General features: G+C 43.0%; 104 protein-coding genes, 3 tRNA genes and 1 rRNA gene (1 of these 108 running past the window's edge). 83 read left to right on the top strand and 25 right to left on the bottom strand.

The genetic code is table 11. The annotated features are described in order from the left end of the window. Both H8Z79_RS08685 and rfbD read left to right on the top strand, forming a co-directional pair. On the top strand, window positions 1-1292 hold the 3' portion of the coding sequence (locus H8Z79_RS08685; protein WP_118039104.1) for a glycosyltransferase family 2 protein. 1153 nt of this gene lie to the left of the window's left edge; 1292 of the gene's 2445 nt are visible here — the last part of the coding sequence; its start codon lies beyond the left edge, outside the window; it ends in the stop codon at window positions 1290-1292. 12 nt (window positions 1293-1304) lie between these two features. Then, the gene (gene rfbD / locus H8Z79_RS08680; RefSeq protein WP_118039105.1) at window positions 1305-2153 is read left to right on the top strand and encodes a dTDP-4-dehydrorhamnose reductase; all 849 of its coding nucleotides are present in this window, start codon (window positions 1305-1307) and stop codon (window positions 2151-2153) included. Between the two features lie 81 nt (window positions 2154-2234). On the opposite strand, the gene H8Z79_RS08675 is transcribed toward rfbD, so the two are convergent. Both H8Z79_RS08675 and H8Z79_RS08670 read right to left on the bottom strand, forming a co-directional pair. After that, on the bottom strand, window positions 2235-3488 hold the full coding sequence (locus tag H8Z79_RS08675) for a D-alanyl-D-alanine carboxypeptidase family protein (protein ID WP_118039106.1): 1254 nt from the start codon (window positions 3486-3488) through the stop codon (window positions 2235-2237). Window positions 3489-3615: 127 nt separating this feature from the next. Next, window positions 3616-4650: an acyltransferase family protein gene (locus H8Z79_RS08670; protein ID WP_118039107.1), complete on the bottom strand. Its 1035-nt coding sequence runs from the start codon at window positions 4648-4650 to the stop codon at window positions 3616-3618. 177 nt (window positions 4651-4827) lie between these two features. Here H8Z79_RS08670 and H8Z79_RS08665 point away from each other — a divergent pair, with 177 nt between their 5' ends. The 8 genes from H8Z79_RS08665 (at window position 4828) to H8Z79_RS08630 (ending at window position 15622) form a co-directional block, all read left to right on the top strand. Then, window positions 4828-6699, top strand: a complete 1872-nt coding sequence (locus tag H8Z79_RS08665; protein ID WP_118039108.1) for a glycosyltransferase family 2 protein — start codon at window positions 4828-4830, stop codon at window positions 6697-6699. A 1-nt stretch (window position 6700) separates the two neighbouring features. Next, window positions 6701-7654 carry a glycosyltransferase family 2 protein gene (locus H8Z79_RS08660; protein ID WP_187002811.1) on the top strand — a complete coding sequence of 318 codons (954 nt, stop codon included), beginning with the start codon at window positions 6701-6703 and terminating at the stop codon, window positions 7652-7654. Window positions 7655-7808: 154 nt separating this feature from the next. After that, window positions 7809-9212, top strand: coding sequence for an undecaprenyl-phosphate glucose phosphotransferase (locus H8Z79_RS08655; RefSeq protein ID WP_118039110.1), 1404 nt, complete (start codon window positions 7809-7811; stop codon window positions 9210-9212). Between the two features lie 18 nt (window positions 9213-9230). After that, window positions 9231-10712: an LCP family protein gene (locus tag H8Z79_RS08650; RefSeq protein ID WP_187002810.1), complete on the top strand. Its 1482-nt coding sequence runs from the start codon at window positions 9231-9233 to the stop codon at window positions 10710-10712. Window positions 10713-10845: 133 nt separating this feature from the next. Beyond that, window positions 10846-11766 (top strand): glycosyltransferase family 2 protein, encoded by a 921-nt coding sequence (locus H8Z79_RS08645; protein ID WP_118039112.1) that lies wholly within the window; start codon window positions 10846-10848, stop codon window positions 11764-11766. Between the two features lie 103 nt (window positions 11767-11869). Continuing rightward, the gene (locus H8Z79_RS08640; protein ID WP_118039113.1) at window positions 11870-13378 is read left to right on the top strand and encodes a S1C family serine protease; all 1509 of its coding nucleotides are present in this window, start codon (window positions 11870-11872) and stop codon (window positions 13376-13378) included. A 144-nt stretch (window positions 13379-13522) separates the two neighbouring features. Next, window positions 13523-14950: an ATP-dependent Clp protease ATP-binding subunit ClpX gene (gene clpX, locus H8Z79_RS08635; RefSeq protein WP_118039114.1), complete on the top strand. Its 1428-nt coding sequence runs from the start codon at window positions 13523-13525 to the stop codon at window positions 14948-14950. Between the two features lie 48 nt (window positions 14951-14998). Further along, window positions 14999-15622: a zinc ribbon domain-containing protein gene (locus tag H8Z79_RS08630; RefSeq protein ID WP_118039115.1), complete on the top strand. Its 624-nt coding sequence runs from the start codon at window positions 14999-15001 to the stop codon at window positions 15620-15622. 114 nt (window positions 15623-15736) lie between these two features. Here the strand turns inward: H8Z79_RS08630 and H8Z79_RS08625 are convergent, their stop codons facing one another. Both H8Z79_RS08625 and H8Z79_RS08620 read right to left on the bottom strand, forming a co-directional pair. Further along, window positions 15737-16075 carry an EamA family transporter gene (locus tag H8Z79_RS08625; protein WP_015543325.1) on the bottom strand — a complete coding sequence of 113 codons (339 nt, stop codon included), beginning with the start codon at window positions 16073-16075 and terminating at the stop codon, window positions 15737-15739. After that, the gene (locus tag H8Z79_RS08620) at window positions 16068-16418 is read right to left on the bottom strand and encodes an EamA-like transporter family protein (RefSeq protein WP_118039116.1); all 351 of its coding nucleotides are present in this window, start codon (window positions 16416-16418) and stop codon (window positions 16068-16070) included. The genes H8Z79_RS08625 and H8Z79_RS08620 overlap by 8 nt, the downstream gene beginning before the upstream one ends. Before the next feature lie 158 nt (window positions 16419-16576). Between H8Z79_RS08620 and H8Z79_RS08615 the strand changes: the two genes are divergently transcribed. Genes H8Z79_RS08615 through H8Z79_RS08595 form a run of 5 tightly spaced genes read left to right on the top strand, consistent with a single transcriptional unit; the run spans window position 16577 to window position 22318 of the window. Then, complete coding sequence (locus H8Z79_RS08615) at window positions 16577-17509, top strand: glycosyltransferase family 2 protein (RefSeq protein ID WP_118039117.1); 933 nt, start codon at window positions 16577-16579, stop codon at window positions 17507-17509. Beyond that, window positions 17509-18477: a hypothetical protein gene (locus H8Z79_RS08610; RefSeq protein WP_118039118.1), complete on the top strand. Its 969-nt coding sequence runs from the start codon at window positions 17509-17511 to the stop codon at window positions 18475-18477. Before H8Z79_RS08615 ends, H8Z79_RS08610 begins: the two co-directional genes overlap by 1 nt. Next, window positions 18474-19757 carry an ATP-grasp domain-containing protein gene (locus tag H8Z79_RS08605; RefSeq protein ID WP_118039119.1) on the top strand — a complete coding sequence of 428 codons (1284 nt, stop codon included), beginning with the start codon at window positions 18474-18476 and terminating at the stop codon, window positions 19755-19757. The genes H8Z79_RS08610 and H8Z79_RS08605 overlap by 4 nt, the downstream gene beginning before the upstream one ends. Window positions 19758-19766: 9 nt before the next feature. Continuing rightward, window positions 19767-20894 (top strand): dTDP-4-amino-4,6-dideoxygalactose transaminase, encoded by a 1128-nt coding sequence (gene rffA, locus H8Z79_RS08600; protein ID WP_015543329.1) that lies wholly within the window; start codon window positions 19767-19769, stop codon window positions 20892-20894. Between the two features lie 20 nt (window positions 20895-20914). Further along, window positions 20915-22318, top strand: coding sequence for an ArnT family glycosyltransferase (locus H8Z79_RS08595; RefSeq protein WP_118039120.1), 1404 nt, complete (start codon window positions 20915-20917; stop codon window positions 22316-22318). Between the two features lie 717 nt (window positions 22319-23035). On the opposite strand, the gene H8Z79_RS08590 is transcribed toward H8Z79_RS08595, so the two are convergent. After that, window positions 23036-23260 (bottom strand): helix-turn-helix domain-containing protein, encoded by a 225-nt coding sequence (locus H8Z79_RS08590; protein WP_015543330.1) that lies wholly within the window; start codon window positions 23258-23260, stop codon window positions 23036-23038. Between the two features lie 110 nt (window positions 23261-23370). Here H8Z79_RS08590 and H8Z79_RS08585 point away from each other — a divergent pair, with 110 nt between their 5' ends. Continuing rightward, window positions 23371-23508 (top strand): hypothetical protein, encoded by a 138-nt coding sequence (locus H8Z79_RS08585; protein ID WP_015543331.1) that lies wholly within the window; start codon window positions 23371-23373, stop codon window positions 23506-23508. A 63-nt stretch (window positions 23509-23571) separates the two neighbouring features. On the opposite strand, the gene H8Z79_RS17605 is transcribed toward H8Z79_RS08585, so the two are convergent. Continuing rightward, window positions 23572-23724: a helix-turn-helix domain-containing protein gene (locus H8Z79_RS17605; RefSeq protein ID WP_187002809.1), complete on the bottom strand. Its 153-nt coding sequence runs from the start codon at window positions 23722-23724 to the stop codon at window positions 23572-23574. A 289-nt stretch (window positions 23725-24013) separates the two neighbouring features. On the opposite strand from H8Z79_RS17605, the gene H8Z79_RS08575 reads away from it, so the two are divergent. From H8Z79_RS08575 to H8Z79_RS08500, 16 genes are all read left to right on the top strand, one after another. Further along, window positions 24014-25180: a CdaR family transcriptional regulator gene (locus H8Z79_RS08575; RefSeq protein ID WP_015543332.1), complete on the top strand. Its 1167-nt coding sequence runs from the start codon at window positions 24014-24016 to the stop codon at window positions 25178-25180. A 297-nt stretch (window positions 25181-25477) separates the two neighbouring features. Continuing rightward, on the top strand, window positions 25478-27043 hold the full coding sequence (locus H8Z79_RS08570; RefSeq protein WP_187002808.1) for a class I adenylate-forming enzyme family protein: 1566 nt from the start codon (window positions 25478-25480) through the stop codon (window positions 27041-27043). Between the two features lie 12 nt (window positions 27044-27055). Further along, window positions 27056-28651 (top strand): acyl CoA:acetate/3-ketoacid CoA transferase, encoded by a 1596-nt coding sequence (locus tag H8Z79_RS08565; RefSeq protein WP_178703775.1) that lies wholly within the window; start codon window positions 27056-27058, stop codon window positions 28649-28651. A 14-nt stretch (window positions 28652-28665) separates the two neighbouring features. Continuing rightward, window positions 28666-29517: a 3-hydroxyacyl-CoA dehydrogenase family protein gene (locus H8Z79_RS08560; RefSeq protein ID WP_015543335.1), complete on the top strand. Its 852-nt coding sequence runs from the start codon at window positions 28666-28668 to the stop codon at window positions 29515-29517. A 22-nt stretch (window positions 29518-29539) separates the two neighbouring features. Further along, window positions 29540-30817, top strand: a complete 1278-nt coding sequence (locus tag H8Z79_RS08555) for an ABC transporter substrate-binding protein (protein WP_015543336.1) — start codon at window positions 29540-29542, stop codon at window positions 30815-30817. Window positions 30818-30882: 65 nt separating this feature from the next. After that, on the top strand, window positions 30883-31758 hold the full coding sequence (locus tag H8Z79_RS08550; protein WP_015543337.1) for a branched-chain amino acid ABC transporter permease: 876 nt from the start codon (window positions 30883-30885) through the stop codon (window positions 31756-31758). Further along, window positions 31755-32753 carry a branched-chain amino acid ABC transporter permease gene (locus tag H8Z79_RS08545; RefSeq protein ID WP_015543338.1) on the top strand — a complete coding sequence of 333 codons (999 nt, stop codon included), beginning with the start codon at window positions 31755-31757 and terminating at the stop codon, window positions 32751-32753. The genes H8Z79_RS08550 and H8Z79_RS08545 overlap by 4 nt, the downstream gene beginning before the upstream one ends. Beyond that, on the top strand, window positions 32750-33487 hold the full coding sequence (locus H8Z79_RS08540; RefSeq protein WP_178703814.1) for an ABC transporter ATP-binding protein: 738 nt from the start codon (window positions 32750-32752) through the stop codon (window positions 33485-33487). The genes H8Z79_RS08545 and H8Z79_RS08540 overlap by 4 nt, the downstream gene beginning before the upstream one ends. Continuing rightward, complete coding sequence (locus tag H8Z79_RS08535) at window positions 33471-34178, top strand: ABC transporter ATP-binding protein (protein WP_015543340.1); 708 nt, start codon at window positions 33471-33473, stop codon at window positions 34176-34178. Before H8Z79_RS08540 ends, H8Z79_RS08535 begins: the two co-directional genes overlap by 17 nt. A gap of 40 nt (window positions 34179-34218) precedes the next feature. Beyond that, on the top strand, window positions 34219-35175 hold the full coding sequence (locus H8Z79_RS08530) for a 3-hydroxyacyl-CoA dehydrogenase family protein (protein ID WP_015543341.1): 957 nt from the start codon (window positions 34219-34221) through the stop codon (window positions 35173-35175). Beyond that, window positions 35172-35573, top strand: coding sequence for a VOC family protein (locus H8Z79_RS08525; RefSeq protein WP_015543342.1), 402 nt, complete (start codon window positions 35172-35174; stop codon window positions 35571-35573). The genes H8Z79_RS08530 and H8Z79_RS08525 overlap by 4 nt, the downstream gene beginning before the upstream one ends. A 22-nt stretch (window positions 35574-35595) precedes the next feature. Continuing rightward, on the top strand, window positions 35596-36789 hold the full coding sequence (locus H8Z79_RS08520; protein ID WP_178703787.1) for a thiolase family protein: 1194 nt from the start codon (window positions 35596-35598) through the stop codon (window positions 36787-36789). Between the two features lie 3 nt (window positions 36790-36792). Further along, window positions 36793-37977: a thiolase family protein gene (locus H8Z79_RS08515; protein WP_015543344.1), complete on the top strand. Its 1185-nt coding sequence runs from the start codon at window positions 36793-36795 to the stop codon at window positions 37975-37977. A 44-nt stretch (window positions 37978-38021) separates the two neighbouring features. After that, the gene (locus H8Z79_RS08510) at window positions 38022-38780 is read left to right on the top strand and encodes an SDR family oxidoreductase (RefSeq protein WP_187002807.1); all 759 of its coding nucleotides are present in this window, start codon (window positions 38022-38024) and stop codon (window positions 38778-38780) included. A gap of 147 nt (window positions 38781-38927) precedes the next feature. Beyond that, window positions 38928-39401, top strand: coding sequence for an acyl-CoA thioesterase (locus H8Z79_RS08505; RefSeq protein WP_015543346.1), 474 nt, complete (start codon window positions 38928-38930; stop codon window positions 39399-39401). A gap of 169 nt (window positions 39402-39570) precedes the next feature. Next, complete coding sequence (locus tag H8Z79_RS08500) at window positions 39571-40215, top strand: tyrosine-type recombinase/integrase (protein WP_225876949.1); 645 nt, start codon at window positions 39571-39573, stop codon at window positions 40213-40215. A 26-nt stretch (window positions 40216-40241) separates the two neighbouring features. On the opposite strand, the gene H8Z79_RS08495 is transcribed toward H8Z79_RS08500, so the two are convergent. Next, a tRNA-Leu gene (locus H8Z79_RS08495) sits at window positions 40242-40325 on the bottom strand. Between the two features lie 257 nt (window positions 40326-40582). On the opposite strand from H8Z79_RS08495, the gene H8Z79_RS08490 reads away from it, so the two are divergent. From H8Z79_RS08490 to H8Z79_RS08460, 7 genes are all read left to right on the top strand, one after another. Continuing rightward, window positions 40583-41671, top strand: a complete 1089-nt coding sequence (locus H8Z79_RS08490; RefSeq protein ID WP_015543347.1) for a carbamoyl phosphate synthase small subunit — start codon at window positions 40583-40585, stop codon at window positions 41669-41671. Next, window positions 41658-44873, top strand: a complete 3216-nt coding sequence (gene carB / locus H8Z79_RS08485; RefSeq protein ID WP_015543348.1) for a carbamoyl-phosphate synthase large subunit — start codon at window positions 41658-41660, stop codon at window positions 44871-44873. Before H8Z79_RS08490 ends, carB begins: the two co-directional genes overlap by 14 nt. Window positions 44874-45106: 233 nt before the next feature. Further along, on the top strand, window positions 45107-46006 hold the full coding sequence (locus H8Z79_RS08480; protein WP_118039121.1) for an undecaprenyl-diphosphate phosphatase: 900 nt from the start codon (window positions 45107-45109) through the stop codon (window positions 46004-46006). A 106-nt stretch (window positions 46007-46112) separates the two neighbouring features. Beyond that, window positions 46113-46988 (top strand): hypothetical protein, encoded by an 876-nt coding sequence (locus H8Z79_RS08475; protein WP_118039122.1) that lies wholly within the window; start codon window positions 46113-46115, stop codon window positions 46986-46988. A 146-nt stretch (window positions 46989-47134) separates the two neighbouring features. Continuing rightward, entirely contained in the window at window positions 47135-47971 is an 837-nt protein-coding gene (modA, locus tag H8Z79_RS08470) for a molybdate ABC transporter substrate-binding protein (protein ID WP_118039123.1), read from the top strand. A 71-nt stretch (window positions 47972-48042) separates the two neighbouring features. Then, complete coding sequence (gene modB, locus H8Z79_RS08465) at window positions 48043-48738, top strand: molybdate ABC transporter permease subunit (protein WP_118039124.1); 696 nt, start codon at window positions 48043-48045, stop codon at window positions 48736-48738. Beyond that, on the top strand, window positions 48738-49787 hold the full coding sequence (locus H8Z79_RS08460) for a sulfate/molybdate ABC transporter ATP-binding protein (RefSeq protein WP_118039125.1): 1050 nt from the start codon (window positions 48738-48740) through the stop codon (window positions 49785-49787). The genes modB and H8Z79_RS08460 overlap by 1 nt, the downstream gene beginning before the upstream one ends. Here H8Z79_RS08460 and H8Z79_RS08455 read toward each other — a convergent pair. Beyond that, window positions 49776-50858 (bottom strand): PucR family transcriptional regulator, encoded by a 1083-nt coding sequence (locus H8Z79_RS08455; protein ID WP_118049161.1) that lies wholly within the window; start codon window positions 50856-50858, stop codon window positions 49776-49778. The genes H8Z79_RS08460 and H8Z79_RS08455 overlap by 12 nt on opposite strands. 72 nt (window positions 50859-50930) lie before the next feature. After that, on the bottom strand, window positions 50931-52022 hold the full coding sequence (locus tag H8Z79_RS08450) for an ABC transporter ATP-binding protein (protein WP_118039127.1): 1092 nt from the start codon (window positions 52020-52022) through the stop codon (window positions 50931-50933). Between the two features lie 258 nt (window positions 52023-52280). Between H8Z79_RS08450 and H8Z79_RS08445 the strand changes: the two genes are divergently transcribed. Then, window positions 52281-52445: a hypothetical protein gene (locus H8Z79_RS08445; protein ID WP_182279207.1), complete on the top strand. Its 165-nt coding sequence runs from the start codon at window positions 52281-52283 to the stop codon at window positions 52443-52445. 24 nt (window positions 52446-52469) lie between these two features. Here H8Z79_RS08445 and H8Z79_RS08440 read toward each other — a convergent pair whose 3' ends face one another. The 4 genes from H8Z79_RS08440 to H8Z79_RS08425 are packed head-to-tail and all read right to left on the bottom strand — an operon-like array spanning window position 52470 to window position 57682. Next, window positions 52470-53648: a thiolase family protein gene (locus H8Z79_RS08440; RefSeq protein ID WP_015543358.1), complete on the bottom strand. Its 1179-nt coding sequence runs from the start codon at window positions 53646-53648 to the stop codon at window positions 52470-52472. A gap of 50 nt (window positions 53649-53698) precedes the next feature. Then, window positions 53699-54442 (bottom strand): 3-oxoacyl-ACP reductase FabG, encoded by a 744-nt coding sequence (gene fabG, locus H8Z79_RS08435; protein WP_015543359.1) that lies wholly within the window; start codon window positions 54440-54442, stop codon window positions 53699-53701. Window positions 54443-54485: 43 nt separating this feature from the next. Then, a complete protein-coding gene (locus H8Z79_RS08430) occupies window positions 54486-56069 on the bottom strand; it encodes an acyl CoA:acetate/3-ketoacid CoA transferase (RefSeq protein WP_015543360.1) in 1584 nt (527 codons plus the stop codon). 29 nt (window positions 56070-56098) lie between these two features. Next, complete coding sequence (locus tag H8Z79_RS08425) at window positions 56099-57682, bottom strand: class I adenylate-forming enzyme family protein (RefSeq protein WP_015543361.1); 1584 nt, start codon at window positions 57680-57682, stop codon at window positions 56099-56101. A gap of 273 nt (window positions 57683-57955) precedes the next feature. Here H8Z79_RS08425 and H8Z79_RS08420 point away from each other — a divergent pair, with 273 nt between their 5' ends. The 8 genes from H8Z79_RS08420 to H8Z79_RS08385 all read left to right on the top strand — a co-directional run bounded on the left by H8Z79_RS08420 (window position 57956) and on the right by H8Z79_RS08385 (window position 66227). Next, window positions 57956-58699, top strand: a complete 744-nt coding sequence (locus H8Z79_RS08420; RefSeq protein ID WP_015543362.1) for an N-acyl homoserine lactonase family protein — start codon at window positions 57956-57958, stop codon at window positions 58697-58699. A 56-nt stretch (window positions 58700-58755) separates the two neighbouring features. Continuing rightward, entirely contained in the window at window positions 58756-59871 is a 1116-nt protein-coding gene (locus H8Z79_RS08415; RefSeq protein WP_015543363.1) for an ABC transporter substrate-binding protein, read from the top strand. An 82-nt stretch (window positions 59872-59953) separates the two neighbouring features. Next, the gene (locus H8Z79_RS08410; protein ID WP_118039128.1) at window positions 59954-61471 is read left to right on the top strand and encodes a sugar ABC transporter ATP-binding protein; all 1518 of its coding nucleotides are present in this window, start codon (window positions 59954-59956) and stop codon (window positions 61469-61471) included. Continuing rightward, window positions 61464-62438 carry an ABC transporter permease gene (locus H8Z79_RS08405; protein ID WP_015543365.1) on the top strand — a complete coding sequence of 325 codons (975 nt, stop codon included), beginning with the start codon at window positions 61464-61466 and terminating at the stop codon, window positions 62436-62438. Before H8Z79_RS08410 ends, H8Z79_RS08405 begins: the two co-directional genes overlap by 8 nt. Then, entirely contained in the window at window positions 62435-63391 is a 957-nt protein-coding gene (locus H8Z79_RS08400) for an ABC transporter permease (RefSeq protein ID WP_118039129.1), read from the top strand. Before H8Z79_RS08405 ends, H8Z79_RS08400 begins: the two co-directional genes overlap by 4 nt. Window positions 63392-63469: 78 nt before the next feature. Next, window positions 63470-64486, top strand: coding sequence for a LacI family DNA-binding transcriptional regulator (locus tag H8Z79_RS08395; protein ID WP_015543367.1), 1017 nt, complete (start codon window positions 63470-63472; stop codon window positions 64484-64486). A 37-nt stretch (window positions 64487-64523) separates the two neighbouring features. Then, complete coding sequence (locus H8Z79_RS08390) at window positions 64524-64997, top strand: acyl-CoA thioesterase (RefSeq protein WP_015543368.1); 474 nt, start codon at window positions 64524-64526, stop codon at window positions 64995-64997. Between the two features lie 273 nt (window positions 64998-65270). Beyond that, window positions 65271-66227: an ABC transporter substrate-binding protein gene (locus H8Z79_RS08385; RefSeq protein WP_456298199.1), complete on the top strand. Its 957-nt coding sequence runs from the start codon at window positions 65271-65273 to the stop codon at window positions 66225-66227. A 95-nt stretch (window positions 66228-66322) separates the two neighbouring features. Here the strand turns inward: H8Z79_RS08385 and H8Z79_RS08380 are convergent, their stop codons facing one another. Then, window positions 66323-66526, bottom strand: coding sequence for a hypothetical protein (locus H8Z79_RS08380; RefSeq protein WP_015543371.1), 204 nt, complete (start codon window positions 66524-66526; stop codon window positions 66323-66325). 146 nt (window positions 66527-66672) lie between these two features. Further along, window positions 66673-67026: a helix-turn-helix transcriptional regulator gene (locus H8Z79_RS08375; RefSeq protein ID WP_182279208.1), complete on the bottom strand. Its 354-nt coding sequence runs from the start codon at window positions 67024-67026 to the stop codon at window positions 66673-66675. Between the two features lie 91 nt (window positions 67027-67117). Between H8Z79_RS08375 and H8Z79_RS17260 the strand changes: the two genes are divergently transcribed. The 4 genes from H8Z79_RS17260 to H8Z79_RS08355 all read left to right on the top strand — a co-directional run bounded on the left by H8Z79_RS17260 (window position 67118) and on the right by H8Z79_RS08355 (window position 70728). Continuing rightward, window positions 67118-67456, top strand: a complete 339-nt coding sequence (locus tag H8Z79_RS17260; RefSeq protein WP_330423486.1) for a substrate-binding domain-containing protein — start codon at window positions 67118-67120, stop codon at window positions 67454-67456. Between the two features lie 146 nt (window positions 67457-67602). Further along, a complete protein-coding gene (gene rhaM / locus H8Z79_RS08365; RefSeq protein ID WP_118039232.1) occupies window positions 67603-67914 on the top strand; it encodes an L-rhamnose mutarotase in 312 nt (103 codons plus the stop codon). Between the two features lie 114 nt (window positions 67915-68028). After that, entirely contained in the window at window positions 68029-69606 is a 1578-nt protein-coding gene (gene malQ / locus H8Z79_RS08360) for a 4-alpha-glucanotransferase (RefSeq protein ID WP_118039130.1), read from the top strand. Window positions 69607-69885: 279 nt separating this feature from the next. After that, window positions 69886-70728 (top strand): hypothetical protein, encoded by an 843-nt coding sequence (locus H8Z79_RS08355; RefSeq protein ID WP_118039131.1) that lies wholly within the window; start codon window positions 69886-69888, stop codon window positions 70726-70728. A 58-nt stretch (window positions 70729-70786) separates the two neighbouring features. On the opposite strand, the gene glgB is transcribed toward H8Z79_RS08355, so the two are convergent. Continuing rightward, on the bottom strand, window positions 70787-72571 hold the full coding sequence (gene glgB, locus H8Z79_RS08350) for a 1,4-alpha-glucan branching protein GlgB (RefSeq protein WP_118049164.1): 1785 nt from the start codon (window positions 72569-72571) through the stop codon (window positions 70787-70789). 144 nt (window positions 72572-72715) lie between these two features. On the opposite strand from glgB, the gene H8Z79_RS08345 reads away from it, so the two are divergent. From H8Z79_RS08345 to H8Z79_RS08320, 6 genes are read left to right on the top strand one after another with little or no spacing between them, the layout of a single operon-like run. After that, entirely contained in the window at window positions 72716-73258 is a 543-nt protein-coding gene (locus H8Z79_RS08345; RefSeq protein WP_015543384.1) for a TetR/AcrR family transcriptional regulator, read from the top strand. A gap of 23 nt (window positions 73259-73281) precedes the next feature. Continuing rightward, window positions 73282-76065 (top strand): translation factor GTPase family protein, encoded by a 2784-nt coding sequence (locus tag H8Z79_RS08340; protein WP_118049165.1) that lies wholly within the window; start codon window positions 73282-73284, stop codon window positions 76063-76065. Then, a complete protein-coding gene (locus H8Z79_RS08335) occupies window positions 76062-77033 on the top strand; it encodes a leucine-rich repeat protein (protein ID WP_015543386.1) in 972 nt (323 codons plus the stop codon). The genes H8Z79_RS08340 and H8Z79_RS08335 overlap by 4 nt, the downstream gene beginning before the upstream one ends. Further along, window positions 77030-78391, top strand: a complete 1362-nt coding sequence (locus H8Z79_RS08330; protein WP_118049166.1) for a vWA domain-containing protein — start codon at window positions 77030-77032, stop codon at window positions 78389-78391. The genes H8Z79_RS08335 and H8Z79_RS08330 overlap by 4 nt, the downstream gene beginning before the upstream one ends. Further along, a complete protein-coding gene (locus H8Z79_RS08325) occupies window positions 78381-79880 on the top strand; it encodes an ATP-binding protein (protein WP_118049187.1) in 1500 nt (499 codons plus the stop codon). The genes H8Z79_RS08330 and H8Z79_RS08325 overlap by 11 nt, the downstream gene beginning before the upstream one ends. Window positions 79881-79940: 60 nt before the next feature. After that, on the top strand, window positions 79941-81065 hold the full coding sequence (locus tag H8Z79_RS08320) for a ComEC/Rec2 family competence protein (RefSeq protein WP_015543388.1): 1125 nt from the start codon (window positions 79941-79943) through the stop codon (window positions 81063-81065). Window position 81066: 1 nt separating this feature from the next. On the opposite strand, the gene H8Z79_RS08315 is transcribed toward H8Z79_RS08320, so the two are convergent. After that, a complete protein-coding gene (locus H8Z79_RS08315) occupies window positions 81067-81963 on the bottom strand; it encodes a selenium metabolism-associated LysR family transcriptional regulator (protein ID WP_015543389.1) in 897 nt (298 codons plus the stop codon). Between the two features lie 34 nt (window positions 81964-81997). After that, a complete protein-coding gene (locus H8Z79_RS08310; protein ID WP_015543390.1) occupies window positions 81998-83179 on the bottom strand; it encodes an aminotransferase class V-fold PLP-dependent enzyme in 1182 nt (393 codons plus the stop codon). A gap of 84 nt (window positions 83180-83263) precedes the next feature. Between H8Z79_RS08310 and yedE the strand changes: the two genes are divergently transcribed. The 7 genes from yedE to H8Z79_RS08275 all read left to right on the top strand — a co-directional run bounded on the left by yedE (window position 83264) and on the right by H8Z79_RS08275 (window position 89633). Beyond that, on the top strand, window positions 83264-84439 hold the full coding sequence (gene yedE, locus H8Z79_RS08305; protein ID WP_330607543.1) for a YedE family putative selenium transporter: 1176 nt from the start codon (window positions 83264-83266) through the stop codon (window positions 84437-84439). A gap of 13 nt (window positions 84440-84452) precedes the next feature. After that, window positions 84453-84659, top strand: a complete 207-nt coding sequence (locus H8Z79_RS08300) for a sulfurtransferase TusA family protein (protein WP_187002805.1) — start codon at window positions 84453-84455, stop codon at window positions 84657-84659. Next, a complete protein-coding gene (locus H8Z79_RS08295) occupies window positions 84656-84898 on the top strand; it encodes a DUF3343 domain-containing protein (protein ID WP_207661736.1) in 243 nt (80 codons plus the stop codon). The genes H8Z79_RS08300 and H8Z79_RS08295 overlap by 4 nt, the downstream gene beginning before the upstream one ends. Window positions 84899-85193: 295 nt before the next feature. Further along, on the top strand, window positions 85194-85694 hold the full coding sequence (locus tag H8Z79_RS08290; protein WP_015543391.1) for a GreA/GreB family elongation factor: 501 nt from the start codon (window positions 85194-85196) through the stop codon (window positions 85692-85694). A 123-nt stretch (window positions 85695-85817) separates the two neighbouring features. Beyond that, window positions 85818-87584 carry a Na/Pi cotransporter family protein gene (locus H8Z79_RS08285; RefSeq protein WP_118039142.1) on the top strand — a complete coding sequence of 589 codons (1767 nt, stop codon included), beginning with the start codon at window positions 85818-85820 and terminating at the stop codon, window positions 87582-87584. 47 nt (window positions 87585-87631) lie between these two features. Continuing rightward, window positions 87632-88300, top strand: coding sequence for a winged helix-turn-helix domain-containing protein (locus H8Z79_RS08280; protein ID WP_187002804.1), 669 nt, complete (start codon window positions 87632-87634; stop codon window positions 88298-88300). Window position 88301: 1 nt separating this feature from the next. Continuing rightward, the gene (locus H8Z79_RS08275) at window positions 88302-89633 is read left to right on the top strand and encodes a sensor histidine kinase (protein ID WP_187002803.1); all 1332 of its coding nucleotides are present in this window, start codon (window positions 88302-88304) and stop codon (window positions 89631-89633) included. Window positions 89634-89664: 31 nt separating this feature from the next. On the opposite strand, the gene nagB is transcribed toward H8Z79_RS08275, so the two are convergent. Together nagB and H8Z79_RS08265 are read right to left on the bottom strand one after the other, a co-directional pair. Beyond that, window positions 89665-90396 carry a glucosamine-6-phosphate deaminase gene (nagB, locus tag H8Z79_RS08270; RefSeq protein WP_015543395.1) on the bottom strand — a complete coding sequence of 244 codons (732 nt, stop codon included), beginning with the start codon at window positions 90394-90396 and terminating at the stop codon, window positions 89665-89667. A 57-nt stretch (window positions 90397-90453) separates the two neighbouring features. Further along, window positions 90454-91359: a helix-turn-helix domain-containing protein gene (locus H8Z79_RS08265; protein ID WP_187002802.1), complete on the bottom strand. Its 906-nt coding sequence runs from the start codon at window positions 91357-91359 to the stop codon at window positions 90454-90456. Window positions 91360-91620: 261 nt separating this feature from the next. Here H8Z79_RS08265 and H8Z79_RS08260 point away from each other — a divergent pair, with 261 nt between their 5' ends. Together H8Z79_RS08260 and H8Z79_RS08255 are read left to right on the top strand one after the other, a co-directional pair. Continuing rightward, window positions 91621-92550 carry a sugar phosphate nucleotidyltransferase gene (locus tag H8Z79_RS08260; RefSeq protein ID WP_015543396.1) on the top strand — a complete coding sequence of 310 codons (930 nt, stop codon included), beginning with the start codon at window positions 91621-91623 and terminating at the stop codon, window positions 92548-92550. Continuing rightward, the gene (locus H8Z79_RS08255; protein ID WP_187002801.1) at window positions 92551-93654 is read left to right on the top strand and encodes a phosphotransferase enzyme family protein; all 1104 of its coding nucleotides are present in this window, start codon (window positions 92551-92553) and stop codon (window positions 93652-93654) included. A 68-nt stretch (window positions 93655-93722) separates the two neighbouring features. Here the strand turns inward: H8Z79_RS08255 and H8Z79_RS08250 are convergent, their stop codons facing one another. The 3 genes from H8Z79_RS08250 to H8Z79_RS08240 form a co-directional block, all read right to left on the bottom strand. Then, the gene (locus tag H8Z79_RS08250; protein WP_015543397.1) at window positions 93723-94571 is read right to left on the bottom strand and encodes a carbohydrate ABC transporter permease; all 849 of its coding nucleotides are present in this window, start codon (window positions 94569-94571) and stop codon (window positions 93723-93725) included. Continuing rightward, the gene (locus H8Z79_RS08245) at window positions 94571-95455 is read right to left on the bottom strand and encodes a carbohydrate ABC transporter permease (protein WP_015543398.1); all 885 of its coding nucleotides are present in this window, start codon (window positions 95453-95455) and stop codon (window positions 94571-94573) included. Before H8Z79_RS08245 ends, H8Z79_RS08250 begins: the two co-directional genes overlap by 1 nt. Window positions 95456-95552: 97 nt before the next feature. Next, window positions 95553-96791, bottom strand: a complete 1239-nt coding sequence (locus H8Z79_RS08240) for an ABC transporter substrate-binding protein (protein WP_187002800.1) — start codon at window positions 96789-96791, stop codon at window positions 95553-95555. Between the two features lie 377 nt (window positions 96792-97168). Between H8Z79_RS08240 and galE the strand changes: the two genes are divergently transcribed. Further along, the gene (galE, locus tag H8Z79_RS08235; protein ID WP_118049172.1) at window positions 97169-98185 is read left to right on the top strand and encodes a UDP-glucose 4-epimerase GalE; all 1017 of its coding nucleotides are present in this window, start codon (window positions 97169-97171) and stop codon (window positions 98183-98185) included. Between the two features lie 131 nt (window positions 98186-98316). Here the strand turns inward: galE and H8Z79_RS08230 are convergent, their stop codons facing one another. After that, window positions 98317-99795: a DUF1846 domain-containing protein gene (locus H8Z79_RS08230; protein ID WP_015543401.1), complete on the bottom strand. Its 1479-nt coding sequence runs from the start codon at window positions 99793-99795 to the stop codon at window positions 98317-98319. A gap of 221 nt (window positions 99796-100016) precedes the next feature. Here H8Z79_RS08230 and ftsH point away from each other — a divergent pair, with 221 nt between their 5' ends. The 6 genes from ftsH to H8Z79_RS08200 all read left to right on the top strand — a co-directional run bounded on the left by ftsH (window position 100017) and on the right by H8Z79_RS08200 (window position 109476). Continuing rightward, complete coding sequence (gene ftsH / locus H8Z79_RS08225) at window positions 100017-102122, top strand: ATP-dependent zinc metalloprotease FtsH (protein ID WP_015543402.1); 2106 nt, start codon at window positions 100017-100019, stop codon at window positions 102120-102122. Between the two features lies 1 nt (window position 102123). Then, complete coding sequence (uvrC, locus tag H8Z79_RS08220) at window positions 102124-103974, top strand: excinuclease ABC subunit UvrC (RefSeq protein ID WP_187002799.1); 1851 nt, start codon at window positions 102124-102126, stop codon at window positions 103972-103974. A 25-nt stretch (window positions 103975-103999) separates the two neighbouring features. Further along, a complete protein-coding gene (hprK, locus tag H8Z79_RS08215) occupies window positions 104000-104932 on the top strand; it encodes an HPr(Ser) kinase/phosphatase (RefSeq protein ID WP_015543404.1) in 933 nt (310 codons plus the stop codon). Between the two features lie 53 nt (window positions 104933-104985). Further along, window positions 104986-105921, top strand: a complete 936-nt coding sequence (locus tag H8Z79_RS08210) for an ROK family glucokinase (protein ID WP_187002798.1) — start codon at window positions 104986-104988, stop codon at window positions 105919-105921. Between the two features lie 209 nt (window positions 105922-106130). Further along, entirely contained in the window at window positions 106131-108821 is a 2691-nt protein-coding gene (locus H8Z79_RS08205; RefSeq protein WP_118039149.1) for a transglycosylase domain-containing protein, read from the top strand. Then, window positions 108796-109476, top strand: coding sequence for a YigZ family protein (locus H8Z79_RS08200; protein ID WP_118039150.1), 681 nt, complete (start codon window positions 108796-108798; stop codon window positions 109474-109476). The genes H8Z79_RS08205 and H8Z79_RS08200 overlap by 26 nt, the downstream gene beginning before the upstream one ends. Before the next feature lie 111 nt (window positions 109477-109587). Here H8Z79_RS08200 and H8Z79_RS08195 read toward each other — a convergent pair whose 3' ends face one another. After that, window positions 109588-110112, bottom strand: a complete 525-nt coding sequence (locus tag H8Z79_RS08195; RefSeq protein ID WP_015543407.1) for a peptidylprolyl isomerase — start codon at window positions 110110-110112, stop codon at window positions 109588-109590. A 97-nt stretch (window positions 110113-110209) separates the two neighbouring features. Here H8Z79_RS08195 and tsaE point away from each other — a divergent pair, with 97 nt between their 5' ends. From tsaE to H8Z79_RS08150, 9 genes are all read left to right on the top strand, one after another. Further along, a complete protein-coding gene (tsaE, locus tag H8Z79_RS08190; protein ID WP_015543408.1) occupies window positions 110210-110635 on the top strand; it encodes a tRNA (adenosine(37)-N6)-threonylcarbamoyltransferase complex ATPase subunit type 1 TsaE in 426 nt (141 codons plus the stop codon). A gap of 47 nt (window positions 110636-110682) precedes the next feature. Further along, complete coding sequence (gene tsaB, locus H8Z79_RS08185; protein ID WP_015543409.1) at window positions 110683-111405, top strand: tRNA (adenosine(37)-N6)-threonylcarbamoyltransferase complex dimerization subunit type 1 TsaB; 723 nt, start codon at window positions 110683-110685, stop codon at window positions 111403-111405. Next, window positions 111402-111836 (top strand): ribosomal protein S18-alanine N-acetyltransferase, encoded by a 435-nt coding sequence (rimI, locus tag H8Z79_RS08180; protein WP_015543410.1) that lies wholly within the window; start codon window positions 111402-111404, stop codon window positions 111834-111836. Before tsaB ends, rimI begins: the two co-directional genes overlap by 4 nt. A gap of 17 nt (window positions 111837-111853) precedes the next feature. Beyond that, window positions 111854-112765 (top strand): ribonuclease Z, encoded by a 912-nt coding sequence (locus tag H8Z79_RS08175; RefSeq protein ID WP_015543411.1) that lies wholly within the window; start codon window positions 111854-111856, stop codon window positions 112763-112765. 12 nt (window positions 112766-112777) lie between these two features. Then, window positions 112778-113797 carry a tRNA (adenosine(37)-N6)-threonylcarbamoyltransferase complex transferase subunit TsaD gene (gene tsaD / locus H8Z79_RS08170; RefSeq protein ID WP_118039151.1) on the top strand — a complete coding sequence of 340 codons (1020 nt, stop codon included), beginning with the start codon at window positions 112778-112780 and terminating at the stop codon, window positions 113795-113797. Window positions 113798-113818: 21 nt separating this feature from the next. Continuing rightward, window positions 113819-114523 (top strand): 2-C-methyl-D-erythritol 4-phosphate cytidylyltransferase, encoded by a 705-nt coding sequence (gene ispD, locus H8Z79_RS08165; protein WP_118039152.1) that lies wholly within the window; start codon window positions 113819-113821, stop codon window positions 114521-114523. Between the two features lie 85 nt (window positions 114524-114608). After that, window positions 114609-114694, top strand: a tRNA-Ser gene (locus tag H8Z79_RS08160). Window positions 114695-114799: 105 nt separating this feature from the next. Then, window positions 114800-114889, top strand: a tRNA-Ser gene (locus tag H8Z79_RS08155). A gap of 231 nt (window positions 114890-115120) precedes the next feature. Beyond that, window positions 115121-115343: ribosomal RNA gene (locus H8Z79_RS08150) — 16S ribosomal RNA — on the top strand; the annotation flags it as partial.

The following is a 115343-nucleotide window of genomic DNA, read 5'->3' as shown; positions in this document are numbered from 1 at the left end:
AAGCTTTAAATAAAAACAGAGAGATTCGGCTTCTTTATTCAGATGAGGATAAAATGTCAATGGACGGGCATAAGTTTTTCCAGCCGCATTTTAAGCCGGACTACAATCCGGATCTGCTCTGTACAGTAAACTATATCTGCCATCTGTTTGTTGTAGACAGAAAAATCATTGATCAGGTAGGCATGCTTCGTAAAGAGTATGACGGAGCGCAGGATTATGACTTCATTTTCCGCTGCATCGAAGCTGTGAAGCCGGAGGAAATCTATCATGTGCCGAAAATCCTTTATCACTGGAGATGTCATGAGGATTCCACTGCGGAAAATCCGGAGAGTAAGACTTATGCGTTTGAAGCCGGAAAGCGTGCAATCGAGGCGCATTATCAGAGAACAGGGATTGACGCAGAAGTTCATCAGGGAGAATTTCTCGGACTGTACCGCACGAAATTCCACAGAGATCATGATCCGCTTATTTCGATCATCATTCCGAATAAGGATCACATCGATGATCTGAAACGCTGTATGGATTCGATCGAACAGAAATCTACTTACCGGAATTATGAATTTATCATTGTTGAGAATAACAGTACAGAGGATTCAACTTTCGAGTACTATAAGGAAATTGAAGCACAGAATCCGAAGGTGCATGTTGTTTACTGGGACAAAGAATTTAATTATTCTGCAATCAATAATTATGGTGCCACATTTGCAAAAGGAGAATATATTCTTTTGCTGAATAACGATACGGAGATCATTAATGAAGACTGTCTCGAAGAATTACTGGGCTACTGTATGCGCAGTGATGTCGGTGCTGTCGGAGCTCGTATGTATTACGAAGATGATACGATCCAGCATGCAGGAGTCGTGATCGGTTTTGGCGGAATTGCGGGACACTGTTTTGTACTGCAGCCGCGTGGAACGACCGGTTACTGCCACAGAATCATCTGCGCACAGGATTACAGTGCGGTGACGGCAGCCTGCATGATGGTAAAACGTTCTGCTTTTGAAGAAGTGGGCGGACTCACCGAGGAGCTGGCAGTTGCATTTAATGATATTGATTTTTGTATGAAACTGCGTACTGCCGGATACCTGATCGTATATAATCCATATGCAGAACTGTATCATTACGAGTCCAAGTCCAGAGGTCTGGAAGACACTCCGGAAAAGGTGGCACGATTTAATAAAGAAATTCAGATATTTGAAAGACGATGGCCGGATATCATGCGGGACGGAGATCCGTATTATAATCCGAATCTGACATTGAAGAGTCAGGATTTTTCGTTAAAACGGATATAGGAGGAATGAAAAATGAAAGTACTGGTTACAGGCGTAAAAGGTCAGCTTGGCTATGACGTTATGAACGAGCTTGCCAAAAGAGGCTATGAAGGTGTTGGTGTCGATGTGGAAGAGATGGATATCACAGACAGCGCAGCCGTTGAAAAAGTAATGACGGAAGTGCATCCGGACAAAGTGGTACACTGTGCAGCATGGACCGCAGTAGATGCCGCAGAGGATAACCAGGAAGTTTGCCACAGGGTAAATGTGGATGGAACAGCCAATATCGCAAAAATGTGTGGAAAACTTGATATTCCGATGGTTTATATCAGCACAGACTATGTATTTGACGGACAGGGAACCCGTCCGTGGGAGCCGGATGATCCGGTTGTAGAGCCCCTGAATGTGTATGGACATTCGAAATACGAGGGCGAAGTTGCAGTTGAAAAATGTGCGCCGCATTATTATATTGTCCGTATTGCATGGGTATTTGGCCTGAATGGAAAGAATTTCATCAAGACCATGCTGAATCTCGGAAAAACACATGATACACTGACTGTTGTCGATGACCAGATCGGAACTCCGACTTACACATATGACCTTGCAAGACTTCTGGTTGACATGCTGGAAAAAGAAGAATATGGAAAATATCATGCAACAAATGAAGGCGGATATATTTCCTGGTATGATTTTGCAAAAGAGATCTTCCGTCAGGCAGGAATGGATGTAAAGGTAATGCCGGTAAGCTCCGCAGAGTATCCTGCAAAGGCAAAACGTCCTTCCAACAGCCGTATGGAAAAGAAAAAACTGGAAGAGCATGGATTTACCCGTCTTCCGGACTGGAAAGATGCACTGGGACGTTATCTCAAAGAAATTATGTAAAAGAAAAGCAGCTGCCGTAAGCGACAGCTGCTTTTTATGTGCCGCGGCACATGTTTTTTGTTCTGATTTAAATATATCAGTTCAGGATTTTGCAACTTTAATGATACGAAGGAGAATCAGGAGAAGAAGCAGGATTCCCACACCGCCAATGATAAAGTATGGAAGATTATTACGACCTTCAGTATAATTCCTGGCTGCATCAATATTCTGTACACTTGCATCGACAAGAGAAGTATCTTCTTCCTGGGTGGCTGCCATGACAGATGTTCCAACAGCTGTTCCGCCAAAGAGATACTGGCGGCTGTACTGTCCGTCCTGAACTTCGCCGTCCTGGGTAGTCAGAGCATCGGCGGTGGTGCCGACTGGTACATATACATCCCCGCCGGATAACATATTAAAATCATTATCCCCGAGGGAAAGCATATTGAAATTATCAAATCCATAATTTAAAAGACTGGCTGCCTCGGTGGCGGTGGTTCCGGATGTTCCCTGAAGGACGACTGCGATCAGGGTGATACCGTTTTTCTGTGCACTGCAGACAAGTGTACTTCCGGAGGCTTCGGTGTATCCTTCTCGTCCGCCGGTACAATACTGATAATAAGCGGCATTTGTGTTGGTCAGCATGGAAAAGTTGTTGGTCAGAACCCGGTCTCCGCCGGAAACATTAGTTGCCGGGATCGTATAGGATGTAGTACTTGCAATGGTCTGGAATGATTCGTTATCAGCAGCAGCTTTCATGATCAGCGCCATATCGTGTGCCGTTGTATGCTGATTCTCATCCGGAAGACCGGTTGGATTCGTAAATACAGTGTTGGTACAGCCAAGTTCTGTTGCACGGGCATTCATCATTTGAACGAAACCATCGACAGAACCACCGATATGCTCGGCGAGCTGAAGGGCAACATCGTTTGCAGATGCGAGCATGATCGCATACAGACACTGCTCTACGGTAAATACTTCATCAATCTGCGCGGAGATATTGGCGCCTCCGTCTGTGACACCGGATACGCCGGTTGCAGTCATGGTGACCTGGTCGGAAAGCTGTGTGTTTTCCAGTGCAAGGAGTGTGGTCATGACTTTGACGGTAGCTCCGGGATAAAGAACCTGATCCATGTTTTTTGCATAGAGTGTTGTGTTGGTGCTGTCTTCCATGATGACAGCAGCGGTGGATGTGATATCCGGACCCTGCGGCCATCCGGCTATATCGTTCGTTGAGATCGCGGAAGCGGAAGCGGTATCGGCTGTTTCTTCGGCTGCAAAAACAGGTGTCTGAAGAAGCAGGGAACAGCAAAGACCGAGTGCGATCAGACCGGAATGTATTTTTTTAAATTTCATAAATCTGTACTCCCATTTCATATGTGTTTAAACTGATTATGCTTTTTTGTAAGTAATTCTCGAAATCTATCATATCCCATTTCGGGTGGTAATTCAAGCAGAACAGCCGAGCTTTTTATGACTGGATTTATGTTATGGTTCTGCGTGACAGAAAAGCGATGCATCTGCCCGAAATCCATTTCAGAATGAACGAAAAAAATACGATAAACACAAGCTCAACGGCAAAAAGAATGCTGACAGACCAGGAACCATGCAGATACGGTATGGAAGCCGGTGTAAGGATATATATGATAATGTGGTGCACGAGAAAAATCTCGTAGGAATACCTGCTTAATAAATCCATTAATTTCAGCTCTTTTTTCTGAAGAATCGGTTCAAGGTATGAGATGGAAATGCAAAAAGCAACAGCGAGGATCTCCACTTTCAGTTCGTAATGTATTCCCAGCCTGAACGGGGAAACAAAGAAAAATATAACCAGAGGAACGGAAAGAAAGGCCCACTGAGGTCTGAATTTATGGTTTGTATAGCCAAGCAGCATACCTAAAACAAAATCATATCCCTTGATCAGCAGGTTCACATGCACCGGAGTATGAAATGGATAATAAAACAGTAAAAGCAGATAGATACATGTGGAGCCGATGAAAAAGAGACATGGATTCTTTTTCATCAGGAAGCGGAGCAGAGGAAAAAGCAAATATAATATGATCAGTGCGCCGAGAAACCATTCACCGATACCAAGGGAAAATGTATGGATTCCGTGCTGACTGATCCATTCATCCATTCCGAAGAATGTAAAAATGATTTTCCATGCGGATGTTTCCGGTGGGAAGAAGGACGTAAAAGAACCGGTCGTTCCTGCTTTATATATAAAATAGGAAATATAGGTTATGTAAAATGGAATCAGGATTCTTATAAATCTTTTTTTGTAGAAGCGTCGAATGTCAAAATTCTCCCCTGTGGAATATGCGAGTCCGGCACCGGATAAGATAAAAAACACAGCGACACCCAGCATGGCGATGTTCATATTATCGTTTTCATAAAAAGGCAGAACCTTATCTAATGTAAATAATCCGGAAAAGTAAAGCTGGGATATCATATGATAAAAAATAATAAAGCAAAATGAAATACATCTTAACAGATCAAAATATCGAATTCTTTTCATAAAGAGCCTCCTCTCAGTGCAATGATAATAGAAAAGCAGTGGCAGCGCAAGCGAAATTGACTCCGCCCTTGCAAAAAACAGAGTGGAATGATAAAATAAATCCTATTATAAGAGGAATAAGCTGTTTTACTCTGGAATAAGCAGGGTGTAAGCAGCGTCAGAGGATACAGACAGATTATGAGCAAAAAAAAAGAAGTGACCGGACATATTCAGTGGGCACGAATGCTGAAAAAGCTTAATCCGTACACGATCCGTAAGGGATTGCGTTATTTCAAACATTATGGTCCGAAGGAATTCTGGATTCGTCTTCATGAACGCTTTGAGCCGGAAGAAGTGCCGTATGGTCCGTGGTACGAGGCTTATATTCCGGATGATACAGAACTGGAAAAACAGAGAAAATACAGGTTTTCCTACAGCCCGTTGATCAGCGTGGCAGTTCCGGCATTTCGTACACCGGAAGTTTTTCTGCGCCAGATGATAGATTCGCTGCTGGCACAGACATACAGCAACTGGGAACTCTGCATTGCGAACGGAAGTCCGGAAGATAAAAAAATGCAGGCAGTGCTGGATCAATATACGAATAAGGACAGCAGGATCCGTGTAAAAATACTGGATCAGAATCTCGGAATTGCAGGAAATACAAACGCAGCACTTGAGATGATACAGGGAGAGTATGCAGGAATTCTTGATCATGATGACCTGCTTGCACCAAATGCTCTTTATGAGATTGCACGTTATCTGGAAAATGATCCGGAGGCGGATGGTGTCTATACAGATGAAGACAAGGTAACTACCGAATTGGACGAGCATTTTCAGCCGCATCTGAAACCGGATTTTAACCTTGACCTTCTGCGTTCCAACAACTATATCTGCCATTTTTTTGTTGTCAGGCAGTCAATCATACGTAAAGTCGGTGGATTCCGTCAGGAATTTGACGGAGCACAGGATCATGACTTTATTTTCCGCTGCGTAGAAGAAGCCGGAAGGATCGGACATGTGCCGGAGATTTTATATCACTGGAGAACACACAAAGCGTCGACAGCGGATAACCCTGCAAGCAAAATGTATGCGTTTGAAGCAGGAAGACGCGCGATCGAGGCACATCTTGAGAGAATGGGACAGAAGGGAACTGTCACACACACACCGGATCTCGGCTTTTTTCGTGTGCAGTATCCGGTACAGGGCAGTCCGATGGTGTCCATTATCATTCCGAACAAAGATGAGAAGGAATCTCTGGAAGCCTGCCTTCATTCCATTAAAGAAAAGACGGCTTATCAGAACTATGAGATACTCATTATAGAAAATAACAGTGTATCAGAAGAAATTTTTGCGTACTATAAAGAAATAGAAAAAGATCCGAAGATCCGCGTGCTTCGCTGGGAGAGAGAATTTAACTATGCAGCGATCAATAATTTCGGGGTACAGCATGCGAATGGTGATTATCTGCTGTTCCTGAATAACGATGTTACAGTGATCACACCGGACTGGATCGAAGAGATGCTCGGCATGTGTCAGAGAGAAGAAGTGGGAGCCGTCGGTGTGAAGCTTCTTTATCCGGATGATACGATCCAGCATGCAGGATGTGTGATCGGAATCGGTGGGATTGCAGGACATATGTTTGTCGATATGCCGGCGAACCGTACCGGATATCTTCACAAGGCATCAATTATTCAGGATATGAGTGCGGTAACAGCAGCATGTATGATGATGAAACGTACCGCTTTTGAGGAAGCAGGTGGTTTTACAGAGAAGCTTGCAGTAGCTTTTAATGATGTGGATCTCTGCCTGAAAGTGAGAAAATCCGGCAGACTGATCGTGTATGATCCATACGTACAGCTTTATCATATGGAATCAAAGACAAGAGGCGCGGAAGACAGCGAGGCGAAGGTACGACGTTTTCAGGAAGAAATCGAGTATATGAGAGAGCACTGGATCGACATCCTGAAAAACGGTGATCCGTATTACAATAAGAATCTTTCGCTGACAAAGTGGAATTATTCACTTCGCCCGCTGAAAGGAATGGACAGTAAGGGTAAGGATAGGAGATAATATGGAAGTATCGGTGGTCATACCGAATTTTAATGGAATTGCATTTCTGGACAGTGTGCTTGCAAGTCTGGAAGGGCAGACACTGAGTAATTTTGAAGTCATACTGGTGGATAACGGATCTACAGATGGAAGCTGTTCTTTCGTGACAGCCAATTATCCGTGGGTACACCTGATTGAGCTGTCGGAGAATTTCGGATTCTGCGGAGCGGTCAATGCAGGTATACGTGCGGCAAAAGCACCGTATGTTCTGCTTTTGAATAATGATACAGAAGTAAAAGAAGATTTTGTGGAGGAAATGCTTGCTGCGATCAGACGTCACAAGAATGCGTTTTCCTGTGGTGCAAGAATGGTGCAGTACCATGATCGCGACAGACTGGACGATGTCGGGAATTATTACTGTGCACTGGGATGGTCGTTTGCCCGCGGCAGGGGGAAAGATATCCATGCATATGAGACGGAGGACAAAATATTTTCTGCATGTGCAGGGGCTGCAATCTACCGCAAAAAGATCTTAGAGAAGATCGGTTATTTTGATGAAGAGCATTTTGCATATCTGGAGGATACAGATATCGGTTATCGTGCAAGAATTTACGGCTATGAGAACTGGTATGCGCCGAAAGCAATTGTTTACCATGTCGGCAGCGGCACAAGCGGTTCACGTTACAATCAGTTTAAGACAAGATATTCATCCAGAAATAATATTTATCTGATCTATAAGAATATGCCGCTTTTGCAGATCATCTTAAACTTACCGTTTCTTGCAGCCGGTTTTCTTATAAAATTCCTGTTTTTTGCAATAAAGGGAATGGGTAAAGCGTATGCAGCAGGGATCAAAAACGGTTTTTCTATCAGCATGAAAAACCAAAAAGTACCGTTTCGGATAAAACATCTGCCAAATTACTGCAAAATTCAGCTGGAACTGTGGATCAACATCATCCGCCGGTTTCGTGCATAAAGGCAATTTTACATTACTTTATGGAATTTTAATATAATATACGGAAGATATTGTTGATTTTAGAGAGTAACTAGTATAAGATAAACGTGGCTGTCCGGAGTTGTTTTTCGGACAGAAATGTGAAAAACAAAGAATTGGATTGAGGTGGGAGAGAGTGATTCAGGACAATCAGAAGAACTTCACCCGGCTGCAGATGCTGATTGATGCAATCGTCATTGCGGTATGTTATATACTTGCGTGGATGATTCGTTTCATCGGTCCTTTTGCTTATTCCGCAGTCCGTGCACTTGCTTTTGAACAGTATATGTTTGCTCTGGTATTTATCATTCCGGGCTATTTATTGCTGTATCAGGCTTTTACTCTGTATGAGCCGCTGCATATGCAGGGACGCAGGCTTGTTCTTGCAAATATCATCAAGGCAAATGTACTTGGACTTCTGCTGGTCGTATTCAGTCTTTATATGATGGACGAGTCGGACTTCTCCAGACTGACCGTTTATATTTTCTGCGTGATAAATATTTTCGCAGAATGGATTGTACGACTGTTCATTTTTTCGATACTGCGCAATATGCGACGCAAAGGGTTGAACCAGAAGCAGATGATACTGGTAGGCTACAGCCGTGCGGCAGAAGAATATATTGACAGGATACAGCAGAACCCGCAGTGGGGGTATGTTGTAAGAGGAATTCTGGATGACAATGTTCCGGCAGGGACAATCTATAATGGAATCAAGGTTATTGGTCGTATTGCGAATCTGTCCGTGATCTTACCGGCCAACCGTCTGGACGAGATTGCGATCACACTTGGACTGAGTGAGTATTACCGCCTGGAAGAAATCGTTGCAATGTGCGAGAAATCAGGCGTTCATACGAAATTTATTCCGGATTACAACAAGATTATTCCGACCAAACCATATACCGAAGATATTCTGGGACTTCCGGTGATTAATATCCGCTATGTTCCGTTGAGTAATACCTTTAATTTCATGGTCAAGCGTGCGATGGATATTGTCGGTTCGATCATGGCGATCATTGTTTCGTCACCGGTCATGCTTGTGATGTGCATACTGATCAAACTGACATCACCGGGACCGCTGATCTATCGTCAGGAGCGTGTCGGACTTCACAATAAAACTTTCTGGATGTATAAATTCCGGTCTATGGAAGTACAGCCGGAGGCCGAAGAAAAGAAGGCGTGGACAGTCAAAGACGATCCACGTGTGACTGGAATCGGTAAATTTATGCGCAGGACAAGTATTGATGAGCTTCCACAGTTTTTTAATATTCTGCGGGGAGATATGAGTCTTGTAGGACCTCGTCCTGAAAGGCCGTTCTTTGTTGAAAAATTTCGGGAAGAGATTCCCAGATACATGGTCAAGCATCAGGTTCGTCCGGGACTGACCGGATGGGCACAGGTGAATGGATACCGTGGTGATACATCAATCAAAAAACGAATCGACTGTGACCTTTATTATATAGAGAACTGGTCGATCGGTTTTGATATAAAGATACTGTTTCTTACAATCTTTAAAGGATTTGTAAACAAAAACGCATACTAAAAAGTAAGGGGAGAAAAGATGGCAAGACCAAAAAAGAGATCCAAAACCAAAAAGATACTTTTTGCAGTAGAAATCATAGTGCTTCTTGTGTTTATCGGAGGTCTGTATGTATATGGACAGCTGATGTCCCGAATGGACAAGACAAATACACAGAAACTTGATACTGAGAAGATTCAGGTCAATGAAGAAGTACAGGACGCAATTAATTCCGAAGATTCACATCTGACCGGTTATACGACCTATGCTTTGTTCGGAATTGATTCCCGAAGTGCAAATATGAAGTTTTCCGGTAACCAGAACAGCGATACCATGATTATTGCGAGTGTCAACAATGATACAAAAGAGGTAAGGCTTGTATCTATTTACCGTGATACACTTCTGAACCTTGGTGATGATACCTATTCCAAAGCAAATGCAGCATATGCATATGGTGGTCCGGAACAGGCAATCACCATGCTGAATACCAACCTCGACCTGAATATTACAGATTATGCAACTGTTAAATTCGATGCACTTGCAACAATCATTGATGATCTGGGCGGTTTGGATATGGATATGTCCTATGCAGAGATCGTGCATATGAATAACTACTGTGTAGAGACAGCCGAAGATACAGGACTCAGCTACACACCAATCGAACTTCCGGAAAAACCGGAAGATCAGGAAAAAGTCCAGTACAGTTATCATCTGAACGGTGTACAGGCAACATCTTATTGCCGTATTCGTTACACAGCAAGTCTTGATATGGGACGTACAGAGCGTCAGCGTAAAGTTATTCAGATGATCGTTTATAAAGCAAAACATGCCGGATTGAGTAAAATCTTTAATATTATGGACGATGTCTTCCCGATGGTAACGACATCTCTGGGAAAAGAGGATATCCTTCAGCTTCTTCCGACACTGATCGGTTACAGTGTAGATGAGACGGCTGGTTTCCCGTCATCCTATAAATTCTCAAATGTAAAGGGAAGTATTATCGTACCGACAGACCTTGTATCAAACGTACAGGAACTGCACAAATTCCTCTATGGAGATGCAAACTATACACCATCTGCAACAGTAACTGCCAACAGTGAAAAGATTCTTGAGATCGTCGGTGGTGCAGGTAATCTGGATGATGTACAGAAAAACATCGGTGAAGAGAACACAGAAAATGATAGCGTTATATTCGAAAAGAACGGTTCCGGATGGACAGACACAAGCGGCAGTGGCGAACAGTACGATCCTGACAACAGTGGAGATAATACCGGTGGGGATAATAATTATGTGCCGGATGATACTACCGGAGGCGATACGACTGGTGGAGATAATACCGGTGGGGATAATAATTATGTGCCGGATGATACTACCGGAGGCGATACGTCCGGTGGTGATACTAGCGGAGGCGATACGTCCGGTGGTGATACCGGCGACGGAGGAGACGGTGGAGACATCGATGCCGGCGGTGATGCAAGTGATGCTGTGGAAGCCTTCGAGCAGGGCGCATCTGAAGCTGCATAAGCAAAATTGCATAACAACATGAGATAAAGATCAGAAGGGAATTTCTTATTGAAGAAATTCCCTTCTTCTGTTACCATACATCAATAAGGGCATAATTAATATCCGGTATGAAAAATACCGATAAGGAGATACTATGGAAAATAAAACAGTAGATGTGATCATTCCCGCCTATCATCCGGGAAATGAATTTGCCACACTTATTAAAAGACTGGAAAAACAGACTGTTCCGATCCACAGGATTATAGTAATGAATACAGAGGAATCCATGTGGAATAAAGAATGGGAAAAATTATCCGGAGTGATGGAGGTTCATCACCTTGCAAAATCAGAGTTCGATCACGGTGGTACGAGAGCGTGGGCAGCAGAACTTTCTGATGCGGATGTAATGGTATTTATGACACAGGATGCGATGCCGGCCGACCGTGAGCTGCTTGCAGAGCTTTTGAAAGCGCTTGATCAGGAGGAGAATATTGCAGCTGCTTATGCAAGACAGCTTCCGAACGCGGAATGCAGTTTTGTGGAACGGTATACAAGAGCATTTAATTATCCGGACAGATCCGTAGTTAAGACAAAAGATGATCTGGACAAATATGGAATCAAAACTTTTTTCTGTTCAAATGTCTGTGCAGCATACAAAAAAGATATTTACGAAAAGCAGGGTGGTTTTGTACGCCGTACTATTTTTAATGAGGATATGATCTATGCGGGAGGGCTGATCCAGAAAGGATATAGAATTGCCTATGCAGCAGAAGCCAGGGTGATACATTCCCATAATTATAACTGTATGCAGCAGTTCCACAGAAATTTTGATCTTGGTGTATCGCAGGCGGAGCATCCTGAAATATTTGAGGGAGTACCGTCTGAGGGAGAAGGCATGCGCCTTGTCAAAAAGACACTTGCCTACCTTATTCATTCAGGAAGGGTATGGCTCATACCGGGTTTTGTTTTGCAGTGTGCAGGTAAGTATGCCGGATATCTGGCGGGCAAAAAATTCCGTAAACTGCCGAAGAAATTTATTTTGTGGTGTACGATGAGTCCGAATTACTGGAAATGAGCAGAAACACGCTTTTTTAAAGGAGTTGTCACACTTTCAACACAATTGACTGATACACTGTTTTCATGGTAAGAAATAAGAAGAAAGCAGAAAGGAGCACAGCATGAACGACGAAGAAAAATGGAATTCGGGAAATGCTCCGCAGAATGATAGAGATACCAAACGGTTCAATGAACCGCCGATATATGAACATTATAATATGCATCAGACGTATGTGAATGAAACAGGGCAGGAACCGGAGAAAAAGAAACGCAGAAAGAAAAGCGGTGGCAGGAAACTGGCTTCGACAATTTCTCTTGCGGTAGTGTTCGGACTGGTTGCCGGTGTAGTATTTCAGGGTGTGAATTTTTTTGCAGCTCAGTATATGGGCACAACGACAGATGATGCAGAACCGCAGATTGAGACCGCGCAGCTTGCCGTGAGTGCATCGTCAGATGATGCAGCCTCAGAGGGTACAGATTCTTCTGAGAATGGTACAGATGATGCAGCACAGAGTGTTTCTGCGCAGACAGGAAGTGTTTCAGATGTTGCAAAAGCAGCAATGCCGACAGTTGTCGCGATTACATCTGTCAGCATACAGGAGATCCCGAATTATTTCCGCGCATTTGGATTTGGATATGGCGATACACAGCAGTATTCCAGTGAAGGCAGCGGATCCGGTATCATTGTAGGTGAGAATGATGACGAACTTCTGATCGCAACAAATAATCATGTTGTAGACGGTGCTACGACACTCAGCGTATGTTTTGCCGGAAGTGATGTAGTCAATGCAGAGGCAGAGACTGTGAATATGTCCTCAGAAAGTGACAGTGATGGAGATGTCAATGTGGAGGATGCCGTCAGTGCGAAGATAAAAGGTACAGATGAAACAAATGATCTGGCGGTAGTTGCGGTACAGAAATCTGATATTCCGGAGGATACCTTATCACAGATCAAGATTGCACAGCTTGGTGATTCTGATTCAGTGGAAGTCGGAGAACAGGTCGTCGCGATCGGTAATGCACTCGGCTATGGACAGTCTGTAACATCCGGGTGGATCAGTGCATTAAACAGAAGTATTTCGACAAGCGACGGTACGACAAGTGACGGACTGATTCAGACAGATGCAGCAATCAACCCGGGTAACAGCGGCGGCGCACTTCTTAATATGCAGGGAGAAGTGGTTGGTATCAATTCTGCGAAGTATGCAGACAGTGCGGTGGAAGGTATGGGTTATGCAATCCCGATTTCGAAAGCACAGCCGATACTGGAAAATCTTATGAATCGTCAGACGAGAGACAAAGTAGAGGATGACTCAAAAGCAGCATATCTTGGGGTTACTTCTGCCGATCTTTCGATGGAAGCAATCCAGATGTATGATATGCCGGAAGGCGCATTTGTGATCCGTGTCGATAAAGATTCAGCAGCAGGTGAGGCTGGTATTCAGAAGGGCGATATTATTGTAAGCTTTGACGGACAGACAGTAAGCGGCAGAGAAGATCTGGAAAATAAACTGGCTTATTATGAAGCCGGTGAGTCAGTGGATGTTGTTGTTTCCAGAGCTGATAACGGAGAATATGTACAGAAAACAATTTCCGTGACACTTGGAAACCGTTCAGATTACACGGGCTGACCGAATTTATAAAAACTTTAGTTTACAGTGTGATAGGTTATGTTATAATGAACGCATAGGTAAATGGACCGGGACAGGAGCCATTAGCCTGTGCGTTTTGCATATGAGAGCAGTTGCGAAGCGCTGTAAATGAAAGGAGTTTATATGACAGATAAATACAATGATGAGATCATAGATGAAGAAAATCAGGATACAGATGATCAGACCGATGATTATGAACCAGAGAAGTTCTGTACCCTCTGTCACCGTTCCGAGAGTCAGGCAGGAAAGATGATCGATCTTCCGAATAATATACATATATGTCCGGACTGCATGCAGAGAAGTTTCGACAGCATGAACACACAGATGCAGAGTGGCAATTTTAATTATGGCGATCTGTTTAACATGCCGAATATCAGTATGATCGATCTGAGCAGCCTCCAGAATCAGATGGGACAGCAGCCGAAACCAAAGAAGAAAAAAAGTGAAAAGAAAGATCCGGTCCTCGACCTGAAAAAGATTCCCGCACCACACAAGATCAAGGCAACACTTGATGAATATGTGATTGGACAGGAGTATGCGAAAAAGGTTATGTCCGTTGCCGTTTATAATCATTATAAACGTGTTGCGACCGATACAATGGATGAAATCGCAATCGAGAAATCCAATATGCTGATGATCGGACCGACCGGATGTGGTAAGACTTATCTGGTCAAGACACTTGCGAAACTTCTGGATGTGCCGCTTGCAATCGCAGATGCGACTTCCCTTACAGAAGCCGGGTACATTGGTGATGATATCGAGAGCGTTGTTTCAAAGCTTCTTGCGGCAGCAGATAATGATGTTGAGAAGGCTGAGCATGGAATTATTTTTATTGATGAGATCGACAAGATCGCGAAGAAGAAAAATACGAATCAGAGAGATGTCAGTGGTGAGGCAGTGCAGCAGGGAATGCTGAAGCTTCTCGAGGGCAGCGATGTTGAGGTGCCGGTCGGAGCCAACAGCAAAAATGCAATGGTTCCGCTGACAACCGTGAATACAAGAAATATTTTGTTCATCTGCGGAGGTGCTTTCCCGGATCTTGAGAATATCATAAAGGAGCGTCTGAATAAGCAGGCATCCATCGGATTTTATGCGGATCTGAAGGATAAGTATGACGATGATCCGAATCTTCTTGAGAAGGTTACTGTGGATGATCTTCGAAATTTCGGCATGATTCCGGAATTTATCGGACGACTTCCGATTATATTTACAATGAATGGTCTTACAGAAGATATGATGGTACAGATCCTGCGTGAGCCAAGAAATGCGATCCTTAAGCAGTATCAGAAGCTTCTGGCACTGGATGAAGTCAAGCTGGAATTTGAGGAGGATGCCCTTCGTGCAATTGCAGCGAAAGCAATGGAGAAACACACAGGAGCAAGAGCTCTTCGTGCGATCCTTGAGGAATACATGCTGGATATCATGTATGAGATTCCGAAGGATGACAATATTGGAGAGGTAGTGATCACCAGAGGTTATATTGAGGGAAACGGCGGACCGAAGATTCTGCTTCGCGGGCAGGAGGTACCGCTTCTTGAAAGCGGACAGTAATTTTGCAACATAGATTTCATATAGACTAAGAAAGAGAGGGAATGTATTATGGCAAAGGATTTTTTTGGTAATCTCGGACAGGCACTTTCAAAAACTGCAAAAGAATTAAGCGGACGTGCGGAAGATGTTTATGAAACACAGCGTCTTAAGAATAAAATATCCGCAGAAGAACGTCAGATTGATAAAATTATGGCAGATCTTGGAAAAATCGTGTACCAGCGTTACAAAGAAGAAGTGCCGGTAGACGATGTTCAGAAAGAACTCTGCGAGCAGATCGATCAGCGTATGGAACAGATCGAACAGTTACGTACAGATATCAAAGATCTGAAGATCAGAACCAGACGAATCTGCCCATCCTGCGGTAAAGAAGTTGAGAAGAATGCTGCATTCTGTAAATTCTGTGGTGCAGCGTGTCCGACACAGGAAGAGGAAGAAGATGCCGGGGATACAATCGATGGTACTGCCGAGGAGGTAGAGGAAGAAAAAAAGTCAGAAGAGTCCGCAGAGGAGGCGGCAGAGACAGAGGCCGAAACAGAAGCGGCAGATATTGCAGAGGATACCGAAGAACCGACAGCAGACGAAGCTGGAGAAGAAGTGGTAGAAGCTGAAGCGGAGGAAAAAGCGGACGAAGCTGCAGAAGAGATCACCGAAGAAGCAAAAACAGAAGAATAAACAGAGCTGACCGCAAGGTATAAATGCGCAGATAAAAACGGACAGATGGGAAAAGCTTCTCATCTGTCCGTTTTATCCACAGGAGATTTTGCGTTTATGTAACCGATAGATTAATTACAGTGTATAAACAATGATTCCGGCAATGATGATCAGATTGCCGATAAATTTGCCTCGTGTGATCTTTTCTTTCAGAATCACCTTTGAGAGCAGCAGGACGAATACATAGGCGGCGGTATCAATGACCGGTCCGTAGCGCATATCGACTTTTGTGTAGCACCAGGTATTCAGAAGAAGAATACCAAAAAAAAGAAAATAAGCGAGGATGACACGCCAGTTCAGATACTCTCTGATGGGATTACTGTATTTGATGTTTGCACTCTGCTTTAAAAGAATCTGGGAAATCGCAGAAAAAAAAGTTCCTCCCAGCATAATAAGAAGAAATGTTTTATTCATAACGCTGCACCGTCCATACTCCAAATAATACGATCAGGATCCCCAGAATGTTCTGTGGGGAAAGCTGTTCGTGAAAGATGAGCACTGCCCAGATCTGCGACCATAGAAGGTAGACGCTTTTGTTGGCATAGGCAGTTGACAGAGAAAATTTCTTGATGACCTGCTGCCAGGCAATCGCATAGATGCCGCAGTTGGCAATCATAAGAAACAGAAATACATAGAGAAGCGGTGCATGCAGTCCGTTTTGGTTATACTGGATCGATGCAAGCTTCGAAAAAACGCTTGTCAGCGAAAACAGCAGGATATTTAAATGAAGCTGTAGATAATTACGGAAATTTTTCATGGTTCCTCCGAAAAATATAAATGGTTTTCTGACATTGTACAACAAATACCGGGAATTTAAAACAGGAATCGACAGGAATTTTTTGATTGCTTTACAAGACATATCGAAAATGATATGATAAAAATGAATGCTAAAATTAGAAAGAGCGAGGAAAACATATGAGTTTGTATTCCGTTGTGGTTCCTGTGTACAATTCAGAACACACACTTGAGGAACTTTACCGCCGACTGGAAAAGGTTTTCCGGGAGGTTATAAAAGAAGATTTTGAGCTGATTCTTGTCGATGACGGATCGAAAGACCGTTCATTCGAAGTAATGACAGAGCTTCGAAACAAAGATCAGAGAGTCAGAATTATACAGATGGCAAGAAACTTTGGGCAGCATCCGGCGCTTCTGTGCGGTTTTGCGCATGTTCGCGGGGATTTTGTCGTAACAATGGACGATGATCTGCAGCATCAGCCGGAGGAACTGCCGAAGATGGTCAAGGTGATGAGAGAGCGTGATGACGTGGACGCGATCATTGCAAGCTATGAAGGCAGAAAACATGGTTTTATCCGCCGGCTTGGCACGAAGTTTTCCGTGTGGGCGACTTCCAGGATGCTCGGCAAAGACCCGAATCTTCAGATCACCAGTTACCGTCTGATCCGCCGCTTCCTTGTAGATGCGATGGTAAAGACGAATACATATCTGCCGCAGATCGGCAACCTTCTGGTGCTGACCTCGAACCGTATTATCAATGTGCCGGTACAGCATGCCGCCAGAGCTTACGGAAAGAGCGGCTACTCCTTCAAGAGACTCCTGAAGGATCTGATCTATGATATTACCGCACATACCGCATTTCCGCTTCTTATGGTTCGAAATATCGGAATTGTAAGTTTTCTGGTAAGTATGGTGATGGCAGTTTATTTTTTGGTCCGTTATTTTGCATTTGGAATTTCAGTCGAAGGCTGGACATCCTTAATGCTGGTGATGCTCGCTTTCTTCGGGCTGATCCTGTTATCAATCGGTATTATGGGGATTTATCTGATGAATATTTTGAATGAGGCGAAAAAGATGCCTCATTACGTGATCCGTAGGGAGGATACAGACTGATGAAAAAAGAAATTGGCGGTTATTTTGAGCTGGAGGAAATGGCGGGAGAGGAGTACTATCCGAACCTGTATAAAGTGAATCTCGGAAGGACTGCATTATTGTGGCTTCTTGAGACGCGCCAGTATAAGAAGATATATCTTCCGGTGTTTCTTTGCCGGTCCGTCATTGATATCTGTGTGGAGCATGATATTGAGGTGGAATTCTACCATCTTGATGCAGATTTAAACATTCTTCTGGAAGAACGGAAACTTCCGGCAGAGGAATGCCTCTATCTGGTCAGTTATTATGGTCAGCTTACAGACGAAAAAATCCTGTACTGTCAGAAGGTTTATGGCAACGTGATCGTGGATCATACACATGCGTTTTTTCAGAAACCGCTTAAGGGAGTGGATACCCTGTATTCTTGTCGGAAATTCTGGGGCGTCAGTGATGGGGCATACGTATCTTCAGATGTTGTTTTATCCGGGGAAAAGCCGGAGGACAGATCCGGTGCGCGTATGAGCCACATTCTGGGACGTTACGAAGAAAATGCCGGGAAATATTACCAGGCAATGCTTGACAATGCAGCCGGTTATGAGGGCATGGAGATCCGGAAGATGTCACGGTTGACGTGCAACTTTCTCAGAGCAATTGATTATGAGAAGGGCAAAAAGCAGCGAGAAGAGAATTATGCACTTCTTTCAGAACTGCTCCCGTCAGAGACTGTATTTAACCGTGTGATTCCGGAAGGTCCGTTTGCATATCCATATTATCATGAGAATGGGATGGAGCTTCGCAGATGGCTGGCGGGACACAAAATTTTTGTGCCGACTTACTGGAAAAACATGTTTGAACAGTGCAGTGAAGATTCGCTGGAATACCAGTGGGCAGCAAATATACTTCCTCTGCCGTGCGATCAGCGCTATGGTGAAGAGGAGATGAGATACATGGCAGCAAGGATCAGAGAATGGGAGGCATCCGCAGAATGAACCACAGATTATTGATTCTGGGAACGCTTGGGGAATTTGTACAGCTAGTACAGAAAGCAAAACAAAAAGGATATTATACGATCGTCTGTGACGGCTATCCAAATGGAGAAGCGAGAGCATATGCCGATGCTTCGTATATTCTGCCGGTGACAGATACAGATGCGATTGCAGAACTCTGTAAGAAAGAAAAGGTTGACGGGATCATCACTTCGTTTTCTGACCTTTTGATGGAATGCATGGTCAAAATTGCGGCGAAAGCAGATCTTCCGTGCTATCTGAAACCGGAGCAGCTTCCCTGGTACCGTGACAAATCCGTGTGCCGTCAGACACTTCGTGAGCTTGGTCTTCCGACACCGGGTTATGTAAAAATACCGGTAAGTCTGTCAGGCGAACCGGATAAAATAAAACAACTGGTTCAGAATCTGTCGTATCCTTTGATCAGCAAACCTATGGATAAATACGGTTCCAGAGGAATCTATATTATTCATGATGAAAACGAACTGACAGAGCAGATTGCACGTAGCGCGGAATTTACAGATCTGGACGAGGTACTGGTAGAAGAATACAACGATGGATTTGAATTCAATATGATGACCTGGGTCAATGATGGCAAAGTAAATGTGATCAGTATTGCGGACAGGGAAAAGACGCAGCCGGAGACGAGCATGCTTCCGATCAGTACGCGAAATGTCTATCCATCCCGCGTTCTTTCTCATGTGTATGAGCCGGCAAAGGACTTGTTACAGTCTTACATTGCACATACCGGACAGATGGACGGACCTCTTTCCATGCAGTTTTTCTGGAAGCCGGGAAAGGGAATTCAGGTCTGCGAGATTGCCGGAAGGTTTTTTGGATATGAGCACGAGCTGACCGATATGGTCTATGGCTTTAATATAGAAGAACTCCTGCTGGCTGGTGTTTACCAGAAGGAAAAGATATCGGAAATGTTTGTCGGACACGATATTTTTCACCCGGTGAAGCATGGAGCAGTTCTGTACTTCCACGGAAAACTCCATAAGATTGCTGATCAGACAAAAGCATACGAGCTTGCCGAAAATGAAGCAGTGGTTAAGCCCTGGATCTTTTATGAAACAGGAGATACAGTTGTTGAATACGGACCAAATCCATATCTGGCATTGTATTATATTTCTGCCGGGAGCAGAGAAAAGCTGGATGAGATTACCGGATATTTCTTTGACGAGATGAGTATGACTGATTCGGACGGGCAGGAGATTACATATCGAAACCAGATGCCGGATTATTTTATAACAGAAGAGTAGAGGAGACAGATGATCGATTTTAACAGACCGGCACTTGTCGGAAAAGAATTAAATTATATTCAGGATGCGGTTGCGCAGGGAATGCTCTGCGGTGATGGCAAATACACGAAGCTGTGTTCCGAATGGATGAAGAAACGTTTTGATGTCAATCAGGTGTTTCTGACGACATCCTGTACACATGCGCTGGAAATGGCCGCTTTTTTGAGCAATATCCAGCCGGGAGACGAAGTGATCATGCCGTCTTATACCTTTGTTTCGACGGCTGATGCTTTTGTGCTCCGCGGTGCAAAAATCGTATTTGTGGATATCAGACCAGATACGATGAATATTGACGAAAATCTTATTGAACAGGCAATCACTGACAAAACAAGGGCGATCGTTCCGGTCCACTATGCCGGTGTTGCATGTGAGATGGACAAGATTATGGAAATTGCACAGAAATACAATCTGAAAGTTGTGGAAGATGCTGCGCAGGGCGTAGATGCCTACTATCATGGAAAAGCTCTGGGAACGATCGGCGATTTCGGCTGTTACAGTTTCCACGAGACGAAGAACTTCACGATGGGTGAAGGCGGTGCGCTTGTTTTCCAGAAGAACGAATATCAGGAAAAAGCGGAAGTTCTCCGGGAAAAGGGCACGGACAGAAGTAAATTCTTCCGTGGACAGGTAGATAAATATCGCTGGATCGATTACGGTTCTTCTTATCTTCCAAGTGAGATGAATGCGGCATATCTGTATGCGCAGCTGGAAGAATGTGACAAGATCAACCGGAAACGTCATCAGGTTTATGACGGTTATCATGAGAGACTGGCAGATCTGGAAGCACAGGGCAAACTTGATCGTCCTTTTGTTCCGGATGGCTGTGCACATAATGCACATATGTACTATATCAAGGTGAAAGATCTGGCTGTCCGTACCAGACTGATCGCATACCTTCGTGAGAATGGAATTGCACCGGCATTTCATTATGTTCCGCTCCACAGTTCCCCTGCCGGAGAAAAGTTTGGAAGATTCTGTGGTGAAGATGTATATACGACGAGGGAGAGTGAACGTCTTCTGAGACTTCCGATGTTTTATGATCTTTCTATAGATGATGTGGATTATATTGCAGAAAAAATCCATCAGTTTGAATTTTGAGTGCAGTGGAGGAAAGAAATTTGAAACATAAAAAGATCAGTACAGAGACGACAGTGGAAATTTTATTTTTCCTGTTTCTTCTGGGCTTTTATCTGATGTGGGCGCGGGTTCAGCCAAATGGTGCGGGACCGGATGAGCCGATGCGCTATCAGATCGCATATTACATTTATGAGCATGGAAGCCTTCCCGTCGGAGATGATCCGGCAGTGCGAAATATCGTGTGGGGAATTTCCTATGCGTTTTCTCCGATACTGGATTACATGATCGCAGCAGTTTTCATGAAGATAGTCAGCTTTGTGACGACGGTACCATTTGCGCTTCTTATGGCGGCACGTTTTGTCAACATTCTTCTGGGGCTTGGTACGGTGTGGTTGGCGCTGGATATGGGCAAGCGTCTGTTTGACCGCAGAAAAGCCTGGATTTTTGCTGCATTTGTCGGTTTACTTCCGGGGTCGTTGTTTGTATTTACTTATGTCAACTGTGATGCTCTGGCGGTATTTTCTACGGCAGTGATCGTTTATGCGTGGGTGCGATATCTCACGGAAGGCTGGACATATAAGAACTGCATCATTCTTGCGGTTGGTGTGGCAGTATGTGCACTGTCTTATTACAATGCATATGGATTTATTTTGTGCAGTATTTTCTTCTTTGGGATTACGTTGTTTATGGAGGCAAAGAAGAACGGCAGCTACGGAGATTTTGCAAAAAAAGGTCTTCTTGTCTGCGCAATTGTTCTGATTCTGGCCGCATGGTGGTTTATCCGAAATGCCATCCTCTATGACGGGGATTTCCTTGGCATGAATGCGTCTTCTGTTTGTGCAGAGAAGTATGCAAAACCGGCTTACAAACCATCTCAGAAACAGACTCCGCAGATGGCAGGTTACACCTTCTGGGATATGCTGAATCAGGGATTTCCGAAATCTGAGGGATTTTCGTGGGTGGAACTTGTCAGTGAAAGCTTCGTGGGAAGATTCGGAAATATGGATGTGTTCATGCCAAAGTGGCTGATCAACAACTATATGGACTTTATTAAAGCAGGATTTCTGCTGATCTTCCTGCATCCGATTAAAACATTTGCGCTTCGTGTAAAGAAGCAGTGGAGCGTGAAAGGGATGTTCAACTGGTTCATGTTGATCGCGATGATCATCCCGAATATTTTGAATGCGTATTATTCTTATGCATCTGATTATCAGCCGCAGGGACGTTACAGTCTGCCGATGCTGATTCCGATGACTTATTTTATGGTGATGGGATATGGAAATCTCTTTGACGTGACGGTTAAGAGTGAAAAAGTACGAAAAGGTGTGTATGCGGCCATCTGTGTGGCACTGATCGTACTGGCGCTGTTCGTGTTCTTTGCTGTGATCTGGCCGGAGTACAGGGATGTGCCGTTCAGTATACGGGCATTTATAGCAGGAGCGTGAGAGGAAGAGACTGATAAAGGATTCCCGGTGTGGGGATATAATAAGAAAATCAGAAGGAAATTCCCGGCAGGTATCATCTGATACTGGCTCAAATCGGAACTTCTAAGATATCATGGTGTACAGAATTTTGCTAAAGGCGATACAGAAAATGCAGAACTCGCTGGCGCTCAGACAGCAGCATTTTCTGCATCAACGCAAAAACCTGTACAACCAGATACCTTCGCGAAGTTCCTCAAGCGAGCCGACACCAGATAATACCTGCCGGGAATTTTTCTGAAGTTTCCAGATATCCCGCACCGGACTTTATACGGGATAGCGCGGAGTGTGAGCGGCTCCCACATGTAAAACTAAAGAAAAGCTCTGAATATAAAGATACCCGATCCGGTAACCTCTGGAGGAATTTATGGTAACACAGACTGCGAATAGCCATAGTGTTTCCAAATTCCGAAGCTGTTACCAGACCGGGTATCTGTTATATCAGAGCATATCCTTTATTTTACGCTTTTTGTTTTAAGATAAAAAAAGAATGCAGGAGATGGGACTTGAACCCAACAACTGAAATTAATAATGAATAATTATAATGTTTTTTTGAAGGTGCTTTTGGAGAATGACCATTAAAGTGACCAAAGCCAAGAAAGGAGGAGACTGGTTCATCTGTTTATAGTTAATTTGGAAACAAATAAAGCGTACTGACAGTGGAATATCATGTCGGTACGCTTATTTTTCTGGGAATTTGTTTTTCTGATCGGTCAGGCAGCAGATGTAATTCATATCTACATTATAAAATTCTGCAAGCATTATCATAGAATCCAAAGGGATGCGTGTTTTTCCTCGCTCGTAATCAGAGTAAGTACGCTGACCAATATGAAGATAACTGGCAATATCTTCCTGAGAGTAATCATTATCTTCGCGTAAACTGCGGATCCTGTTTAAGTAATCCATAATATTTTCCTCCGGGACTTTTTATTATTTTATCCTAGAGGAATAAACACTATTGAATTTTAGAGTTATAAACTCTATAATATTTATAAAGGAATGGGAGAAGGTGAAAAATGCAAAAAGACAAATTAAGATTGATGGGAATGAAACTTAAAGGTATGCAGATTCAAATTTTGTTAAGGCTTGACAAGTTTCCGGATGATTGGAAAAATTTTGAAATGCCGGAAGAACAGAATTTAAAGAAAGGTTGAGGAGAGCAGGGCTGATATAAGTAATTGAGAAAATACAGTGGGAGATATTTGAAATCAGCCAGCTTATTTTGTCAAGTCTTCTGGAATATATTCCACAATTTCAGTGATGCTGAATACATTTAACATTTTGCAGATTGTTTCAATTGTACTTAAATTCAAAGATCGCCCTTTTCTCAAAGAATCTAAAGTTCCAGTGGAAAATGTTATTCTTATCATAGGCAGTGGAGCTTTCTTAGTTCAGTTGTTTCGTGTGGTAACTTAACAATAACGGATTATGAAAAGTAATTCCACTGCTTTTTTAATAAAAATAAAACTGCGCCACAGCCTTGGCAGGCCATCGCGCAGCGATTTTGTTCAATCGTAATTAAAACAAAAAATGAATAAAAAAAATGTTACCGGGAACATTGATACATGAATATTAGTATTATACTCTAAATCTTAGACTCCGATTATCCGCAATAATTAAGAGAAACTGTAATGAATGATAAGAAAAGGATGGTTAATTATGATTATCCCAAGAAAACAAATGCAGAAAATTGTGGAGGAACTGGAAGGTACAATACAGAAAAATATTAATATCATGGATGAAACTGGCTGTATAATAGCAAGTTCTGATCTGTCACGTATCGGAACCTATCATTCCGGAGCACAGAGAGTTATCAGACAGAAACTTGATGAACTTGTTATTTCTGATGCTGATGAATATGCAGGTGCCAAAAATGGAATCAATCTTCCTATTATTATCGAAGAAAAAATCGTGGGCGTTGTAGGGATTACCGGTGAAAAAGAAGAAGTCCAGATACTGGGAAAAATTATTCAGAAAATGACCAAGATTCTGATTATGGACAGTTATCAGAATATCCAGAAAAAGAATATGGAAAATATGCGCAATAATTTTCTGTTTTCGTGGCTTTTTGGAAACGATGACAGCGGAGAAAGTGAAGAAAATCTGCAACTGAGAGGACAGCTTCTTGGAATTGATATTGATTTTGATAGAGTTGTTGTGGTTTTCGGTGTGATTGAAAAAAAACTGCATGCGCAGCCCAAAGATGCAGAAGATGAACAGAGATTATACGATCAGGTTATTCGTGAGATTAAGAGATGCCTGAAAAAAGAGGCAAATCATCCGGTATGTCAGATTGGAACAAAAATTATAGGTTTTTTTCACAGCTCAGACCAGCAAGAAATATTGAAGTATGCTCAGGAGATAATCTATAATGTTGAAAAACAGTACAGTTGTCAGCTTTATGCGGGAGTAGGTGCGGTCGGAACAAACCGGTTGGAGATAAGAAGATCTTACAGAGAGGCAGATACAGCATGTAATCTTGCTATGCGTTTGAAAAATAAAAAAATAAAAGTATATAGCGATGTGGATATTGAGCTTCTTCTGGAAAATATTTCAAAGCAGGACAGAGAACTGTTTGTGAAACGTATATTCAAAGATTGTGAAGAAGAGGAAACGGTCCGCTGGGTACAACTTCTGAGATGTTATTCCGAAAATAATGGATCTATTACAAAAACTGCGGAAGATCTGTATATACACAAAAACACATTACAGTACCGTCTGAGCAAACTGAAAGAAGCGACGGGATATGATCCAAGAAATATAGTTGAATCAATCCCTCTTTATATTGCCATGCTGATATATGAATTTGATCATACAACAGAATAAAATAACAGAATAAACAAAAGCCTTTTGAAATGACCTGGTCTTATGGTTGGGAATATTTTGGAAGGCTTTTTTATTTTCACAAATTGAGAGATTTCTTTACAAAATTACAAAAAGTGTATGACAGAACTAAAAAAATATAAATTTCTTTGGTACAGGTAATATTGCTGAATTGCACACGCAAAAGTACAATCGTAATTAGTTAAAACATATAAGCAATCCAAAAAACAATGTATAAAATTATGCAATATGCATAAAACAAGGAGCGCCATATACAACAGAAGGCTGGTGAAGATATCAATGACAGAGATGAACAGCGGAAAAGGAATGAAAAGTAAGTATAGGAACATTTATGATGCGGTAAAGGAGTCCTCTTACAGATTTCCAGAAAAAACTGCCATCATTGAAGAAGAAAAAAGTATCACATATAGTGAGCTTGCAGAAAAAATAGATATTATAGCCGGATGGCTGAAAGAAGAGTTCAAAGTAAAAAAAGGTGAACGAATCGGTGTTCTTTTTGTAAACAGTATTGATTTTTATATTGTATTTTATGCGATAGTTAAACTTGGCTGCATAGCAGTCATGGTTAATACAAAGATGCAGAGCGAGGAAATCGAATACGTTCTGAAAGATACAGATACACACTGTCTGGTGCTAAATGAACGCTGGTTTGCAAAAGTTGAGAAGATTTTACCAGATATAAATGTTGACAGAATTCTTACAGATCATGTACCCGAAACAAAAATACAGGGTGTCAGAAGTTTTTCAATAGATGAGATCCTGAAACAGAAAAACAAGCGTTCAGGAAGCATGTACACAAGTATTCAGGAAGATGATCTGACAGCAGTTATACTCCATACATCAGGAACAACAGGAAAGCCGAAAGGAATCATGGTTTCCCATACTAATATGATGGAAACAGCCTATGGCTACCAGGAAGCCTTGCGAGTATCAGAAAAAGATATATCAGTTCTGTCAGTTCCGGTATTTCATATTTTAGGCCTTAGCTGTGTCTCAAATATGTTCCTCTATATGGGTGGAACGATAGTTGTTTTTGAAAAATTTGATTCAAACAAAGTACTCGGGGCAATTGAGAAATATCATGCGACACATTTTCATTCTGTACCGGCTGTTTATATAAAAATGATGCACGAGGCAGAAAGAAAATATAACCTTGACTCATTGAGAATTGCAGTTTGCGGAGGCGCTGTTATCAGCAATGAAAATAAAGAGAAATTTTACAGAATGGCTCCGAAAGCATCATTCCGAATCGCATACGGTTTAACTGAAACAGCAGGTTCCGGAGTATTATCTTACAGGCATGGTGATCCTGGAAGAGAAGTTATGAACTGCCATATCACGATATTGAATGAAGATGGCAGCATCACAGAATATGGTGAAGGCGAAGCTTTATGTGAGGGAAGTATCGTTACCACAAAGATTTGGGGACGAGAAGATAAAGATAAAGAAATTCTTCATACAGGTGACATTATAAGAAAAGAAAAAAACGGAGATATTTTTATCCTGGATCGTATAAAAGATGTGATCAACAGAGGCGGAGAAAAACTTTTCCCATCACTGATCGAACCAGTATTTCTTCAGTACCCGGGAGTTGAATATGCAAGCGTATTCCCGGTAAGTGATGAGATATTAGGTGAGATACCTGCAGCAATCCTTGTAGAAAAAGAAAATGAAAAAATCAATCTGGAAGAAATAAAAAAAGATCTTCCGGGAAAAATCGGTAAGTTTGAACTACCTCAGTATATAGAAATCTGGAAGGAAGAAGACATTCCTGTAACCGGAAACGGAAAGGTCAGAAAAAAAGCGTTAAGACAGATTTTTGAAGATAAACTGAAAAACAATTAAGAGGAGGAGAATATGAGAAAGCCTGATTTCATAACAGCACAGGAAGCTGTTGACAGAATTGAGAGTAATACTACAATCTGTACGATTGGAATGACATTGGTATCAGCCTGCGAAACAATTCTGAAAGAATTGGAGAACAGATTTCTGGAAACAGGACAGCCTAATCAGCTGACATATGTGCACACATGTGGACAGTCCGACAGAAAATCAGGTGCTGTTTACAGAATGGCACATGAAGGACTTACAAAACGGATTATTGGTGGACACTGGGGACTTTGTCCGAAGATGATGGATCTTATTTCTTCTAATAAAATAGAAGCCTATAACCTTCCGCAGGGACAGATGGCAAATATGTTCCACAGTATGGCGCTCAGAGAGCCGGGCAAGATCAGTAAAGTAGGTCTTGGAACATATATCGACCCGAGAATTGAAGGCGGCAAGATGAATGACCGCACAAAACTTCTGGGAGATATCGTAGACGTAGTGACAATTGACGGAGAAGAATATCTTCGTTACAAGGAAATTCCGATTGATACACTTCTTATCCGTGGAACATATGCAGACGAGAATGGAAATATCACAACACAGGAAGAAGCAATGGTATTAGAACTGCTTCCGGCAGTTATGGCAACTAAACGTTTTGGAGGTCAGGTAATCTGTCAGGTTAAACAGGTAGTAAAAGCTGGAACCTTAAGTCCGAAAGATGTAATTGTTCCAGGAGTGCTGGTAGATGCGGTTGTTGTGTGTGATGACGCGATAGAAAATCACCGTCAGACATCATCATGGTACTATGATCCGTCTTACAGTGGACAGGCATGGGCACCGGAATCCAAAACAGAGCCTATTCCGCTAAATGTGAGAAAGGTGATTGGCCGCAGGGCAATGATGGAATTGGAACCGGACGTAGTTATCAATGTCGGAACAGGAATCCCGAATGATGTTATCGGAGCGATCATTGCAGAAGAAAATATCGGAGATGATGTAACGATCACAGTTGAATCTGGTATTTATGGCGGTATTCCAGCAGGTGGAATTGATTTTGGAATTTCCCAAAATGCACAGGCGTTGATTCCACATGACAGACAGTTTGAATATTATAACGGGGCAGGAATTGACTATACCTTTATGGGTGCCGGCGAAATGGACGAAAAAGGTAATGTAAATGCCACCAGGATGGGAGATAAGGCACCTGGAGCAGGTGGATTTATTGATATTACTGCAAGAGCCAAAAATGTTATTTTCTGTTCTACTTTTACAGGAAAAGGCCTGAAAGTAGAATTTGATGAAAACGGAATGCACATTGTGGAAGAAGGAAAAATTCGCAAAATGGTAAAAGCGGTACAGCAGATTTCCTACAACGGAAAGATTGCAGCTGAAATGAATCAGAATATGGTCTTCGTTACAGAACGTGCAGTATTCCGTCTTACTTCTGAAGGACCGATGCTTGTGGAAATCGCAAAAGGAGTTGATCTTCAGAAAGACATTCTGGATCAGATGGATTTCGTACCGTTGATTGCAGATGATCTCAAATACACGGATACTCGGATCTATATGGAAAATTGGTCAGGGTTGAAGGAGATAATACAAAAAACAAAAAAAGAAAAATAAAAGGAGGTTTTTAAATGGGTGTAAACAAGGTAATGGTTGTAGGAGCCGGTATTATGGGAAGTGGTATTGCCCAGGTATGTATTGAACATGGGCTTACCACAGTTCTTACAGATGTGTCAAAAGAATTTGCTGACAAAGGTAAAGCAAAAATTGAACATTTCCTGCAGCGTAAGATCGAAAAAGGAAAAATTACACAGGAAGTTAAAGATCATGCAATGTCATTACTGACAACCAGCGGCGATTACAAAGATGGCGCAGATGCGGACTTTGTTATTGAAGCTGCAACAGAAAATGTACCGATCAAACTTAAAATTTTTGAACAGCTTGATGAAATCGTACAGGAAAATGCAATTCTTGCATCTAATACTTCAACTATTTCTATCACAAAGATCGCAGGGGCAACAAAACATCCTGATCGCGTAATTGGAACACATTTCTTCGTTCCGCCGCCGGCAATGAAACTTCTGGAGATCATTCCTGGAATTCTTACCAGCGAAGCTACAGAAAAAGCTGCATTTGATTTTGCTGAAGTTATTGAAAAAACAGCGATTAAAGCTCCGGATACATCAGGATTCCTGGTAAACAGAATGCTTGTTCCAATGCAGAATGAAGCTATTTTCCTTGCAATGGAAGGAAATGATCCGAAAGATATTGACCAGGCAATGAAGCTTGGCGCTAACTTCCCTATGGGACCACTTGAATTAACTGACTTTGCAGGACTGGATACAGTACTGGCAGTTATGACACAGATGTATGAAGATTTGGGGGATCCGAAATACAGACCGTGCCCATTACTGAAAAAGATGGTTAATGCACACTTATTAGGAAGAAAAACGGGAAAAGGTTTTTACGATTATACAAAATAAGAGAATATAAGGAGGGTATCTTATGAAGTGTAAAAAAGTGATCGCAGGTTTAATGGCAGGTGTACTTGCAAGTATGTCTCTGGCATCAGGTGCAGTGAGTGTTATGGCTGATGCAGAAGATGATCCGATTAAAGTGGGCTGTGTATTTCCTATCACCGGAAATAATGCTGACCAGGGTGTTTTCAATGTAGATGGATGCCAGTTTGCTATTGATTATATTAATGAAAATGGTGGAATCAAGTCTCTCGGCGGAAGAAAACTTGAACTTGTATCTTATGATAACCAGTCTGATGCTGACCAGTCAAAATCAGCAGCGGAACGTCTTATTAATGAAAACCCGGATATCGTTGCAGTAACAGGTGCAGCTTCCAGTTCCTTCGTACTTCCAATGCTTCCTGTATTTGAAAAGAACGGAATGCCTTTCCTGACAGCACAGGTTTCCGAATCCATCACAAACCAGGGATATCAGCATGTATTTCGTTTTGGTTCAACAGGTGGAAGCTTTGCAGAATATCAGGTTAAATTCCTTGAATGGCTCAATGAACAATATGGCCTTGGAATCAGCAAAGTAGGTATCGTTTATGAAGATACGGAATGGGGTATTTCCAATACTTCAGGTGCTGTAAATGCAATCGAAGAATCTGTAAAGAACGATTCCGGACTGGAAATTGCTTATAACGAATCCTTTACAGCGGGATCTTCTGACCTTACAAATATCGTTGTTGGTCTGAAACAGGCTGGTTGTGAAGTTGTATTCCCTACCTGCTATACACAGGACGCAAAACTTCTCTTTAACACAATGAAGAGTATGAACTACAGCCCACTTATCATTGGTGGCGGTGGTGGATTCCTGTATCCGTCATTTGGTGAAGAACTTGGTGAACTGGTAGACGGCGTTGTTTCCGTAAGTGGACATAACTATGATATTCAGACTATTACCGGTAATGAAGAAATCGCAGATATCGGCGAGAAATTTGAAGAAGAATATGGATACTTCATGCCAGAGCAGAGTACATCTGCATTCAGTGCTATTTATCTGATTGCACAGGCTCTTGAAAACGCTGCATCAACAGATCATGAAGCGGTTACAGAAGAACTTCGTAAACTGACATGCCCAGCAGCTACACCTGGCGGGGATGTTACATTTGATGAAACAGGTGCAAACACAAACGCACATGCAGTTATCGTACAGTGGCAGAAAGGCGACGATGATGTTTACAGAACACGCTGTGTATTCCCGGATACTGAAGCTGGTGCAGATTTCCAGCTGACTGAGGACTTAAAAGCAATGCAGAAATAAGTCGCAGAGGAGTTGTTACGGGATGTATGAAAATACATCCCGTATTACATAAAGGAGGTTACTAAATGACGTGGGTATTTTTTCAATCCTTGATTAGCGGTGTCCTTGCCGGCGGTGTATATGCATTGTTTGGTGTAGGTATCACAATCATCTTCGGTGTTATGAAAATGGTTGACTTCTCAGCCTGTGCACAGCTTATATGGGGCATGTATTTTACATATCTCTTCTATTCATGGACAGGCTTGAACTGTTATTGGGCAATCCCGTTTGTTGTAGTATGTATGGGTGCTCTTTCATGGGTAATTTTTAAACTGATCGTAAGACCTCTTCTTGGTTCAGACGATACTTCATTTATTCTTGTAACTCTTGGTTTATCTTATTTTCTCCAGAACCTTGCAGAATTTGTATTTGGTGCGGATCCGAAATCTGTGCCATCTGAAATAAAAACATCTTCAATCATTATTGGTGATTACAGTATAGGTCTTCCAAGACTTATCGCATTTTTTGCAATGATCATTCTTGTTCTTGGTGTTTATATGCTGCTGAACAAGACAACTCTCGGCCGTGCTATGAGAGCAACTTCCGAAAAACCTGAAGTTGCACAGATGCTTGGCATTAACACAAAAAAGACATTTACGATTGCTTTCATGATCGGTGTTATCTTTGCCGGAATTTCCGGTCTTCTGATCACTCCTTTGTATTATGTAACTCCTACTGCCGGAAACATGTTCCGTACGACAGCGTATATCGCAGTTATCATCGGTGGACTTGGCGATATCAAGGGTGCTCTGGTAGGTGGACTTGCAGTTGGTGTCATTGAAGCTCTTGTAACAGGTATGATTTCCAACGATCTTGGACCGGTTGGTGTATGTGTTGCACTTTTGGTTGTACTGTACCTGAGACCACAGGGATTCTTTGGGAAAGGAGAGAGACGGGCATGAAAAATATTTTATCGAAAAAATATATACCTGCATATGTTCTGTTGGTAATTTTCCTTCTCATACCTGCTGTAACAACAGGTAACTACATTATTTCAAACCTTGTAAACTGTATGTTCTTTGCAGCTATGGCAGGTTGCTGGAATATTATCGGTGGATATGGCGGACAGGTTTCCTGGTGTCATGCTTCATTTGTGGCAGTAGGAGCATATGCAAACTTTATTCTCAATACTGAATTCGGATGGTCTCCGTTCCTGACAATTCCGGTAGGTATGGTCATTGCAGCGATCATTGCTACGATCGTCGGATATTCAACATTTCGTCTTCACGGACCATATTTCTCTATTGCGACTATCGCATGTGGTGAAGCAATCCGAGTTCTGATCCAGCATTTCGACAAAGTAACAAAAGGTGCTGCCGGAATGTATGTAACTTACCGTCAGCATGATTTTTGGTTACTGACATTTGAAAACGATATTCCGTTTTATTACATTGCCTTGGTACTCGTACTTCTCATGGTACTGGTTACATATCTGTTTACAAAATCAAAAACAGGTTATTACTTAAGCGCTATTAAAGGTGATGAAACAGCAGCTGAATCTCTTGGAATCGAAACTTTCAAGATTAAACTGAAAGCTTTCCAGCTCAGTGCGATGATGGCAGCAGTTGTCGGATGTTTTTATGCATCATTCCTTACTTATATTGCACCTACCAGTACAGCAAGTTTTGACCTTTCAATGAAGATTGGTGTTGTTGCTATCGTTGGTGGTGTTGCAAGCCTCTGGGGTTCTGTTATCGGTGGTTTTGTAGTTGTATTACTGATCGAGGCAACCAGCGTTCTGTTTGGTTCAGCAGGTGGAAGCCAGATGGTATATGGTATTCTTCTGATGCTCGTTATTATTTTTAAACCAGAAGGTATCATCGGATTTTTCCAGAAAGATAATACTGTAAACAAAAGATCTGTCTTTCGTTTCAGCAGGAAAAAGGAGGGAGCATGATGGAGAGATTACTTGAAGTAAAAGATCTGTCTATTTCCTTTGGTGGTATTAAGGCAGTACAGGATCTTAATTTCCATATTGATAAAGGTGAAGTTCTTGCCCTGATAGGACCGAACGGTTCCGGAAAATCTACAACTGTAAATATGATATCCGGAGTATATATCCAGAATAAAGGTACCATCACATTTGACGGAAAAGAAATTCCAACAAAAATGAGTATCGCAGACAGAGCAAAACTTGGTATTGCACGTACATTCCAGACTCCGAAACCTTTTGCTCATCTCAATGTGTTTGACAATATTTATACAATCGCACTGCAGCAGAATTCAAAAGCACAGGCGGTGGAACTGACAAATGAAATTCTTAATCTGACAAAATTATATGATCTGAAAGACACAAAAAGTGCAAAACTATCCATTGAAAAAAGAAAGTGGATGGATCTTGCAAGATGTATGGCAACGAAACCGAAGATCATCATGATGGACGAAGTTATGGCAGGTCTGAACCCGTCAGAAATGGAATCCAGTCTTGACCTGATTCGTACGATCAATAAAGAAGGAATTACTGTCCTGTTTATTGAACACGTAATGAAAGCCGTAGTTTCTGTCTGCACAAGAGCTATCGTTCTTAATCAGGGAAAACTGCTCTGTGAAGGAGAACCGAGAACTGTTCTTAATGATCCGCAGGTAGTAGCTGCATATCTGGGAGGTGAAGCGAATGTTACTGGAAATTAAAGACTTATGTGCAGGATATGGAGATCTTCAGGTGCTGTTTAATATTTCCATGAATGTAGACGAAGGTGAAGTCGTTTCACTTGTTGGCTCTAATGGTGCCGGAAAAACCACATTGCTTCGTATCCTTTCAGGACTGGAACCTGTAAAATCAGGAACGATTACATATCGGGGTGAAGACCTTACCAGGATTAAAGCTTATGAGAAAGCGGACCACAGAATCGCACACATCCCTCAGGGACGTGGAATTCTGGGCAGCTTATCCGTCAGAGAAAATCTTGTTATGGGTGCATATCCAAAGGCGGCACGTGCAGCACTGGAAGAAAATATACAGAAATCTTTTGAGATGTTCCCTATACTCAAGGAACGTCAGAATCAGATGGCAGGATCATTAAGTGGTGGTGAGCAGCAGATGCTTGCAATTGCCAGAGCGCTGATGATCAGCCCAAAACTTTTAATGCTGGATGAGCCGTCACTGGGTCTGGCGCCTATTGTAGTAAAAGATATGTTTGAGATTATTTCAAATGTTGCAAAACAGGGTGTAAGTATCCTGATCGTTGAACAGAACCTTAATCAGGCGTTATCTGTAGCTGACCGTGGTTATGTTCTTGAAACCGGACAGATCGTAATGGAAGGTAAAGCTTCTGATCTGCTGGCTAATGAACAGATACAGGCAGCATATCTGGGAATCTGATAATTGGGTGCTGAGACGGGAAATGCCGGAGGGACAGAGAATGAATAAAAACATTCAGGTAGCAGTCGTTGGGGCCGGAATGATGGGACTAAGTATGAGTGTACTGCTTACATGCAATGGCATTCACACCCTGCTTTATGTCCGGCATAATCAGGAAAAATACATAAAAAGATATCAGAAAATACTGGATTTTCTCCGGGAAGAACGTATTCTGACCAGAGAAGAACAGAAACGGTGCAGTTCGTATTTACAAGTGGTAACCTCCTATGAAGAATTGCAGAAGGTAGACTGTGTTTTCGAGAGTGCTTCGGAGCAACTTGAGGTAAAGCACAGTATATATGAGGCACTGGCAGAACATTGTTTACACCTTAAAGCAGTTGCATCTTCTACCTCTGCAATTCCTTCTTTACAGCTGGCAGAAGGAAGCAGGATTAGAGATAAAATTTTAGTGGCGCATCCTTTTTATCCACCGCATCTTGTACCATGTGTGGAAATCGTACCAAATAAGTACACTTCCGAAGAAGCAGTACAGTATGTGGTTGATTTACTGAAATATGTCAGGAAGACTCCTGTAATCATAAAAAAGGACGCTCCTGGTTTTGTGGCCAACCGGCTTCAGTATGCATTACTGAGAGAAGCCATCCACATTGTGGAAAGCGGAATTGCGACATCTGAAGAAGTAGATGAGATTCTGATGAACAGTTTTGCACCAAGATATACATCTATAGGTATTTTTGAACATTTTGATAACTGTGGCCTTGATCTGGCACGGGATATCAGTGAAGAACTGTATCCAGATCTTGCTGATGACACAGAAGTACAGAAGCTGATCATGGACCACTGTGACAAAAAAGAATATGGGATAAAAACGGATAAAGGAATCTATGACTGGAAAAAGAAAGATGTGGAGGATTTTCAGCGGCGTGCGGAACGTCCATATCTGCAGAAAATTTCTTGGAATATTCCGGATTTTTACAGAGAGGAGGAAGATAAATGAAACCAATGAGACTGCATCATGTAGGAATCATAATGCCGTCCATGGAAAAGGCGGAAGCTTTTATGGATCAGTTTAGGCTAGAAACCGACTATATGGAATATGTTGAAGCCTATCACGCACACTGCCTTTTTACAAAATACGGAAAAGATGAATCTCCGGTGGAACTTATTATTCCGACAGAAGGTGTACTGACAGAATTCAGAAATGGAAAAGGAGGTCTTCATCACATTGCTTTTGAAGTGGAAGACGTGGAAAAAGCCCGCCGGGAATTTGAAGATAAGGGGCTGGAAATGCTGGAAAAAGAAGCAGTTCCGGGAGCAGGAGGAATCATTGTCAACTTCCTCAGACCCCGTTACGGATTTGGTGTTTTGGTAGAGTTTGTAGAACAGAAAAATTAAAATACTTGCAGGAGGTATAGTCATGGGTGAGTTTAAAGATGTAGTAATTGTCAGTGGATGCAGAACAGCCGTTGGTTCTTATGGTGGAAGCCTTAAAGGAGTATCTGCTATTGATCTTGGTGCGATTGTAGTCAAAGAAGCTGTTAATCGTGCAGGAATCAAACCTTCAGATGTTGATGAAGTTATTATCGGACAGGTTGGAGAAGTTGCAGAAAACGGATTCGTAGCAAGAGCAATCAGCCTGAAAGCCGGTATGCCGAAGGAAACAACCGCTTATTCCGTAAACAGACAGTGTGGTTCTTCCTTGCAGTCCATCGCAGATGCTGTTATGGAGATCCAGACAGGATTTGCTGATGTAGTTGTTGCTGGTGGTGCAGAGAATATTTCTCAGCTTCCATATTATGTAAAAGATGCCCGCTGGGGTGCACGTATGGGACACAAAGTATTCGAGGATGGAGTCATCGATATCCTGACCTGGCCATTGGATGGAAATCACAATGGTGTAACTGCAGAAAACGTTGCAACTAAATACGATGTAACAAGAGAAGAGCAGGATGCTTTTGCGATGCAGAGCCATCAGAGAGCATGCGCAGCAATCAAAGCAGGTAAATTTAAGGCTGAGATTGTTCCGGTAGAACTGAAAGACCGCAAGGGCAATGTAACAATTTTTGATACAGACGAGGGTCCGAGAGAAGGACAGACTATGGAAAAACTTGCAAAACTCCGTCCATGTTTCGTAAAAGGTGGCACAGTTACAGCAGGAAACTCTTCCAGTCTTAATGATGCGGCAGCAGCAGTTGTTGTTATGTCAAGAGAAAAAGCAGAAGAACTTGGTGTTATTCCGAAACTTGTCATCAAAGGCTGGACAGTTGCCGGATTTGATGCAGAGTTAATGGGTTATTCACCGAAACTTTCCAGTGAAAAACTTGCAAAACAGCTGAACCTGAACCTTAAAGACATTGATATGTTTGAGATCAATGAGGCATTTGCCAGCCAGGCAGTAGCTGTCAGCAGAGATCTTGGACTGGATATGGACAAAGTTAATATTTATGGTGGTGGTATTTCTATCGGACACCCAATTGGAGCAACAGGCTGTATCCTTACAGTTAAGGTAATGTATGAACTGATGCGTACAGATAAGAAGAATGCAATGATCAGCATGTGCATCGGCGGTGGGCAGGGAATTTCCATGTACGTTGAAAAATGTGAGGGCTAAATTATGAAAGAAAATATAGTAATCGTTTCAGGTGCCCGAACAGCTATTGGCAGTTTTGGAGGATCACTTAAGAATCTGGAAGCTACAGATCTTGGCGGAATCGCAATTAAAGAAGCTTTGAAAAGGGGCCAGGTTGCACCGGAAGATGTAAATGAAGTTGTTATGGGCTGTGTCGGACAGGCTGCTGAAAATGCATTTATGGCGCGTGTCAGCGCAATTAAAGCAGGAATTCCATATGAAGCTACAGCACTTACCGTAAACAGATTATGTTCATCAGGACTTCAGGCAATCGTTACAGCGGCAATGGAGATCGACGAGGGATTCTGTGAAATCGCAGTTGCAGGCGGCGGTGAAAGTATGAATAATATTCCATATTATATCCGTAAGATGCGGACAGGATATCGTATGGGACATGGTGAAGTAGAAGACGGACTGGTTACAGCTTTGTCAGATCCTATTACAAGAGATCATATGGGAATTACAGCAGAAAATGTTGCAGAAAGATATCATGTTTCCCGTGAAGATCAGGATAAATATGCTCTTCTGAGCCAGCAGCGTGCAGCGAAGGCAAGGGATGAGGGAAAATTCAAAGATGAGATCATTCCTCTGGAAGTCAAAGTAAATAAAAAAGAAACAAAAATCTTTGATACAGATGAATATATCCGCGACAATACAACTCTTGAAAAACTCGAAAAACTCCGTCCTGCATTCAAAAAAGATGGAACAGTAACAGCAGGAAATGCATCAGGAATTAATGACTGTGGTGCGGCAGTTGTTTTGATGAAAGCAGAAGAAGCAGAGAAACGTGGTCAGAAACCGATTGTCAGGATAGTTGAAGCGGCAGCAGCAGGTGTAGATCCTGCATATATGGGAATTGGACCTGTGCCGGCAGTCAGAAAACTTTTGAAAAAGACCGGACTTACCCTGGCTGATATAGGCCTGTTTGAATTAAATGAAGCATTTGCAAGCCAGACGTTGGCATGCATCAGAGAACTTGGTCTTGATATTAATAAAGTAAATGTAAATGGCAGTGGAATTTCCATGGGCCATCCAATAGGAGCAACCGGCTGTATCATCACCATCAAGCTTATGAATGAAATGGTAAGACGTAACGAACGTTATGGAATAGCTACACTGTGTATCGGTGGCGGACAGGGCCTGGCAGTACTATTTGAACTCTGCAAGTAATCCGACATTTTACATACAGAAAAAGAAGGCAGAAAGAGTGATAAATGAAACTTGATTTAACAGGTAAAAAAGCCATTGTAACAGGTGGTGGACGTGGATTATGTAGAAGTATTGCGGAAGCATTGCATGATTCGGGTGCCGAAGTTATTCTGGTCGGCAGTTTCAGATCAGCAGTGCAGACAGCGGAAGAGATGAATGTACACGGTGCAAATGTATATGCAGTAACAGGAAATCTCGGAGACAGACAGGAAATTACATCTATATTTAATAAATGTATGGAACTGTTTGATGGAAGAATAGATATTCTTGTTAATGGTGCAGGGGTTCAGTTTCGCAGTGACGCGGTTGATTTTCCGGCTGAGGAATGGGAACGTGTAATATCCATTAATCTAAGTGCGGTGTTCTATTTAGCACAGATGGTAGGAAAGGTAATGATTGAACATAAGTATGGCAAGATCATCAACATTGCCTCTATGACTTCTTTTTTTGGTAGTGAACGTATTCCGGCATATACCGCATCAAAAGCAGGAATTGCTCAGTTGACAAAAGCTCTTTCAAATGAATGGGCAAGGTCAGGTGTAAATGTAAATGCTATTGCACCTGGCTATATGGCAACAAAACTTACGCAGGATATGAAAGAAAAGAATCCGAAACAGTATCAGGAAATAACTTCCAGGATTCCCGCCGGCAGATGGGGAACTGGCGAAGATCTGAAAGGGCTGGCTGTATTTTTGGCTTCTGATGCATCAGCGTATATTTCTGGGGCGGTCATTCCAGTCGATGGAGGGTATTTAGGTAAATGATAAAAACTGACCTGCATTAGTTGAGGTTTTCGGTAAATTAAGCAGGTGGAATCATATTATGCAAAGAGCAGAAATAATTTCACCTGTGTATTAATAAGGCATGAAGAAGTAGGATTATCAGTCTATGCAGAAAGTGATGGCGTTTGAATGGGTAAAATGAAGCGAGTGGAAGAGTCTCGAACAGAAAATACATATTTGATCATGAAAAAACATATTAACTGTTACGGACGCCTTTTTGGAGGAGTGCTGATGCAGTGGATTGATGAAATGGCAGGAATTGTAGCCCGTCGCCATGCAGGTACTATTGTTACAACTGCCTGCGTAGATAATCTAAATTTTAAAGCAGGAGCTTATCTTGGAGATGTCGTTGTATTAATTGGAAAGATGACTTATGTGGGAAAAACATCTATGGAAGTCAGAATCGATACTTACGTAGAAGCTGCTGATGGAACACGCAAAATCATCAATCGTGCGTATGAAGTCATGGTTGCGCTGGATGAAAATGATAATAAAGTGGAAGTGCCGAAATTAATTGTGGAGACTGAGGCTGAAAAAGCAGAATGGATTGGCGGAGAAAAGCGTTATGCATTACGTAAAGAACGTCGAAGAGAAGGATATTGAGAATGCAAAAGGCAGAAATCGCATGCGATTTCTGCCTTTCATTATAGGAATTTATCTGTGGTAAAAAAGGGAGATTAGTTAATGTTAGCTTTTAATATCAACATTTGGTGAAATACATGGAAATACCCTGTCCACTGCCAATTAAAAGCAAATTTTTTTTAGACTTATATTGACAAAAGCAGAACTCGTAGCTTTACGGTATAAGGACATTGATTTGGAAAGGTCACAATTACACGTACATTGTCAGGAAACAAAGGAATATGCTTTCCGGGATGATGGAGAGTATCATCTTTCAGCACATAAGGTTGTGGGTTATACGAAATCTGATGCAGGAGACAGATATGTATATCTTGTTCCAGAAGCAAAAGAAATCATAAAAAGGATTCAGAATGCTAATGAGATCAATGGAGAATCACAGCAGGAATTCTTATTTGTGAAAAATGGAGAGAGAATAAAAGCGAGAGCAGTTGTTTATCAATTAGACAGGTGCTTGTCTGCTGTTTCGATTAAACATAAAAGTATTCATAAAGCTCGAAAGACATATGTTTCTGCGTTGATAGATGGTGGAGTGAATATCAATGAAATAAGAAAACAAGTTGGACATGCAGACGTAAGAACAACATATGCGTGTTATTGTTACAATCGATTTGGTGAAGAAGCGACGAACAGACAAATTGAGAGTGCGTTGGATTTTAATACAAAGAAAACAAACGAGAAATCAGTTCAAGATCAGTGCTACAAAAAAGTGACCACGAGTGACCACAAAATTATACCATTTCAAGACAATAGAAATCGGGAAATCCTCAGTAAATAAGAAGATTTCCCGAAATAAAAAAAGAATGCAGGAGATGGGACTTGAACCCACACGATCTTGCGACCACAGGCACCTGAAGCCTGCGCGTCTGCCAATTCCGCCACTCCTGCATTTCATTATGAATCAGTCGCTCTCGTCGACTGCCTGTTTATAATAACGCAACAAAACCTAAATGTCAATAGAAAAAATAAAAAAAATTAAATTTTTTTAATAATACTTGCAAAAGCAACAATTTACTCAATCAATCACCAGAACAAAGTTTTTTTGAACAACTTAATTATTTTTAGTGCTTTAACCTGTTGAAAAACAAAAACTCTTGTGATACAATTTTGAAGATTTAGGATAAAACAAGAGAAAGGGAGATTATATGAAAGCATTTCTGATATTAGAAGATGGCCATGTATTTAAAGGAACAAGCATCGGTTCGACAAGAGAAGTCATCAGTGAAATCGTTTTTAACACATCCATGACCGGATATCTTGAAGTAATGACTGACCCGTCGTATGCAGGACAGGCCGTTTGCATGACCTACCCTCTAATTGGTAACTATGGTATTTGTTATGAGGACCAGGAATCCAGAAAACCATGGATTGATGGTTTTATCGTTCGTGAATTATCACGTGTTCCAAGCAACTTCAGAAGCGTGGACACAATTCAGCATTTTCTTGAAAAACATGATATTCCGGGTATTGCCGGTATTGATACCCGTGCTCTCACCAAAATTCTTCGTGAAAAAGGTACCATGAATGGTATGATCACTGTCAATGAAAATTATGATTTAGACGAAATAATCCCCCGCTTAAAAGCATATACAACAGGAAAAGTAGTTGAAAAAGTTACCTGCAAAGAAAAAGAAGTACTCAAAGGTAACGGACCTAAAGTAGCACTCATGGACTTTGGCGCAAAACGCAATATCGCCCGTTCCCTGAACGAAAGAGGATGCCAGGTGACAATCTATCCGGCACTGACACCGGCAGAAGAGATCCTGAAAGATGCTCCGGACGGAATCATGCTGAGTAATGGCCCGGGAGACCCGAAAGAATGTACCACTATTATAGAAGAAATCCGTAAACTTTACGAATCTGATGTACCGATTTTTGCAATCTGTCTCGGACATCAGCTTATGGCTCTTGCAACAGGCGGAGATACACATAAGATGAAATACGGACACCGTGGTGGTAACCATCCGGTAAAAGACCTTGAAACAGGACGCGTTTACATTTCTTCACAGAACCATGGCTATGTGGTAGATGCAGAAGCCCTCGAGAAAAAGGGCATTGCCAAACCTGCATTTATCAACGTAAACGATGGTACAAATGAAGGAATGGCTTACGAAGGAAAGAACATCTTTACCGTTCAGTTCCATCCGGAAGCATGCCCGGGACCGCAGGATTCCAGCTACCTGTTTGACAGATTTATGAAAATGATGGGAGGAACAGATCATGCCGAGAAATAAAGATATACATAAAGTTCTTGTAATTGGTTCCGGTCCGATTATCATCGGTCAGGCGGCAGAGTTTGACTACGCAGGTACACAGGCATGCCGTTCTCTGAAAGAAGAAGGCATGGAAGTAGTTCTTCTGAATTCCAACCCTGCGACGATCATGACAGATAAAGACATTGCAGATAAGGTTTACATTGAGCCTCTGACAGTAGAGGTTGTAGAACAGCTCATCCTGAAAGAACAGCCGGACAGCGTACTTCCGACTCTTGGCGGACAGGCGGGTCTGAATCTTGCTATGGAACTGGAAGAAAAAGGCTTTCTTAAAGAACACAACGTACGCCTGATCGGTACCACTGCAGAAACCATCAAAAAAGCAGAAGACCGTCAGGAATTTAAAGATACCATGGAAAAGATTGGTGAACCGGTTGCGGCATCAAAAGTCGTAACAACTGTAGAAGATGGTGTGGCATTCACCAGAACCATCGGTTATCCGGTCGTTCTCCGTCCTGCTTACACACTCGGCGGAAGTGGCGGCGGTATCGCAAACAATGAATTCGAACTCAGAGAAATCCTCGAAAACGGTCTCCGTCTTTCACGAGTAGGAGAAGTTCTGGTAGAGCGCTGCATCGCAGGATGGAAAGAAATCGAATACGAAGTTATGCGTGACAGTGCAGGCAACTGTATCACAGTCTGCAACATGGAAAACATTGACCCGGTTGGTGTACATACCGGTGATTCTATCGTAGTTGCCCCATCCCAGACACTGGGTGACAAAGAATACCAGATGCTTCGTACTTCCGCACTGAACATTATTACAGAGCTTGGAATCACAGGTGGATGTAATGTACAGTATGCTCTTCATCCGGAGAGCTTTGAATATTGTGTTATCGAGGTAAATCCACGTGTAAGCCGATCTTCCGCACTGGCAAGTAAGGCTACCGGTTATCCGATCGCCAAAGTTGCTGCAAAGATCGCTCTGGGTTATACACTGGATGAAATCCCGAATGCTATTACAGGAAAAACATATGCAAGTTTTGAGCCGATGCTTGATTACTGTGTAGTTAAGATTCCGAGACTTCCATTCGATAAATTTATCACTGCAAAGAGAACCCTGACAACTCAGATGAAAGCAACCGGTGAAGTTATGAGTATCTGTCACAACTTCGAGGGCGCGCTCATGAAAGCTATCCGTTCTCTGGAACAGCATGTAGACAGCCTTATGTCCTATGACTTTACAGATCTTGATGAAAGTGAGCTGATTGAAGAACTGGCAGTTGTAGACGACCGTCGTATCTGGAAGATCGCAGAAGCAATCCGAAGAGATATTTCCAAAGAATACATTCACAGAATCACAAAGATCGACCGCTGGTTTATCGACAAGATTGCAATCCTTGTAGAGATGGAACAGGCACTTAAAACTCAGCCGCTTACAGAGGAACTTCTTCTGGAAGCAAAACGCATGGAATTTCCGGATTACGTGATCGCAAACCTCTGTGGAAGAACAGAAGCCGATATCAAGGCACTTCGTCAGGGATACAAGATCACAGCCGCTTACAAGATGGTAGATACCTGTGCAGCTGAGTTTGCTGCCGCAACACCATATTATTACTCTGTATATGGCGGACCGGATACGGAAAACGAAGCAGTAGCTGCTCATGATAAGAAGAAAGTCCTTGTTCTTGGTTCCGGACCGATCCGTATCGGACAGGGTATCGAATTCGACTTTTGCTCCGTACATTGTACCTGGGCATTCAAAAAAGAAGGCTACGAAACAATTATCGTAAACAACAACCCGGAAACTGTCAGCACCGACTTCGATATCGCGGACAAACTGTATTTCGAGCCACTGACACCGGAAGATGTGGAAAACATCGTAAATATTGAGAAACCGGATGGTGCAGTCGTACAGTTCGGTGGACAGACTGCAATCAAACTTACCGAAGCACTCATGAAAATGGGAGTAAAAATCCTTGGAACATCTGCAGAAGATGTAGATGCGGCCGAAGACCGTGAGTTGTTCGATGAAATTCTTGAGCAGTGCCAGATTCCGAGACCGAAGGGACATACCGTATTTACTGCCGAAGAAGCAAAAAAAGCAGCCAGCGAGCTTGGATATCCGGTACTTGTACGTCCTTCCTACGTTCTTGGCGGACAGGGTATGCGTATTGCGGTCAGCGATGAGGATGTAGAAGAATATATCGGAATCATCAACCAGATTGCACAGGAACATCCGATCCTTGTTGATAAATACCTGATGGGTAAAGAAATCGAGGTCGATGCTGTATGTGACGGTAATGACATTCTGATTCCTGGTATCATGGAGCATATCGAGCGTGCAGGTATCCATTCCGGAGACAGTATTTCCGTATATCCGGCACAGACGATCAGTAAGAAAGCCAAAGATACGATTGCGGAATATACACGTCGTCTGGCAAAAGCACTTCATGTAATCGGTATGATCAATATTCAGTTCATCGTATGCGGTGAAGAAGTATATGTTATCGAAGTAAACCCACGTTCCAGCCGTACCGTACCGTACATCAGCAAGGTAACAGGAATTCCGATCGTGCCGCTGGCAACAAAGGTTATTCTCGGATATAAACTGAAAGATATGGGATATGAACCTGGACTTCAGCCGGAGGCAAAACATATCGCAATCAAGATGCCGGTATTCTCCTTCGAGAAGATCCGCGGTGCAGATATCAGCCTTGGACCGGAAATGAAATCCACCGGTGAATGCCTTGGTATTGCAGAGACTTTCAATGAGGCTCTTTATAAAGCTTTCATTGGTGCCGGAATCAAACTTCCGAAATACAAAAACATGATCATTACTGTCAAGGATGAAGATCAGCAGGAAGTTGTTCCGATCGCAAGACGTTTTGAGGCTCTCGGATACCGTATTTATGCAACAAGAGGAACTGCAAGAGTTCTCAAAGAAAACGGAATCAAAGCAATCCGTACAAATAAACTGGAGCAGCCGGCACCAAACCTTATGGATCTCATCCTCGGACATAAGATCGACGTTGTTATTGATACACCGCCGCAGGGTGTGGAACATCAGAAAGATGGTTTCGTGATCCGCCGAAATGCGATCGAGACAGGTGTCAATGTTCTTACCAGTCTGGATACAGCAGAAGCACTTGTAACCAGCCTTGAGAACACAGACCTTCACAACCTGACACTGATTGATATTGCAACGATCGCAGACAGATAAAAGAATAAAAGTAACTTTACGACCGGAGAGACGAAACTGTTTCTCCGGTTTTTGCTTAGAAAAAATCACAGATATTACAGGAAAAATCTAAACAAAACTTTAACTTTGAACGAAAACCCGTGGAGAGGTTTACGAACCATGAAAACTGTAATATACTGATAAAGTATGAATTGTGGAAGGAAACAATTCGTAGGTATTGTAATGAAAAAATAAGACAGAGAAAGGAAAGAAAAATGAGTGTTCTGGAATTTATAAAAGTTGTGATACTCGGAATCGTCGAGGGTATTACGGAATGGCTTCCAATCAGCAGTACCGGACATATGATTCTTGTCGATGAATTTATCAAGATGGAAATGACACCGGAATTTAAGGAGTTTTTCCTTGTGGTGATCCAGCTTGGCGCGATTCTTGCGGTTGTTGTTTTGTACTGGAGCAAATTGTGGCCATTTTACATAAGGGAGATTTCACCGAAAAAACGTAAAGAACTTAACCGTATGAATCCGGTATCCCGTATGGCACTGACATTTGTCGAAAAATTTTGTGACAAGGATAAATGGATTCTGTGGTTCAAGATTCTTGTAGCATGTATCCCGACAATCGTGATCGCGCTTCCGTTTAATGATATTATCGAAGAAAAATTCAATAATTATGTAGTAGTTGCGATTGCCCTGATCGTATACGGTGTAATCTTCATTCTGGTAGAGAACTACAATAAAAGAAGAAAACCGGTATGTACATCCCTTGAAGAGTTAAGCTTCGGTACTGCATTCAAGATTGGTATCTTTCAGGTACTTTCTGTTATTCCCGGAACATCACGATCCGGTTCTACGATTATCGGAGGAATCCTCGTGGGGACTTCAAGAACAGTAGCAGCAGAGTTTACCTTTTTCCTGGCGATTCCGGTCATGTTTGGCGCAAGCCTTCTGAAACTTGTAAAATTTGGTTTCGCATTTACACCGTCAGAGATTTTGACACTGGTGACAGGCGTCGTTGTTGCATTTTTTGTATCCATTATCGCAATCAAATTCCTGATGGGTTACATTAAGAAACATGACTTCAAAGCATTCGGCTGGTATCGAATTGTCCTTGGTATCCTTGTACTGGGTTATTTTGCGGGCAGAAAATTCCTCTGATAAGCTGGAAATTTGACTTTTTGCGGATTACGTGGGATAATGTCTGTGATTTTATAAACAAGAAAATGTATCAACGGTCTCGCAGGGACCGGAAAGGATGGAAATAATGAAAGCAAAACATATCATCGCCGTTCTTGGCATGACAATGATTCTTGCACTTGCAGGATGCGGATCAAAGGGAAGTGTCGTTGAGGTAACTCCGACACCGGCAGCAACTCCGACACCTACCGAAGTTCCGGTAACAGTTACACCGGTACCGACCTCTACACCGGCACCGAAGGTAATTGGTGTAAAAACATCTCAGGCAAAATATATCTACCTGACCAACAGTCTTCAGAACGATATCAGAGAAATCTATCTGATGACATCCGGCGGAGAAGACTGGGGCAAAAACCTGATTCCGTCAGAATCTTCTGTAAAGGCGGCAGAACAGGTGCAGATGTATTACACAGCAGATTCTTCTTCAGCATCAGACAGTAGTGAAGAAAGCACAGATTCAACAACAGATACTTCCGGTGCATCTGCTCTGTATGATATGAAGATTGTGACTGCATCCGGTGATGCATACCAGATCTACAGTGTAAACCTTGGCGATATGGAAAAAGCTTCTCTTGCTTACGACGAAGAGAGTTCCGTTGCATATCTTCGTTATATGAGTCTTTCTGAAAAGAAAGAAAAAGATACAAAGGAAAATTCACAGCAGACATCTTCCTCTGACGATAGTTCTGAGGATACAAGTTATGATGACAGCAGCTATGATGACAGTTATGACGACAGCAGCTATGACAGTTCTGATGACAGTTCTGATGACAGTTCTGATGACGGAAGCTACGATGACGGCAGCTATGACGACAGTAATTACGATGATGGCAGTTATGACGATTCCTCCTATGATGATGGAAGCTCTGACGGTTCTTCCTACGATGATTATGTAGACGAAGGTTATGACACCGATGAAGAGGGCGGCGACTGGGATTATTAATCTATAAAAATTTCTTTAAGATTTATTGGTAAGTTCTATTGCAAAATAAGTCGGATAAATTGACAGAAATTTTCTGTACCGTTAAAATATTATCAACGCAGTAATGAAATTACTGGAAAGAGTACAGAAAAGAGGGGAGATTTATCATGAAGAAAAAAATTCTGACGATCATGCTGGCAGGTGCTATGGCGGCAGGTATGAGTGCAGGCAGCGTACAGGCAGCAGTCGCAGAGGATGCAAGTGGTGATCTTTATGTATTTATCGCAGCAAGCTTAAGCAATGCAATGGAAGATATCCAGAAGGATTTCAATAAGAAATATCCGGATGTAAATATTCTTTTTAATGCAGACAGCTCGGGAACACTTCAGACACAGATTGAGGAAGGCTCCAGATGTGACATCTTTTTCTCCGCAGCTACCAAACAGATGGATGCGCTTGTAGATGAAAAACTTGCAGAAAAAAATTCGGTTGTAGATCTTCTTGAAAACAAAGTCGTTCTGATCAAACCAAAGGATGGCGAGACAAAAGTTACAGGATTCGAAAACATCACAGATGCAGAGAACATTGCTCTTGCAGGCGAAGATGTTCCGGTTGGACAGTACTCCCGTGAAATCTTTAAGAATCTTGGTATTGAAGACGATGTCAACAAGATGGAGATCAACGAAGGAAAGAACGTTACAGAGGTGCTTGCATCTGTAAGTGAGGGAAGTAACGAAATCGGTATTGTTTATGCAACAGATGCAGCTTCCGTTGCTGACAAAGTAGACATTATCGCAGAAGCTCCGGCTGGTTCTCTGGAAACACCGGTTCTTTATCCGGCAGGGCTCACAATTGATTCTGAAGCATCTGATTCCGAAGCTGCAGCAGCAAAAGCTTTCTTAGAATATCTTCAGACAGATGATGCAATGAAAGTATTCGAAGAATATGGATTTGCACAGTACAAAGCAGATGATGAGAAAGAAGCAGCAGAAGAAACAAAATAATCAAAAATTACATACAAAAGGGGCGACAGATATGTCAGCTCCTTTTTGTGCATACAGGGGAATTAGAAAGAATGATGGAATTTATACAGGAAATTAACTGGAGTCCACTGTGGATTTCTTTAAAAACCGGTTTTGTGGCGACGGTCATTGCCTTTTTTCTCGGGATTTTCTGTGCAAGAAAGATCATGAAACTGAAACCGGTATCAAGAGCGGTTCTTGATGGTATTCTTACGATGCCGCTTGTCCTTCCGCCGACAGTAGCAGGATTTTTTCTGTTGCTGATCTTTAGTCTGCGCAGACCATTCGGCAAATTTTTGCTGGAGAGTTTTGACTTCAAGGTTGTTCAGACATGGAAAGGATGCGTGATCGCTGCGGCAGTCATTGCTTTTCCGCTGATGTACCGCAACGCACGCGCTGCGTTTGAGCAGGTGGACGCAAACCTTATCTATGCAGGACAGACACTTGGCATGAGTGACCGCAGGATTTTCTGGAAGGTCATCGTTCCGGCAGCAGCACCGGGTATCGCATCCGGTACCGTACTTGCATTTGCAAGGGCAATCGGCGAATACGGAGCAACTTCCATGCTGGCGGGAAATATTCTTGGTAAGACAAGGACTGTATCTGTTGCGATTGCAGCGGAAACTGCCGCAGGAAATTATGATGTGGCAGGTTTCTGGGTTGTGGTGATCGTTTTGATCTCGTTTGTGATCGTGGCACTGATAAATATTGTCTCAGGCAGAGGCATGAAGAGCAGAAGGTGGATCTGATGTCATTACAGGTAAATATAGAAAAAAATTTCAAAGGATTTTCTCTTAAGACCGCATTTGAGAGCACTACTTCGGCAACCGGAATCTTAGGAGCATCCGGCAGCGGAAAGAGCATGACGCTTCGCTGCGTTGCCGGGATCGAAACTCCGGATAAGGGAAAAATTGTAATCAATGGAAGAACCGTGTTTGACTCCGAAAAGAAAATCAATCTGAAACCGCAGGAACGCAGGATCGGTTATCTTTTTCAGAATTATGCACTGTTTCCGACAATGACGGTCAAAGACAATATTCTCTGCGGCTATCGTGGAGAAAAATCACAAAAAGAAGAAAAGGTACGTGACTATCTGAAGAGATATCAGCTTGATGGGCTGGAGAACCGTTATCCGGCACAGCTTTCCGGTGGTCAGCAGCAGCGAGTGGCACTGGCCCGAATGATGATCGGAGAACCGGAAGCGATCCTTTTGGATGAGCCATTTTCGGCATTGGATGGATATTTGAAGGATGTTTTACAGAAAGATATGCAGGAATTTCTGAAACAGTATCAGGGCGATATGCTGATGGTAACGCACAGCAGAGATGAGGCATTTCGCTTTTGTAATGAATTGATGCTTCTGAAAGAAGGAAAGACACTGATTTTCGGAAATACAAGAGATTTATTTGAACAGCCACAGCTTCTGGAAGCATCCAGACTGACCGGCTGCAAAAACAGTTCAAGAATTGAGAGAATGGGAGATTATGAAGTGTTTGCACTTGACTGGGGTGTATCACTTCATACTGCACAGAAGGTGGAATCAGATATGACGCATGTTGCCATCCGCGGACACTGGATCCGGCCGGCACAGGAAGCAGGTAAAAACTGCATTGCTTTCGAGGCGGCGGAATATGTGGAAACAACATTTGAACATCAGTATCTGGTCAGGAATCCGGGGATGGAAGAAGGAGCAGCCCTCTGGTGGATGCGCCCGAAAGAAAACTTCCGGGATCCACATGAAAAAAATCTGCCGCCATATCTGTATCTTCCGCCGGAGCATCTGATGTTATTGAAGTGATTTTGATTTCAGATAACCGACAACAAGCATAGCCAGTTTGAAGGTCATGGCATCTTCGAAAGTACGGAGGTCAAGACCAAATTTTTTCTGGATCTTTTCGAAACGGTAGACAAGCGTATTGCGATGTACATAGAGCTGTCTGGATGTTTCGGAGAGATTCAGGTTGTTTTCAAAGAAAGTACGAATGATCGCCAGCGTCTCACCGTCGATGGAATCCAGCGACTCATCGCCGAAGATTTCTTCGATGAACATCTCGCAGATGGAGACAGGGAGCTGGTAGATCAGACGCCCGATACCAAGGGTACGATATTCGAATACAGCACGTTCGGCATAAAAGATCTTACCGATCTCGAGTGCAGTACGTGCTTCTTTATATGCATTGGAAAGCTCTCTAAGATCATCAGCGGTATTGCTGCAGGCAACCCATGCCTGTGTCATGGCCTCTGCGCCGAGCATATCAACCAGCATATGAGCGGTATCTTCGAGATCCTCATAAGTTTCCGTAGAAGAAAGTTCACGAATAATGATGATGCCGCTGTCATCGATCGCAGTGATAAAATCGTGCGTGCGTGCAGAAAAGATATTCTTGATCGTTGCCAGGGCATGTTCATCCTGTGACTGTCTGGTTGCGACGAGGAAGACTGCCCTGCGTGCAGTGGTGGAAATGTGCAGTTTGCGCGCACGGTTAAAAGCCTCTACTTCTGTATAGTTTCCCAGAAGCAGTTTCTGCATAAAAGAGTTCTTGTCATTTTTTTCGGAAAAACCTTCCAGAATGCTTTGAATCTGGCAGACAGCCAGTTCACCGATCGTTGAGACAGAAGCATCGCTTCCCCATACGACGAGAAGATAGGGAACATCACTCTTTTCGGTAACTTTGTACAGACAGTATGTTGTATTGGCCAGACAGAGTGCGGTGCTCTGGCGGAATTTATCAAGTTTTGCCGTGGATGGAAGTCTTTTTTCGCAGGTCTCAACGAAAACGGAATTGTCCTCCAGAAGCAGGCAGAAGTCGAGATGACTGATGCGTTTCCAGTCATCCATATATTTTTGAAGTGTGCGTTGTACGGACATGAAATCAAATCATCCTTTCTGAAAAAAAGGACCCGGGGTAAACTGCCCCGGGTCTGATATTCTGATTGAATCTTAGTTAGTGATAACCAGTTCTGTATCTTTATCAAAGAAATGTGTTTTTTCCATGTTGAAATCGAATTTAACCGGATCACCTGTTTTTGCTTTTGTAGCCGGATCAACACGAGCTGTGATCTGTGTGCCGTTTACATCGAAGTACAGGAATACTTCTGCACCAAGAAGCTCGTAAACCTTAACGGTAGAAGACATGGAGCCGTTCGGTGTATCTGCAACGTCTTCCGGACGGATACCCATAACAACGGTCTTTCCTACATAACCGCCATCTTTGAGTGCTTTAGCTTTAGCTGCCGGAATAACGAGTTCATCACTTCCGATAACTGCAACAATGTCGGAACCTTTTTCTTTGATCTGGGCATCAAGGAAGTTCATCTGCGGAGATCCCATGAATCCTGCAACGAAGAGGTTGCCCGGTTTCTGATAGAGATTCTGAGGTGTATCAACCTGCTGAACAACACCGTCTTTCATAACAACGATTCTGGTACCAAGAGTCATAGCCTCTGTCTGGTCATGTGTTACGTAGATGATAGTAGCACCCAGTCTCTGGTGGATTTTGGAAATCTCGATACGCATCTGTACACGAAGTTTTGCATCCAGGTTGGAGAGAGGCTCATCCATAAGGAATACCTTAGGATTACGAACGATTGCACGTCCCATAGCAACACGCTGTCTCTGTCCACCGGAAAGAGCCTTCGGTTTACGGTCAAGAAGTTTCTCAAGGTCAAGGATTCTTGCAGCTTCACGAACTGCTTTGTCGATCTCGTCTTTCGGAACTTTACGAAGTTTCAGTCCAAATGCCATGTTATCATATACGGTCATATGAGGATACAGAGCGTAGTTCTGGAATACCATTGCGATATCACGGTCTTTCGGCTCTACATCGTTCATAACTTTGTCACCGATCTTTAAGGTACCGCTGGTGATCTCTTCCAGTCCGGCTACCATACGAAGTGTAGTAGATTTACCACATCCGGAAGGTCCTACGAAAATGATGAATTCTTTGTCTTCGATTTCAAGGTTGAAGTCTTTAACGGCTTCGAAACCGTTTGGATATGTCTTATTAATGTGCTGTAAAGATAAACTTGCCATTGTAAATTCCCTCCAAAATATTAAGTAAGTTTTGCTCGTGTTTTGAACTGTTATCAGTATACTGGAATTTCCCGGAGGAATCCAGAGTTGAATCTTACAAAGATTTCGGAGGTTTCTTGACAGATTGACGAAAAGCCCGGGAAGGTTTGGCAATCTGACAAAAACTGGCGGGATTTATCATTAAAAATATTATAGAAGATAAATTTTTGACTGGCAAGAAAACTTTTTGGTCAGATATTTAATAACCGCTGTATTTTGATGGCAGAGGATAACGAAATCAATGCCATGATTGCGGTGGAAATCCTGAATCAGATGGTCTTCGATGGCGAGGAGCCAGAAACCGGGCAAGTCGGAAGAATCGCAGGTAAAAATGAGCTGTCGGTAAATCCCGACAGCCCATTCATTATAGGAATTTATCTGTAGTAAAAAAAGGGAGATCAGTTAATATCAGCATTTGGTGAAATACATGGAAATACCCTGTCCACCGCCAATGCACATGCTGATCATTGCATCTTTCTTGTCGGTTCTCATTAATTCATAGAGAACTTTTACGGTAAGGACGCAGCCTGTTGCACCGATTGGATGTCCGATGGAGATGCCGCCGCCGTAGATGTTGACTTTGTCTTTATCAAGACCAAGGTCTCTTCTTACAGCATAAGCCTGGCTGGCAAATGCTTCGTTGATCTCGAACATGTCGATATCTTTCAGGTCAAGACCAAGTTTCTTGGCCAGTTTTTCACTGGAGAATTTCGGAGAGTAGCCCATCAGTTCAGCGTCAAAACCAGCAACTGCGAAATCAACGATTTTCAGTTTTGGTGTAACACCAAGTTCTTTGGCTTTGTCTGCAGACATAATAACAACTGCAGCAGCACCATCGTTGAGGCTGGAAGAGTTGCCGGCGGTAACAGTTCCGCCTTTTACGAAGCAAGGACGGAGTTTTGCCAGCTTTTCAAGGGTCTGGCCTTCTCTTGGACCTTCATCTGTGTCAAAAACAGTTACATTACCTTTGCGGTCTTTTAATTCAACAGGGAGAATTTCATCTTTAAATTTTCCTGCTTTGATAGCTGCTACGGCATGCTGATGACTTTCCAGAGCAAATTCGTCCTGCTCTTCTCTTGTTACGTTGTATTTTGCTGCCACGTTTTCTGCAGTTACACCGTTATGGTTTCCATCCAATGGCCAGGTCAGGATATCGATGACTCCATCCTCGAATACTTTGTGTCCCATACGTGCACCCCAGCGGGCATCTTTTACATAATACGGAAGCTGAGAAATATTTTCTGCACCTCCGGCAACTACTACATCAGCCTGTCCTGTCTGGATTTCCATAACAGCGTCAGCAATGGACTGTAAGGAAGAACCACACTGTCTGTTTACAGAATAAGCGGTTGTTTCTTTGGGCATGCCGGCTTTCAGGCTGATCGCTCTTGCTACAAATCCGTTTTCTGCAATCTGTCCAACCTGTCCGATAATAACTTCATCAACGTCTGCGGGCTGGATTCCTGCACGGTTAACAGCTTCTTTTACAACCATAGCACCCATGTCAATAGCAGAAAAACCTTTCAGGCTTCCACCGTAACTTCCTACAGGGAGACGTACACCACTTACAATTACTACATCTTTCATTACTCTTTTTCCTCCATATCTGTGATAAAATTCAGTCTGAATCAGTTTTATTAAACGATCATTCCGCCGCCAACGTTGATAACTTCGGAAGTGATATAAGCAGCTTCGTCAGATGCAAGGAAAGCAACCATGTTTCCGACATCAGAAGGTTTACCTGCATATCCCATAGGAATTCTCTGCATCATGCTGTCCCATGCAGCGCCGTCATTTACTTCTTTCAGTTTAAGAGTCATATCTGTTTCGATGAAGCCAGGGCAGATAACATTGCATGTGATGCCTTTGCGTGCGCTTTCACGTGCGGCAGTTTTTGTAAGACCTACAACACCTGCTTTTGCAGCAGCATAGTTAGCCTGACCGATATTTCCGAGCCAGCTTCCGGAAGAGATATTAATGATACGTCCGCTTCCCTGTGCACGCATATGCTTCAACGCTTCCTGTGTACCATAGAATACACCGGTCAGGTCAACGTCAATAACCATCTGCCAGTTTTCTACAGGCATTTTGTGGAGCATACCGTCACGGTTGATACCTGCGTTGTTTACCATGATATCCAGAGTTCCGTATGTGTCGATGGCGTATTTTATCAGAGCCTGTACTTCTTCCTGTTTGGAAACATTTACTGCGAAAGCAGAAGCAGTGCCGCCTTTTGCCACGATCTCAGCAACTGTATCATCTGCTGCAGCCATGTCTGCGATAACTACTTTGGCGCCTTCTTCAGCAAGTTTCATTGCGATTCCTTTTCCAAGGCCACGTCCGGAACCGGTTACGATTGCTACTTTGTCTTTTAATCTCATGATAATCCTCCTTGAATAATGAATAATTGTTTATATTTAATTTTTAATGGTTACGAATGATGTCTTTCAGTCCGTATGGAACTGCTTCTGAGAAGATCGCCGGATTCATTTCTTTCAGATTTTCGCTTATGACCGGTTTGAATTCCATCAGGTCAAGAATCTGAGTCTGAAGATCGATTCCAGGTGCAATTTCTGTAAGCACAAGTCCCTCCGGACGGAGTTCAAATACAGCTCGCTCTGTAACGTAATGCATTTTCTGCCGTTTTTCTCTTGCAATCTTTCCGTTGTAGGAAATCTGCTGTACTTTATTTACAAATTTGATGAGGCTGCCTTCTTTGTTAATGTGGAGACGTCCGTCTTCAAAAGAGCAGTCGAGTCCTTTTCCTGTGAAGGAAGAGCAGAAGACAACATGTTTGGCATTTGTTGTGATATCAATAAAACCACCGGCGCCTGTAGGATTCGGGCCAAGTTTTGTTGCGTTAACATTTCCGTCAGGATCAATTTCGCCTGCGCCCATGTAGGTTACATCTACACCAGCACCGTTGTAATAGTCAAACTGGTCATCGTGCCTTAATAATGCAAAGTTGTTTTTGGCGATACCAAAATCAACTCCACCCATAGGAATACCACCATAAATACCGGATTCTACAGTAACAGTAACGTCATCACCGACACCTTCTTCTGAAATAATCGGTCCTACCACATCGTTTGGAATACCGGTTCCGACATTCAAAACATCATCTACATGAAGTTCCATCAGGGCACGGCGTCCGATAACTTTACGAAGATTCAGTGGAAGCACATCAGATTCAGAAACCGGAACCTTGATATCACCGCAGTAAGCAGGATCAAAAGCGAAGCTGTGAGTCTGGCGGTGATCTTCTTCAGGATTCGGACACATAACAACTGCATCGATAAAAATTCCCGGAACAGTAACACGCTTGCAGTGGAGTGAACCTGCTTTTACTTTGTATTTCGCCTGAGCGATAACCTTGCCGCCAAATTTCTTGCAGGCCATAACTGCGGAAAATACTTCCAGCTGCATTGCTTCTTCATCTGTTGTGAGATTACCCATTTCATCCACATAGGTTCCTCGGATAATGCAGTAGTCGAGCGGAATCGGTTTATAACGCATGTACTCTTCACCGTCAATCGTGACAACGTCAACAATATCCGGGGCATCTTTTGTGATAGCATTCATCTTTCCACCGTCAATACGTGGATCAATAAAAGTTCCAAGACCTACCTTGGTGATTTTTCCGGGCTCGCCGCCTGCCATACTTCGGTACAGCTGAGCGAATTGTCCCTGAGGAATACAGTACGCAAGAATTTTGTTTTCTGCGATAAGCTTCATCATACGTGGCTGCAGACCCCAGTGCCCGCCGATGATGCGGTACAGCATTCCCTCATGCGAGAAGTGCTGAATACCTCTGTCGCGGTCACTCTGTCCACAGGAATGAACCAGTGTCAGGTGATTGGGACTTCCTGTCTCAAGAAAACGTTTCTCAACAGCTTTCAGAATGGTTTCTGATGCAGAAACCAGTGTCATACCAATTGTAGCAATGGTACTGTCATCTTTTATCATGGCTGCGGCTTCTTCGCCGGTCAAAAATTTTGGCTTTTTCATAGTGCCCTCCTGTCAGATTTATTATTCATTCAGAACATTTTCCGAATAGCTCGTTTATTTACTTTTCCGTTAGGTGTCAGTGGGATTTCATCAGCAATAAGTATCCGTTTCGGAATTTTGTATTTTGCGATTTTTTTGCGAAGCAGCTCCTGTATTTTTTTCTCGTCCAGATTACTTTCGGGATCAAGCTTCACAAGAGCGGCGGCAACCTCACCGTAAACCTCGTCCGGGATACCTACAACGGCTGCTTCATTCACACCCTCCAGTTTGTAAATTTCATTTTCTACATCAAAGCTGCAGATTTTTTCTCCGCCGCGGTTGATCATATCTTTTTTGCGGTCTACAACAAACAGATAACCTTCTTTATTGAAATATCCAAGGTCTCCCGTTCCGAGCCATCCGTCCTTCAGGGAAGGTGTTTCTAATTTGTAGTAGGAAGTCAGGACGACGTTGCCATAGATCCATATCTCGCCGATCTCGCCGTCTTTTACCAGGTTTCCGTTATCATCTCTGATCTCGAAAACAGTTCCCGGCACCGGAAGTCCGGAAGAACCGATATAGGGACTGGTACTTGCATCTCCGGGGAAAATAGTGGCCGGAGATGTAGTCTCTGTAAGTCCATATACTGTATGGAAATCAGAGTGAGGAAGCCAGTTATGTATGGCAGCCAGCTTTTCCTTTGGCATGTTGCTACTTCCGCAGGCGAACTGTTTCAGCGTCGGGAGAGAAGGAAAAGAATCCTTTTCTTCCAGAAGCATGGAAAATACAGTAGGTGAGGCGTGAAGGAAAGTAACATTGTGATCCTTTACGCACTGAAGAACCCTTCTGGCATTGAAGATTTTGTGCAGGTATAAAGTTCCTCCGCAGTGTACAAACAGACCAAGAAGCGCAACCATTCCTGTAACATGATAAATAGGAATAGGAATCACAGAAACATCATCGCTTGTAATGTTCAGGATCTTCTGATAAGTGGTCACGGCGTTCATAATATTGTAGTTTTTGATCACGACACCCTTGCTCTGAGAAGTTGTACCCGAAGTGAACATGATGATCGCATCATCAAAAGGATTATTGAATACAGGACTTTTACTGTCAGAATGATAAGCTTCCAGTCCGTAACCTTGTTCAATATCGGAACAGGCAATACGGTGAATACCCTGAGCTTCAAATTCTTCAAACCAGTCATAAAAGTCCTGATCGCAGATGATGCAGCTCACATCAGCCTTTTCTATTAAAGAAGCAACTTCCTGTTTCTTGTATTTACTTGGGAGCGGAACGGTAACAGCTCCGAGCTTTAACAATGCGAGAAAAGCTACACAGAACTCCAGGCAGTTGTACATCATCAGAGCAACATGACTGTTTCTCTCAACATGAAGTTCCTGATAAAGATAAGCGGCAAAAGAATCTGTCTTTGCCAGCAATTCTGCATAAGTACAGGGGCGATCGTAGTTATCTACGATTGCTGTTTTGTCTGGAAAGGTATTTGCTGTGTTGCGTAGGGTTTCGTATAAGGTTGGGGGAAGATTGGTATAACATAGAATGCTTGAACCAGTACTTAATGGTTCTAATTGAAAATCAATTAAATCTTCCCATTTATCTATGCCAGAAATCATGAAAAGTAACCTCCTTTGAGAAAACGGTTTCGTTTATGAGGACATAATATGATAAAATGAATTGAAAGTCAATATAGAAATAATATACAAAATGACAAGTAAATTTTCGTGAAATAAAACAAATATGATAAAAAATAACAAAAACTATTGACTTTAAATAAAAACAATCGTATATTTTGCTTATCAAAACGAGAAACCGATTTCTTAAAAAATACACAAATACAATAAAATATTTAGGAAATCGTTATTTAAAAAATGAAGGGAGGAACAATAATGGCAAAATGGACTGTACGGGCGATCCAAGTAGGAAGCATAGACCTTGATCGTTCGGCCATGACGCATTACAAGGGTAAAGGTGAACGTATTACAGTTCCTATTTGGTGTGCGGGAGCTACAGATGGAGTACATAAGGTAATAGTGGATACAGGTATTCGTGATTTAGAAGAATACAAAAAAGCTGAACCAGGAGTAAGCCAGACACCGGCTCAGATTACTACAGCAGCAATAAAAAGAATAATGGGCTGGGATCCAGAAGAGGTTGAAATTGTAATAAACACACATCTTCATTGTGATCATAGCGGCAGCAACAAAGAATTTAAAAATGCTAAATTTTTTGTTCAGAAGAAGGAGTGGGAAGCCGCATTTAATCCACTTGTGCCGGAAGCTCCTTTTTATGACAAACTTTGTTACGATAAGAGTGCAGTAAATTATTTCCAGTGGAATTTCCTTGAGGGGGATACAGAAATTCTGCCAGGATTAAGGGTAATTACAACACCTGGACATACAAGAGGACATCAGTCAGCAATGTTTGATACAAAAGACGGTGTTGTTTGTGTTTCAGGGGATATTTGTAATGTAGCTGAAAATGTTAATGGAAATTTAGAGCCTAATATTGTAGTGATGGTTCCGGAAACTTATGAGAGTTTTCAGCGTATACGACAGTTTGCGCATTATATTTTACCGGGACACGAACCTGCAATTGAGGATGGTTCTGAAAAGTTCATACCTGTTTTATAAGAAAAAATGTATTGGGAAAATAAAATAAAAATATAACAAATAAAGGAGAAGGTACTATGAAAAAAAGAGTGTTAGCAATTATTATGGCAGGTTTAATGGCAGCATCTATGAGCAGTGTATGTGCATATGCAGAGGCAGAAGAAAAAACAGAAGGTTTTTACATTGGTCTTTCAAATGGATATTGGGGAAATACCTGGCGTGCACAGATGGTAGAAGATTTTGAAACTAAAGCAGAAGAATATAAAGAACAGGGCATTCTGTCTGATTATATGATTTCCAATACAAACAGTGATGCGACAGAACAGCTGAATCAGATTAATGCAATGATTGATTCAGGGGTAGATGCCATTCTTATTGATGCAGTATCTCCTACTACAATTAAATCGGCAGTTGAAAAAGCAAAAGCAAAAGGAATTCTTGTAGTAATTGCCAATGATCCGGCTGCATATGAAGATACAATTTGTGTATGTGGAGATAACTATACATGGCAGAAAATTCAGGCAATGTGGCTGATGGAACAGATTGAAGGAAAAGGCGATATTGTTAAGATTACAGGTGTTTCAGGTAACGCAGCAGATACTATTCGTGAGCAGGCAAACGATGATGTTTTAGCAGATTATCCAGATGTAAATGTTCTTACTTCTGCTCCAGGAAACTGGTCGCAGACAGATGCACAGTCTGTTATGACGACTTTCTTATCCAGTTATGACAATATTGATGCAGTTCTTGAACAGGACGTAATGGCCGAGGGTGTTATAAAGGCATATGAAAATGCAAATAAAGATATTCCGGTTATGACAGGAGATTATACAAAATCATTCTTCACAAAATGGGCTGAAATGGAAGACTTAAATACAATAGGAGTTCCGTATGCACCAGGTAATGCAACTGTAGCACTTGAAGTGGCTGTGAGATTACTTCAGGGTAAAGAAATTGATGAATCTAATTTAGTTGCAAATCCAATGGATGAAAATATGATCAATACTATTATGGTAGCACCACCATATGTTGTTACCAAAGAGGCTCAGCCAGATGCTGCTTGGATGGAAGGTCTGGAAAACACAGAAGCTATCTCATTAGATGAAGCAATGGAACTGTTAAAAGATTCTGCTGATACAGCTGCATTAGATGGATATATGTCAGATGAAGCAGTTGATAAATTGTTCAAATAAGAAATAGTGTTTAGGGACTGGCGGTAGTTGATGCCTCCGCCAGTCCTGTTTTTAATATAGACAGGATATAGGAGGAGGCAATATGGGGCTTACTTTTCAAAAAATATCAAAGAAATATGGCGCTGTTGTTGCGATAAAGCACGCTGAGATGAAAATTGATAATGGAGAGGTCAGAGCTATTTTAGGTGGAAATGGATCCGGAAAATCAACGTTAGCGAAAGTTCTGGGAGGTTTAATAAGTAAGGATACAGGAGAGATTATTTTTGATGGAAATGTTATTGATTTTAAATCCCCAAAAGATGCAAAAAAGAACCATGTAATAATGACAAGTCAAGAATTGAGCTTATTTGGAAATTTGACAGTAGAAGAAAATATTTGTATATGTGATATTCCTGTAAAAGGAGTTTTCGCAGATAAAAAGAAAATTAAAGAAAAGTCACTGGAAATTCTCAAAGTGATGAGGCTGGAAAACATTGCGTCAAAAAAAGTTGAGGAGCTTGCGCCTAATCAGCAATATATGGTAGAACTTGCAAAAGCTTTGGTTCAGGATCCTAAAATACTTATCATTGATGAAATTACATCTGCATTATATAGAGAAGATGTAGAAATAGTTGATGATATAATAAAAAATCTTAAGAAAAAAGGTTGTATCGTTTTATTTATTTCGCATCGAATGGCTGAACTATATGCTATGTGTGATAGTGTTACAATAATGAAAAATGGAGAAACGCTTGGCACATATGCGATGCAGGAAAAAACAGAAAGCGAGTTGCTTTTACTGATGGTAGGAATGAAGGTTGACACGACACGAGAAAGAAAAAATCATCAGACAGAAAGTAGAAAAGATATTTTTATTAAAGCACCGCATATTAAAATTCCATCATATGGAACAGAGGAAAGTCTGGAAATTGGAAGAGGCGAAATTATAGGCGTTGCCGGATTGCAGGGACATGGACAGACGGACCTTATTGATGCTTTATATGGTGTATTTGGAGAAATAAAGTTAGAAATGGATGAAAACGAGATTTCTATTCACAACTCCAGACAGGCAGTTACAAGAGGCTTTGCATTCATTTCGGGTGATCGTGAACGTGATGGAACATTTCAGGAACGTAATCTGGCAGAAAATGTTGCGGCTGTAAAAGAGCTTGTTAAACATGAAAAAATTACGGACACGCGAGCCATTTTGGATAGTTTTAATGTTAAATATGATAATCCTGGACAATTAATTACAGCTCTAAGTGGTGGTAATCAACAGAAGGTGGTTGTAGGACGTTGGCTTAGTACAAAACCGAAACTTCTTCTTGCAAATGATCCTACAAAAGGAATTGATGTAAAGGCCAGATCTGATCTTCATAAAGAATTTGCGAAGCTTGCCGGAGAAGGAAGTGCAGTGATTATGATTTCGAGTGATGACGATGAACTTGTAAATGTTACATCTATGGTTGAATGTTCAAGAGTCATTGTAATGTATGAAGGTCATATTTCGGCGATTCTTGAAGGCGCTTCTATTACAAGAGAAAATATTTCTGCAGCAGCTATGCCGATAGAAGAAAAAACAAATGTAGATGTAGCTGAAAGGGGGGGATTAGATGAATAAAGTAAAAAAGTTGATATCTTGGAATGCATTTCCGGCGTTATTGCTATTTGTGATTTTTCTGGGAATTAACGGGATAATGACCGGTGGTTTAAGCGTATCTTTCTTTCGCTCTTTTATTTCAACTAATGCAGGTGCGATTTGTGTTGCAATTGGAGTAACAGCAACGATTCTTGTAGCAGGTACAGATATTTCACTTGGTTCAATAGTTTCATTGGTAAATGTTGTTATTGTCACAGCTTTTGAAAAAGGCTTTTCGGTACCACAGGCAGCGACGCTCGGTTTGTTGAGTGCACTCTTATGTGGAATGTTCAATGGGTTTATTGTAGGTGTTATGAGAATTAATCCATTGTTGGCGACATTTGCTACGTCTACAGCTTTTGCAGGAATTGCATTGTGGATATTACCATATCCGGGAGGCTATATTGATTTTAGCTTTGGAGACTGGTATCTGGGTAATATGTTTGGGTTTATTCCAACACCTGTCATTTTAATAGGAATTCTTGTAATATTATGGATACTTGTAATGAAGTTACCAATGGGATTACACATTTATGCGTTGGGCAAAGATGTAAAAAAAGCATATGCATCGGGTATAAACGTTGCGGCATTGAGATTTTTTGTACATACATTTGCTGGTTTGGCCGCAGGAATTGCAGGTATCTGTATAAGTGCTAATATATGTGCCGGCAGCCCAACTGTTGGATCTACAATGAGTATGAACTCTATTGCAGCAGCAGTAATTGGCGGTGTTTCATTAAATGGTGGAATTGGCGGAATCTGGGGTGGAATATTTGGAGCTTCATTTCTCAGTATTTTAATTTCTATTGTGGTATCTGCAAATTTAAGTTCAGTAGTACAAAGTTTTATTCAGGGATTAATCTTATTAATTGGAGTTACTGTATCCATTGCAGCTGCTGATAAAGAGCTGAAAACAAAAATAAAGAGGGCTATAGGAGGAAAAAGATGAAAATATTAAAAAAGATTAATAATCCATATCTTCCTGCAATCATAGGCACCATTGCTCTTTTGATTCTTGGACAATTTTTAAGCGCAGGATTTTTGTCCATGAATAATATATCTAGTATTTTGATGACAACATCTATTCTGACGCTTGCATCTATCGGTCAGGCAGCAGTAATTATATCTGGCGATAGTGGACTTGATATGTCTGTTGGTGCAATTATGTCAATGACAGCTCTTTTTGGACCAATGATAAATGTTGGTTCAGGAGTATTATCATTTATTTTGATGATTCCAGCAACTCTTTTGATGGGGGCAATAGTTGGAGCAATTAATGGACTGGGAGTTCAGGTATTAAAAGTTGTACCGTTAGTTATGACTTTGATTATGTCAAATGTTGTGAATGGATTTTCAATAATGGTAACAAAAGGACAGCCTTCGGTTATGGTTGGAAAGGAACTGCAGGGAATTTCTAAAACATTAGTTGGACCATTTCGTATTTTACCAACGGTAGTAATTGTTGTTTTGATTTTATTGGAAGTTTTTTTCTTAAGAAAAAGTCGGTATGGACGTAAATTATTCTTAGCTGGTAACAATAGAAATGCAGCAAATCTTTGCGGTATTAACAGTAAAAAAGTAATTGTATTAGCATATATATTTGGCGGAGCTATGGCAGGATTTGCCGGACTTATGTTAGTTGGATATGCGGGTACTGCACAGATGAATATGGCTAGTAGCTATACAATGTTATCAATAGCAGCAGTAGTTATTGGTGGTACAAAGTTGACTGGTGGAAAGGGAACATTTATTGGAGGTGCACTTGGTTCACTTGTTTTAGTACTTATTACTAATATTCTTCAGGCATTAAATATGGCTGCTGGTTTAAGATCTTTGATTCAGGGAATTATTCTGATTGTAATTTTGATGATGAACAGTAGAGCTCCTAAACTTAGACAATAATAATGGATAATATTACCAGAATAGCTATTGCGAAAAGAAAATTCATGAGTTAAAATCAAAGAGAAAAGGAGAAAATGCATGAAAAATGGAAAGTACGGCATTTCAGATGTTGCAGAGATGTTAGGCGTCTCAAAATCGACAGTTTCTCGAGTGATTAATGGAAATGAAGGAGTTGGACCAGAGCTTCGCAAAAAAGTAATGGATTTTATAAATGAAATAGGATATCAGCCTTCTACCCTTGCTCAAAGTTTGAGCAAGGGTAGAATGAACATAGTTGCATTGATATTAGGAGATATACGAAATCCTTTTTATGCGGATTTGGCATTCAATATTCAGAGAATCCTTAATGACAATAGCTATATGGTAATGGTTTTAAATAGCGAATATAATATTGAAAGAGAACTGGAGTTTTTGAAATTAACAGAACAGTTTAATTTTGCTGGATTGATTTTGATAACGGCACAGGAAGAAATTATAGAGGATAGATTAAAAAATATGAATTTACCTAAAGTGTTGGTAAATCGTATTTTGCCACATTATACAGGTGATTCTGTCCTGATTGACAATTTTCAAGCTGGCTATCAGGCAACTATGCATTTAATCGAACTGGGACACAGACATATCGGATTTATTAAGGGGCCAGGGGTGTCTTCTGCATCCAGTCAGCGTTTTGCAGGATACAGACAAGTCCTTCAGAATTATGGCTTGCCGTTTGAGGAAGAGTGTGTATTTATAAGTGATCTGAAATTAGAGACAGGACGAAGTCTGGCTGATGATTTTTGCAAACTGGAAAAACGCCCAAGTGCAATGGTAATAGTTAATGATATGACTGCGATTGGTTTTATGGATGGATGCAGGAATGCAGGAATCCGTATTCCGGAAGATCTGTCGATTGTAAGTTTTGATAATATTGCAATGGCGTCCATGTATGGCATTGAACTGACGACAATCAGTCAGCATGTAGATGAAATGGGCGAAAAAGCGGCGCATCTGATGTTGAAACAGTTGAATGACAAAGATGCGAAGCCGGAACGTATTATCATGGAACCTACATTGATTGTCCGAAAAACGACATGTGAGCATACGGAAAGTTAGTGTATAATATTATCAACAGAAAGTGGTGGCATAATAAATGTGTAAAATGAAGCGGGTGGAAGATTCCCGAACAGAAAATACATATCTTATCATGAAAAAACATATTAACTGCTACGGCAGGCTTTTTGGTGGTGTGCTGATGCAGTGGATTGATGAGATGGCAGGAATTGTAGCCCGTCGTCATGCTGGCACTATTGTTACGACTGCCTGTGTGGATAATCTGAATTTTAAGGCGGGAGCTTATCTCGGAGATGTGGTTGTACTGATCGGGAAGATGACATATGTAGGTCGGACTTCTATGGAAGTCAGAATCGATACTTACGTAGAAGATGCTGATGGAACCCGTAAGATTATTAACCGTGCGTATGAAGTTATGGTAGCACTGGATGAGAATGACAATAAGGTGGAAGTGCCGGGACTGATTGTAGAAACAGAATCGGAAAAGGCAGAATGGCTCGGCGGTGAAAAACGATACGCATTACGTAAAGAACGGCGAAGAGAAGGATATTGAGAAATAATGATGAGGCTGCAGGAAGTTCCTGCAGCCTTGTTTTAAGTTACTGATAGTAACTGTTCACTGGTAATATCCCATCACTGAAGGTGATTTGGAACGGATTTTGACCAAATTGCCCAGTATTTCTCCATGATGATATACGCATAAAAGCACACTTTCTTATCTTTTGCATACCCTAACAGAAGAAGTCTGTAAAGGAGTCTCCACATGAAAAATATAAAATGGATTTCACTGGCGGCAGCGATTGTTCTGGCGGTGACTGCACTGCCGATGACGGCTTTTGCTGCAAAGAAAGACGGAGAAGAGAAACCTGTAAAAGTCACTTTAAATGAGGTGGCGCACTCAATCTTTTATGCACCGCAGTATGTGGCAATCGAAGAGGGATATTTTGCGGAAGAAGGACTTGACCTGACACTTGTAACCGGGTTTGGGGCGGATAAAGTTCTGACTGCACTGATTTCCGGCGAGGCAGATATCGGTTTCATGGGAGCGGAAGCGTCGATTTACGCATATCAGGAAGGCGCAACCGATCCGGCGGTGAATTTCGCCCAGCTTACCCAGCGTGCGGGAAATTTCCTTGTGGCAAGAGAGGAAATGCAGGACTTTAAGTGGGAAAATTTGAAGGGAAAGAAAGTTCTTGGCGGACGTAAGGGTGGCATGCCGGAAATGGTATTTGAATACATCCTTCGAAAAAACGGTCTTGATCCACAGAAGGATCTGACGATCGATCAGAGCATTGATTTCGGATCTACAGCAGCTGCCTTTACAGGAGATAAAACAGCTGATTTCACTGTGGAATTTGAACCATCGGCAACCGCACTGGAAAAAGAGGGGGCAGGATATGTCGTTGCCTCGCTGGGAGTGGATTCCGGCTATGTGCCATACACTTCCTACAGTGCAAAGACCAGCTACATGGAAAAAAATCCGGAGATTATCCAGAAGTTCACCAATGCACTTCAGAAAGGTATGGAATATGTGCAGAGCCACACACCGGAAGAGATTGCCGAAGTCATTGCACCGCAGTTTGCGGAAACGGATCTCGACATAGTCACGACGATCGTGAAACGTTATTATGAGCAGGATACATGGAAATCTGACCTGATTTTTGAAAAAGAAAGCTTCGAACTTCTGGAGGATATCCTCGAGGATGCCGGAGAACTGAATGAACACGTATCATACGAAGATCTTGTGACAACTGAATACGCTGCAAAAGCAGCAGAAAAATAAGTTTATTCTTTTGTGGTCGAGATAAGATGATTCCAATACGGAGAGGATACTTTTTTAATAAAGTAGATTTTTTTCAGGACAGAGAAAATCAGAAATCATTCGGACTTCTTTATGCCGACTTTGGGTGGCTGGTAATGATATACAGCTTCATAAGATTTCAGTTCTTCTTCATCCACTGGTCCTGCCGGAATCAGTCCGGTACAGTCCTGAGAGGATGCGGCATTTGACATAAAATCATAAGAGTCAATGACCTCCTGATTTGCAGAGCTGTCAGATTTTGAATGAGCATTTTTTTTCATAACAAACCTCCGTGTATATATTGATTTTAAGATTTACGGAAAACCTTAAAGTTAATGTATACAGGAGGTTTCTTTTTTATACATCTGGCTGTAAACAGATTTTGATATTTCTTTACTGGCGGAAGATATGGTGTCCGGGGGCTTCCTTACTGTGCATCGGGAGGCTTGATAGCCTCGTTGCTGTGCCATTCTCTGCGGAATTTTAAGGGAGTACATCCTTCATGCTTTTTGAAGAGATTGATGTAATGACTTACCTGATGGAAGCCACAGGAATATGCAATTTCTTCGATCGTAAGGTCTTCATATTTTAAAAGGGTTTTAGAATGATTCAGACGGGTGACAATCAGATATTCATTAGGTGGCATACCGAGGTATTTTTTGAATTCGCGGGCAAGGTGATATTTGCTGACACCTGCTGTGATGGCGAGGGACTCAAGAGATAAGGGTTCCTGAAAATGCTGATCAATTTCCTTTAAAACTGTTTTCAGGTATGCAGGCATAAAACCCAGACTGAGATTTTCAGTGTCATTTTCAATCAGAATACGCGTCAGTATATCGGTAATCAGACATGACGAGAGTATTTCTGAATGAATATCTTTTCGCTGCGTAATAGAAAGGATTCTACGCAAGGAAATTATCGAGGCAGAAGGTGGCACAGCAATCATAAAACACCCGGAAACGGCAACTGCTGATGCACAGATTTCTGTAATCCAGTCACTGATTTCACAGCAGGTTGATGGAATCTGTATTGCAGGAAATGATGAGAACGCACTTCAGGCTGCACTGGAAGATGCTATGAATGAAGGCATCAAAGTTTCCTGTCTTGACGCTAAAGTTACAGAGGCATCTGACGGCGGTACAGAAGTTATTCTTGGTTCTCCGTTCAAATTTGATCCATCCAATATTGATGAATGGAAAGATGTTTATTAATCAGGCGTTAATTACAATTTAAATAACCCTTGGAAACAGGACTGCTGTACTGCTACTACGGCAGTCCTGAACTTTATGCCAAAGTATGCGAGAGAAGCTGCCAGTGGCAGGTTCTCTGTATGGTGAAAAATGCAGGAGGTATGGATATGATCAAAGCATTTACAATGAAATTGTATGAAGGACAGGAACAGGAATACGAGAGACGTCATAATCTGCTCTGGCCGGAAATGAAAGATATGATACATGAATATGGCGGAAAAAATTATTCCATTTTTCTGGATAAAGAAACACTCACATTGTTCGGATATATAGAAATCGAAGATGAAAAAAAATGGAGTAAGAGTGCAGATACAGAGATAAACCGTAAATGGTGGGATTTCATGGCAGATATTATGGAAACGAATCCGGATAACAGTCCGGTATGTATGGATCTCCATCCGGTTTTTCATCTGGACTAAATAAAAGAAAATGCGAAGGTATCATACACTTGCTCACAAAATCTTAAAAATTTAACATAAACCCTCGATTATGAACATTGACGATTTACCTTCCGATATGACAAAATAACTATAATGGATAATGCAGGATTACCGGGCGTGAAACATCGCCTGGTTTTCCGCGTTTACAAAAAACATATGGGAGGAATGAGAATGGCAAAGAAAAGAAAATGCGGTGTGCTGCTTCCGGTCAGCAGTCTGCCGTCAAAATATGGAATCGGCTGCTTTGACAAAAAAGCGTATGAGTTTGTGGATGCGCTGAAAGAAGCAGGACAGAGTTACTGGCAGATTCTGCCGCTTGGTCCGACAAGCTATGGCGATTCTCCGTATCAGTCATTTTCCACATTTGCAGGAAATCCGTATTTTATTAGTCTTGAAGAACTGATAAAAGAAGGTGTCCTGACAAAAAAAGAATGTGAGAGCGTGGATTTCGGAACGGATGCGACAAGCGTAGATTATGCAAAATTATATGAAGGACGTATGATTTTGCTCCGTAAAGCATATGAACGCAGCAACGTATACATGGATTCGGAATTTCGCAGATTTCAGGAAGAAGAGGCATGGTGGCTGAAAGATTATGCACTGTTTATGGCAGTGAAGAAACGCTTCGGCGGTATTCCGTGGAGTGAATGGGCTGAGGACATCCGTCTTCGCTGGCAGAATGCGCTCGATTATTACAGAGAAGAAATGTATTTTGAAATCGAATTTCAGGAGTATATGCAGTTCAAATTCCGCCAGCAGTGGATGAAACTGAAAGCTTATGCAAATGAAAAAGGAATCCAGATCATTGGTGATATCCCGATCTATGTGGCAATGGACAGTGCTGACACATGGGCAAATCCATGGCTTTTTAAACTCGATGAAAAAAACTGTCCGATACAGGTTGCAGGCTGCCCGCCGGACGGATTTTCTGCAACAGGACAGCTCTGGGGAAATCCACTGTACAAATGGGAAGTGCATCGCAATTCCGGATATGAATGGTGGGTAAAGCGAATCGCAAACTGTTTCCGTCTGTATGATGTAGTGCGAATTGATCATTTCCGCGGATTTGATGAATATTATGCAATCCCGTACGGTGATAAGACAGCAGAGAACGGCTGGTGGGAAAAAGGCCCGGGAATCGAGCTGTTCCGCACGATTTCAGAAAAACTCGGACATCGTGAGATCATTGCAGAAGATCTTGGTTATATGACCGACACGGTTAAGAAACTGGTCGAAGAAAGCGGCTACCCGAATATGAAGGTCATCGAATTTGCATTCGACGAGCGCGATACGGGTAATGCAAGCGATTATCTGCCGCATAATTATCCGAGAAACTGCGTGGTTTATACAGGAACTCATGACAATGAGACTCTGGTATCATGGCTTGATAATATTACACCACAGGAGCGCAGACAGGTTCGCAAATATCTGAATAATTTCCATGATTCCGGAAAAGAACTTTGTGACGATCTGATCTGCCTTGTGATGCAGAGCGTAGCTGATCTTTGTATCATACCGATGCAGGACTATCTGGGACTTGATAATTCCGCACGAATGAATCAGCCGTCCACACTTGGAAAGAACTGGAAATGGCGTTTGAAAGAAGGACAATTTTCTAAAGAACTGCGGGGAGAAATGCTGGAACTTGCAGGACGCTACGGAAGATTATAGGAAAATATATATGAAAGGTATTATCTGGTGAAAAACAAACACCGGATGGTACCTTTTTTGGTTATAAAAACTACGAAAAGCTGTTTTGGCTAATGAATGTTTTATTTGCCCGGAAATGAAGCTTCTGTTACAATAAATCCAAAGGAGGAACTGGTTTTACATATTACAAATGATAAAATAACAGAATCTAAATAAATTCTGTATGAACATAAAATAAACCAAAGACATTTTCAAAATACAAAAGCATACGATACTGAACGAAGAAAGAAAGGAAGCCTCATGGCAAATATAAAACATGAAGATGCGATTTTGAAAATGGGTTTTGAGTATTTCCGTGATACGATTCTGAAGACCTTGGGAATTAACTATGAGTTTGTAGAAACAGGAATTACGGAATTGGTAGAACTGACGATTCATTCTTTATATATGGATTTTACGTTTCTTACAACAGGAGATTTTTATATCCATATAGAATTTCAGACAACAGATTCCGGTAAAAAAGATCTGCGCAGATTTCGGGCATATGAAAGTGTATTGTCTCACAAAGCGGGGAAGAATGTAATTACATATGTGATATATTCAGGAGGAATCGAACATACCATTACGGAAATGGATTGTGGTGCATATGTTTATCGGGTGATTCCGATATATCTCGCAGATAAAAAGGCTGATACAGTCCTGAAACGGCTGGAAGAAAAGCAGAAAAATGGTGAGATATTCACAGAAGAAGATTTTGCACAGCTTGCATTGACACCGTTAATGAGCAGTGGGAAATCGCGCAAGGATGTCATATTGGAATCGTTGAAATTAAGCAAAACAGAAAAGAGTATCACAGCAGAAAAAACAATGGCAATGTTGTATACACTGGCAGATAAATTCCTGGAAGGAAAGGATTTGGAGAAGGTAAAGGAGGTAGTTGCTATGACAAGAATCGGACAGATGATATTTGACGATGGTGTTGTACGTGGAAGAGAAGAAGGAAGAGAGGAAGGAATGATTGGTGGTACAATTAAAACCTGTAAGAAGTTCAAGCTGAGCCGGGAGGAGGCAACTAAGAATATTATCGAAGAATTTTCTTTATCAAACGAAGAAGCAGAGAAGTATATGGAATTGTACTGGTAGAATAAATAGACAAGTCAGGCATAAGAACAGCCCCCGGTATTGTGCCGGGGGCTCAAATTTATTCCGCAAGATAATATACAGAGGAATACGGCGGCAGAGTCAGAAGGATTCTGCCGTCTTTGATTGTTTTTGCAGCACCTTTGCGTTTTTGTGTGCCGCCATAAACGGCCAGATTGCTGTTTAGAAGCTCTTTTAATTTCTGCGTATCAGAAAGTTTCAGTTCATATATCTGTTCCTGATCAGAGAAATTAAACAGAGAGAGGATGCGCTCTTTTTTACTGCTTCGTTCGAAGACATAAATACAGCGTCCTTCCTGATGGCAGTCTATCCATCGGAAACCGTCAGCCTCATAATCTTTTTCCCAGAAGGCGGAATGCTCCAGATACAGTTTATTCAGATCTTTCATAAAATGTGCGAAAGCATCATGAGCCGGATAATCCAGGAGCATCCAGTCCTGTTCTCTTTTTTCGTCCCATTCGCGGAACTGTCCGATTTCATTTCCCATGAAATTCAGTTTTTTGCCCGGGTGTGCGTACATGTACATATACAGGGAACGCGCCTGCGGGAATTTGTTTTCATAATTACCGCTCATTTTCTGCATGATGGTTGCCTTGCCGTGAACGACTTCATCATGAGAGAGTGGGAGCAGGAAACGGGCATCATAATAATACATCATCGAGAATGTGAGTTTGTGGTAATTTTCCGGACGGTATTCCGGCGCAGTGCGGAAATAATTGAGTGTATCATTCATCCATCCCATATCCCATTTGTAATCGAAGCCAAGACCTCCCTGATCGACAGGATCGGTCACCTTCGGGAAAGAGGTGGAATCTTCGGCGGCGAGAATGACTGATGGATGCATTCCCTTCAGGCCCTGATTCATATACTGGAGAAATTCTACGGCATTCAGATTGACACCACGAGCCGGGTCACCCTGCCAGTAGATCGCACGGCTGATTGCATCCATGCGGATACCGTCCATATGAAATTCGCTGATCCAGTAATTGGCGCAGGACTGCAGGAAACTTCTTGTCTCACCGCGGGAGTGCATGAAATTGCAGCTTCCCCATTCGCTGACACCGACAGCAGAATTCGGATATTCGAAAAGAGAAGTTCCGTCATAATTGGCAAGTCCGTAGGAGTCCACTGCAAAATGTACCGGGACAAAATCCATCAGGACACCGATGCCGTGTTTGTGGCAGGCATCAACAAAAGCTTTTAGCTGATCCGCAGTTCCGTAGCGGGAAGTCGGACTGAAAAATCCGGTTGCCTGATAGCCCCATGATTCGTCGCACGGATATTCATTCAGCGGCATGATCTCCAGATAGTTGTAACCGTTTTTGGTGAGATATGGGATCAGAATGTCGATCATTTCTTCATAGTTGTACCAGTCGTCCGCTTTATCAGAAGGCTTGCGAAAAGAACCGAAATGGATCTCATAAATATTGAGAGGCTTTTTGCGGCAGTCACTGCGGTTCTGCATCCACTGACTGTCTTTAAATTTGTATTTGTTCATATCGCGGATGATGGAAGCACTGTTTGGACGGAGTTCCATACCGAAACCATATGGATCGCAGTGCTCCACAGCATTTCCACTTCGGTCATAAATGCGGTATTTGTACATCTGTCCGGCTTTTGCCTGTGGAACATAACATTCCCAGAAATTTCCGTCAGATACTTTGTTCATATCCCATTCCTGCCAGTCATTAAATTCTCCGATCAGGGCAATGCGTGAAGCAGAAGGGGCAAACGTATGAAAAGTTACACCCTGTTTTTCTGTGTGGGCGCCGAGATATTTGTAGGCATCAAAAATTTTTCCTGTATAAAATCCGTAAAAATCCATAGTATTCTCCTTGCAGATAATAGACATTGGTTGTGTAGTTTAGTATACTATAAAAAGAAAACTCCCGCCTGTCCACCGACGATTTCGGACAAATGGCGGATAACCGACGATTTAAAAAAAATGTCGGAAAAGGAGAACGGTTATATGGATATCAGAATAGAAAAAACCGAAAAGGCGATCCGAAATGCATTTCTGGAATTACGCGCGGCAAAACCGCTGGAAAAAATCACCGTAAGGGAGCTGTGCAGTCTGGCATGCATTAACAAGTCAACATTTTACAGTCATTATGAGGATATCTATGCATTGTCACAGACACTTGAATCCGAGACGATCACGGCTGTTCTGACCAATATTTCCAGACAGCAGGAGGCACCGTTTAAGGATCCGGATGTGTTTACGAGAAATCTGTATATCGCGCTGGTATCCAATCATTCGCTGATCAATATTCTGTTTTCCGGTACAGAAAAAAGCCATCTGGGCGATTGTCTGGAAGCAGAACTGAAACGTCTGATTAAAGAAAACTTTCCGGAATACCAAAATGATCCGGAAAAAGATATTATGCTGTCGTTCTGCATTCAGGGATGCTTCCATGCATATCTGAACAATCAGGACAAGGAGCTGGATACGTTGATCCGCGTCAGCGAAGTGATCGTGCAGAAACTGGCACCGTTATACATCAACGAATAAACAAATCGAAAGAAGAAAAATAAATGAAAAAACTGGTTATCGGAATTCTGGCACATGTCGATGCCGGAAAGACAACTTTATCGGAAGGGCTTCTGTATCTGTGCGGTGAGATCCGAAAGATCGGACGGGTGGATCACGGAGATGCCTTTCTGGATACGTATGAACTCGAAAAAGAAAGAGGAATCACGATCTTTTCAAAGCAGGCACTGCTGAAAACAGACGATATGGAAGTGTCACTGCTTGACACTCCGGGACATGTCGACTTTTCGGCGGAGATGGAGCGTACGCTGCAGGTGCTTGATTATGCGATTCTTGTGATCAATGGTATGGATGGGGTACAGAGCCATACAATGACATTGTGGAGACTTTTGGAAAGATATCAGATTCCGACGTTTTTATTTATAAATAAAATGGATCAGCAGGGGACAGATCACGATGCACTCCTCGCAGATCTGAAAAATCGCCTTCATGAAAACTGTGTGGATTTCGGAAAGACAGAAGGCGCAGAAGATACTCTGTCATCGGAGCAGATGGAAAACATCGCAGTCTGTGATGAGAAGCTTTTGGAAAAATATCTGGAAACCGGCGAAGTGACTGTGGAGGAGAGTGCGGTGCTTATCGCACAGAGGAAAGTTTTTCCATGTTTTTTCGGTTCCGCATTGAAAATGGAAGGCGTGGAAGAATTTCTGAACGGACTTCGCACGTATACGAAAGAACCGAAGCGTCAGGAAGCTTTTGGCGCAAAAGTTTTCAAGATTGCCCGGGATGAGCAGGGCAACCGTCTCACGTATATGAAGGTCACGGGCGGAAGCCTGAAAGTAAAGACATTGCTCTCATCGGAAGGTGTGGGCCAAAGTCTGCCGGGTAGAAAAGTGAAAGAAACCTCGTGGGAAGAAAAAGTGGATCAGATCCGTCTGTATTCCGGGGCAAAATATGAGACAACGCAGGAAGCAGAGGCTGGTCTTGTCTGTGCAGTGACAGGTCTCACAAAAACTTATCCGGGTGAGGGACTTGGAGCAGAAAGCGAATCAGAACTCCCTGTACTGGAACCGGTTCTCAACTATCAGATCATCCTTCCAGATGACTGTGATCCACATCAGATGCTGCAGAAACTGAGAATGCTCGAGGAGGAAGAACCGCAGCTTCATATCCTGTGGGACAGCCAGCCCGGAGAGATCCACGCACAGCTGATGGGAGAAGTACAGATTGAAATTTTGAAAAAAATGATCTGGGACCGTTTTCATGTGGCAGTGGAATTCGGAGCAGGAAGTATTGTTTATAAAGAAACGATCGCAGAACCGGTCGAGGGCGTGGGTCATTTTGAGCCACTTCGCCACTATGCAGAAGTACATCTTCTGATCGAGCCGGGAGAACCGGGCAGTGGATGCCAGTTTTTTACAGCATGTAGTGAAGATGTGCTGGCGCGTAACTGGCAGAGACTGATCCTTACACACCTTGAAGAAAAAGAGCACATCGGAGTTCTGACCGGCTCACCGCTTACCGACGTGCAGATCACACTCCTGACCGGAAGGGCACATGCCAAACATACAGAGGGAGGTGATTTCCGTCAGGCGACATACCGTGCAGTACGTCAGGGACTGCGGAAGGCAAAGAGTATCCTTCTGGAGCCGTATTATGAATTCCGACTGGAAGTACCGGTGGAGATGATCGGCCGTGCAATGACCGATGTACAGAAGATGCAGGGAACATTCGAATCACCGGAGACGGATGGTGAGGTGGCAATTCTGAAAGGCACAGCAGCCGTTTCACAGATGCGGGATTATCAGAAAGAAGTGATCGCATATACACATGGAACGGGTAAACTTTTCTGTAATCTGAAAGGTTATGCGCCGTGCAGAAATCAGGATGAGATCGTATTGAATACGGGCTATGACCCGGAGGCTGATCTGGAGAATCCGACCGGTTCTGTTTTCTGTGCACATGGTGCCGGATTCGTTGTGCCATGGGATCAGGTGGAAGATTATATGCATCTGCAGAGCGGTGTGGATATGGATGCACTGGACAGTGAGAACTGGTATGAAAATGTGGAAAATGAGGATACAGGACTTTCACAGGGGGATAATCCGGCGCAGAGCAGAAGAAACAGTGGAAAGTCCGGAAAAAAATCCGAGAGTTTTTCCTATAGCGGCAGTTATGCGGAGGAGGAAGAGCTGCAGGCAATCTTTGAACGTACCTTCGGTCCGGTGAAACGTGACCGCGGTGCTTTCCAGAAAAAGACCGTTCATGCATCTGTACCGACGACACACTATAAAGCCGGCAAGCCGCGTAAAGAAGAATACCTGCTGGTTGATGGTTATAATATTATCTTTTCATGGGAAGAATTAAACGAGCTTGCAAAAGAAAATATTCATGCGGCATGTGATAAGCTGATGGATATTCTGAGCAATTATCAGGGATACCGCAAATGCACACTGATTCTTGTACTGGATGCTTACAAGGTGGAAGGACACAGGGAAGAAGTCATCCCATATCATAATATTTATGTGGTCTATACGAAGGAAGCGGAGACAGCCGACCAGTATATCGAAAAAACTGTCCATAAAATCGGACGGCAGTATCAGGTGACGGTAGCAACTTCGGATGGCCTGGAGCAGGTCATCATCATGGGGCAGGGTGCACACAGAATTTCAGCGCAGGGACTGAAAAAAGAAATCGAAGATACGGAAAAAGCCGCACGTGCAGAATGGCATCAGCGCCGGCAGAGCAGCAAAACCTATCTTTTTGATCATATGTCGGAGGAGATGCAGGAGCAGATGGAAAAGATCCGTCTGGGAGAAAAAGAATGATTTATTTATATGAAAGAAACAAAACAGGAATCTGTGTCAATCGTGTATTCGGATATGACGGGATTGTTGAGATTCCGGATACGTTGAACGGATTTCCGGTAACAGAACTTGGCGCCTATCTTTTTTCAGATCATATAGATGCGTCAGAATTAAATAAAAAGAAAGAGACCGGAAGTTACTGTACGGAAAACGGGACAGAAGAAATTCCAACGGATGATATGCCGCAGGCCGCAGGTAATAAGGTGGAGGAAATCCGCCTTCCGCGCTTCCTGCGTAAAATCGGCAGATATGCGTTTTACAACTGTTTTCAGCTTCGCCGTCTGAAATTCTACGGCGAAATGAAAGATCTCGGTGCCGGTGCACTGACAGGATGCCATAAGATGGAACAGATTATAGTGGAAACAGATGAAAACGGGCAGTCTGCACTACGTGATTTCCTTACGGAATTGCCGGAGACACTGCGCGTAGATATAAAAACAGATGGGGAACTGGGGCGTTTCTGGTTTCCGGAGTTTTTTGAGGAAGGTGTGGAAAATACACCGGCAAGAATCCTCGAAAATCATGTTCATGGAAGTGGCATCCGTTATCGGAACAGTTTTGTACACAAAAGGCTTCACGCGCTGGAGTATGACAAATTATTTCCGTATGCTGTTGCCTGGGAGCAGGAGCGTATCGTGCTGAATCTTGCACTTGACCGGATACTGTACCCAATGAGTATGACCGGGGAGGCACGCGAAAAATATCTTATCTATATAAAAGAACACAGTCAGCAGGCGGTCGCGCTTCTGGGAGAAAAGAAAGAATACGAAGCCATGCAGAAAATATTAAAAGAAATTGCCCCTGACAGGGAGACGACAGAAAAGATGCTGGAGACGGCACAGAGCTCCGGTGATTCCAGATGGGTAAGTGTTCTGATGAATGAACTCGGCAGGCATGGCAGGAAACAGAGAAAGGCATTTGAACTGTGAAAAAAGAGTACAGGGACAAGTTTGGAAATTTTGTTCATGAGGAAAGAAAAAAAGAAGAAGAGACACTGGCAATCTGCGAAGATATCCTGAAAAATTCCAGAAACGAAATGGCGGTTGCGATGCGGTTTCTGCAAAGTGCATTCGGCGCGCTGAAACCGGTTGTTTCCGGTGAGACAGGTGCGATGGGAACTGACGGAAAACTTCTGTATGCAGCCCCGGGATGGCTGATAGAGAGTTTTATGAAAGACCGGGTGCGGCTGAATCGCATGTATCTTCATGAGATTCTGCACTGCCTGTTCTGCCATCTGTGGAGCTGCAAAGAACGTGATCAGAGACTGTGGGATCTTGCAGCGGATATTGCCGTAGAAAACATCATGGATGATCTCTATGAAAAGGCTGTTTACATTCGTCCGAACAGTTTTCGAAGAGAAAAATACCGCCGGTGGAAGGAGAAGCGGAGCGTCCTGACAGCAGAGGCACTTTATTATCTTCTAACATCATGTGAGGAAGCGGAAATCGTCTGTCTTGAGCAGGAATTTCGGATGGACGATCATCATTTCTGGTATACACCGCAGAATAAGAGCGGGTTGGCAAGCCGTCAGAAAGAATGGGAAGAGATGCGCCGGAAAATGCAGACAGAGATCGAGCTTTTTTCCAAAGAGGCGGCAGGAGATTCGCCGGGACTGGTTGAACATCTGCAGGCGGAAAACAGGAAACGCTATGATTATAAAGAATTTCTGAGGAAGTTTTCTGTGCTGAAAGAGGAGATGCAGGTAGATATGGATTCTTTTGATCCGATCTATTATCATCTCGGTACAGAACTTTATGGAAATATGCCTCTGATCGAACCTCTGGAAACAAAGGAAATGAAAAAAATCGAAGACTTTGTAATTGTGCTGGATACTTCGATGTCCTGCAACGGAAGTCTGATCCGCAGATTCCTTGAGGAAACGTACAGTGTTTTGTCAGAGTCGGAGAGTTTTTTTCGGAAGATACAGGTGCACATCATCCAGTGTGACGAAAAGATACAGGATGATCAGGTAATCCATAATGAGAAAGAGATGGAGGCATACCTGTCTGATTTTACGATCCGTGGATTCGGCGGGACAGATTTTCGACCGGCATTTTCTTATGTGGATAAACTTTTGAATATGGGAGCTTTTCAGAGATTGCGCGGGCTTTTATATTTTACGGATGGTTACGGAACATTTCCGGCAAAGATGCCGCCGTATGATACTGCGTTTATTTTTATGAAAGATGATTACCGGGATGTGGACGTGCCGCCATGGGCGATCAAACTGATTCTGGATACACAGGCACTGGAAAGAGAGAGGACAGCTGAGCATGATGAATATTAAACAGGCAAAACAGGAAATTGTAGATACGGTGCAGGCGTATCTTCTGAAAAACGAATACGGGGAATACGTGATACCGAGGGTTCACCAGAGACCGGTATTGCTTCTGGGTGCACCGGGAATCGGAAAGACGCAGATCATGGAACAGGCGGCACGAGAGTGTAAAGTCGCGCTTGTGGCTTATACGATTACGCACCATACGAGACAGAGCGCGATCGGACTTCCTTTTATTTCAAAGAAGGAATATGGCGGAAAAGAGTATTCTGCGACAGAGTATACGATGAGTGAGATCGTTGCAAGTATTTACGACCGGATGCGCGAGACAGGACTTACCGAAGGAATCCTGTTTATTGATGAGATCAACTGCGTTTCGGAGACCCTGGCACCGGCAATGCTTCAGTTTCTGCAGTGCAAAACTTTCGGGAATCATGAGATTCCGGAAGGCTGGGTGATCGTAGCGGCAGGAAACCCGCCGGAATACAACAAGTCCGTGCGCGATTTTGATGTTGTAACACTTGACCGTGTGAAGAAGATTATGGTGGAGCCGGATTATCGGATCTGGAAAGAATATGCTTACAAAGAAAATATCCATCCGGCGATTCTGTCTTATCTGGAACTTCGCAGTAACTGCTTTTACCAGATGGAAACGACGATTGACGGCAGACAGTTTGCAACGCCGCGTGGCTGGGAAGATCTGTCACGCATGATGGAAGTCTATGAACGACTGAATAAAAATATCACGAAAGAAGTGATGGGGCAGTATATCCAGCATGAGAGGATTTCTGTAGAATTTGCTGAATATTACGAATTATATCAAAAATACCAGCAGGACTACCAGATTGCAGAGATCCTGAAAGGAAAACCATCCGAGGCAATGGTGAAGAAAGTTTCGCATGCACCGTTTGATGAGAGAGTCAGTGTTGTCAATCTGCTGTTCTCCGGGGTACGTCAGGCTGTTCGTGAAGTGGTTTTGCAGGAAGAAGTTCTGGAAAAAGTATTTGAGATCCTGAAATTGTTGAAAGAGCCACAGGAAGGTGGAAAGCTTTTGGAACGTTTGGGAGATTATGTGGATAATCTTCGAATGGAGCGAGAGCAGAAACAGAAAGAAGGTCTTCTTGAGAGAAGGGAAGACCGTACGATCCGAAAGGCACTCGAACTTTTGGAAAATTACAGACTACTTCTGAAAAAAGAGAGTGGAGAGAGCTGGGAAGAGGCTTTCGATATTTTGAGATCCGCTTTTGGAGAAACACGCGGAGAATGGGAAGAAGCGTGGGATCAGGCTGCGTCATCTCTGGAATGCGCATTTGATTTTATGGAGGCCGCTTTTTATAACAGCCAGGAAATGGTTATTTTTGTATCCGGGATTAATACAGACTATTCCTGTGTACGTTTCCTTGAAACATACGAGTGTGAGCGCTATATCCGTTACAACAAAGATCTGTTGTTTGAGGATGCAGGAGCGCAGATACGAAAAAGGATTGAAGAACTGTAAAATAATCTGAGACAGAAAGCGCAGGTTTTGTGCAGTTAGATTACGGGAGGGATAAAATATATGAAAAAACAAAACAGATTTGTGACATTTATACTGTCCGTGCTACTGGCACTGACCCTTGTTTTACCGGGAAGTGCTGTTACTGCGAAGGCAGACGGGCAGGGCAATATGGCTGTTCATTTTATTGATGTGGGTCAGGGACTGGCGATTCTTGTACAGTCGGGAGGAGAAAACCTTCTTTACGATGGCGGAAACAGGTCACATGCGGATGAAGTGGTGCAGTACCTGAAAAACCAGCAGGTAGAAACCATCAACTACATGATCTCATCTCATTACGATGAAGACCATCTGGGCGGCCTTGTAAAATGTCTGGATAATTTTGAAGTGGACCATGTGTTGGGTTCTGATTATGTACATACGTCGGATTTATTTAATACTTTTATGAATACGGCGACGGCACATGCGATCATTGTAGAATATCCGTCAGTCGGTGATACTTATGAGTTTGGAACCGGAAGTTTTACCGTGATGGCACCGGATGGAATTTCTCAGAACAGCAACGATAACTCCGTGGTTATCCGGCTGGTAAACGGAAACAACAGCTTTATGTTTATGGGAGATGCGGAAGAGACGAGTGAGCAGGACATGATCAGTACGGGAATGAATCTGGACTGTGACGTATTAAGCCTCGGACACCACGGTTCGGCATCCTCAACATCCTGGGATCTTCTGGAAGCAGCTTCACCGTCATGGGCAGTGATCAGCTGCGGACTGAACAATTCCTATGGTCATCCGGCAGCGGAGACCATGGGAAAACTTTCTGATATGGATATTCCGGTCTTCCGTACAGACGATCAGGGAACGGTCATCGCTCTTTCTGACGGAAATACGATAAGCTGGAATCAGGAACCGTGTAACGATTATACATCGGGAAGCGAAAAACAGAGTACAGACAGTTCTGCGGATCAGAGTGAACGGGATACGAATGATGCAGCCGCAACAGAATCCTATGCGGCGGAAACCGATACTTCCGACACACAGGGACGCATGGTCTGGATCTCCGCAACCGGAAGCAAATATCACAGCATTCCGGACTGCGGAAATATGAATCCGGACAAAGCTATGCAGGAGACAGAATCACAGGCACTTTCGCAGGGATATGAAGCATGCAAAAAATGCTGGTAATTCAGAATGTTCTGTAAAAATTCTGGACGAACTGGATAAACTGTCGTACGTGTGGTTTCAGGATACGGTTCTTACTGTAAACAATATAAAACGTTCTTTTATGAGCAGATTCTTCTAATGGAAAAAGAAGAATCTGCTTTGTTTTTTGCAGGTCGATGGCAGAGCGGGCAGAAAGTATAGAAATTCCCAGACCGTTGACGATAGATTTTTTGATGCCTTCAAGGTCATTCATGCGTGCGATAACATTGAGGTCACTGGGCGTGACACCGATCTGCTCGAGAAAAAGATCCATTTCTTTCTTTGTGCCGGAGCCTTTTTCTCGGATAATGACAGGATCTTTGATAAAATCTTCAAAAGTCACTGATTTGTTCTGCAGGCCGAGATAATGGCTGGTGATCGGTGTGGCAATGACCAGCTCATCCTGACAGAACGGAAGAAAGACGCAGGTCTCATCGCGTGTATTCTGTCCGACCAGAGCAAGATCTGCCGTTCCGTCAAGAACACGGTTGATGGATTCGGCGCTGTCTGCCTGAATCGAATGAAAATAGATATCCGGGTGTGTTTTGCCGAAGGCTGCCAGGATTTCAGGAAGCAGGTAAGAGGACGGGATAGTCGAAGCTGCGAGGTCGATCATGTGTTTTTTCACACCGGTGAAATTTTCCAGAAGATTATTGCGGATCTCCAACATACGGACAGCACTGTCATAAAGCTGATATCCTCTGGTCGTGATCGTTGTTTTTTTCGTAGTGCGCAGGATCAGCCTGGTATGCAGTTCTTCCTCAAGGGAACGCACATGTGCACTGATTGTAGGCTGTGTGAGATAAAGCTTGCGGGCTGCTTCCGAAAAGCTTCCGTAATCAACAACGGCAACAAAAGCTTCCAACTGTTTAAATTCCATGATGTAATCTCCTGGATAAAATATGATGCAAATATTATAAAATACAAAGTGTTCCAGTAATTTCTGCAAGTGCATGCAGTGCCTGATCTACGTCATGCCGCGTATTTTCCGAACCGAAGGAAAAACGAATCGTTCCTTCCGGGTAGGTGCCAAGTGTTTTGTGAGCGCTCGGGGCGCAGTGGAGTCCGACGCGCGTCATGATGCTGTAAGTGCTGTCAAGTTCGTAGGCAACCATGGACATATCAGGCTGGAGAGTCTGGAGTGATACAACTGCACACCGGTCAGTTGTATTTTTTTTACCGATGATACGGATGTTTTTTTCGAAGGGATCCAGTGCCTGAATTCCGTCTATAAATTCCTGTGTCAGCTTCATTTCATGCTGAAAGCTTTCTTCCATAGAAGTCTTTTCAAGATCGGAAAGTGCAGCGTGCAGACCCAGAATTCCCGGGATATTTGGTGTACCGGGTTCGAAGCGGTCAGGAAGAAAAGCAGGAACTTCCTCGGTGTGGGAAACACTGCCGGTGCCGCCGCTGATCAGAGGTTCGATCTGCGCTGCCAGTTCATTTGTGATCAGGAAACCACCGATTCCCTGCGGTCCGCGTAAGCTTTTGTGGCCGGTAAATGCAAGTGCGTCCAGATGCAGAGCTTCCATATCGATCGGGACGGTTCCGGCTGTCTGGGCAGTATCGAGAATAAACAGTAAATGATGTTTCTGACAAAAGGCACTCAGTTTCTGAACAGGCATCATCGTTCCACAGACATTAGAGGCATGCAGACAGACCAGAAGCCGTGTCTTGGGACGAAGAAGTGCCTCTGCCTTTTCTATAAGAAGAGACCCGTCTTTACGGCAGGGGATGCGGTCAAAAGTTACCCCGTTCCCGGCGAGCTGCACAAGTGGACGCATGATAGCATTGTGTTCCATGGAGGAGACAAGCACATGATCACCGGGCTTTAACAATCCTTTGAGAAGAATGTTCAGGCTTGTGGTGATATTTGGGGTAAAGATCACGTTTTTGCCTTTTCCTGAAGTGAAATGAAAAAGTCGGAGAAGCTGTTCTCTTGTCTCGAAAATTTGTTCTTCCACAGAATAAGCAGCCTGATAACCACCGCGGTTTACATTTACGGCAGAACCGCTCAGATAATCGTATACTGCCCGGGCAACAGAAGGCGCTTTGGGATAAGAAGTACTTGCCTGATCCAGATATATCTTTTTCATAAAAATCCACCTCACAATGTCAGAGTTAAATTGATTTATAAAAATTGTCTATAAATAACCATAAAATAAGACTATATTGAATTAGTGATTTTGTCAATAAGATGTTATGATTTATACAAAGAAAGTGTGCAGATTACAAAAAATTTAGCACAAGAGGGAAAGGAAGGTAACAAACAAATGAAAAAAGAGAAGACAACAATTGTTATAGCCGGAATCCTGATCGGTGTGATTTCGGCAATGCTGGTATTCTTCGGAAATCCGGCAAACATGGGATTCTGTATTGCATGTTTCCTGCGAGATACGACAGGAGCACTTGGTCTTCATTCCGCAGCAGCCGTACAGTATATCCGTCCGGAGATCATCGGTCTGGTACTGGGCGCATGTATTGTGTCACTGATCACAAAAGAATTTCGTCCACGCGGTGGTTCTGCACCGATCACGAGATTTACACTGGGTGCATTTGCTATGATCGGATGTCTGATGTTCCTTGGATGCCCGTTCCGTATGATCCTGCGTCTGGCAGGTGGTGACGGAAATGCCATCTTCGGTCTGGTTGGTTTTGTATGCGGTATCCTGACAGGAACATTTTTCCTGAAAAAAGGCTACACTCTGAAACGTTCTTACAAGATGCCGAAACTGGAAGGTGCTGTTTATCCGGCGTTCCAGATCGTAATGCTGATTCTTCTGGTGGCTGCTCCGGCATTTATCCACTTTACAGAACCGGAAGGCGGTCCGGGAGCAAAACATGCGGCAATCCTGATTTCTCTGGCAGCAGGTGTGATCGTTGGTATTGTTGCACAGAGAACCCGTCTCTGCATGGTTGGCGGTATCCGCGATGCAGTTTTGTTTGGTGAGTACAAACTGCTCTTCGGATTTGTGGCAATTCTTATAAGTGCACTTGTCATGAACCTGATTCTTGGCGCTGTGACAGGTACCGCATTCTTTAATCCGGGATTTGCAGGTCAGCCAATCGCACACACCAACGGACTGTGGAATGCACTTGGTATGTATCTGGCAGGTTTTGCCTGCATTCTTCTCGGTGGCTGCCCGATGCGCCAGCTCATTCTTTCCGGAGAGGGAAATACAGACTCTGTTGTAGCTGTTCTCGGACTGATGGCAGGTGCGGCTTTTTCACACAACTTTGGTCTGGCATCTTCAGCCGATGGTCCGACAGCAAACGGTAAGATCGCAGTTGTGATCGGCATTGTGGTTGTGGCAGTGATCGCGGTTGTGAATTCCACGAGAAAAGCAGAAGCCTGAAAGGAGAAAGAATATGAAAAGAGTAGATGCAAGAGGGCTTTCCTGCCCGGAACCGGTAATTCAGACAAAAAATGCGATGGCATCAAAAGAGGCCGCATATGAAGTACTTGTCGACAATGTCGTTGCAAAGGAAAACGTTTCTCGTTTTGTGCTGCATCAGGGCTATCAGGTAAAGGTACAAAAGCAGGGCGATGATTTCCTGCTCAAGATCACAAAATGATGACTTATATTGCAACTTTTTATTCGCATTACGGTGCCATCCAGTTCCGCAAAAACTGTGAAAAAATGAACCTGAAGGCAATGGTCATGCCGGTTCCACGGAACTTAAGTTCCTCCTGCGGAACCTGTGTGCAGTTTGAGGCGGACGGGATATTTCCGGACAGCACCGAGGAAACAGAGCAGATCGTCCGTGTGGAAGAAAGAGGATATGTAAGTATCTATCAGGCGGATGAGGAATAAAAAGAATATATAATAAGAAAAAGGAGAGTTCAACGTGGCGCATTCTGATCTTTATGGATGGGAAATGCCATGGAGGGCTCTCAGTTTATTTTTATAAAGAAGTTTTGGGGAGAAATTCTATAAGAAACGCCGGATGTTGACGGGTGTACAATTTCGATAAATTTGTGTATACTGATAGGCAATACAGAGAACCTGCCACTGGCAGCTTCTCTCGCATACTTTGGCATAAAAAGGCTGTCAGGGGAAATACTTCGGTGACAGTCGTATCATTGAAATTCAGTAGGAGTGAATAAAAATGGGAGAAAAACTTACAAAAAGAGACGTAGAAAAAATTGAGGAAGAGATCGAACACCGCAAGCTTGTCATAAGAAAGGAAGCAATCGAAGCGGTCAAAGAAGCCCGTGCACAGGGCGACCTCAGTGAGAATTTTGAATATTATGCAGCAAAGAAACACAAAAATCAGAATGAAAGCCGCATCCGTTATCTGGAGAGAATGTTAAAAACAGCGACAGTAGTGGATGACTCTTCGAAATCTGACGAGGTCGGAATGGATGATATCGTTGAGGTGGAATTTGAAGAAGACGGTGAAGTAGAAAAATACAAACTCGTTACATCTATTCGTGGAAATTCTATGGAGAATCGTGTCAGCATCGAATCACCGATCGGCAAAGCTCTCAAGGGACACAGGGTCGGAGACCGTGTACTGGTAAAAGTAAATGAGAATGTCAGTTATTATCTGCTCATCCGTTCCATTGACAAAACCGGTGATGAGGACGAAAATATCCGCAGTTTTTAGAATGTAAAATCCGACAAAGTTATGTAAAATTCGATTTTACAAAGATTTAACATAAAACTGGTGAGAACTTTACAAGCCGCAAATATGATGAAACCATATGAAATCTATGTAAAGGAGAATAATATGGACTTTTTCAGCATATTAACATTACTTGGAGGTCTCGCCATGTTCCTGTACGGAATGCAGGTTATGGGAGACGGGCTTGCCAAAGTATCAGGAGGAAAACTCGAGCAGATTCTTGAAAACCTGACTTCCAGCAAATGGAAAGCGGTACTTCTCGGCATGTGTGTGACTGCTGTGATCCAGTCGTCTTCTGCGACGACCGTTATGGTTGTCGGATTTGTAAACTCCGGCATCATGAAACTTACACAGGCAGTCGGCATCATTATGGGTGCCAATATCGGTACGACGATCACATCATGGATCTTAAGCCTTACCGGTATCGAGAGCAGCAACTTTTTTATCAGTCTTCTTAAACCGAGCGCATTTTCACCGATTCTTGCACTGATCGGAATTGTACTTCTGACTTTTACAAAAAGTTCCCGTAAAAAAGATGTCGGAACGATCCTTCTCGGTTTTGCAGTACTGATGTTTGGTATGGAAAGCATGAGCGGAGCAGTGAAACCTCTGGCAGATGTTCCGGAATTTACAGGACTTCTTCTGAAGTTTTCCAATCCGGTAGCAGGTATTCTTGCAGGTACGGTCCTGACTGCGATCATTCAGTCATCTTCTGCATCTGTAGGTATCCTGCAGGCTCTTTGTATGACCGGAGCGGTTCCGTATAGTTCTGCATTTCCGATCATTATGGGACAGAATATCGGTACCTGTGTGACCGCACTTCTTTCTGCAATCGGTGCAAACAAAAACGCAAAGCGTGCGGCAATGATCCATCTGTATTTCAACCTGATCGGAACCGTTGTATTTATGGTACTTTTCTATATGATTAACGCAGCTGTGCATTTTCCGTTTATGGCACAGATGGCAACACCGGCAACAATTGCGATCACACACAGTGTATTCAATATCACGGCAACACTTGTATGGCTTCCGTTCTCTAACCTTCTTGTAAAACTTGCCTGTCTTACGATCCGCGACGACAAAGTGGATGAGGTCAGCAGAGAAGACCAGGAATTTATGATTCTTGAATCCCGTTTTCTGGAAAAACCGGCTTTCGCAGTAGAGCAGGGAAGAAATGCGGCAAAACATATGGAGCAGGATTCCAGAAAGATACTGGATATTGCACTTGGACTGATATATTCATACAGTGATGAACAGGCAGAGAGAGTCCAGAAACTTGAGTCAAAAATTGACCGTTACGAGGATGAACTTGGTACATATCTGGTTAAGCTGAATAACAAGGATCTGTCAGAAAGAGACAGCCACAGTGTATCGATCATGCTGCACTGTATCGGCGATTTTGAACGTATTTCCGATCATGCGGTAAATATTATGGAATCCGCGCAGGAGCTCCATGAAAAGAATATCAGTTTTTCACCGCAGGCAAGGAATGAACTTCAGGTGCTGGTCGCAGTGGTAAGCAGGATTGTGGATACGGCATATCAGGTTTTTGACAGGCAGGATCTGAATCTTGTCAGCGATGTGGAACCACTTGAAGAAATCGTTGATGAGCTGAGCAAAGAACTGAAACGCCGTCATGTCAATCGTCTGCGTTTAGGAGAATGTACGATTGAAATGGGCTTTATCCTCACAGACCTTATTACGAGTCTGGAGCGTATTGCAGACCACTGTTCAAATATAAGTGTCTGTGTTACACAGGTAAGAGAAAATCTTTATGACACACACAGTCATCTGGAAAGCCTCAAAAATGAACCGGATGATTCCTATTATAACCGTCTGGGGGAACTGCATAAAGAATATGTACTTCCATAAAAAATCTGTTTTTACAGACAATTACAGTGAGAAAGGACGGATACAGAATGATCTATTGCGTAGAAGATGAAAAAAATATCAGGGAACTTCTGATCTATACTCTGGAAACGACCGGATTTTCTGCGAAAGGAATGGCGAATGCCAAAGAACTCCGCATTGCATTAAAAGAAGAACTTCCGGATCTGATTCTTCTGGATATCATGCTTCCGGGGGAAGACGGATACAGCATACTGGAAAGTCTGAAATTATCAAGAGATACCAGAGGAATCCCGGTGATCATGGTCACAGCGAAGGAAGCCGAGTATGACAAGGTAAAAGGTCTGGAGGCCGGCGCAGATGACTACATCACGAAGCCTTTCGGGATGATGGAGTTTGTGGCAAGGGTAAAAGCGGTTCTTCGCCGCTGTTCCAAACAGGAAGATGACAAAGAACTGAGAACTGGTGATCTGAGTCTGTCTGTAGGCAGGCATAAGGTTCGCTGGAAGGATACGAGTGTTGAACTGACACGTAAAGAATTTGAACTGCTTCAGTACCTGATGGAAAATCAGGGACTGGTCATGAGCAGAAATCAGATCCTCTGTCATGTATGGGGATATGATTTTGATGGTGAGACAAGAACAGTTGATGTCCATGTCCGTACACTACGCCAGAAGCTTGGCGAAGCAGGAAATCTGATAGAAACTGTACGAGGAGTCGGTTACCGGATCGGAGTATAATATGCGAAAAAAAATCTTGAATCATACCTGTTTTCTGATTGTTTTTTCTGTACTTCTTACGTTTCTTGCCGCAGGACTTGTCATGTATGGAAAGTACAATGAAGATTTGAAAGAGAGCGTTCGGGACAGTACAAAATACATTCAGGATGGAGTCGAAAAGATGGGCAATTCCTATCTGGATGAAGCCCTTGGTCAGGCAACTTCGGCTCGTATCACACTTCTGGATCCGAAAGGAAATGTATTGTTTGATTCTCTGGAAGATTCTGCAGAACTTGAGAACCACAGCAATCGTCCGGAGTTTATCCAGGCAGAAAAAAGTGGATATGCGGAATCACTGCGATATTCAGAAACCCTGTCCAAACAGAATTTTTACTGTGCGGTAAAGCTGGCAGACGGGGATATCCTTCGTGTCGGAAGAACAACGGACAGTGTCTTTTCCACGATGCTGTCGAGTTCTCTGCTTCTTGGAGGGCTGCTGATTGTGATCCTTGCAGTTGCATTTGTGCTGGTCCGCAGGCAGACACGTGACCTGATTGAACCGATCAATACACTGGATCTGGAGGAACCTCTGAAAGAAGTAAAGTATGAGGAGCTCCGGCCGCTTTTGAAAAGAGTTGACCAGCAGAACCGGCAGATTGCCAGGCAGATAGAAGAACTGAAAGAAGCAGAGGCCGTGCGAAGAGAATTTTCGGCAAATGTTTCCCATGAATTGAAAACACCGCTGATGTCAATCTCCGGTTATGCGGAGCTTATGGTGAATGGGATGGTTCCACCAGAAAAAGTACCGGAATTTTCAGGCAGGATCTATCATGAGGCACATCGCTTAAGTGCTCTGGTGGCAGATATCATCCAGCTTTCAAGACTGGACGAAAAGAGCAGTGGTCTGCCGTTTGAGAAAGTGGATCTTTATGAGATGGCAGAGGATATTGTGCATCATCTCGAAAGTGCTGCTGAAAAGAAAAATATCACCGTGTCACTGGATGGCAGTCCGGTAATAGTGAATGGTGTCCGTCATGTCATTTATGAGATGCTTTTCAATATTGCAGACAATGCAATTCGATATACCGACTCGAAAGGTATGGTGAAGATTTCACTCGGAATGCACGGAGAGCATCCGTATTACTGCGTGGAAGACAATGGAATCGGAATTGCAGAGGATGAACAGAAGAGGATCTTTGAACGCTTTTACCGGGTGGATAAGAGTCATTCACGGGAAACCGGAGGTACAGGCCTTGGGCTTTCTATTGTAAAACATGGTGCGATTCTTCATAACGCACAGATCAAACTGGAAAGTGAACCCGGAAAGGGTACAAAAATGGAGCTGGTGTTTTAGTACACCGGCTCCTTTTTGTTGGTGCGTATGATCAAATGTCCATTTCGGACAGAGCAGCTTCATCAGCAATGATCGTACAGTCCGGATGGAACTGGAGAATCGATCCCGGTACCTGTGAAGTTACAGGTCCCTGAACGACCTTTTTAAGAATCTGTGCTTTGTCACTTCCACTGACAACGAGCAGAATCTTTTTGCATCGCATGATCGTACCGATTCCCATAGTATAAGCCTGACGTGGAACGTCTGCTTCGCTTTCGAAGAAGCGCTTGTTTGCCTGAATCGTAGTTTCTGTCAGATCTACACAATGCGTTTCGTCTTCAAAGTGATCAGATGGTTCATTGAAACCGATATGGCCATCGTGGCCAAGACCGAGGATTTGAATGTCAGCAGGACCGACTTTGTGAAGCTGCTCGTTGTAAGCGGAGCATGCTTTTTCTGCATCCTGTTCAGTTCCGTCCGGAACGTAGGTATTTGAATAATTGATATTGATCTTGTGGAAAAGATGGGTGTTCATAAAATAACGGTAGCTTTGCCTGTCAGAACCGGACAGACCTTTGTATTCATCGAGGTTTACAGTTGTAACCTGTGAAAAATCAAGATCACCGTTTTCGTACATCTTAACAAGATGTTCATAGGTTCCGATCGGTGAAGAACCGGTAGCAAGGCCCAATACGCTGGCTGGTTTTAAAATCACCTGTGCAGCGATGAAATTGGCTGCCTTGCGGCTGAGTTCCTGATAATTTTTTGCTTTGCAGATATGCATATTTTCCTCCTTGCCCGACTGGCGGACTTTATATTCTATAGTTTTATATCCCTGCGATCAGGAATGACGCTGTGGAAGTTCAGATATAGCTTTGATGGATGTGGCATATTCCGTAGGAGTCATTCTGGACAGTTTTTTGAACTGTCTTGAAAAATAATGAATTGACGAATATCCCAGAAAATCGGAAATCTGGGTAAAATTCATATCGTTTTCACGGATAAGCTGTTTGGCAAAGTCGATTTTCATGCGTGAAAAAAATTCAATTACACCACATTGATACTGATCGCGAAAAAGCTTCTGAAGTTGTGAACGGCCGATCATATTGCTTTTTGAGATTTCATCGATCGTCATGGATTCCCGGATATGCTGTTCGAGATAATGAATGATATTGCGGCAGGTTTCAGAAGTGGACTGACAGGAATCATAGATACCGGCAGAGGCAGAATAATGGGCCATTGTGTAGCGTCGGATAACATGGATCAGCAGTTCTTCAAGATACAAAGTCAAAAGCTTCTGTGCGCCAAAAGGAATATCGTCTTTTTTTTCCATTTTTTCCAGACAGGGATTATCGAGAGGCGAAACAAAACAGTTTCGTGCCTCTGCAATGATGCGCCCGAGGATGCCACATTCAGTGTCTGAAAATTCAAGAACTTTATTTTCAAAAAAATTCATGCAGGGTGAATCACAGGAAAAAGAAATTACGATGATGTTTGGTGCGGTTCTGCCGGCGGCTTTCAGTGTATGAAATTCGTTCGGTCGATGAAAAATTACCTGACTGCGGTTCAGTATATGACTTCCGTTATCGGTCACAATTTCTGCAGAACCTTTATCCACACACTGAAATTCCCAGAAGTTATGACGTTCACCTGAAAAGTAAAAATCATTCTGGTATTCGTAGTAGTGGATCGTGTATATTTTTTCTATGGAAAGCTCTGAATCCAGATGTACGCTCTGATAAGCCACGAAAAAACATCCTTTCTGAACAGAATTTGTGGTTTTTGAATATTGTTTCTAAATATTATAGTAATAAAATTGTGGTAAATAGTCAAATGATATGCTTAAATGTATAAAAAAAGAATGAAATTGTGCAAATACTATTTATAATTAAAACGTCATCATAATGAAGGAACATTCAGATAAGGATTGTATATAAAAAGAAATTATTGTATTATGATGTTTTGTGTTGTACCATAAATCCAGTTGGAAAAAACAGGAGGAGAAATGATGAAGAAACCAGTTTTAGTAGTTATGGCTGCAGGAATGGGAAGTCGTTACGGCGGATTAAAACAGATCGATCCGATTGACAAAGAAGGCCATATCATCATGGATTTTTCTATCTATGATGCAGTGAGAGCAGGATTTGAAAAAGTTGTATTTATTATAAAGAGAGAAAATGAAGAAGCGTTCCGTGAAGCAATCGGAGACCGTCTGAGCAAACAGATCGAGGTTGCTTATGTATTCCAGGAGCTTACAAATATTCCGGAGGGATATTCTGTACCGGAAGGCAGAGTAAAACCATGGGGTACCGGACATGCGGTGTTAAGCTGTATTGATGAGATTGGCGGGCCATTTGCAGTAATCAATGCGGATGATTATTATGGTGTGCATGCATTTAAGATGGCATATGATTTCCTGACTTCCGAAGAGAAAGATAACGATGTATATCATTATATGATGGTAGGATACAGACTGGAAAATACACTGACAGAGAATGGTCACGTGGCACGAGGAGTCTGTGTGACAGATGAAGAAGGCCATCTGATCAAGATCAATGAGCGTACACATATCGAGAAGCATGATGGTGGTACTGCTTATACAGAAGATGATGGAAAGACATGGACGATGCTTCCGCAGGGCAGCATTGTTTCTATGAATATGTGGGGATTTTCAAACAGTATTTTACAGGAACTGAAAGCACGTTTCCGTCCGTTTCTGGATGATGCGATTGCAAATAATCCGATGAAGGGCGAATATTTCCTTCCGTTTGTTGTAGATGAACTTCTGCAGGAAAAGAAAGCAACTGTCAAGGTGCTGAAATCCGAAGACAAATGGTATGGTGTAACTTATAAAGAAGATAAACCAATGGTGATGGATGCAATCCAGAATCTGAAAGATCAGGGACTGTATCCGCAGAAACTGTGGGAGGAAGCATAAGTGGAAATAAACGAAAAAGTACAGGAAGCGATTGATGGATTTAAGCTTCCGGGAGAACTGAATGAATGTGTTGTTTATGGAAACGGACACATTAACGATACTTACCGCCTGACATATGAGATTCCAAACGGAACAAAGAGATATATTCTGCAGCGGATGAGCAAAAGCATTTTTAAAGATCCTGTCGGACTGATGGAAAATATTGGAGGCGTCACTTCATGGCTTCGCAAAAAGATCATCGCAAATGGCGGAGATCCGGAGAGAGAGACGCTTACGATCGTAAAGAGTCAGGAGAACCTTCCGTATTTCAGAGACTCCAAAGGTGAGTACTGGAGAGTTTACCTTTTTATTGAGGGCGCGACTTCTTATGATGCTGTAAAAGATGATAATGATTTCTACCAGAGTGCTGTTTCTTTCGGACACTTCCAGAGACTTCTGGCTGATTATCCGGCTGAGACATTGCATGAGACGATCAAAGATTTTCACAATACACCGGATCGTCTGGAAAAATTCAAAAAAGCAGTCAGAGAAGATGTCTGCGGAAGAGCTGCTTCTGTACAGAAAGAAATCAACTTCATTCTCGAGAGAGAAGAACTGACACATGCTTTATATGATTTACAGCAGGAAGGTAAGCTGCCGCTTCGTGTTACACACAATGATACAAAGCTTAACAATATCATGATCGATGATGAGACCGGAAAAGGTATCTGTGTAATCGAGCTGGATACAGTTATGCCGGGACTTGCAGCGCACGATTTTGGTGATTCTGTCCGTTTTGGCGCAAGTACTGCGGCAGAAGATGAAAAAGATCTGTCGAAAGTATCCTGCGATCTTCATTTATTTGAAGTATATGCAAAAGGCTTTATTGAGGGCTGTGGCGGTGCGCTGACAGATCTGGAGATTGAGACACTTCCGCTGGGTGCGATACTTATGACATTCGAAAACGGAATCCGTTTCCTTACCGACTATCTGGAGGGAGATCATTATTTTAAGATCCATCGTGAAGGACATAATCTGGATCGCTGCAGAACACAGCTGACACTGGTAAAAGATATGCAGGAAAAACTTCCGCAGATGAACGAGATCATAAAGAAATACCAATAATACATTAAAGAGCAATAAAAAAGCTTCGAAACTTTCCTGGTTTCGAAGCTTTTTTGATGTCATAAGATTTAGCCTTTGACACCGCCGGATGTAAGTCCGCCGACCAGATGTTTCTCGATCAGGACAAACAGGATGATGACCGGTACTGTTGCGAACAGAGAAGATGCAAACAGATACTGCCATTCTACCATGTTATATCCGTTGAAGATGGTAATGCCGACAGTCAGCGGTTTGAGAACATCTGTTGAGATCAGTGTCAGGGCAACGGTATATTCGTTCCATGCATTGATGAATACGAAGATCAGTGCAGTTACGATTCCCGGTGCAGCTACAGGCAGAAGAATGCGGATCAGAGCAGACACTTTGCCACAGCCGTCAACAGTTGCTGCCTGTTCCATTTCCGGAGAAATGGAGATGAAAGTACCGCGCAGAAGCCAGATCGCAAAGGCCTGGTTAAATGCTGCGTTGATAAATACAAGACCTACAAGACTGTCAGTCATTCCGAAGGTAGACATGATCTTGTAAATACCGACCAGAAGGACAACCGGTGCAAACATCTGGGAGATGATAACGATTCCCAGAAAGATTTTTTTGCCTTTGAATTTCATTCGTGCAAGTGCATAAGCAGCAGGAATGCCACATATGATCGCAATCAGGGTAGAACCGCCGGCAACGATCAGGGAGTTAATGAAATATCTGGAAAGCGGTGCCAGCGTCCAGATATCTTTGAAGTTCTGCCAGAGCCAGTGGATCGGAAGTAAGGTTCCGTCGGTAGAATAGATTTCTGCACGGCTTTTGGCTGCAGTTGTAAACATAACAAAATATGGATACAGGGTTACAAGTACGACCAGAATCACAAAAAGGTAAAGAAGAACACGGAGAATGACATGTTTTGTGCCGCGTGTATGATTATTCATTATTCTTCCTCCTTTCTGAGTGAAACGACCATATAAATGGATGCGCACAGACACAGGATCAGGAAACCGATCACGGATACTGCTGCTGCCTCACCGGATTTTCCTTTATAAAAGGCAAGTTTATAAAGGTATGTAACAAGAGTATCCGTACGGCTTGCCGGGTCACCCTTGGTTATTGTCCAGATAATAGGGAATGAGTTGAATACATAAATGATATTCAGCACAGTACTTACAGTCAGGGAGGATTTTACCAGCGGAAGAGTGATCTTGAAAAGTTTCTGCCAGTAGTTTGCTCCGTCGACAGTTGCTGCCTCGTAGTAGGAATTATCAATGCTCTGCAGTCCGGAAAGTACGCAGAAAGTTACAAACGGTACGGTAACAAAGATACCTACAAAAATTTCCCATGCAAAATATGCCTGAGGAGTCGGCGTCCAGTTAACAGGACTGGAAATCAGACCGATTTTCATTAAAAGGGTGTTTAATGCACCGTAGTCTTTATCAATGATGAATTTCCAGACACCTGCCTGAATGATCAGGGAAGTCGCCCATGGAAATACAACGATTGCACGAACCGCTTTACGGCAGCGGAATTTGTTGTTCAGTACAAGGGCGAGGATGAAGCCGAAGACAGTGGAGATTACAACAACGGCAACAGTCCATACGATTGTATTGTGTAATACAAGTTTGAAGGTAGAACCTCTGAGAACTTTGGTAAAGTTGTCAAGTCCGCAGAAGCCCTTGATAAGGCCGGCTTTACTTACCTCACTCATAGAAGTACGGAAAACTTCAAAGATCGGAAAGAGGATAAAGACCGTCATAAGCAGGATGCTGGGGAGGAGCCAGAGATAAGGCTCTACAGCAGCAAAAGGTTTCTTTTTTTTCATATTTTACACCACCAGATTATTTAGTTCAGACACAAGCGGGAGCCGGTCACTAAAGTTCCGGCTCCCGGTTAAGTTGCATTCAGTTCATAATATGCGATCAGCCTGCGATATCAGCCTGAAGATCGTCAAGGAGTGTCTGCACATCATCACCGAGAAGTGCGTTCTGCTCTACTTCGATAACACCCTGTTTTACGTCTGCCCATTCTGTCTTTGTTGCCGGATAGAAGTTGCAGCTCTGAAGGATGTCGATCCAGGATGCGAATGTGTCATCGTCTTTTGCAAGAAGATCAGCAGCTGTCTGTGTGGTAGGAAGGAATCCTTCGTATACCATGTAATCTGCATAACGTTCGTCATCATAGAAGAAGTCGAAGAATTTGGTGATGGCAGCTGTACGGGCATCCTGATCCTCTGCAGAATCATCCTTGAATACTTCGAGACGGTCACAAACACCCATAGCTACGGATTCGCAGCCTTCGTTAGCCGGGATAGTAGTTACATCGTAGTTGATGTCATATCCGCCGTCGGAAAGATAAGTCGGAATGTTGTTTGGTCCGATCATCATTGCAACTTTGCTTGCACCGAACATATCCTGAAGGTCATAACGTGTTTCGTTAGCCGGATCGGAGTTGGTGTAGCCGTCGTTTACAAGACCGACTGCAAAATTCAGAGCTTCTACATTCTTTTCGCTGTTCAGAGCCCAGTCACCGTTTTCATCAACGAATCCGCCGCCGTTGTTCCATGTGTAGTAGGAGAATGCAGCCTGACCTTCGTCAGTTGTCATATCAATACCCCATGGATAAACGTCGTCGCCGAATTTATCTTTGATCTTCTGTGCAGTTTCCTGAATCTCTGCCCATGTAGTCGGAACAGATGCACCTGCTTCATCAAGGATGTCCTTGTTGTAGAAGAGTGCACGACAGGATGCGAGAATCGGTAATGCATATACAGTATCATCGATGGTACTTGCGTCCCAGAATGCCGGGAAGAATTTGGACTGGAGATCTTCAGATGCATATTCGGTAGCCGGCATCAGCAGATCGTCAGCAACATAGTCTGCAAGAACGTCGATGTTCAGGATGTCAGGTGCATTGTTGTTTGCAACAAGTGTATTTACTTTTGTATAAAGATCATTCCATGAAACAATCTCTATATTCAGATCAACATCAGGATTTTCTGCTTCAAAATCTTTTTCGAACTGAGACCACCATGCCTGTGTCTGGGTACCATACTGGCTGATGATGACATCAAGAGTAGTTTTGCTGTCTGCTGCGAGAACAGGCTGAGCCATAGATGCTGTCATTGCCAGTACCATTGCTAATGCGAGTTTACGTTTCATAGATAAGTCCTCCCTTTTGTTTGTGATAACTGACGGAGTCGTCAGTTGTCTGTCGTGTCCGCGATTGCGCGGATGTAATGTATCAATTATATCGTTTACACAGAATAGTGTCAACAAAAATGAATAAAAAATGGATGAAATAATAAAAAAAATGATATATTTTGCATAAAAATATGGTATAACAGAATGCTCAGACATGAAAAATCGGAATTATAAGCTGCAAAATAAAAGGAGATCACCGAAATGCTTAATAGTAAAATCTGATGGAGTTTTAGTAAAATATGAGGGAGAAACGGGGAAAATATTGTGAAAAAAAAAGATTAGTGCTACAATGACTGCGAAAACAGAAACAGAGTAAACGTCAGGAGGAGAAAATCATGGCAATTTTAGTAACAGGCGGAGCAGGTTTCATCGGAAGTCATACAGTAGTGGAGCTGCAGAGCGCAGGATATGAAGTCGTAGTGCTGGATAATCTCAGTAACTCCAGCGAAAAGAGTCTTGAGAGAGTGCAGCAGATCACTGGGAAACCGGTGAAATTTTATAAAACAGATATTCTTGACAGAGAAGGCCTGAATGAAGTCTTCGAAAAAGAGCAGATTGATTCCTGTATTCATTTTGCAGGATTGAAGGCAGTCGGCGAATCTGTAGCAAAACCATGGGAATATTATGAAAACAATATTGCAGGTACACTTACACTTGTAGATGTGATGAGAAAACATGGTGTCAAAAATATTATTTTCTCCTCTTCAGCAACTGTATATGGAGATCCGGCAATTATTCCGATCACAGAAGAGTGCCCGAAAGGACAGTGCACCAACCCTTATGGATGGACAAAATCCATGCTGGAGCAGATCCTTACCGATATCCAGAAAGCAGATCCGGAATGGAATGTGGTACTTCTTCGTTACTTCAACCCGATTGGTGCTCATAAGAGTGGCCTGATCGGTGAAAATCCGAACGGTATCCCGAACAACCTGATGCCATATATTACACAGGTAGCAGTTGGCAAACTGAAAGAACTCGGCGTATTCGGAAATGACTATGACACACCGGACGGAACAGGTGTCAGAGATTATATCCATGTCGTAGACCTTGCAAAAGGCCATGTAAAAGCGGTTAAGAAACTGGAAGACAATTCAGGCTTAAGTATTTACAATCTTGGTACAGGTAAAGGGTACAGCGTATTGGATATCGTTAAGAACTTTGAAGCAGCTACAGGCATAAAGATTCCTTATTCTATCAAACCACGCCGTGCAGGTGATGTAGCTACATGCTACTCTGATGCAACAAAAGCCAAAAAAGAACTTGGCTGGGAAGCAGAATATGGCATCAAAGACATGTGCGCAGATTCCTGGAACTTCCAGCAGAAGAACCCGAACGGTTACGAAGACTAACGTACCGACAGTTGTATTACCAATAATTATATAAGGATACATAAAAATCCCGATGGATGTATGTCCATCGGGATTTTGCATAGTGCGCCCGGCGGCGCATGTTTCGGATTACTGATAACAAGATTTGATGTTTAGTGGTATTTCTTTTCTTTTTCAAATTTCGGCTCGCAGGTCAGCTCGATGCCGAGTTTGCGGAACTCCCAGATGTCTACGGAAGAGAGCATGACAGAAGTGTGCGCCTGACAGCCCTTCAGTGAACGGAGCTGTTCTAATGCCTGCCTTGCTTCCGGATTGCTGGCTGCGCTGACAGAGAGTGCAATCAGAGTTTCATCTGTATGCAGACGAGGGTTTTTGCTTCCGAGGTATTTGGTCTTTAACTCCTGAATCGGGTGGATTGCTTCAGGGGAGATCACATGATGTTCGTGATCGATTCCTGCAAGTTCTTTCAGTGCGTTCAGAAGAAGTGCGGAAGATGCGCCGAGCAGATCTGATGTTTTGCCATAAATGATACGTCCGTCCGGAAGTTCAAGAGCAGCAGCAGGAGCTTCTGTTTCCAGTTCTTTCTGAAGGCTTGCCGGTACGACTCTGCGGTCTTCGAGAGAAGCGTGTGCCTGTTTCAGAAGAAGCTCGATCTTGCGAACTTCATCTTCTTTGCCTGTGCCGGTAAGAAGAGCGGCACAGCTCTTATAATAACGGCGGATGATCTCCTGACGGGATGCCTCACAGCATGCTTCGTCATCAATAATGCAGTTTCCTGCCATATTGACACCCATATCTGTAGGAGATTTGTACGGGCATTCGCCCATGATCTTTTCGAACATTGCCTGAAGAACAGGGAAGATTTCTACATCACGGTTGTAGTTTACCGTTGTTTCACCATAAGCTTCCAGATGGAACGGGTCGATCATATTGACGTCATTTAAGTCTGCGGTAGCGGCTTCATATGCCAGATTGACCGGATGCTTCAGCGGGATATTCCAGATAGGGAAAGTTTCGAATTTGGCATAGCCGGCAGCAACACCACGTTTGTATTCATGATAGAGCTGTGAGAGGCAGGTCGCCATTTTTCCGCTTCCCGGTCCCGGAGCGGTGATGATTACGAGTGGTCTTGTTGTTTCGATGTATTCGTTTTTGCCGTATCCTTCATCACTTACGATGTGCGGGATATTGCTTGGATATCCGGGAATACTGTAGTGGAAGTATACTTTTTTACCGAGTTTTTCGAGACGCTTTTTGAAAAGGTCAGCACTTTCCTGACCTGCGTATCTTGTGATACACACGCTTCCTACATAAAGACCGCGTTCGGTAAACTCATCAATAAGACGGAGAACATCTTCGTCATAAGTGATGCCCAGGTCACCGCGCATTTTGTTTTTGTCGATGTCTGCAGCACTGATAACAATGACGATCTCAGCCTGATCACTGAGCTGCATAAGCATACGGAGCTTGCTGTCCGGTTCAAATCCCGGAAGAACACGGGAAGCGTGGTAATCGTCAAAAAGCTTTCCGCCGAATTCAAGATACAGTTTGTTGTCAAATTTGCTGATGCGGTCGCGAATATGCTCAGACTGCATCTTCAGATACTTTTGGTTGTCAAATCCTGTTTTCATTTATCGTTTTCCTTTCCCATCACATTTAGCCGGAATATAATTTTCCGGCTATCACGTTGATAGTATACTACAGTTGCTGTTCACAGGCAATATCCTTGCGGGGTGTTTTGCCATGAATATGGCAAAATCCCGAATCATACAGGGCAAACATTCACAGTTTTCCAGTTGATTTATACAAGAAATCTCTTTATAATATAAAAGATAATAAGAGGAGGACAAGAATGAACAATCACATGGATAACCGGCCGGATGGAAACCGTCCGAATCGAAACAATCCCGGAAATCAGGGACCGAATAAAAACCGCCAGTCAATCCTGGCTTTTTTGATTTGTCTGCTGATTTCGCTGGTATGCTTGAGCTTTGTGACAGATATGATGAGTGACAAGTCCAGTGAGATCACGTATGATAAATTTATTGAGATGGTAGATAAGGACCAGGTAAAAGAAGTTACGCTTCAGTCGGGAGTACTGACCGTTGTACCGAAGATCCAGAAATCATATTACCAGAATGCAAGTTATAAAGTAAATCAGATGGAAGATGTCGATGCTCTGACGAAACGTCTGGAAGGAACCGGAATTGTTTTTCATTATGAACAGCCTGACGCGATGGGCGAATTTGTTTCAACAATGATCAGTGTACTGCTTCCGACAGTAGTTTTGTTCTTTATGCTGATGTTCCTTATGCGGCGAATGAACAAGGGCGGCAGCGGAATTATGGGTGTCGGTAAGAGCCGCGCAAAAGCTTATATTCAGAAAGAAACCGGTGTGACTTTCAAGAATGTTGCCGGACAGGAAGAAGCGAAGGAGTCACTGCAGGAAGTTGTTGATTTTCTGCATAATCCGGGCAAATATACTGCAATCGGTGCCAAGCTTCCGAAAGGAGCGCTTCTTGTGGGACCTCCGGGAACAGGTAAGACCCTTCTTGCAAAAGCAGTGGCAGGCGAAGCAAATGTACCATTTTTTTCTCTGTCAGGCTCCGAGTTTGTTGAGATGTTTGTCGGTGTCGGTGCATCTCGAGTAAGAGATCTGTTTGAAGAAGCAAAGAAAAATGCACCGTGTATTGTATTTATTGATGAGATCGATGCCATTGGTAAGAGTCGTGATTCCAGATATGGCGGTGGCAATGATGAGCGTGAACAGACACTGAACCAGCTTCTTGCAGAGATGGATGGATTTGACACGTCCAAGGGTCTTTTGATCCTTGCGGCAACTAACCGTCCGGAAGTTCTGGACCCGGCACTTCTGCGTCCGGGAAGGTTTGACAGACGCATCATCGTAGATCGTCCGGATCTCAAAGGGCGTGTCGAGATTCTAAAAGTACATGCCAAAGATGTCATGCTGGATGAAACGGTTGATCTGGAAGCAATTGCGCTTGCAACTTCCGGAGCAGTCGGTTCCGATCTTGCCAATATGATCAATGAAGCTGCAATTCTTGCAGTTAAAAACGGCAGAAGAGCCGTTTCACAGAAAGATCTTCAGGAATCTGTTGAGGTTGTTCTTGTCGGTAAAGAAAAGAAAGACCGTATTTTAAGTCCGCAGGAGAGAAGAATTGTTTCCTATCATGAAGTCGGACATGCACTTGTCAATGCGCTGCAGAAAGATGCCGAGCCGGTACAGAAGATCACAATCGTTCCGAGAACGATGGGAGCTCTCGGCTATGTTATGCAGGTACCGGAAGAAGAAAAATACCTCAACACCCAGAAAGAACTGGAGGCAATGCTTGTGGGATATCTGGGCGGCCGTGCAGCAGAGGAAATCGTGTTTGATACGGTAACTACCGGTGCGGCAAATGATATCGAGCAGGCTACTAAGGTAGCGCGTGCGATGATCACACAGTATGGTATGTCTCAGAAATTCGGTCTGATGGGACTGGCAACACAGGAAAATCAGTATCTGTCAGGAAGAGCTGTGCTCAACTGTGGCGATGATACAGCAACTGAGATTGACCATGAAGTTATGCAGCTTCTTCATTATTCTTATGAGGAGGCAAAGCGACTTCTTAACGAACACAGAGAAGCACTGGATAAGATTGCCGGTTATCTGATCAGCAGAGAGACTATCACCGGTAAGGAATTTATGAAGATCTTCCGCGCAGTTGAGAAGGGACTTGAGATTCCGGAAAATCTGGATGATCTTCCGGATGAAGATGTGAAGGCAGAAGAGAAGTCTGAAGAAAAAACTGAGATGAAGACAGAGAATATAGAAGCTGTCCGGGATCCGGAAGTTACAGGCGTGCAGGAGGAAACATTGAATACCGGTGATGCAACTATATCGGATGATGTAGTTGCTGACGAAACAGACAATCACGTATCTGACTCTGAGGAGTAGTATGTTCCAGATTGAAGAAGAGTTAAAGAAGCTTCCCGCGAACCCGGGTGTTTATCTGATGCACGATGAGCGGGATGAGATCATCTATGTGGGCAAGGCAATCAGTCTGAAAAACCGTGTGCGGCAGTATTTTCAGAGCAGCCGCAACAAAGGTGCGAAGATTGAGCAGATGGTTACTCACATAGCCAGATTTGAATACATCATTACTGATTCCGAACTGGAAGCACTTGTTCTGGAAAGCAACCTGATCAAGGAACACCGTCCGAAGTACAATACCATGCTGAAAGATGACAAAAGTTATCCTTTCATCAAGGTAACGGTACAGGAGGCTTATCCGAGAGTGCTATTTGCCAGACGGATGAAGAAGGATAAGAATCGATATTTTGGTCCTTATACCAGTGGCGGGGCTGTCAAAGATGTCATAGAGCTGGTTCGAAAGCTTTATCAGGTACGCTCCTGCAACCGCAATCTTCCGAGAGACTGTGGCAAAGACCGGCCGTGCCTGTATTATCATATGAAACAGTGCATGGGACCATGTACCGGGCATGCAGACCAGCGTGTCTATAAAGAAAATATCCAGAAAGTACTGGCTTTTTTGAATGGTGATTTTCAGGATACGATCGATCAGCTTACTGAGAAGATGCAGAAAGCATCGGACGAGATGCGTTTTGAGGATGCTGCGGAAGCACGTGATCTGATACGCAGCATCCAGAAGATCGGTGAAAGGCAGAAAATCACTTCCTACGGAGAAGAAGACAGAGACATCATTGCCTGTGATATGGACGAAAGTTTGGATCTGCGGGAACAGGATGCTGTTGTTCAGGTGTTCTTTATGCGTGATGGCAGGCTGATAGGCAGAGATCATTTTTATCTGCGGGTTGCCAGAGGAGATACACGTTCACAGGTGCTTTCAAGTTTTGTAAAACAGTTTTATGCAGGCACTCCGTTTATTCCGGGAGAGATTACACTGCAGACGGAAATCGAAGATGCAGAAATAATCGAAGAATGGCTGACTTCCAGAAGAAAGCAGAAGGTTCGTATTGTGGTACCAAAGAAAGGCACAAAAGAAAAGCTTGTGGAACTTGCGTGGGAAAATGCCCGCATGGTACTCGAAAAAGACCGTGAACGTATTCGGAGAGAAGAAGGACGCACGATCGGAGCCGTGCATGAAGTAGAAGATTGGCTCGGCATGAAAGGACTCGATCGTATGGAGGCATTTGATATCTCGAATATCAGCGGTTTTGAGTCGGTAGGATCGATGGTCGTTTATGAGAAAGGCAAGCCGAAGAAAAGTGACTATCGTAAATTCCGTATTCAATCTGTACAGGGGCCGAATGATTATGCCAGCATGGAAGAAGTACTGACCAGGCGCTTTACGCATGAGAGTAATGGAGAATTTGACAGCTTTGCGAAAATGCCGGATCTGCTTTTGATGGATGGAGGCCGGGGACAGGTAAACATTGCTCTTGGTGTCCTTGATAAACTGGGGATACAGATTCCTGTCTGTGGCATGGTAAAGGATGACCACCACCGTACGAGAGGATTATACTTTAACAATATAGAAATACCGATCGATACAAACAGCGAGGGATTTCGGCTGATCACCAGGATTCAGGATGAAGCCCATCGCTTTGCGATAGAATATCACCGGTCACTGCGAAGCAAAGAACAGGTGCACTCGATACTGGATGACATTCCGGGAATCGGTGAGCGCAGACGGAAAGCACTGATGCGCCGGTACCGCTCCATAGAGGGTATTCGGGATGCGTCTGTAGAAGAACTGGCAGAAACCGAATCCATGAATATGGGAAGCGCAAAACAGGTGTATGATTTTTTTCACCCGAATAAATAAACATTACATTAAAGGAGAAGACATTATGAAAGGTGTATTGATGACAAAGATGGTACAGGAGCTGAATCTTACAAATCTGACTCCTGAGATTGACCTGTCTGATATGAGAATCATGACAGCAGAGATCAACCGACCGGCATTGCAGCTTACCGGATATCTGGAACATTTTGCAAATGAGCGTGTTCAGATTATCGGATATGTAGAATATACGTATCTGATGCAGCTCAGTGATGAGAAGCGTATGATGAAATATGAGCGTTTTATTTCCAGTAAGATTCCGTGCGTTATTTTCAGCACCATGACAAAGCCGTCTCAGGATATGATCGACATGGCGATCAAATATAATGTACCGACATTTGTGACAGAGAGGACAACATCCAGTCTTATGGCTGAGATCATCCGCTGGCTTGGTGTACAGCTTGCACCATGTATCTCCATTCATGGTGTACTTGTCGATGTTTATGGTGAAGGAATCCTGATTACAGGTGAGAGCGGAATCGGCAAGAGCGAGGCCGCTCTGGAACTGATCAAGCGTGGTCATCGTCTTGTAAGTGATGATGTCGTAGAACTTCGTAAAGTCAGTGACGTTACTCTGGTCGGATCGGCACCGGATATTACCCGTCATTTTATTGAACTTCGTGGTATCGGTATCATTGATGTCAAGACATTGTTTGGTGTAGAGAGTGTTAAGGATACACAGTCTGTTGACCTTGTTATCAAACTTGAAGAGTGGGATCGGGACAAAGAATATGACCGGCTTGGACTTCATGAAGAATATACCGAATATCTTGGAAACAAAATTGTCTGCCATTCTCTGCCAATCAGACCGGGACGTAACCTTGCAGTTATTGTAGAGTCTGCTGCTGTCAACCACAGACAGAAGAAGATGGGATACAATGCGGCAGAAGAACTGTACAAACGTGTACAGGCAAATATTGCAAAGAAGCGTGAAAGTTGATAAAGCAGCAGGCTGCTTTAACATAACAAACAACAGGGAAAGGTGGAAGAAAGATGAGTTCATATTGCTTCGGAATTGATGTAGGAGGTACAACTGTAAAATGTGGTCTTTTCCAGACAGACGGTACTCTGGTAGACAAATGGGAAATTCCTACAAGAACAGAGAATAAAGGAGAGAACATTCTTCCGGATGTTGCAAATGCAATCAATCTCAAACTCGAAGAAAAGAAAATCGATAAAGCAGATGTAGAAGGTGTGGGAATCGGCATCCCGGGACCGATCAATTCAAAAGGCGAGGCTGCATGTGCAGTGAATCTTTACTGGGGATTTACTCCGGTTGCGCAGATCCTTCATGACCTTACAGGACTGAAAGCAAAGGCAGGAAACGATGCAAACGTAGCCGCACTTGGTGAGGCATGGAAAGGTGCAGCGGCCGGAGCGCAGAATGTGATTCTTGTAACACTTGGAACAGGTGTCGGCGGCGGCATCATCATAGACGGAAAAATCGTAGCCGGAGCGCATGGTGCAGGCGGAGAAATCGGTCATGTTACAGTGGTACAGGATGAAAAAGAAGCATGTAACTGTGGAAATAAAGGCTGCCTGGAGCAGTATGCATCTGCAACAGGAATCGTCCGTGTGGCAGGAAGAATGCTGGCGGCATCTGAGGAAGACAGTACTCTGAGAGGTCTTCAGAATATTACAGCAAAAGATGTTCTCGATGCGTTTAAGGCAGGAGATACACTTGCAGGACGTATTATGGAATGTGTAGGAGGTTTGCTCGGAAGCGCTATCGCGGGATTTGCGGCAGTTGTTGATCCGGAAGCAATCGTAATCGGTGGAGGAGTGTCAAAAGCCGGACAGCCGCTGATCGACTGTATTCAGAAACACTACATAAGACATGCATTCCCATCCTGCAAGGAGACCCCTGTTAAGCTTGCGACACTTGGAAATGATGCCGGAATTTATGGCGCGGCAAAGATGGTTCTCTGAAAAATACATATTTAAAGATCAGAAGATTTTTACAGAAAGAGGGATTCCAGAATTTGGAATCCCTCTTTTGAGCTGGATTACAGACTTTTGGATGTAAAAGAGTATAATAGTTTCAGAAATATATTTTTGCAATTGTGAAGTTTTTAATTGGGGCTTTATTTACGATTTTTTATTTGCTATAATAGAACGGACTATAAAGGAGGAAAACCATGAATTACGGAAAAAAATCAGTCTCAAAAAAGCGAAATTCGCTGATTTCCCGTACTGCCATGATGGGCAAAAGAGCCCATGTGTCGCTGATCAGAGTTCTTTTTGTGGTATTGATCACGATCTGTGTGGTGATTGGCTGTACCGGAATTGGAGCTTTTCGGGGAATCATAGATAATGCTCCTGATGTAAATGACATTGATATTTCACCACTGGGTTATGCGACATTCTTATATGATGGAGATGGCAATCAGCTTCGCAAGCTGACGGCACCGAGTTCGAATCGACTTCCTGTATCTATTGATCAGATTCCGGTGGATCTTCAACATGCGGTTGTTGCAATCGAGGATGAACGTTTTTATGAGCATAATGGTATCGACGTAAGAGGTATTCTCCGTGCTTTTGTAAAGAACCTTTCCTCTGGAAATCTTTCAGAAGGTGCAAGTACGATTACACAGCAGCTTTTGAAGAATAATGTATTTACAAACTGGACGCAGGAGTCTACATGGCTTGAGCGTTTTACACGTAAGATTCAGGAACAGTATCTGGCTGTTGAAATCGAGAAAAAGATTAACAACAAAAATGTCATTCTTGAAAATTATCTTAATACGATCAACCTCGGAGCCGGAACATATGGTGTACAGGCAGCCGCTCGCAAATACTTTAATAAGGATGTCTGGGATCTGAATCTGTCAGAATGCACGACACTGGCAGGTATTACACAGAACCCGACACAGTACAATCCGATTGAGCATCCGGAGGCAAATGCAAAGAGACGTAAAGAAGTCCTGGATCATATGATCGATCAGGGATATATCACACAGGAACAATATGATCAGGTAATTAATGATGATATTTATTCAGAAATTCAGGCAGCGCAGGTGCTGAATGAAGAGACGGATAATACTGTATATTCCTATTTCGAAGATGAACTGATTGATCAGGTAATTAATGATCTGATGAATATCAAGGGCTATACCCGTACACAGGCACAGAACCTTGTTTACAGTGGTGGCCTGAGTATTTATACGACACAGGATGCTTCTATTCAGAAGATCCTGGATGAAGAATATGCAGATCCGTCCAATTATCCGGATTACGTACAGTATGCGTTGGATTATGCACTCACTGTTCAGAATCCGGATGGAGAAGAAGTGAACTACAGCAAAGAGATGCTTCGTCTGTATTTCCAGAATGAAGATCCGGAATTTGACCTTCTGTTCGATTCTCAGGAAGAAGGACAAAGCTATGTTGACCGATACAAAGAGCATGTTCTTGCTGATGGAAGTACTGTTGTTTCTGAACGAGTAAGCTTTGCACCGCAGCCACAGTCTTCTATGAGTATCATTGATCAGCACACCGGTTATGTAAAGGCGATCATCGGCGGACGTGGAGAAAAGACCGCGAGTCTGACATTGAACCGTGCAACAGATACGACAAGACAGCCGGGATCAACCTTTAAGATTCTGTCTACCTATGCACCGGCTCTCAATGAGAAGGGCATGACGCTGGCAACAACGTTCGAGGATGAACCATACAATTATCCGGATGGATCACCGGTAAATAATGCTTCCAAGAGTTATGGCGGAACGACAACGATACGTCGGGCTATCCAGAATTCCATCAACGTTGTAGCGGTCAAGTGCCTCGAAGAAGTAACGCCGGAGCTTGGACTTCAGTATCTGGATAATTTTGGGTTTACAACACTGGCACATGGTACAGAAGCAGACAAAGATGCTGACGGAACTATCTGGACAGATGCAAATCTTCCGATGGCCCTGGGCGGTCTTACTCATGGTGTCACGAACGTAGAGCTTTGTGCAGCATATGCGGCAATTGCAAATAATGGTAATTATATTGAGCCGATTTATTACACTAAGATTCTTGACCACAACGGAAATGTCCTCATTGAGAAAAATTCAGCAGGAAGATCTGTTATTAAAGAAAGCACTGCATGGCTGCTGACAAGTGCAATGGAAGATGTTGTAAATCAGGGTACAGGTACTGCATGCCAGCTGGATGATATGACAGTTGCCGGTAAGACCGGTACAACAGATGCATACAATGACCTCTGGTTTGTTGGTTATACCCCATATTATACTTGTGCGGTATGGTCTGGATTTGATAACAATGAGAAACTTCCGGAGGATGCGAGGGAGTTCCATAAGAATCTCTGGAAGAAGGTCATGACCCGTATTCATGAAGGTCTCCCGGATAAAGAATTTGATATGCCGGCAAGTGTAGAGAAGATTAGTATCTGCGAGGAGACAGGATTGCTTCCGAGAGCAGGCTGTCCTGTAATTACTGAATACTTTGATATTGGTGATGTGCCGACAGATTATTGCGATCAGCATTTCTACGAATCGGACGATACGGGGGAAGAGGATACGACTGATGAAGAGACCAATGTATCACCGACTCCGGATCCAGATAATAACAGCAATAACAATGGAGGCAACACCGGAGGAGACAACACCGGAGGAGACAACACCGGAGGAGATAACACCGGAGGAGATAACACCGGAGGAGATAACACCGGAGGAGACAACACCGGAGGAGATAATACCGGAGGAGATAATACCGGAGGAGATAACACCGGAGGAGACAATGCCGGAGGAGGAGACAATACCGGAGGCGACGACGGTGGCGGTGATACCGGCGGAGGAGATGACGGTGGAAACACAGAAGAATAAACTTACAGAATACAAAACCATATATGAGGGCGGCATTGGAGAAATAACCGAAAAAAAATCTCGATTTATTGCAACGGTCCGCCCCGTTGAAACAGAAGAAGATGCGTTGGCATTTCTGGAAGAAATGAAAAAGAAATACTGGGATGCCAGACATAACTGCTATGTATATTCTGTTGGGACAAACAGAGAGTTTACCAGATGCAGTGACGACGGGGAACCGTCAGGAACTGCCGGACGTCCGATGCTGGATGTGATTCTGGGAGAAGATATCTACAATGTAGCTGTTGTAGTGACCAGATATTTCGGAGGAGTGCTTCTTGGCACAGGCGGCCTTGTGCGCGCTTATTCAAAGGCTGTGCAGGAAGGACTGGCTGCAAGCACTGTTATATTAAAACAAAAGGGAATTGTGCTGCAGATTACGACGGATTACACCGGAATCGGCAAAATTCAGTATATTGCAGGAGAACGTTCTTTGCCGATACTGGACAGTGATTACACCGATCGGGTAGTTTTGAAACTTCTGGTTCCCGTACAGGAAATCGGATGTGTCGAGAAGGCAATTACAGAAGGGACGAACGGACGGGCACAGCTCGAACAGGATGGAGAATGCTACTATTCTGTGATTGATGGTGAAGTTCAGACGTTTGATCATTAATTAAAACATAAGAAGCGCCGCAGCAATCATGAAATAAATCATGGTTTCTGCGGCGTTTTAAGTCTGTGTGAAAAACACGATTTAATCTCTTGGTTATGCACCGAAATTAAATCAGCATTTCTCCGGTTCCGGATAATCTACACCGAATGTATCAACAGTCATGGATTTGATCTGCTGCTCATCAAGCGGCCTGTCACGGAAATCTGTTTCTGTTTCGGCAATTTTGTTTACAACATCCATGCCTTCGATTACTTTGCCGAATGCAGCATAGCTTCCGTTAAGATGTGGAGCTGCTTTGTGCATGATAAAAAACTGGCTTCCGCCTGAATTTGGATGCATGGCTCTTGCCATGGAAAGAACACCAGGTGTGTGTGCGAGGTCATTTGCAACACCGTTCTGTGTAAATTCACCTTTGATGCTGTAGCCAGGACCACCCATTCCGGTTCCATCCGGACATCCGCCCTGGATCATAAAGCCGTTGATGACACGATGGAAGATCAGGCCATCATAGAAGCCTTTTTTGACAAGACTGATAAAATTGTTTACTGTATTCGGTGCGATTTCCGGATAAAGCTCTGCTTTCATTACATCACCATTTTCCATGGTAATGGTTACGATCGGGTTTGCATTTGCCATAATCATAGTCTCCTTTTGCAAAAAGTATTGTTTTTCTTTGTGGGCTCTATTATAATATGCAAAGAACAATTCTGCAAGGAAAAAGGTGATTGGTAAAATGGTGACAGAGACAAGAAGCCCTGAAGAAACATATGAATTAGGTAAAAAAATCGGTCAGCAGGCAAGACCCGGACAGGTATATACGCTGACCGGAGATCTGGGAGTGGGGAAGACCGTATTTACACAGGGCGTTGCGGCAGGACTCGGGATTACAGAGCCGGTAAGCAGCCCGACATTTACAATTGTACAGATCTATGAGGAGGGGCGTCTGCCATTTTATCATTTTGATGTATACCGGATCGGAGATATCGAAGAAATGGAAGAAATCGGATATGACGATTATTTCTTTGGCGAAGGTATCTGTCTGATCGAGTGGGCAGAACTGATTGAGGAGATTTTGCCGAAAGACAGAATTTCCATTACAATAGAAAAGAATCTTGCACAGGGATTTGACTATCGACGGATTACTGTGGAAGGTTTGTAAGGAATTTTATCTGTTTTATCCGGACAGATGAAAAGAGGAGATAAGATATGAAGATTTTAGGACTTGACAGCTCCGGAATCGTGGCATCTGTTGCAATTGTAGAGGACGATGTACTGATTGCGGAATATACAGTCAATTACAAAAAAACACATTCTCAGACATTGCTGCCGATGCTGGATGAAATCGCAAAAATGACAGAGCTTGATCTGAATAGTATTGATGCGATTGCAGTAGCAGCAGGACCAGGCTCTTTTACCGGACTGCGAATCGGCTCAGCAACAGCGAAAGGACTCGGACTTGCCTTAAAGAAACCGCTGATCGCCATTCCTACTGTAGAGGGACTGGCATACAATCTGTATGATATACCGGGGCTGATCTGCCCGATTATGGATGCGCGTCGTAAACAGGTGTATACAGGTATTTATCGCTTTACAGATCATCAGCTGAAGGTGGTGGAAGATCAGATGGCAGTATCTATGGAAACTGTGATCGAGAAGCTGAATCAGTATGGAGAAGCGGTAACATTCCTTGGCGATGGAGTACCGGTCTTCCACGAGTTTATTGCAGAAAAAATGACAGTGCCGTATTCTTTTGCACCGGCACATGTAAACAAACAGAGAGCGGCTGCTGTAGCGGCGCTTGGCGAGATCTATTATCGTCAGGGAAAAACAGAAACGGCAATGGAACATGTTCCGGATTATCTACGTGTATCGCAGGCTGAAAGAGAGCGTGCAGAGCGGGAGGCGGCAAAAGCCGACGCTAATTCATGACGTTTCGTGAAATGTCAGTAGAGGATCTGGAGCAGGTAGTCGAGATAGAAAAAGCCCTTTTTTCTGATCCATGGACGAAAGAAGGTTTTTTTACATTTCTGACAAAAGAAAATACCATGTTTTTTGTGGTTGAAGAAAAAGAAAAGATTCTTGCCTATTGCAGTATGCAGACAGTTCTGGATGAAGGCGATATTCTGAATGTTGCTGTCCGTTCGGACAGACAAAAAGAAGGTATCGGATATTTTCTTGTGGACAGTATGCTTAAGATGGCAGAAATGAGCGGAATTCATATTGTGCATCTTGAAGTGCGGGAAGGCAACGGAACGGCAAGAAGACTGTACGAAAGACTTGGATTTAAAGAAGATGGACTTCGCAGGGATTATTATACTGATCCTACCGAAAATGCAGTTTTAATGACAAAAATGCAGTAAATGCAGGAGTGGAAAATATGTTGGATTTATGTTTGCTTGGCTGTGGTGGTATGATGCCGCTCCCGAAGCGCTGGCTGACTGCGCTTATGACCCGTTACAATGGGAGCAGTCTGCTGATCGACTGTGGAGAGGGAACACAGGTTGCAATTAAAGAAAAAGGATGGAGTTTCAAGCCAATCGATGTGATTTGTTTTACACATTATCATGGAGATCATATCAGTGGGCTGCCGGGGCTTCTTCTTACTATGGGAAATGCAGATCGGACGGAACCGCTTACGCTTGTCGGCCCTAAAGGACTGGAGCGAGTAGTAAATGCACTTCGTGTGATTGCGCCGGAGCTCCCTTTTGAGATCAAATTTATAGAAGTAACAAAACCATTTGAAGTTCTGGAACTCAATGGATATCGTATCAATGCATTTCGTGTGAATCACAATGTGATCTGTTATGGCTATACGATTGAGATTCTGCGTCAGGGCAAATTCTCACCGGAACGGGCCAGAGAGCAGGAAATTCCGCTGAAATACTGGAATCCTCTTCAGAAAGGCCGGACAATAGAAGCAGATGGCGTAGTATATACACCGGATATGGTTCTGGGACCGGACCGAAAGGGGATTAAGGTAACTTACACGACGGATACGCGGCCGACGGAATCTATTTTACGTAATGCTGTAAACTCAGATCTGTTCATCTGTGAGGGAATGTACGGAGAAGAAGATAAAATCGAAAAAGCAAAAGGTTATAAGCATATGACATTCCGGGAGGCGGCGACACTTGCAAAAGACGCAGGAGTGAAAGAACTCTGGCTGACGCATTACAGTCCGTCGCTGATTCGCCCGGATGAGTACATGGATATGGTACGTGGCATTTTCCCGAATGCATGGCCGGGTAAAGACGGAAAAAGTGTTGAGTTGAATTTTGAAGAAGAATAGAGGAGCCATATAATGAAAGATACGTTGATTCTGGCAATAGAAAGTTCATGTGATGAGACAGCGGCTTCTGTAGTAAAAAACGGAAGGACGATTCTGTCAAATGTCATATCATCGCAGATCGAGCTTCATAAGCTTTATGGAGGCGTTGTACCTGAAATTGCCTCCCGTAAACATATAGAAAAAGTAAATCAGGTAATTGAAGAGGCATTAAAAGATGCAGATGTCACGCTGGATGATCTGGATGCTATAGGTGTTACTTATGGACCAGGTTTGGTTGGTGCACTGCTGGTTGGTGTGGCAGAGGCAAAAGCAATTGCATACGCTAAGAAACTTCCTCTGGTGGGGGTGCATCATATCGAAGGACACGTTTCTGCAAACTATATCGAGCATCCGGATCTGGAACCACCGTTCCTCTGTTTGATCGTGTCAGGGGGACACACACATCTTGTAATTGTCAAAGATTATGGGGAATTTGAAATTCTCGGACGCACACGTGATGATGCGGCGGGAGAGGCTTTTGACAAAGTTGCACGCGCAATCGGACTGGGCTATCCGGGTGGACCGAAAATTGACAAGCTTTCAAAAGAGGGAAATTCGGAGGCTATTGTATTTCCGCGTGCAAAAATCGGTGATTGTCCGTATGATTTCAGCTTCAGCGGTGTGAAATCAGCTGTCCTGAATTATATCAACCAGGCGCAAATGAAAGGCGAAGAAGTAAACCGTGCAGATCTTGCGGCTTCTTTCCAGAAAGCAGTAGTAGATGTTCTTGTGGAGCATACGATGCTTGCAGCAAAAGATTACAGCATGGATAAAATCGCAATTGCGGGTGGAGTTGCGTCCAATGGAACGCTTCGCGCGGCAATGGAAAAAGCATGTGCGCAAAATGGTTATAAGTTTTATCGTCCGTCTCCGATCTTCTGTACAGATAATGCAGCAATGATTGGTGTGGCGGCATACTATGAATATATGAAAGGAACCCGTCATGGATGGGATCTCAATGCTGTGCCGAATTTAAAACTCGGTGAACGTTAAATGATATCAGGAGGTTCTGAAATGAAAGAAAAAATTACGGCAATCGTTCTGGCAGCAGGACAGGGGAAGCGTATGCACAGTAAGGTTCAGAAGCAGTTTCTGGAAATTCAGGATCATCCTATATTGTATTATTCACTGAGATGCTTTCAGGACAGTCTGCTGATTGACGACATCATTCTTGTGACAGGAAATGATATGATTTCCTATTGTAAGAATGAAATCGTGGATCGCTATTCTTTTACAAAAGTATCAATTGTCATTGCCGGTGGTAAAGAACGCTATGATTCTGTCTATCAGGGTCTCCTTGCCTGTACAGATACAGATTATGTGTTTATACATGACGGAGCACGTCCGTTTATTACAGAAGAGATTCTTGAACGGGGGCTTGCAGGTGTAAGAGAGACAGGCGCGTGTGTAGTGGGGATGCCATCAAAAGATACGGTCAAACTGTCTGATGAGGATGGATTTGTCGGAATGACTCCGGAACGCAAACAGGTCTGGACAATACAGACGCCGCAGATATTTTCTTATGATCTTATACGAAAAGCACATGAAAGTATTCGAAAGAAAGATATGAGTACGATTACAGATGATGCTATGGTTGTGGAACAGGAAAGTGGAGTAAAAGTCCGCCTCGTAGAGGGGTCTTATCATAATATAAAGATCACAACACCGGAGGATCTGGACGTAGCAGAGGTGTTTTTAAAAAAGATTAAAAAAATGTAAAATTATGTATTGACAGTAAAAAGATTTGATGATAGAATACATCTTGCGTCTGGCAAAGAGACGACGAACACTGAAAAGTGCATATGGAGAGATATCGAAGTGGTCATAACGAGGCGGTCTTGAAAACCGTTTGTCCGCAAGGGCGCGTGGGTTCGAATCCCACTCTCTCCGCTGTTAAGAACAAAAATAAATTAAAATAGTTCTTGACAAACAAAAAGCAATGCAATATAATATAAAACGTTTCTGAAATAATGAAGCGATTGCGTAGGGCAATTTGGAGAAGTACCCAAGCTGGCCGAAGGGGCTCCCCTGGAAAGGGAGTAGGTCGTTAATAGCGGCGCGAGGGTTCAAATCCCTCCTTCTCCGCTCAAGTTTGAAAAAAACTTGAAAAAAGTACTTGACACATCGAAAAGGATGTGGTAAAGTAAACAAGCTGTCTGAGAGACAGTGAGTTAAGAACCTTGATAACTAAACAGTGAAACACATACGATTCTCGAAAATTCTTTAACGAATCATCATTCAACAGAATGAACTTTTAAAAACAGTAATGACGAGAGATAACTAAGCTAGTTGGTTGTCTTGAGTACATCAAACACTTTATCAGAGAGTTTGATCCTGGCTCAGGATGAACGCTGGCGGCGTGCTTAACACATGCAAGTCGAACGGGAAACCTTTTATTGAAGCTTCGGCAGATTTAGCTGGTTTCTAGTGGCGGACGGGTGAGTAACGCGTGGGTAACCTGCCCTATACAGGGGGATAACAACCAGAAATGGTTGCTAATACCGCATAAGCGCACAGGACCGCATGGTCCGGTGTGAAA

Origin of the sequence: Blautia intestinalis (assembly GCF_014297355.1) — a bacterium.
In the GTDB taxonomy this organism is placed as follows: domain Bacteria; phylum Bacillota; class Clostridia; order Lachnospirales; family Lachnospiraceae; genus Blautia_A; species Blautia_A intestinalis.
Note: the sequence above shows the minus strand (reverse complement) of the source record. Positions and strands in the feature narration are given on the sequence as shown.

Excerpts from the sequence above, each read along its gene's own strand:
- H8Z79_RS08525 (WP_015543342.1), top strand. The coding sequence starts at position 35,172 with ATGAAACCAATGAGACTGCATCATGTAGGAATCATAATGCCGTCCATG.
- H8Z79_RS08300 (WP_187002805.1), top strand. The coding sequence starts at position 84,453 with ATGAAAAGAGTAGATGCAAGAGGGCTTTCCTGCCCGGAACCGGTAATT.
- H8Z79_RS08585 (WP_015543331.1), top strand. The coding sequence starts at position 23,371 with ATGCAAAAAGACAAATTAAGATTGATGGGAATGAAACTTAAAGGTATG.
- rimI (WP_015543410.1), top strand. The coding sequence starts at position 111,402 with ATGACGTTTCGTGAAATGTCAGTAGAGGATCTGGAGCAGGTAGTCGAG.
- H8Z79_RS08490 (WP_015543347.1), top strand. The coding sequence starts at position 40,583 with ATGAAAGCATTTCTGATATTAGAAGATGGCCATGTATTTAAAGGAACA.
- H8Z79_RS08555 (WP_015543336.1), top strand. The coding sequence starts at position 29,540 with ATGAAGTGTAAAAAAGTGATCGCAGGTTTAATGGCAGGTGTACTTGCA.
- H8Z79_RS08245 (WP_015543398.1), bottom strand. The coding sequence starts at position 95,455 with ATGAAAAAAAAGAAACCTTTTGCTGCTGTAGAGCCTTATCTCTGGCTC.
- H8Z79_RS08340 (WP_118049165.1), top strand. The coding sequence starts at position 73,282 with ATGAAAAAACTGGTTATCGGAATTCTGGCACATGTCGATGCCGGAAAG.
- H8Z79_RS08415 (WP_015543363.1), top strand. The coding sequence starts at position 58,756 with ATGAAAAAAAGAGTGTTAGCAATTATTATGGCAGGTTTAATGGCAGCA.
- H8Z79_RS08530 (WP_015543341.1), top strand. The coding sequence starts at position 34,219 with ATGAATAAAAACATTCAGGTAGCAGTCGTTGGGGCCGGAATGATGGGA.
- H8Z79_RS08565 (WP_178703775.1), top strand. The coding sequence starts at position 27,056 with ATGAGAAAGCCTGATTTCATAACAGCACAGGAAGCTGTTGACAGAATT.
- H8Z79_RS08560 (WP_015543335.1), top strand. The coding sequence starts at position 28,666 with ATGGGTGTAAACAAGGTAATGGTTGTAGGAGCCGGTATTATGGGAAGT.
- H8Z79_RS08445 (WP_182279207.1), top strand. The coding sequence starts at position 52,281 with ATGGCAGAGGATAACGAAATCAATGCCATGATTGCGGTGGAAATCCTG.
- tsaB (WP_015543409.1), top strand. The coding sequence starts at position 110,683 with ATGAAGATTTTAGGACTTGACAGCTCCGGAATCGTGGCATCTGTTGCA.
- tsaD (WP_118039151.1), top strand. The coding sequence starts at position 112,778 with ATGAAAGATACGTTGATTCTGGCAATAGAAAGTTCATGTGATGAGACA.
- H8Z79_RS08675 (WP_118039106.1), bottom strand. The coding sequence starts at position 3,488 with ATGAAATTTAAAAAAATACATTCCGGTCTGATCGCACTCGGTCTTTGC.
- nagB (WP_015543395.1), bottom strand. The coding sequence starts at position 90,396 with ATGCATATCTGCAAAGCAAAAAATTATCAGGAACTCAGCCGCAAGGCA.
- H8Z79_RS08450 (WP_118039127.1), bottom strand. The coding sequence starts at position 52,022 with ATGGCAAGTTTATCTTTACAGCACATTAATAAGACATATCCAAACGGT.
- H8Z79_RS08230 (WP_015543401.1), bottom strand. The coding sequence starts at position 99,795 with ATGAAAACAGGATTTGACAACCAAAAGTATCTGAAGATGCAGTCTGAG.
- malQ (WP_118039130.1), top strand. The coding sequence starts at position 68,029 with ATGGATAATGCAGGATTACCGGGCGTGAAACATCGCCTGGTTTTCCGC.
- H8Z79_RS08280 (WP_187002804.1), top strand. The coding sequence starts at position 87,632 with ATGATCTATTGCGTAGAAGATGAAAAAAATATCAGGGAACTTCTGATC.
- modA (WP_118039123.1), top strand. The coding sequence starts at position 47,135 with ATGAAGAAAAAAATTCTGACGATCATGCTGGCAGGTGCTATGGCGGCA.
- H8Z79_RS17605 (WP_187002809.1), bottom strand. The coding sequence starts at position 23,724 with ATGATAAGAATAACATTTTCCACTGGAACTTTAGATTCTTTGAGAAAA.
- H8Z79_RS08200 (WP_118039150.1), top strand. The coding sequence starts at position 108,796 with ATGACGGTGGAAACACAGAAGAATAAACTTACAGAATACAAAACCATA.
- H8Z79_RS08440 (WP_015543358.1), bottom strand. The coding sequence starts at position 53,648 with ATGAAAGATGTAGTAATTGTAAGTGGTGTACGTCTCCCTGTAGGAAGT.
- H8Z79_RS08205 (WP_118039149.1), top strand. The coding sequence starts at position 106,131 with ATGAATTACGGAAAAAAATCAGTCTCAAAAAAGCGAAATTCGCTGATT.
- H8Z79_RS08550 (WP_015543337.1), top strand. The coding sequence starts at position 30,883 with ATGACGTGGGTATTTTTTCAATCCTTGATTAGCGGTGTCCTTGCCGGC.
- H8Z79_RS08420 (WP_015543362.1), top strand. The coding sequence starts at position 57,956 with ATGGCAAAATGGACTGTACGGGCGATCCAAGTAGGAAGCATAGACCTT.
- H8Z79_RS08400 (WP_118039129.1), top strand. The coding sequence starts at position 62,435 with ATGAAAATATTAAAAAAGATTAATAATCCATATCTTCCTGCAATCATA.
- H8Z79_RS08175 (WP_015543411.1), top strand. The coding sequence starts at position 111,854 with ATGTTGGATTTATGTTTGCTTGGCTGTGGTGGTATGATGCCGCTCCCG.
- fabG (WP_015543359.1), bottom strand. The coding sequence starts at position 54,442 with ATGAGATTAAAAGACAAAGTAGCAATCGTAACCGGTTCCGGACGTGGC.
- H8Z79_RS08455 (WP_118049161.1), bottom strand. The coding sequence starts at position 50,858 with ATGTCCGTACAACGCACACTTCAAAAATATATGGATGACTGGAAACGC.
- H8Z79_RS08615 (WP_118039117.1), top strand. The coding sequence starts at position 16,577 with ATGAGTTTGTATTCCGTTGTGGTTCCTGTGTACAATTCAGAACACACA.
- H8Z79_RS08515 (WP_015543344.1), top strand. The coding sequence starts at position 36,793 with ATGAAAGAAAATATAGTAATCGTTTCAGGTGCCCGAACAGCTATTGGC.
- H8Z79_RS08390 (WP_015543368.1), top strand. The coding sequence starts at position 64,524 with ATGTGTAAAATGAAGCGGGTGGAAGATTCCCGAACAGAAAATACATAT.
- H8Z79_RS08290 (WP_015543391.1), top strand. The coding sequence starts at position 85,194 with ATGGGAGAAAAACTTACAAAAAGAGACGTAGAAAAAATTGAGGAAGAG.
- H8Z79_RS08605 (WP_118039119.1), top strand. The coding sequence starts at position 18,474 with ATGAACCACAGATTATTGATTCTGGGAACGCTTGGGGAATTTGTACAG.
- hprK (WP_015543404.1), top strand. The coding sequence starts at position 104,000 with ATGAAAGGTGTATTGATGACAAAGATGGTACAGGAGCTGAATCTTACA.
- H8Z79_RS08640 (WP_118039113.1), top strand. The coding sequence starts at position 11,870 with ATGAACGACGAAGAAAAATGGAATTCGGGAAATGCTCCGCAGAATGAT.
- ftsH (WP_015543402.1), top strand. The coding sequence starts at position 100,017 with ATGAACAATCACATGGATAACCGGCCGGATGGAAACCGTCCGAATCGA.
- H8Z79_RS08425 (WP_015543361.1), bottom strand. The coding sequence starts at position 57,682 with ATGATTTCTGGCATAGATAAATGGGAAGATTTAATTGATTTTCAATTA.
- H8Z79_RS08575 (WP_015543332.1), top strand. The coding sequence starts at position 24,014 with ATGATTATCCCAAGAAAACAAATGCAGAAAATTGTGGAGGAACTGGAA.
- H8Z79_RS08505 (WP_015543346.1), top strand. The coding sequence starts at position 38,928 with ATGGGTAAAATGAAGCGAGTGGAAGAGTCTCGAACAGAAAATACATAT.
- H8Z79_RS08520 (WP_178703787.1), top strand. The coding sequence starts at position 35,596 with ATGGGTGAGTTTAAAGATGTAGTAATTGTCAGTGGATGCAGAACAGCC.
- H8Z79_RS08275 (WP_187002803.1), top strand. The coding sequence starts at position 88,302 with ATGCGAAAAAAAATCTTGAATCATACCTGTTTTCTGATTGTTTTTTCT.
- H8Z79_RS08260 (WP_015543396.1), top strand. The coding sequence starts at position 91,621 with ATGAAGAAACCAGTTTTAGTAGTTATGGCTGCAGGAATGGGAAGTCGT.
- H8Z79_RS08385 (WP_456298199.1), top strand. The coding sequence starts at position 65,271 with ATGACGGCTTTTGCTGCAAAGAAAGACGGAGAAGAGAAACCTGTAAAA.
- rhaM (WP_118039232.1), top strand. The coding sequence starts at position 67,603 with ATGATCAAAGCATTTACAATGAAATTGTATGAAGGACAGGAACAGGAA.
- uvrC (WP_187002799.1), top strand. The coding sequence starts at position 102,124 with ATGTTCCAGATTGAAGAAGAGTTAAAGAAGCTTCCCGCGAACCCGGGT.
- H8Z79_RS08315 (WP_015543389.1), bottom strand. The coding sequence starts at position 81,963 with ATGGAATTTAAACAGTTGGAAGCTTTTGTTGCCGTTGTTGATTACGGA.
- rffA (WP_015543329.1), top strand. The coding sequence starts at position 19,767 with ATGATCGATTTTAACAGACCGGCACTTGTCGGAAAAGAATTAAATTAT.
- H8Z79_RS08285 (WP_118039142.1), top strand. The coding sequence starts at position 85,818 with ATGGACTTTTTCAGCATATTAACATTACTTGGAGGTCTCGCCATGTTC.
- modB (WP_118039124.1), top strand. The coding sequence starts at position 48,043 with ATGATGGAATTTATACAGGAAATTAACTGGAGTCCACTGTGGATTTCT.
- H8Z79_RS08405 (WP_015543365.1), top strand. The coding sequence starts at position 61,464 with ATGAATAAAGTAAAAAAGTTGATATCTTGGAATGCATTTCCGGCGTTA.
- H8Z79_RS08650 (WP_187002810.1), top strand. The coding sequence starts at position 9,231 with ATGGCAAGACCAAAAAAGAGATCCAAAACCAAAAAGATACTTTTTGCA.
- H8Z79_RS08195 (WP_015543407.1), bottom strand. The coding sequence starts at position 110,112 with ATGGCAAATGCAAACCCGATCGTAACCATTACCATGGAAAATGGTGAT.
- H8Z79_RS08475 (WP_118039122.1), top strand. The coding sequence starts at position 46,113 with ATGAAAGCAAAACATATCATCGCCGTTCTTGGCATGACAATGATTCTT.
- clpX (WP_118039114.1), top strand. The coding sequence starts at position 13,523 with ATGACAGATAAATACAATGATGAGATCATAGATGAAGAAAATCAGGAT.
- H8Z79_RS08670 (WP_118039107.1), bottom strand. The coding sequence starts at position 4,650 with ATGAAAAGAATTCGATATTTTGATCTGTTAAGATGTATTTCATTTTGC.
- H8Z79_RS08610 (WP_118039118.1), top strand. The coding sequence starts at position 17,509 with ATGAAAAAAGAAATTGGCGGTTATTTTGAGCTGGAGGAAATGGCGGGA.
- H8Z79_RS08660 (WP_187002811.1), top strand. The coding sequence starts at position 6,701 with ATGGAAGTATCGGTGGTCATACCGAATTTTAATGGAATTGCATTTCTG.
- H8Z79_RS08430 (WP_015543360.1), bottom strand. The coding sequence starts at position 56,069 with ATGAAAAAGCCAAAATTTTTGACCGGCGAAGAAGCCGCAGCCATGATA.
- H8Z79_RS08375 (WP_182279208.1), bottom strand. The coding sequence starts at position 67,026 with ATGCCTGCATACCTGAAAACAGTTTTAAAGGAAATTGATCAGCATTTT.
- ispD (WP_118039152.1), top strand. The coding sequence starts at position 113,819 with ATGAAAGAAAAAATTACGGCAATCGTTCTGGCAGCAGGACAGGGGAAG.
- H8Z79_RS08510 (WP_187002807.1), top strand. The coding sequence starts at position 38,022 with ATGAAACTTGATTTAACAGGTAAAAAAGCCATTGTAACAGGTGGTGGA.
- H8Z79_RS08410 (WP_118039128.1), top strand. The coding sequence starts at position 59,954 with ATGGGGCTTACTTTTCAAAAAATATCAAAGAAATATGGCGCTGTTGTT.
- H8Z79_RS08480 (WP_118039121.1), top strand. The coding sequence starts at position 45,107 with ATGAGTGTTCTGGAATTTATAAAAGTTGTGATACTCGGAATCGTCGAG.
- H8Z79_RS08625 (WP_015543325.1), bottom strand. The coding sequence starts at position 16,075 with ATGAATAAAACATTTCTTCTTATTATGCTGGGAGGAACTTTTTTTTCT.
- H8Z79_RS08210 (WP_187002798.1), top strand. The coding sequence starts at position 104,986 with ATGAGTTCATATTGCTTCGGAATTGATGTAGGAGGTACAACTGTAAAA.
- H8Z79_RS08295 (WP_207661736.1), top strand. The coding sequence starts at position 84,656 with ATGATGACTTATATTGCAACTTTTTATTCGCATTACGGTGCCATCCAG.
- H8Z79_RS08345 (WP_015543384.1), top strand. The coding sequence starts at position 72,716 with ATGGATATCAGAATAGAAAAAACCGAAAAGGCGATCCGAAATGCATTT.
- H8Z79_RS08460 (WP_118039125.1), top strand. The coding sequence starts at position 48,738 with ATGTCATTACAGGTAAATATAGAAAAAAATTTCAAAGGATTTTCTCTT.
- rfbD (WP_118039105.1), top strand. The coding sequence starts at position 1,305 with ATGAAAGTACTGGTTACAGGCGTAAAAGGTCAGCTTGGCTATGACGTT.
- H8Z79_RS08570 (WP_187002808.1), top strand. The coding sequence starts at position 25,478 with ATGACAGAGATGAACAGCGGAAAAGGAATGAAAAGTAAGTATAGGAAC.
- galE (WP_118049172.1), top strand. The coding sequence starts at position 97,169 with ATGGCAATTTTAGTAACAGGCGGAGCAGGTTTCATCGGAAGTCATACA.
- H8Z79_RS08355 (WP_118039131.1), top strand. The coding sequence starts at position 69,886 with ATGGCAAATATAAAACATGAAGATGCGATTTTGAAAATGGGTTTTGAG.
- H8Z79_RS08325 (WP_118049187.1), top strand. The coding sequence starts at position 78,381 with ATGAATATTAAACAGGCAAAACAGGAAATTGTAGATACGGTGCAGGCG.
- H8Z79_RS08630 (WP_118039115.1), top strand. The coding sequence starts at position 14,999 with ATGGCAAAGGATTTTTTTGGTAATCTCGGACAGGCACTTTCAAAAACT.
- H8Z79_RS08380 (WP_015543371.1), bottom strand. The coding sequence starts at position 66,526 with ATGAAAAAAAATGCTCATTCAAAATCTGACAGCTCTGCAAATCAGGAG.
- H8Z79_RS08320 (WP_015543388.1), top strand. The coding sequence starts at position 79,941 with ATGAAAAAACAAAACAGATTTGTGACATTTATACTGTCCGTGCTACTG.
- H8Z79_RS08545 (WP_015543338.1), top strand. The coding sequence starts at position 31,755 with ATGAAAAATATTTTATCGAAAAAATATATACCTGCATATGTTCTGTTG.
- H8Z79_RS08335 (WP_015543386.1), top strand. The coding sequence starts at position 76,062 with ATGATTTATTTATATGAAAGAAACAAAACAGGAATCTGTGTCAATCGT.
- H8Z79_RS08395 (WP_015543367.1), top strand. The coding sequence starts at position 63,470 with ATGAAAAATGGAAAGTACGGCATTTCAGATGTTGCAGAGATGTTAGGC.
- H8Z79_RS08590 (WP_015543330.1), bottom strand. The coding sequence starts at position 23,260 with ATGGATTACTTAAACAGGATCCGCAGTTTACGCGAAGATAATGATTAC.
- H8Z79_RS08240 (WP_187002800.1), bottom strand. The coding sequence starts at position 96,791 with ATGAAACGTAAACTCGCATTAGCAATGGTACTGGCAATGACAGCATCT.
- carB (WP_015543348.1), top strand. The coding sequence starts at position 41,658 with ATGCCGAGAAATAAAGATATACATAAAGTTCTTGTAATTGGTTCCGGT.
- tsaE (WP_015543408.1), top strand. The coding sequence starts at position 110,210 with ATGGTGACAGAGACAAGAAGCCCTGAAGAAACATATGAATTAGGTAAA.
- H8Z79_RS08620 (WP_118039116.1), bottom strand. The coding sequence starts at position 16,418 with ATGAAAAATTTCCGTAATTATCTACAGCTTCATTTAAATATCCTGCTG.
- glgB (WP_118049164.1), bottom strand. The coding sequence starts at position 72,571 with ATGGATTTTTACGGATTTTATACAGGAAAAATTTTTGATGCCTACAAA.
- H8Z79_RS08310 (WP_015543390.1), bottom strand. The coding sequence starts at position 83,179 with ATGAAAAAGATATATCTGGATCAGGCAAGTACTTCTTATCCCAAAGCG.
- H8Z79_RS08535 (WP_015543340.1), top strand. The coding sequence starts at position 33,471 with ATGTTACTGGAAATTAAAGACTTATGTGCAGGATATGGAGATCTTCAG.
- H8Z79_RS08665 (WP_118039108.1), top strand. The coding sequence starts at position 4,828 with ATGAGCAAAAAAAAAGAAGTGACCGGACATATTCAGTGGGCACGAATG.
- H8Z79_RS08540 (WP_178703814.1), top strand. The coding sequence starts at position 32,750 with ATGATGGAGAGATTACTTGAAGTAAAAGATCTGTCTATTTCCTTTGGT.
- H8Z79_RS08645 (WP_118039112.1), top strand. The coding sequence starts at position 10,846 with ATGGAAAATAAAACAGTAGATGTGATCATTCCCGCCTATCATCCGGGA.
- H8Z79_RS08250 (WP_015543397.1), bottom strand. The coding sequence starts at position 94,571 with ATGAATAATCATACACGCGGCACAAAACATGTCATTCTCCGTGTTCTT.